An 88,533-nucleotide genomic window follows, 5' to 3' on the forward strand; every position below is an offset into this window, starting at 1 on the left:
CCTGTCCCGCCCCGAGATCGACGCCCTGGTGGCCGACCGCGCCGCCTTCGTAGGCGCCACCCCCACCCAGATCCAGGCGGTCACCGCACGAATCACCAAGATCGTCCAATCCCACCCCCACGCCGCCACCTACTCCCCACCCCCCATCCTCTGACCCCCGCCCCAGCGCCGCTGACGGCGTCGATCAAGAAGTTCTGGTCAGGATCCGGTCGACTCTCGACCAGAACTTCTTGATCGACGGGCACGGTGCGGGGTGGGTGGGGTGGGGGGTGGGGTGGGGTTAGTCGCGGGTGGGGGTTTCGGGGGCGGTGCCGAGGGTGGGGGCGCTGGGGGGCTCGGCGATCTTGCCGGGTTCCTCGGCGAAGGCTGGTTCCTGGGCCGTCTCGGCAGCCACCAGGGGCTGGTCGGGGGGCATCACGTCGGGGACCTTGGGCACCACGATGACGGCGGTGCCGTAGGCGCAGATCTCCATCCACATCTCGCCGCAGTCGCGACTGTCGAACCGCATCCCCACCACCGCGTTCGCGCCGAGCCGCCGGGCCTCCTCGCCGAGGCGGGCCACCGAGTCGGTACGCCAGCGGGTGAGGTTGTCCGGCGCCATCGGGTCGTACGCGCCACCGCGCAGGTTCTTCACCCCTTCGCGGTACGGGTTACGGGTCCTGGCCATGGAGGAGACCACCTCGCCGAGGATCTGGCGGATCTCGTAGCCGGGAAGTTGATCCGTCGTCACGACCAGCACGATTCCGATGCTGGCAGGCCCGGGTGCGGCACATCGTGAGCCTTGTTCACCTGCTCGGATGCTGAAAAACCGCGCGGCGCGGACGGCGGGCGCAGGGCCCACCATCCGCGCCGCCACGGGCGCTAACGCGTCAGACGCCGGAAACGGACCGGATCCAGGCACGGTTGTACGCGACGCTGCCGTAGTTCTGGATGCTCTGGCCGTCGGCGGTGGAGGCCACGCCGACCTGCTGGCCGTTGTAGAACTGCGGTCCGCCCGAGTCGCCACGCCAGGCGTTGCCGTTGATCCGGGTGCTCCGGATCGCCTGCCCGCCGTACGCGTCACTCACGTTCGTGCTGGTGACCCGGACGCTCGCGGTCTTGAGCTGGCTCGACGCCGAGCAGCCGCTGTAGCAGGTCATGCCCCAGCCGTAGATCGAGTTGGTCGAGTTGACCGGCGGGTTGCTGGAGGCCAGCGTGACGTAGCTGGTGCTCACCGAGCTGGACAGGCGCATCAGGGCCAGGTCGTACCGGCCGTAGGTGGCGCTGACCGTGCGGGTGACACCACCGGAGGAGCGGTAGACGCTGCCCACCCGGACCGACATCGAGCCGCCGAGGCAGTGCCGTGCGGTGAGGACCCACTGCGGGGCGATGATCGTGCCGGAGCAGGTGAACGAGCCGTTGCTGAAGACCGCGGCGGCCCACGGCGCCGAGGAGACGGTGCCGCCACCGATGATGAGGGGAGCGACGGGTGAGGCGACGGCGCCTGAACTGGCGCCCATCACCGCGGCCATGGCGGTGGCGAGGACCGCGAGCAGGGATCGGATGCGCATGGGACTCCTTCGGGGTTCCCAGGACCCGGGTTCACCGGGCCGGCCTGCGGTGACGGACGGGGGTGAGCCGCCACCGCGACGTCTTTACATCGACGTCTGACGATGTACCGTAGGGCCCGGTGAGGTGTTTCACAAGAGGTTCATTGAAACAAGGTGATGTAACAGCTCGATTTCCCGGCGCCAGGCCACCCGCGACCGGCCGAGGGCTGGCAACGAAGCCGTATCGGGATCGCAACGAACCCGTATCGGTCCCGATCGGTCCGTGCGGGTGGGGTCGAGCGGCGCTCCAGCGGCGTCCGGCCGGTGCGTCCGGCGCGGTATCTGCCAGGTAGGCTGGCTGCGCTCGCCCGTTGTGGGTCGGCACCCAACTGCGTACACAGTCAGGAGTGCCCAGTGCCTCGCGTCGTCGTCGACGTCATGCTCAAGCCCGAGATCCTCGATCCTCAGGGCCAGGCCGTCGCAAACGCGCTGCCCCGGCTCGGCGTCAACGACGTCGCCTCGGTACGGATCGGCAGGCGGATCGAGATCGACTTTACCGGTGAACCGGACCTGGACCGGGCCCGGGAGATCGCCGACAAGCTGCTCGCCAACCCGGTCATCGAGGACTTCACGGTCCGCCTGGTCGAGACCGACGAGCCTGCGGAAGCCCGGCCGTGACCGCCCGGGTCGGTGTGGTGACGTTCCCCGGCTCGCTCGACGACGGGGACGCCGCCCGGGCGGTACGGATCGCCGGCGCCGAACCGGTCCGTCTCTGGCACGGCGAGGCGGAGCTGCACGGGGTGGACGCGGTCGTCCTGCCGGGCGGCTTCTCCTACGGTGACTACCTGCGCTGCGGCGCCATCGCCCGGTTCGCGCCGGTGATGGAGAAGATCATCGACGCCGCCGGCGGTGGCCTGCCCGTGCTGGGCATCTGCAACGGCTTCCAGATCCTCTGCGAGGCGCACCTGCTGCCCGGGGCGCTCACCCGCAACCAGCACCTGCACTTCCGCAACCGCGACCAGATCCTGCGCATCGAGGCGACCGCCACCGCCTGGACGAACACGTTCCAGCCGGGCCAGGAGGTGTTGATCCCGGTCAAGAACGGCGAGGGTTGCTACGTCGCCGATCCGGCGACGTTGGACCAGCTGGAGGCCGAGGGCCGGGTCGTCGCCCGTTACGTCGCAGGCAACCCCAACGGATCGCAGCGCGACATCGCCGCGATCACCAACCAGGCCGGCAACGTGGTCGGCATCATGCCGCATCCCGAGCACGCGGTGGAGGCGCTCACCGGCCCCTCCCTCGACGGTCTCGGCTTCTTCACCTCGGTGCTCAAGCACCTGGTGGGGGCGCCGGCGTGACCGTGCGCGGCGGGATCATCGGTCGGCTCACCCGCCCGTCGGGCGGCGAGCGCAACAAGGAGACGTCATGACCACGCACCCGGACCCGGTGCGGGAGAACCCGGAGGCGGTGCCGGCACAGCCGGCCGCTCCGGCCCGGCACGCCGCCGTCCCGGCGGCCACCGACTGGGCCGACGGAGTGGACACCGTGCCGCGCGCCGCGGGCACCCCGGAGGAGCTTCAGCCGTACGCCGAGCTGGGGCTCGCCGACGACGAGTACGACCGCATCCGGCACATCCTGGGTCGCCGGCCGACCCAGTCCGAGCTGGCGATGTACTCGATCATGTGGAGCGAGCACTGCTCCTACAAGTCCAGCAAGGTGCATCTGCGGCAGTTCGGCGAGAAGGCCCCGCCGAGCGACCGGATGCTCGCCGGCATCGGGGAGAACGCCGGGGTCGTGCGGATCTCCGACGAACTCGCGGTGACCTTCAAGGTCGAGTCGCACAACCACCCGAGCTTCGTCGAGCCGTACCAGGGCGCGGCGACCGGTGTCGGCGGCATCGTCCGCGACATCCTGGCGATGGGTGCCCGTCCGGTGGCGGTGATGGACCCGCTGCGCTTCGGCGCCGCGGACCACCCGGACACCGCCCGGGTGCTCCCCGGCGTGGTCGCCGGTGTCGGCGGCTACGGCAACTGCCTCGGTCTGCCCAACATCGGTGGCGAGGTGGTCTTCGACCCCTGCTACCAGGGCAACCCCCTGGTCAACGCGCTCTGCCTGGGTGTGCTGCCGGTCGACCGGCTGCAGAAGAAGGAAGCCACCGGCCCCGGCAACGTGGTGGTGCTGATGGGCGCCAAGACCGGCCGGGACGGCATCGGCGGCGTCTCGGTGCTGGCCAGCGCCACCTTCACCGAAGGCAGCGAGCAGCGTCGCCCGTCCGTGCAGGTGGGCGACCCGTTCATGGAGAAGCTGCTGATCGAGGCGTGCCTGGAGCTGTACGACGCCGAACTGGTCGTCGGCATCCAGGACCTCGGCGGTGCCGGTCTGACCTGCGCCCTGACCGAGACGGCCGCCTCCGCCGGCACCGGCATGCGGGTGTGGCTGGAGCGGGTGCCGCTGCGTGAGCCCTCGATGGAGCCGCACGAGATCCTGGCCAGCGAGTCCCAGGAGCGGATGCTGCTGGTCGTCGCGCCGGAGAAGCTGGAGGCGGTGCTCAAGACCGCCGAGAAGTGGGGTGTCTGGGCCACCGCGATCGGCGAGGTCACCGCCCCCGAGCCGGACGGTTCGCCGGGCCGGCTGCACATCACCTGGCGGGACCACCTGGTGGTGGACGTGCCGCCGGGCTCGCTCGTGGACGACGGGCCGGTCTACGCCCGGCCGATGCGCGAGCCGGCGGACCTGATCCTGCTCCAGGCCGACCGGGCCGAGACGCTGCCCCGGCCGGGCGACCCGGACACGCTGCGCGAGACCGTGCTGCGGATGATCGCCTCGCCCAACCTCTGCGACAAGACCTGGGTCACCGAGCAGTACGACCGCTACGTGCTGGGCAACACCGTGCTCGCCCAGCCGGAGGACTCGGGTGTGATCCGCATCGACGAGCGCACCGGGCTGGGCGTGGCGCTGTCCGTGGACGGCAACGGCCGGTACGCCCGGCTCGACCCGTACCAGGGTGCCAAGTTGGCGTTGGCCGAGGCGTACCGGAACGTGGCGGTGACCGGCGCGACGCCGATCGCGGTCACCGACTGCCTGAACTTCGGCTCGCCCGAGGACCCGGGCGTGATGTGGCAGTTCGCCGAGGCCGTCCGCGGCCTTGCCGACGGCTGCGCCGAGCTGGGCATCCCGGTGACCGGCGGCAACGTCAGCTTCTACAACCAGACCGGGGCGGCGGCCATCCACCCGACGCCGGTCGTCGGCGTGCTCGGGGTGCTGGAGAACGTGGCCGACCGGGTGGCGTCGGGCTTCGTCCCGCGCGCCGGTGCCGACCACGACCAGCTCTTCCTGCTCGGCGAGACGCACGTGGAACTCTCCGGCTCGGAGTGGGCCTGGGTCGCCCACCAGCACCTCGGCGGCGTACCCCCGCACGTCGACCTGGCCCGCGAGAAGCAGCTCGCCGGCCTGCTGGCCGACGCGGCCCGGGTCGGGCACCTCAGCTCCGCGCACGACCTCTCCGACGGTGGTCTCGCGCAGAGCCTGACCGAGTCCTGCCTGCGCCACGGCGTCGGGGCCCGGATCGCGGTGCCGGAGCGTTTCGAGGGCGCCTCGATGCCGTTCGTCTTCCTGTTCAGCGAGTCGGCCGGCCGGGTGCTCGTCTCGGTGCCGCGCGGTCACGAGAAGGCGTTCACCGCGCTCTGCGGTGAGCACGGCGTGCCGTGGGAGCTGATCGGTGTCACCGACCCGACGGCCAACGCGCTGGAGGTGCACGGCCAGTTCCGGATCAGCCTGGACGAGCTGCGCGAGGCGTACACCGGCACCCTGCCGGCGCTGTTCGGCGGCGTGCAGCCGTTCGAGGTGACCGCACCGGCAGTCGCCGAGGTCGTCATCGACGCGCCGGCCGACGGGGTCGACCAGGACGCGGCGGCGCAGGCCGAAGCACCCGGTGCGACGACCGCTGTCGAGCCGGCCTCGGGGCAGGCCACCAGCCGGCAGCAGGCCGAGCAGATCGACGGCGAGGTTCAGTCCGCACCGCCGTCGGCCGAGGTCGCGCCGTCGGTGGACCAGACCGAGGAGGCGGCCGACCGGCCGGCGGAGCGGGCCACCCCGCCGGTGCGTACCGGTCGCGTCGCGGCAACCCCGCCGTCGGCCGAGGCCACCGGTCCGGCTGACTCGGCGGGCAGCCACGAGGCATCCGGGGCGGACGCTCCGCAGCACGGTGACACCGAGCAGCCCCCCGCGCCCGACGAGCGCTGAGGCGCTGGCCGCGGCCGTGTCCGCCCAACCCGGATCGGGGGTCCGGTTCGACTGGGGCCTGGCGGGTGCGGCCGAACTCGGCCGGGTCTGCGCCGCACTGGTGGTGGTGGACGTGTTGTCGTTCACCACCACCGTCGAGGTGGCGGTGGGTCGGGGGATGCGCGTGCACCCGTTCCCCTGGGGCGAGCAGGCCGCCGCTTACGCGCGCCGGGTCGGTGCGGTCGCCGCGACCGGCCGTCGGCAGGTCACCCGTGACCATCCGTGGTCGCTGTCCCCGGCCGCGCTGAGTCGGGCCCCGGTGGTGACCGACCTGGTGCTGCCGTCGCCGAACGGATCGGCGATCAGCGCTGCCGCCAGCGCCACCGGACTACCGGTGGTCGCGGCCAACCTGCGCAACGCCCGCGCCGTCGGGCGGTGGCTGACCAGCCGGGGGTACGGCTCGACTGCCGCCCCGGTCGGCGTGGTGGCCGCCGGTGAACGGTGGCCGGACGGATCGTTGCGCCCGTCGGTGGAGGATCAGCTGGGCGCGGCCAGCGTGCTGGACGCCCTTTCCGGGGCGCCCGGTGGGCTCTCGGTGGAGGCGGCCACGGCACTGGCCGCGTTGGCCAGCATCCCCGACATACCGGCGGCGGTCCGCGGCTGTGTCTCCGGCCGGGAGCTGATCGAGGGCGGCTTCGCCGAGGATGTCGAGATCGCGGTGCGCCTCGGCGCCTCCGACGTCATCCCACTGCTGCGTCAGGGCGTCTTCTCCGCTGCCTGACCGCCCGCGGTGCCTGGCGTCGGCCGGACCGTGAGTCCGCACCCGCCGCGCGTGGGCGACGATGAGTAGCGCGGACCTCATGTCACTCAGACATGAAGCTTTCTGAGTGACATGAGGTCGTTCGGTCCAGTGTGGTCCGGCGGGCCGGCACGTCAGCTAGTCGTCGAGCCAGTCCAGGCGGCGGCCACCACGGTCCTGGGGTGCGCCGTCCGGTCGGCTGCGGCCGGCCTGTGCCGGGTCACCGTAGCCGCCCTGGCCGTAGCCACCCTGGTCATAGCCTTCGTCGTAGCCACCGCGTTGGCGTGGGGGCTCCTGGCCGTACCCGCCGCTGCCCTGGCCGCCGCCGTAACCACCCTGGTCGTACCCACCACGTGACGGCGCGTCCTGGCCGTATGCGCCGCCGTAGCCACCCTGGTCGTAGGCGTTGTCGTAGCTGGTGTTGTCATAGCCACCGCGTTGGTGCCCGGCGTCCTGGCCGTAGCCTCCGGCCGGCTGGTCGTATCCACCATTCGGCGACGCGCCGTAGCCGCCACCCGACTGACCCGGAGCGTAGCCCCGGTTCGGGTCGGCCTGGCCGTAGCCGCCACCCGGCTCACCCTCGCCGTAGCCGCGAGTCGCGTCGCTCTGGCCGTATCCGCCCGGCTCGCCGTGACGGTAACCCCGCGTCGGGTCGCTCTGACCGTACCCGCCGGTGGGCTCGTTGCGGCCGTAGTCGCCGCCGGCCTCGCTCCGCCCGTAACCGCCCGGCTCGGACTGGCCGTAACCCGGGCCGCCGGCGTCCGGCTGGTACATCCCGGTGGCGTACGGGTCGGCGGGGGCCGGGTAGGCCGTCTCCTCGCCCTGGTAGCGGCCGGTCGGCTCGTCGTACCGCTCGCCGTAGCCGCCGCCCGCCGGGGGATAGTCCGGGCCGGAGTTGCCGGCATCGTAGTCGCGGCTGCCGTAGCCACCGCCCGACGCCGGCCCGTTGCCGTAGCCGCTGCCGGAGGACGGGGCGTTGCCGTAGCCGCCGCCGGAGGACGGGGCGTTGCCGTAGCCGCTGCCGGACGAGGGGGCGTTGCCGTAGCCCGCAGCGCCGTAACCGCCCGGCTCGTCGCCGTAGCCGCCGCCACCACCGGACCAGCCACCCGGTCCGCTCGCGGCGCCGTAGGGCTGCGGCGGTGCGCCGTAGGGGTCCGGCGGAACGTCGTCGACCACCGGCTGGTGCATCATCGTCGGCGCGTTGGCCAACCCGGGACCGCCGACCATCGTCGGGTCCGGTGCGGCACCCACCCGGTTCACCACCCGGGTCTGGTCGTCCGCGCCGGCGAACGAGCCACGGGCGGCCGGCACCGCGCCGGCCGGAGCACCGGCGGGCACGTCACCGTCCGGCTCGCCGTCCTCGTTCTCCTTGCGCTTCATCCACAGCAGCACGATCGTGCCGACACCGACGGCCACGAAGAGACCACCCAGCAGGATGAGCAGCCAGTTGCCGAAACCACCGGAGTCCTCGTTGGAGGCCGGGGCCTGGGCGGCGGCGCTCTCGGCGGCCGTCTCCTCGTCCGCGCCGAGTTCGTCCTCGAACGGGTCCTCGGTCGGCACCGCCGACTCACTGGCCGACGGGCTGGCGCTCGGGCTCTCCGAGGCCGCCGCGATCGGGAGGGTGATGCGCCGACCGGTGATGCTCTGCCCGGCGTTGGCGGTGAAGCTCACCACGGCGTTCTTGTTGTCGGCGCTCGCGCCGATGTCGATCCGTCCGGGCGCGATCGGGTTGTCGCTGCTGCCGGTGAACCGGAAGTTGCCGTCGCCGTTGGTGGTGGTGTCCCGCTGCTTCCCGGCGCTGTCCTTGAGCAGGACGTACGCGTTCGGCACCGCCTCGCCGCCCTGGTTGACGACCTTGCCGGAGATCGACCGCACCGTCTGCGGCGCCTGCGTCGTCGGCGGCGGCGGTGGCGCCTGCTCACCACGAACTGTCAGCTGCAGGTTGGCGGTGGCGGGTTCGGATTCGTCAGGCTGTACCTGGACGGTGACGCCGCTGGAACCGTTCCGGGCGTTGTCGTTGGCCCGCAGTGTCAGTAGTTGGGTCCTGGGCGCTGGCCCGTTGAACTGGATGCTTCCGCAGCCCCTGGCGCAGCTCACTCCGGATGGGAGACCGGTCAGACTGATCTCGGCGCTGGTGTCGTCATCGCCTGGGGTGACCTGCACGGTCACCGTGGCGTCGCTCCCCGCATTGACGGTCACCGAGCCGGGCACGACGTTGACGGAGGCGGCGAAGGCGGGTGTGGCTGGGACGGCGAGCAGGGCACCGATCATCAGCGCCACGACCACACCGGCCCGCTTGTGCCAGGCTCGTCGGTGTGTTGACACGTCCACCGCCTTCCGGACTGACCTCCCCTGTCCGGCGGGTGCCGGGCGGGGGAACATCACGGTACGAATACGCCGTCGGCAACTATGCCTTGTCCGGCCGGATCGGCGCGACCCAGGGCCAGCGTGACGGCCGGCGCGGTCACGCCGTATCGTCCCGTCGTGTCCTCTCCGTACAATAAGTCCGCCTCGGTCGCGGCGGCACTGTCGGCGCTCGATGAGGGGCGTGCACCCGAACGGTCGGTGCTCCGTGAGGCGGTCAGGGCCCTGTTGACCCTCCTCGCGGACCGCGCCCCCGGCCGATCGGTGGAGGTGCGAGTCCCACCTTACGGTGCAGTTCAGTGCGTTCCGGGGCCGCGACACACCCGCGGTACTCCCCCGAACACGGTGGAGATGGATCCGGAAACCTGGCTCGGTCTGGCCGCGGGACGACTCGACTGGGCGCGGGCGGTCACGGAGGGTCGCGTAAAGGCGAGTGGCGCTCGCGCGGACCTGTCCGCCTATCTCCCCCTCGAACTGCGGTGACGGCCGAGACCGGATGACACAGAGCGCCGATAATGTGACTGTATGTGGCGACATGGATTCGCGTACACTGTCAGGCGACGACAGTGTGGTCCCCGGCCGAGAGGTGCGGAGCAACCCCCGTGGTTCCGCCAGGCCAGTCCAGACCAGCAAGAGGGAGCGGCAGGTGCCCCGAGGCGACGGCCGGCTGAGCCACGACCTTGATCCCCAGCGACCCGGCCCCCAGGACGCGTGCGGTGTCTTCGGCGTCTGGGCCCCGGGAGAAGAGGTCGCCAACCTGACCTACTTCGGGCTGTACGCGTTGCAGCACCGGGGGCAGGAGGCGGCCGGCATAGCGGTCAGCGACGGCTCCGGCGTGGTGGTCTACAAGGATCTCGGCCTGGTGGCCCAGGTCTTCGACGAGCCCACGCTGGCCAGCCTGCGCGGGCACGTCGCGATCGGGCACGCCCGTTACTCCACCACCGGCGCGTCGACCTGGGAGAACGCCCAACCGACCATCCGGGCGACCAGTTCGGGCACCACCATTGCGCTGGCGCACAACGGAAACCTGGTCAACACGGCCGAGCTGCAGCGTGAGGTGGCCGAGCGCGGCCTGGGCACCGACGGTTCGACGAACGACACCTCGTTGGTCACCATGCTGCTGGCCAGCCGGCCGGATCTCTCCGTCGAGGCGGCCGCGCTGGAGGTGTTGCCGCGACTGCGCGGCGCGTTCAGCTTCGTCTTCATGGACGAGTCGACCCTCTACGCCGCGCGCGACCCGCACGGCGTGCGTCCGCTGGTGCTGGGCCGACTCGAGCGCGGCTGGGTGGTGGCCAGCGAGACCGCCGCGCTGGACATCGTCGGTGCCAGCGTGGTCCGCGAGGTCGAGCCGGGCGAGCTGATCGCGATCGACGCGGAGGGGCTGCGGTCCACCAGGTTCGCCGCCCCCGAGCCCAAGGGCTGCCTCTTCGAGTACGTCTACATCGCCCGCCCGGACGCCACCATCGCCGGCCGCAACGTGCACGCCGCCCGGGTGCAGATCGGGCGGCAACTGGCCAAGGAACACCCGGTCGACGCCGACCTGGTGATCCCGGTGCCCGAGTCGGGCACGCCGGCGGCGATCGGTTACGCCGAGGGATCCGGCATCACCTACGGCGCCGGTCTGGTGAAGAACCCCTACGTCGGCCGTACCTTCATCCAGCCGTCGCAGACGCTGCGCCAGCTCGGCATCCGGCTCAAGCTCAACCCCCTGCGCGAGAACGTACGGGGCAAGCGTCTGGTCGTGGTCGACGACTCCATCGTCCGCGGCAACACCCAGCGCGCGATCGTGCGGATGCTGCGCGAGGCCGGCGCGGTGGAGGTGCACGTACGCATCTCCTCGCCGCCGGTCTCCTGGCCGTGCTTCTACGGCATCGACTTCGCCACCCGCGCCGAACTGCTCGCCAACGGCCTCGACAACGACGGCATCCGGCGCTCGATCGGCGCGGACACGCTGGGGTACGTCTCGTTGTCCGGCCTGATCGCCGCGACCGAGCAGCCGAAGACCCGACTCTGCCGCGCCTGCTTCGACGGGGAGTACCCGATCGAGCTGCCGGTCGGCAACCTGATCGGCAAGCACGTGCTCGAAGGGATCGGCCGCCGGGTCGCCAACCACTCGGCCGACGAGATCGGATCCGCCGAGCAACTCGTCCCGCAACTCGACAGCTTCGGCGACCTCAAACCGTCGGCGACCACAAACCGCCCGTAGCACCACCCGGCTGCGGCGCCGGTCACCGTCGACGCGACAGCCGAGAACCACTAAGGGGAGAACCGTGACGCACGTGTCCGAGCGCAGCGGCGCAGGAAGCAGCCCGAGCGGCGCTGGCGGGGACCGTCAGCCCTGGACGGCCGGCTCCGGCCGGCCGGCGCGCAAACGCGCGGTCTCGTACGCGGACGCCGGCGTGTCCATCGAGGCGGGTGACCGTGCTGTGGAGCTGCTCAAGTCGAAGGTGAAGCAGACCCGCCGGCCGGAGGTGATGGGTGACCTCGGCGGTTTCGCCGGCCTGTTCCGGCTGGACACCACGAAGTACAAGCACCCGATCCTGGCCTCCTCCACCGACGGCGTCGGCACCAAACTGGTGATCGCCCAGCAGATGGACATCCACGACACGGTCGGCATCGACCTCGTCGCGATGGTCGTCGACGACCTGGTCGCCTGCGGTGCGGAGCCGCTGTTCCTGCTCGACTACATCGCCACCGGCGAGGTCGTGCCGGACAAGGTCGCCGAGATCGGCGCCGGCATCGCCGACGGCTGCCGGTACGCGGGCTGCGCGCTGCTGGGTGGCGAGACCGCTGAGCACCCGGGTGTGCTGCGCCCCGACGAGTACGACATCTCCGCCACCGGTGTCGGTGTGGTGGAGGAGAGCGAGATCCTCAGCTCCGAGCGGGTCGAGGTGGGCGACGTGGTGATCGCCATGCGATCGTCGGGCCTGCACTCGAACGGTTACTCCCTGGTCCGGCACGTGCTGCTCGGCGCCGGCCGGATGCGACTGGACGTGGTGATCGACGACTTCGGTCGCCAGCGCACCCTCGGCGAGGAGCTGCTCACCCCGACCAAGATCTACGCGCAGGACTGCCTCAAGCTGATCGCCGAGGCCGAGGTGCGGGCGCTGGCCCACGTCACCGGCGGTGGCATCCCCGGCAACCTGGTGCGGATCCTGCCGGAACACGTGGACGCCGTGGTCAACCGGGCGACGTGGAAGCCGCAGCCGGTCTTCGACCTGGTCCAGTCCAAGGGCCGGATCGAGGACCCGGAGATGGAGGCGACCTTCAACATGGGCGTCGGCATGTTCGCCATCGTGTCGGCGGAGGACGCCGACCGGGCGCTGGCCACGCTCACCGGGCGCGGCGTCGACGCCTGGCAGGCCGGCGAGATCATCGAGGGCACCGGTGAGGTGCGGATGGTCGGGCAGCACACCCGAGGATGATGACTTTGCGCTGATCGTCCGACCACCTGATCAGGGCTTCACCCGAGTGGCCGTCGCCGCCTAGCCTGAAGGGCACCCTCGAGAGCTGCGGGGCGCGCCCAGGCCGGGTCGCGCCCGGCAGCCCAAGACCGCTACGGAGGAGGGCGATGGCTGCGCGGGGACGGTCATTGGGCGGGATGCGGGGCCTGGCCACCGTCCCGTCGTACGTCGTGATGCAGCCCACCACCCTCTGCAATCTCGACTGCGCGTACTGCTACCTGCCGTTCCGGGCGGCGGACCGGCAGATGCCGGTGGCGGTGGCCGAGGCGGTGGCCGCCTCGGTGAACCGCTGGGCGGCCACCGACCGGTTCTCGGTGGTGTGGCACGGCGGGGAGCCACTGGCCGCCGGCCGGGAGCGACTGGCGGCGCTGATGGCGCCCTTCGGGCCCGAGGTGGAGCACCACGTCCAGACCAACGCCACCCTGATCGACGACGCCTGGTGCGAGTTCTTCACCCGGCACCGGATGCGGGTGAGCGTGAGCGTGGACGGGCCACGGGAACGCAACGGTGAACGGGTCAGCCGGGCGGGCCGGCCGGCGTACGACCGGATCGTTCGCGGGGTGGCCGCGTTGCGTCGGCACGGGCTGCCGTTCTCGGCTCTCGCGGTGGTCAACGACCCGTCCCCCGGCCGGGCCACCGAGCTGTACGACTACTTCCTCGACCTCGGTTGTGAGGTGCTCGGTGTCAACATCGAGGAGACCGAGGGCGTCAACACCCGGGACAACGCCCACGCCGCCCCGGTCGTGACCGGGTTCTGGGCCGAGCTGGTCTCGGCCTGGCGGCGGGATCCCCGGATCCACCTGCGGGAGGTGGAGTGGTCGTTGCGGTACGCCGCGGCGGTGCTGGACGGTGCGACGGACGACCTGCTGCCCGACCGGCTCGACCCGATACCGACGGTGGCGTACGACGGCTCGGTCGTGGTGCTCTCGCCCGAACTGGCCGGCTTCACCGATCCGCGCTACGGCGACTTCTCCAGCGGAAGCGTGCTCACCACCCCGTTGCACACCATCCTGGCCGCCGCGGAGCGCACAGCCTGGGTCGGTGAGTTCATCGACGGCGTGGAGGCGTGCCGCTCCGCCTGCCCGTACTTCGGTTTCTGCGGCGGAGGCCACGCGGCCAACCGCTACTTCGAGCTGGGGCGTTTTGACGGTACGGAGACCGAGCACTGCCGCAACAGCAAGATCCGCCTACTGGAGGGAGTGTTGGAGCATGCCCGAGACCACCAGTCACCGGCAGCCTGAGACCGCGACGGGAGACGAACCCGACCGGGTCGCCGACCGGGTGCGGGCGGTCGCTGCCGGACTCAACACCCTGCTCCACGAGGCCGAGGTCGCGCGTCGACTACGGGCGGAGGTGGCAGGTGGCGACGGAGCCAGTGCGGTCTGCGCCTGGAACCACTTCGAGAACATCCCGACGTTCTACAACTGGAACAACCGTCCCCGCTGACCCGTCGGTGCCGAGGGCCCGTCACGCGCCGGAGCATGGTCCGGCCGTGGTGGGCCCTCGGCTCGTCAGGTGCTGCACGCCGCCGCGTAGCGGGCACATGCGTGAGCACGCGGGGAGTCACCGCGTGCTCAGATGTGACCGGGGGTCAGCGGGTCGGACGGACCCAGTTGTCCGGGTCGTCGTCGGAGTGGTCCTCGTCATCGTCGACGTACTCTTTGTAGTCGTCGTCGAAGTTGCGGTCCGACTTGCCGCTGCCGCCGAGTTCTCGCTGCAAGGCGGCGAGGTCGGTGTTCGGGGAGTGGTACTTCAGCTCCCGGGCCACCTTTGTCTGCTTGGCCTTAGCACGGCCGCGCCCCATGGCTCGACCCCCTCGCACAGAATGCGGGGCAGCCCGAAGGCGGGCCCCGATGACGTCAGGCATCTCTCGTGGCTCTTACGGTACATGGGGATGCCACCGTTCGGCACCTCGGGTTACCTACGACCGCGACCGCGCGTTGCGGTCATCAGGACGTCACCCAGTGTACCCGGTAAGGAGCGATGCCGGGAACGGTCGTGACATGAGGCAAATCTCCACGAACACGTCGTATGTTCAGATTAGCCCGACCCGGGTGTCGGGGGCGGGACCACCGTGCCCCGCCCCGACGGCGTGTCGTCAGCGCAGGTGAATCGCGCGCAGCCGGCCGATCTCGGCCATCCGCCGCTCGGCCAGCCGGTCCGCCGCCACGGCCGGCGGCACACCGTCGGTGTCGGCCAGGCGGAGGATCTCCCGCGTGGTGTCGTAGATCCGGGTGGCGCGCAACTTGGCCCGCTCGAAGTCGAAGCCCTCGATCTCGTCCGCGACCTGGATCACACCGCCGGCGTTCACCACGTAGTCGGGCGCGTAGAGGATGCCCCGGTCGGCGAGCAGCTTCTCCACGCCGGAGTGGGCGAGCTGGTTGTTGGCCGCCCCGGCGACCACCTTGGCCCGCAGCGCCACCACCGTGTCGTCGTCCAGCGCGCCGCCGAGGGCACACGGGGCGTACACGTCGATGTCGGCGGCGACCAGGGCGGAAGCGTCGTCGACGAGGTGGACCTCGGGGTGGGTGGTACGCGCCCACTCCAGGGCTCGCGGGTTCACGTCGGTGGCGACCACCTCGGCCCCGTCCTCCGACAGGTGACCGACGAGATACTTGCCGACCTTGCCCAGCCCGGCGACGCCGACCCGCCGACCGCGCAGCGTCGGCACGCCCCAGACGTGCTCGGCCGCCGCCCGCATGCCCTGGAAGACACCCCAGGCGGTGAGGATCGAGGAGTCGCCCGCCCCGCCGTGCTCGACGCTGCGGCCGGTCACGTACCGGGTCTCCCGGGCGATCACGTCCATGTCCGGCACGTAGGTGCCGACGTCGCAGGCGGTGTAGTAACGACCACCGAGGGACTCCACGAAGCGGCCGTAGGCGCGCAGCAGCGCCTCGCTCTTGATCTGCTCGGGGTCGCCCCAGATGACCGCCTTGCCGCCGCCCAGGTCCAGGCCGGCGAGGGCGTTCTTGTACGCCATGCCGCGCGAGAGGTCGAGCACGTCGGCGAGCGCGGCCTCTTCGCTGTCGTACGGGTAGAACCGGGTGCCGCCGAGCGCGGGACCCAGCGCGGTGGAGTAGATGCCGATGATCGCCTTCAGGCCGGTCTGCTTGTCCTGGCAGAACACGACCTGTTCGTGACCCGTGGACTCCGGGTCGTCCGTGCTGGCGAATACGCCCATGACTGGCTCCTGTGTCGGCGGGCGCCCTTGTGAGGCGCGGACCTGGTCAGCCGGCGGGGATGCTGCCGGTGCTGCGAGCCTAGTCTCGGCGGGCGTCGCGCCGTACCCCAGTGCTCGCCGTCCCGCCCCTCGGGCGGTCCGTCCCGGCCCCGCCTCCGCCGCGGACGAGCGGCGCGCGAGCCTGGCCCGGGTTGCTCCTGCGCCGCGCCAGGTCGCCCGGTGACGCCGAGCAACGCTCGGCTTGCCGTTCGTGGGAGGATCGCGCCGTGCCGTCGCTCTTCGCTTCATACCTGCGCGTGTACGAGCCGCTGACCGCCTTCGACCGGGACCGCCAGTCCTACTGGCGGCGCTACGTCGAGCAGGGGCGGGCCGTGGCCCCGGTCGAGGGGCCCGGCCGGCAGCGGACCTCGGTCATCGAGGCGCTCGGTGCCGGGTGGACGCGGCTGCCGGACCTGCCGGACGAGGCGTACGTGCTGGAGACCGACGAGACGCTGCTGGTGTGCCCGTGGAATCTGCGGATCCGGGTGGCCGAGGCGGCGTTGAGCGCGCGGGACGGCGTGCCGCCGGTGCTGGCCGACGCCTTCGTGCCGCCGGTGCTGGCCGGGCAGGCCAAGGCGGTGGTGGAGGACTGGCGCAGCGGCGCCCGGGTGCTCGAGCACGGCGTTCCCCGGGTGCACGAACAGATCGCGACCTGGGGCGTACCGCTGCGCTGGTTCGTGCTCTTCGAGGCGCAGGAGCGCAACCACGTGACCGTCCCCGACCGGCGCTCGCTGCGCTTCCGGACGGAGATCTCCAAGGCCCGCCGTCGCTCGTCCCGGGCGCTCGCGGTGCTCCGCAAGTCGGTCGGCGACGCACCGATCACCGAGGCGGTCGAGGAGGCGGCCCGCTGGCTGGAGGAGTTCCATCCGCGCTCGGTGGTGGAACTCGACTACGGCGGGCTGGTCGAGCTGCTCTCGGACGAGACCCTGGCCGAGGACGACTCGCCGGAACTGGTCGCGGCCGGGTTGGCCGGGCTGTCCCGGGGCGAGGCGGAGGAGGCGTCGGCGGCGTACGACAAGCTGGTCGCGCGATGGCGCGCGGTGCAACTTCTGGAGCGCTGCAACTAGGGGCCTAATGTCCCAATTTCCCGGCGCAACGCGAGGCTGCTTCGTAGTTGACGCATCACGAACCGTGATCATGAGTCCGAATAAGTTACTTTGTGGCGTGTAAAAGTCGTATAAATCGGGCATGGTTCATCCGTCCGTCTAGGGACGTTCGGCCGTTCGGCCCATGTCGGACATCGGGGACTAGCCGGACCATGGGAGACGCGTCGGCCGGCGGGACCCCGGCCGATGTCTATACATGTGGAGGAGTGACCGATGGCATCGCGAACGCACGAACCAGAGCCGCTACTCACACCGGCCGAGGTGGCGTCGATGTTCCGTGTCGACCCGAAGACGGTGACCCGTTGGGCGAAGGCTGGCAAGCTGAGCGCCATCCGGACCCTCGGCGGTCACCGCCGATACCGCGAGTCTGAGGTCAGGGCACTGCTGCAGGGACAGATTCCGCAGCAGCGCCAGGGGGACTGACCACACGGTTGATAACAGAGCTTCACGAAGGGCGGCGGACCTTGGTCCGTCGCCCTTCGCCATGCCCGGGGCCGGCGTACCCGAGCACCGGGCCGCCGCGACGTCAATCGGTCAGCTCGACCCGGATGCCCACCGTGCCACCCTCGCCCCGGCGCAGCCGGCTGCCGAGCAGGGTCAGCCGGCCGATCACCCGGTACTTCTGCTTGATCAGGCCACGGATGCGGTTGGTCGCGCCCGGGTCGTACAGGCTCGCCCGGGCCGGCACCGCCTCGCCGTGCGGTCGGCCGCGCACGTCGCAGGGAGCCACGGTGACGTGCCCGCTGCGGCGGATCCGCTTCACCTTGCCGGCGTCGGCCGCCGACCACACCGCGAGGGCGTCGCCGTCGCGGACCGCCCAGACCGGGGTCGGCACCGCACGACCGTCCTTCCGGAACGTCGTCAGGAGGATGTACTTCTCGGCGGAGAGGCGGTCCAACGTGGTCACGCCGCCAGGATACGGGCGCTGCGGCCAACTGACCGGCCGGATAGCGTGAAGCGTGTGACGGGGGAACCACGAATCGGTGACGTCTTCGGGGAACTGCTGCGCGACGCGCTGGCGGTGGCGACCGGCATCGGTCCACGGCCGCTGGCCGGCGGACGCCTGCCCCGCCCGGTCATCGAGATCATCGAGCGGGACGACGGGCTGGTCAACGGCGCACCGGCCGCGCACTATCTCGACGGACCGGAGGACTGGCAGCCGCACGACCACCGCGCCGTCGACCGGGTGCGCGGCGCGACGCTGGACGTCGGTGTCGGCGCCGGCCGGATCGCCTTGCTGCTGCAGGAGCGGGGCGTACCGGTCACCGGGCTGGACACCTCGGCCGGCGCGTTGCGGGTGTGCCGCCGCCGGGGCGTACGCGATCTGGTGCACGCGAGCGTGGACGAGCACGCCGCGAACGGACGGCGGTACGACACCTTCCTGCTGCTCGGCAACAACCTGGGCCTGCTGGAGGGGCGGGAACGGGCTCCGGCGTTCCTCGCCGCGCTGGCGGCGGTGGCCCGACCCGGCGCGCAGGTGATCGCGCACGGCACCGACCCGTACGGCACCCGCGATCCGGTGCACACCACGTACCACGAGCACAACCGGCGGCGGGGCCGCCTCGGTGGGCAGTTGCGGCTGCGGCTGCGCTACCGCGAGCTGGGCACACCCTGGTTCGACTATCTGGTCTGTTCGCCGGAGGAACTCGCCGAGCTGGTGCACGGCTCGCCCTGGCAGCTGGTCGACGTGGACAACCAAGACGCGCCGTACTATCTCGCCACCCTGCGGCTGGCCCGCTGATCTCGGCGACGGCGCCGCACGAGAGCGTCAGGAAGGGCCCCTGCCGCACCGGAGGCGGTGTCAGGGGCCCTTCCTGACGTCTCAGACCGTGATGGTCGGCGGCAGCGGCTCCGGGGGGAGCCCGCCATCGCCGTCGACGATCTCGTCGGGCTGGCCGTCCTCGTCGATGTCGACCATCGTGACGTCCACCTTGCCGTCGCCGTCGGTGTCGAACTGGAACAGGTCGGCCTTCCCGTCACCGTCGGTGTCGACCACCCACACGTCGGTACGGCCGTCGTTGTTGGTGTCGGCACGCAGCAGCTCGACGCGCTCGTCGCCGCGCGTCTCGACGATTCCCTCGGCGCCCGTGCCGTCCACGGTCTCCGGTGCCTGGCTCATCTGCTCGTCCTTCCCTCGGTTGTCGGCGCTCTGTACCCGATCCCGTCCGCCCCCACGCATGGGACCGCAGCCGGCGCTGCATAGGGTCGCAGCATGACTGAGCGGAGCGTACGGCCTGATTCCCGGCGTGGCTGCGACCCCGCGCGCCACGGGCGTCGACCGGGGGCGGATTCTCACTGTGCGGTGGTGGCGCGATGACGGAACGGTTCGTGGTGGTGGGCGCCGGCACGATGGGACTCGGCATCGCGTACGTGGCGGCCGGCAGCGGTCATGCCGTGGAGCTGGTCGAGGTGGACCGGGAGCGGGGTGACGCCGCGGTGCGGCAGCTCGCCGAACTCTGGGCGCGGGCCGTGCGGCGCGGCAGGCTCGACGCCGAGCAGGCGGACGCCAACCAGGCGCGGATCACCCTGCGGGCCGGGCTCGCCGAGGTGGCACCGGCACCGGACGTGATCGTGGAGGCGGTGCCGGAACGGACCGACCTGAAGCGGGCCGTGCTCGCCGAGGCGGAGACGCTGCGGCCGGCGCTGCTGGGCAGCAACACCTCAAGCATCCCGATCGCCGATCTCGCGGCCGGGCTGACCCGGCCGGAGCGCTTCTGCGGGCTGCACTTCTTCAACCCGGTCTGGGCGATGGCGCTGCTGGAGGTCGTGGTCGGGCCGGCCACCGCGATGGAGACCACCGACGCGGCCGTCACGCTCGCCGGCCGGCTGGGCAAGGATCCCGTCGTGGTACGCGACATGCCGGGCTTCGCCACGTCACGGCTCGGCGTGACCCTCGGGCTGGAGGCGATCCGGATGGTCGCCGACGGGGTCGCCAGCCCCGCCGACATCGACAAGGCGATGGTGCTCGGCTACCGGCACCCGATCGGGCCGCTGGAACTGACCGACCTGGTCGGTCTGGACGTGCGCCTGGACATCGCGCGGACGTTGCAGGCGGCCTATGGCGACCGGTTCGCGCCGCCGCCGCTGCTTGTGGAACTGGTCGCCGCCGGTCGGCTGGGCAAGAAGTCCGGGCACGGCTTCTACCGGTGGACCGACGGGATGCGCTCGGACGGCAGCGAGCCGGTGGCGACCACCGGCGGTGTCCCGGGCGGTGCCGGAGCACCGGAGGCGGCACGATGAGCGGACTGCGGGTCGAGGAACAACCGGACCGGCTGGTGGTCACGCTGGACCGGCCGGAGAAGCGCAACGCCATCGACACCGACCTGATCGCGGCGCTGCACGAGGTCTGCGCCGAGTTGGAGGCACACCCCCGGATGCTGCTGCTGACCGGCGGCACCGACGGGATCTTCGCCGGCGGGGCGGACATCGCCCAGTTGCGGGAGCGCGGCCGGCTGGACGCACTGGCCGCGATCAACTCGGCGGCCTTCGCCCGGATCCGGGCGTTGCCGATGCCGACCGTGGCGGCGATCGACGGCCCGGCGCTGGGCGGCGGCGCCGAACTGGCGTACGCCTGTGATCTTCGGGTCTGCTCGGCGCGGGCGGTGTTCGGCCAGCCGGAGGTGCGGCTCGGCATCCTGGCCGGTGCCGGCGCCACGCACCGGCTGCCGGCGCTCGTGGGTGAGGCGCTGGCCAAGGAACTGCTGTTCACCGGCCGGCGGGTGGACGCGGCGGAGGCGCTGCGGATCGGCCTGGTGAACCGGGTGGTGGCCACGCCCGACGAGTTGCTGCCGACGGCCCACGGCCTGATCGACGAGATGGCCAAGGGCTCGGCGTTGGCGCTGCGCCTGACCAAGCTCGCCGTGGACGCCCCGACCGCCGCGCATCCGCAGCTGGATCTGGTCAGCCAGGCGGTGCTCTTCGCCGACGAGGAGAAGCACCGCCGGATGACGGAGTTCCTGGACCGGCGACGCGGGCGCTGAGCCGCCCGGAAACGGCGACGGCCGCACCGTGTCGCGGTGCGGCCGTCGATGCCGACCGGCTCAGGAGGAGGTGAGCGCCGCCAGCGGTACGTCGGCGTCGGCGAGTGCCCGGATCACCGCGGCGGACTCGCTGAAGCCGATGATGAGCACCGCGTCGGCCCCGAACTGCTTGATCTGCTTGGCGCCCTCACCGAAGTTGATCGGAGCGGCCTCGGCGTCCTCCCCGGGCTCGTACCCGAGCAGCTTCACCCTGTCGCCACCGAAGCCGGCCCGCTCCAGCTCGGCCCGGACGACCTCCTGGAGCCCCTTGCCGTACGAGTCCGCACGCGCCACGATGGCGATCTTCTGCGGGCCGTCCCGGAGAATCACGTCGGCCAGCGCCCGGCCCTGCAGACTGTCCGGCGGTGCGGTGCGGAAGTAGAGACCCTTGTCGTCGGCCTCGGTCAGATCCGCCGCCGTGTTCGACGGCGAGAACAGGATCAGGCCGGCGTCCACCACGTCGGGCAGCACGGCCGCGGAGATGCCCGAGCCACCGGCACCGATGATCACGTGTACGCCGGCGTCGATGTGGCTGGCCACGGTCGCCTTGGCCACGGTCGGGCTGGTGCCGTCGTCGCCGTCGATCCAGACCACGTCCTCGCCGAGCACCCCACCGGCCGCGTTGATCTCCTTGAGCGCCAGCGCCGCACCGGCCGCGATCGGCGGATTGGCGATAGCCAGGTCACCGGTCTTGGGGAGCAGGCCACCCAGGACCAGCGGGGCGCCGCTGTTCGGGTCGGGGAAGTTGCCGTTCTGCCGCTTCGCCTTCGGTGGCTTCTTCTTGCTCGCCGCCGCCTCGTCACCGGCGCCGACGAACTCCGTCTTGGCGTCGTTGAGCTGTTGACCGTCGAAGTGCAGGGTCGCGTAACTGGCGGTCGCCGGCTCGCCCGCTTCCGTGAAGCCGGCCCGGGTGATCGACACGCTGCGGTACTCGATGTCGGTGCCCTGGCGGGCCAGTCGCAGGCACTGGCTCGCGGTGGTGCAGCTGGTGCCGTTGTTCGTGACGCCCACGATCTGCTTGGCGATGTCCGCGGGGTCGGTCGACCCGGCGAGCTGTGCCGCCAGTGCGCTGATCAGCACCGCGTCGTACGCCTCGGCGGAGTAGAGGTAGTCGGTCAACTTCGGGTCCACGGACCGTAGCCGGTTCTTGAAGTTGTCCGGCAGCGGCGTGAGCGGAGTGGTGCCCTTCATCCCGTCGACCAGGCCGGCGCGATCCTGCAACGCCTCCGGGTAGGAGTTGAGCATGTTGCCGTCCGTGCCGTAGAGGCGCACCTGTTGGGTGGTCGCCTCCTCGGGCTGGTCTTCCCCGCAGGCGCTGGTGGCAAGCAGGACCGTGGCGCAGACAGCCAGGATGGCCGTCCGCGAGCCGCGCGACATGTACATGGTCGTCCTTCCTCGGGCGAAGGTCCGCTGCGCAGACTAGCGTGCCGTGACGGGCGGCGGGACCGTGGAGGCCGGTCTATCCGCAGGTCGCCTCCACCATGTGCGGAGAGTAACCGTGGTGGGTTCCTTGACCGGCACCCGTACTGTGCGGTCCGTGACCGACTCGCCACAGCAGATGTTCGAGGACGCCGCCGCCATTCTCAGCTCGGCCCTCGACGGGGACTCCGACGCGGTGGTGGGAACCTTCGACGCGGTGGTCGACCGGGCCGGTCTGGCCGGTGCGTACGACGTGGCGTGGTGCCTGGCCGCGACGATGGTGGGGGATCCGGTGCCGCCCGGAGCCTGCGCGCTCGATTTTCCCGGCATCGACCAGGCCGGGTACGACGCCCGGTGGGTGGCCCGCTTCGTCAGCGCGTACGCCAACGCCGACCTGGACACCGCCCGGGCGCTGTTCGGCGCGGCGGCCGCCGACGGGTTGCTGCCGGAGTGTCTGCTCACGCTTGCCGGCTCGACCGTGGCGACGCTGCGGCAGCGGGCCGCCTGACCGTCCGCGTCGGTGGTCGCGCCCGGCTCGGCGCTCATGCGGGCGAGTGGATCAGTGTCGCCGCGTACCGGGAGAGCAGTTCGTGCCAGCCGGCGGTCAGCGCCCGCCGGTAGCCCTCGGCGGCGCTGCCGTGCCGGTCGAAGTGCCGATGTGCCACCTCGATGAGGGTGCCGGCCTCGGCGGGGGTGAAGAGCACCTCGACCTCGCTGGCCCGCGCCGGGTCGGGCACCGGTGCGCGATCCGCGCTGATCTGCCAGGTGAACACCAGGCGGCGGGGCGGATCCCAGGTCAGCACGCGCCCCCAGTCGGTGCGGAACCCGTAGGGCCCGACCTCGTAGAGCATCCCGCCGGGACGGGGCTCCATGCCCAGCTCGGCCAGGAGGGTGGGGCCCGACCAGGTGTACTCCATCACCCACCAGTCGGCGAGCCGTCCGGTGAAGACCTCGTACGCCCGGTCGGCGGAGGCGGGGACGAACAGGGTGCTGCGGAGTGCGAACCGTTCAAGTTCCTGCTGGATGTCGGTAGGATCGGCCATCCCCTGTCCCATAGGCCCGGACCATACCGGCTCATGCCCCCGTGCGCAGCTTCCTCCGATGTCTGTCCCGCCTGATGATCGCCGTACTCGTCAACGTCGATTGACCAGGCGCTGTCGATCCGCCACCCCGCCGGGATGGCCGTCCGGAGAGCGGGTATGCGCGGCGGGACGTCGCCGGGCGGTCCGCGACGGTGAGGCGGAGCGGGAACATGACAGACAGCGAAGAGTTCTCGGTGCCCGGTGCGGGACGGCTGGCCGGTCCGGACGGCAGCGACGCGCCGGAGCCGGACGTGCTGCTCGACGTTCCGCAGGTGTCGGTCAACTCGATCAAGCTCTCCGTGGACCGGTTGGACGCCGACCTGTCCCTGCGTGCCCGGCTCGCCGGTCTGCTCCAGCTCGACGCCGGTGTACGCGTACACGTCGAGGGCGTCGAACTCGACATCGACGGCGTGGAGGCGCAGGCCCTGCTGAAGGTGCGCCTGGAGAAGCTGGTGACGATCCTCGACCGCGCGCTGACCACCATCGACCGGAACCCGCAGGTGATCGACGCGCTGGCCCACACCGCGAGCGCGGCCTTGGCGGACGTGACCCGGGTGGCGGACGATGCTGCCGGGGTGGTCGAGCAGGTGGCCTCCGCTGCTGCGCCCGCCGCCGGCCGGACCGTGGTCCGGGCCGAACCCGCTGTCCGGCGGCCTGGCCTGACGACGGACCGGGCCGCACCGGTCACCGCCCGGTCCACCGAGAGGGCGGACCGACCGTCTGGCCGGCTGATCGGCGAGCGGGAAGATCCCACCGGCCCTGCGAAGCCGGCGGCCGGCGGCCCGGGCCCGGCGGCGGAGCGGCCGGGCGGGTCGGGTCCGGCAGCCGGTGGGCCCGGTCCGGCGGCCGGTGGGCCCGGTCCGGCGGCCGGTGGGTCGGGTCCGGCGGCCGGTGGGTCGGGTCCGGCGGCCGGTGGGTCGGGTCCGGCGGCGGTGCGGCCGGGCGGGTCGGGTCCGGCGGCCGGCGGTTCGGGTCCGGGAGCTGGGCAACCAGGTGGTGCGACCGACGACCTGGGGCAGCAGGTGGGTGCCATCGGTGCGGTCGCCGACCGGGCACCCGGCCGCGAACGGGACAACCAGGCGCAGATCCAGAGTCAAGGCCGGGAGGACGATCAGGACCGGGACCGGGACCAGAGCCGAAGCCGGGAGGACGATCAGGCCCGAGACCGGGACCCGAGCCAGGGTCGCCAGACGGAGCAGCCCGAGGACCGGGATTCGAGTCGAGGCCGGGACGTGGGCCGGGGAACGGGACCGGAGGAAGCGGCCGACCGGCATGATGGCCGGGGCCGCGAAAGGGCTGCCTCGTCGGAGCACGGCCCGTCCGGCGACGACGAGACGTCCAGCACTCGGCAGTTGGCCGAGCAGGCGGGGGAGACGCTCCTACATGCCGCGCGCAGCGTGTGGGAAGCGATCCAGAGCGGCATGGCGCAGCGCCGACAGCAGGACCGGTGAGCCGGTCGGAGTCAGCTGGCCCGACCAACCGCCACCGCACGAGATCCCGCAACTCGCGCTCTCCCCCCGCTCCGGAGGCCGCGACTTGCCGCAATCCGTTGCGCCTGACCGGCAGGAGGTCGACCGTCAGCCGGCGAGCCGTCCCAGCCCGGGCAGGAAGCGGCCGACGCGTCCCGCGTAGCGGCGGTAGGCGTCACCGTGGGTGGCCATCAGGTACGGCTCCTCCACCGCACGGACCTGTACCTGCAGCGCCACGATCAGGACGCCCAGGGCGGCGAGTGCCGCGGCGTTGGGCACCATGAGGGTGAGGCCGAGCATGGTCACGGCCATGGCGGTGAAGATCGGATTGCGGGCGTACGCGAACGCCCCTCCGGTCACCAGTTCGGTGCGTTCGTGCGGGTCGACTCCGATGCGCCACGAGGCACCCATGGCGAGTTGGGCGGCGAGTGTCGCGCCGATGCCGACGGCGGTGACGACGAAGCCGGCCACGTGCAACGGTCGGTGATCCAGACCGGGCAGCGGAGGCAGGCCGGCGAGGGCGGCGGCCGGGCCGGCGAGGCCGAGCACGAGGGCCGCGACGAACAGCAGCTTGGCCCACCACCGGAGCCGGCCGACCGGGCCGGCGTCGAGTCGCAGGCCGGTGTCTCCGGTGCGCCGCCACTGGGCGAACGTGCGCCAACCGAACGCGAGCAGCAGCCCGATCAGGTAGAGCAGAAGCGCGAGCCAGGCCATGGCGTCACACCTCCCGGTCGGTGCAGCAGTTGTCGGCACAGTCCGAGGTCCGCCCGTCGGTCTCGGCGATCCCAACCGGTCCGCAGTCGTCGCAGTGCTCGCCGCGCCACGCCTGCACGCCTTCCCTGACCGCGACCCCGGCGATGACGAACGCCGCGAGCGGGTCCGCCCAGGACCAGCCCCACAGGGCGTTGAGGAGCAGGCCGACGAGCAGCACCGCGGACAGGTACGTGCACAGCAACGTCTGGGTGGAGTCGGCGATGACCGTGGCGGAGCCGAGTTCGCGTCCGGTGCGTCGCTTGGCGGCGACGAGCAGCGGCATCACGATCAGCGACGCCACGGCCAGGCCGATCCCGACCGGGCTGGCCTCGGCGTCGGCACCGCCCACCAGCGACCGGAGAGCGTCGACGCTCACCCAGGCGGCCAGAGCGAAGAAGGAGAGGCCGATCAGCCGCAGCGCCAACCGTTCCCGGTCCTCGGGGACCCGGGAGCGGAACTGCCAGATCAGCACCGCCGCGCTGGACACCTCGACGAACGAGTCCAGACCGAAGCCGACAAGCGCGGCGGAGGAGGCCGCCGCTCCGGCGGCGATGGCGACCAGGCCCTCCAGGAGGTTGTAGCCGGCGGTGGCGTAGGCGAGCCACAGACTGCGCCGGGACAGCACCGCCCGCCGTCGCGGCGTGACGGCCGACGTGCTCACGCCCGCGCCTCTGCCGGGTCGCCGTACACGGGGCAGAGGGCGACCGCCGCGCCGGTGGCCGCCAGTAGCAGCTCGGCCGAGCGCAGCAGATCCAGCAGCTCGGGTCGGGTCAACCCGTAGAACGACTGGCGGCCCTCGACCCGGTAGTCGACCAGGCCGCAGTCGCGCAGGCAGGCCAGGTGCTTGGAGACCGTCGACTGGGCCATGCCCAACTCGCTGGTCAGGTCCACCACCCGCGCCTCGCCGGCCGTGAGACGGCGCACGATGGCCAGCCGGGTCGGATCACCGAGGGAACGGAACAGCGCCACGGCCGGGGTCGGTGCGGACGTGCAATCAATCGCCACAGGGCGATGATACCCGGACATGGCGATGTATTCTGCCGGCGGGCGCTATCGCGGGCTTCTTTCCGCGATTTCGGCGAAGGGCAGCGGACAGCAGGGACTGTCGGCGCAGGCGACCAGGTCGTCACAGCCGGCGGAGATGGCGGCGCGCAGGGTGTCGCGGACGACGGTCAGGTCCGCCAACTTCCGCTCGACCTCGGCGAGCTTGCTCCTGGCCCGGGCCCGCAGGCCGCCGTCCGGTCGACGACCGTGCCGGTGGCGGCCGGCGTCCAGCAGATCGGCGACCTCGTCGAGCGTGAAGCCGAGACGCTGCGCCGTCTTGATGACCCGCAGGAGATCGACCGTCTCGGCCGGATAGATCCGGTGCCCACCCGGTGACCGCTGGGGGGCGGCGAGCAGGCCGCGCCGTTCGTAGTAGCGCAGGGTCTGTCGGTTGACGCCGGCCGCGTCGGCCAACTCCCCACTGCGCAGCCCGTACGACGTCATGTCCGCCGCCGTACGGCCGCGACCCGGTCGGCGAGGGCGTCGAGCACGTCGACGTGCCCGGCCGGCACGCGAACGTCCAGGATCAGCGAATCCGGATCGGGCCGGAGCAGATCGAAGAGGAAGAACGAGCAGCACGACGACTCGCGGGCCGCCAGGTCGTGGGCCGTCTGCTCCACCTGTGCCGCGCTGTCCAGCCACAACCGCAGGTGCTGCGCCGACACCCGCTCGGCCGCGCGTACGGCCGCGCCGAAGAACCTGTCGAACTCGGCGAGCCGCAGCGGTCGGTCCGCTGTCGGCAGGGTGCACGCAGCCGGCACCCACGCCGCTCCGATGATGCCCTGGGAACTCATACCTCGACGGTAAGCCGGTACCCAGGTACCGGATGCAAGCTCCGAGGTCGGGCGTTGACACCCAAATGCATGATCGTTCCCGTGACGATGGATGACTCGGACCCGGTACTGACCGCCCTGCGTCTCGTCGGTGCGGTCCTCAGCATTGCCGTGGTCCTGCTCGGCCTGCGGGTCGCGGTGACGCGGCGGTTTCCCGTGGTCTGGACGCGGGCCGCGCGACTGACGGAGCGGCAGCGGTCCCAACCCCTCCGTCGCGGTGGCTGCCTCGCCCTGTGCGGTGCGGGCCTGCTCGTGCAGCAGGTGCCGTTTCTCGCCCCCGTGCCCATCGCGGTCGGACGGATCCTGTTCGCCCTGGCACTGCTGCTGGTCGTGAGTGCGGTGGGCTGGTTCGCCCTGCTCCGGCGCTGAGATCAACCAGCCGAGTGCGCAAAGCAGAACGCCGACCGGCGTTTCCGCTGGTCGGCGTCGCAATAGCCCGGCGAAAGGCTATGTGGCCAGGGGCGGGGTCGAACCGCCGACCTTCCGATTCCAGGCACGAGCGGCACTCGGCTCTGCCACCGACCGCTGACGTAGGGTAGCGGCGGGCCGGGACGGTGCAGCTAAGAGACGTCGAACAGGCGCAGGCCGTCGTACTCCGCGAAGTCGGCGTAGTCCTTGCCGTTGAAGGTCGCCAGCGGAAGCCGGTCGACCAGGCAGCAGGCCGCGATCCAAGAGTCGTTCGTCGGCCGAGGACGCCCCCGATGCTGCGCCCTCGCCTGGAGCTGGCCCCAGGTGGTCGCCACCGCCTCGTCAAAGGGCAGCACCACCACGCCGGATCGCCACTGCGCGAGATCAGCGAGCTTGCGCGGCCCCCAGCTCCGCAGCACGGTCCACTTGGTCAACTCTCCGAGCGTGACGAACGTGATACACGGGGTCTTACCGGCCAGCCGGGCACGAAGCCGGTCATGCAGTCGGCCTCGCAGGATCGCCGACGCGACGTCGGTGTCCAGGACGACCAGGCTCACGCGGCATTGGCCCGCCGAGAGGCGTACAGATCGGCGAGGAAGTCATCCAACTCTTCGTCGGACTCGAACAGATCCGGGCGGGCCAGATCGTCAACGGAGGCGACCGGCCGCACGCCCTGACGGCGGGCCAACTCCTCCGCCGGCACATGCTCCGCGGTCGGCCACTCGGACATCCGCTCGGCGTTGCTCGACATCACGACCCACCTCCTCCAACACACACCGTTGCCCATTGTCTCACGGTCAGCACCGGCACCACCGTCACTCGGCCGCGCGGAGAGCCGGAGACACGGCCGAGCCGTCCTGGCCCGGCAGCCCGGGGGTAAGCCACGTCCGCCGGACAACCACGCGGCCGTGCCGGCCACGTGGGCCGGTAACGTGTCCCAGCCGGTCAACAGCGGTCATGATCCGGCACACCCCCGCTGACCACGCGATCCGGGCAGATGGTCGACCTTGTGGCTGTCGACCGGAGTCAGACGGGGTAGTCGGTCCGATGGACGTAGGTGAGCTGGCCCGGCTCGACGCCCCAACTGATGAGCAGCTCTTTCAGGTCGTTCTCGTCCTGAGCCTGCGCGGTCCGCAGGTCGGTCATGCCGTCACCTGGCCCGATGCACCAGTCGTTGTCAATGTGGCTGGCGTCGAACTCGCGGTGAAACAGGTTGAAGGCCTGCTTGTCACCGGCGGGGGCGGAGGGCCGGATCGGGTGGATGGCGACCCAGGCCCGTCGTCCAGGCGCGGAGGCGGGGACCTCAGCGACGAGTTGCTGCCCGCGCCGGAGCGCGGTGCGGAGCGGGATCGGCCATCCTTCGGTCACGCGACGATTGAACCATCGGTTGATTCCTGGAAGGCAGCCTGATCTCGCAGCACCGGCCGCGCGATCCACGTGCGATAGGAGGCCGCAACTGGGGGATTCCGGTGGCAACGAGAGCCAGACCGGGCCGCCGGCCTTCTGGGGCGCAAAGCAGAACGCCGACCGGCGTTTCCGCTGGTCGGCGTCGCAATAGCCCGGCGAAAGGCTATGTGGCCAGGGGCGGGGTCGAACCGCCGACCTTCCGATTTTCAGTCGGACGCTCGTACCAACTGAGCTACCTGGCCGTGGTGCTCGGGTCATGCTACCCAACCTGCGGGATCGCCGCTGGGGCGGGTCACATGCCCCGATACGCAGAACGCCGCGCTAGCTGCGCGGCGTCAGCGCTTGCGGTCCTGACGGGACTTGAACCCGCGACCTCCGCCTTGACAGGGCGGCGAGCACTCCAACTGCTCCACAGGACCTTGCTGGTGTTGCCTCCGGCCTGAGCCGAACCGTGCCCCCAACGGGATTCGAACCCGTGCTACCGCCTTGAAAGGGCGGCGTCCTGGGCCGCTAGACGATGAGGGCGGCCCCGCCATCATTGCACACTCGCAACGTTGAACGGACTTGCTCCCATCCGGCCCCGCCGGAGGCTTCGAAAGCATACGTGATGGCGTACCGGTCGACCAAACCGGTATGGCGGCAGCCACAACGGCACCGAAAACACCAGCTCAGAGTCGGTCTAGGTGAGCCTGGCGACGCCGTGCTCACGCTTCAGACCGGCGATCACCCTGGCGCAGGCCGCGAGGGTGGCCGCCCGGTTGCCGCCCCCGTCGTGCAGCAGGACCACGGCTCCCGGGCGGGCCGAGCGCTTCACCCGCTTCTCGATGGTGGCCGCCGTCGGCTTGGCCCAGTCCTGCGGGTCGACGGTCCAGTGCAGCGAGCGCATGTCGAGCTGCTTGGCGACCTTCACCACCTCGGCGGTCCACCGGCCACCGGGCTGACGGTAGAACGGCACCTTCGCCTTCGGCGCCGCCCGCCTGATCTCCCGGTTGGTGCGCACCAGGTCGGCGCGGATCTCGGCGACCGGCCGCCGGGCCAGGTCGAGATCGTGGTTCCAGCTGTGGTTGCAGAGCTGATGCCCCTCCCGGACGATCCGCCGCAGCAGGCCCGGATGCTTGCGGACCTGGGTACCCACCACGCAGAAGGTGGCGGTCACCTTGGCTGCCTTGAGGCGGTCGAGCACCTTCGGAGTCCAGGCCGGATCCGGGCCGTCGTCGAAGGTGAGGGCCACCTTGGCGGTGCCGGTGGTGCGGACCAGGCCGGCCGGCAGTTTCGCCGGCAGCGGCCGTAGCCGCGGCTTGGGCGGCACGGCGCGGGTCGGTGACGGAGCAGGCTCCGGCGGCAGGGCGGCCGAGGGTGGCGGGCTGGACGGGGCGGTGGCCGCCGGCGTGCCGCCACCGTCGCCGCAACCGGCGACGAGCAGGACGACCAGGCCGGTGAGGCAGGCCAGCAGGGCACGGTGACGCATCGTTCGCTCCCGAGAGGGGTTCGGGGTACGCGGACGCCCCGACGCTAGTTCACCCGATTCGAGTGGGCCGACGCCGGGTCAGGACGCGTGCGCCCTGGGTTGCGGGCCGAGCCGCCAAAGGCCGAGCGGTCAGGAGGCGGCCGGGCGGTCGAGCGAGTCGTGCACGGCGACGGTGAGGGCGACCGCCTCGGTCAGGTCGCTCGGGCGTACCACGCCGACCGGCAGGCTCCGGGCCGGCCAGCCCGGGCCGGCCGCGAGCACCAGCAGCGGCCGGCCCGGCGCGGTCAGCAGGGCGGTGAGTTGCGCCGGGTCGGCGGTGGCCCGAGTCTGTGACCAGAGCACCACGGCGGCCGGACCGGTCCGGCCGACGGCGGCGAGCAGCGCGGTCACCGGTACCCGGGAACCGAGCATCCGGTAGCCGACGCCGGCCTCGGCCAACGCTGCGGCGAGCGCCTCCAGTGGCAGGCTGTGCTGTTCCTCGTCGGCGCAGGCGAGCAGGACGCGCGGTGGCCCGGACGCGGGGCTGGCGGACGCCACCGCACCCAACGCCGCCGAGACACAGCGGGACACCAGGTGCTCGACGTCGATCACGTCGCCGGTGGCGGCGTGCCGCTCGCCGAGACCGACGAGCAGGGGGCGCAGCAGCCGGTCCCAGGTCGTGACCACGCCGTCGGCGGCGATCGCGCGGGAGATCGTTTCACCGATGGCCGCGGCGTCCAGCCGCATCGCGGCGCGGGCCAACCCCCGAACCGCTGGCCCGGCCCGGCCGACCGGAATGGTCGAACCGCCGCCGTCGCGTCGTCTGAGCACGGCACGGGAGGCACCGACAGCCGCGAGGGTGTCCGGCGCCTGACGGGCCCACCGGGCCGCCTCGGCGGGGCTGACTCCTTCGGCGGTGAGTCGCCGCATCACCTCGAGGCGGGCCAGGTCGGCCGGGGTGTAACGCCGGTGGTGGCCGGGGATGTGCTGGCTGGGTCCGAGGCCGTACCGCTGGTGCCAGGTACGCAGTGTGGTCACCGCGACCCCCAAACGTTGGGCGACCACGCCCGCGCTCAGCGCCTCATCGGCCACCTGACCGCTCCGGCGCGTCGTCGGCCGGCTGCCCGGGCGGTTGTGCGGGCTGCCGCAGCCGATCCAGCACGCCTCCCAGCCACGGCGCGTAGGCGTCGGGGTCACGGTGCAGCGCGGCGGCGAGCTCGGTCGGCTCCACCCAGCGCAGCTCCGAAACCTCGGCCGGCTCCGTGCGTAACGGCCCGTCGGGGTGGAACTCGCCGCGCAGCACGTGGTCGTACTCGACCTCGACCCGCCCGGTGGCCGGATCCTCCGCCCGGTAGACGTAGACGCCGATCTCGCGCAGCGGCACCGGCCCGGCGCCCAGTTCCTCCAACAGTCTGCGGTTGGCGGCCTCGGCCAGCGCCTCCCCCGGCTGCGGATGACCGCAGCAGGAGTTCGCCCAGCGCAACGGGAAGCGGGTCTTCGTCGCGGCGCGCCGCTGGAGCAGCAGCCGGCCGTCCGGTGCCACGAGCATCACGGAGAACGCCCGGTGCAGCTGACCGGGCGGCTGGTGGGCGACGGCCACCGTGGTCTCCCCGACGGGCTGACCGGTGTGGTCGACCAGTTCGACGAGGTGGCTTTCCCGGGACTGCGGCATCAGCGCCACCCTCCGTCGGTCAACTCGGAGTCCGACACCGCCTCGCTCCGCGTGCTCACCGGGGCTCTCCGGTGATCCGGGCGGCGGCGAGCTTGCCGGAGATCAGCACCATGGGTACGCCGACACCGGGCTGGGTACCCGAGCCGACGAACACCACGTTGGACAGCGAGCGGTGCAGGTTCGACGGTCGGAACGGGCCGGTCTGGAACAGGGTGTGCGCGGAGGCGAACGGCGTACCGGCGGCCATGCCCTGCTCGGCCCACTCCGCCGGGGTGATCGCCCGCAACACCTCGACACCCGCCCCGAAGTCGACGTATCCGCGCTCCTCCAGGGTGGCGATGAGCTGATCGGTGTAGCGGGCGGTGAGGTCGCCGCGCCAATCGAAGGGCGCCCGGTCGAGGTTCGGCACCGGAGCCAGCACGTAGTAGGTGTGCCGGCCGGCGGGTGCCACCGCCGGGTCCGTCCGGCTCGGGTTGGTGACCAGCAGGGACGGGTCGGACATCAGGTGGCCGCGTCGGATGACCTCGTCGAAGGTGCCCTGCCAGGCCCGCCCGAAGTGGATGTTGTGGTGGGCGATCCGTCGGTAGCCCTGGGTCGAACCCACGTGCAGCACGACGCACGAGGGCGAGTAGGTGAGCCGGCGCTGCCGGGCCGGCGGCAGCAGGTCGCGGTAGGCCACCGGTAGGTCGGGGTTGAGCACCACGGCGTCGGCGGGGACGAACTCCCCGTCGGCGGTCACCACCCCGGTGGCCCGGCCGTTCGCGGTCTCCACCCGGGTCACCGTGGTGCCGTACCGGATGCGCACGCCGTGCTTCTCGGCGGCGCCGGCCAGGCCCCGGGAGACCGCGTGGATGCCGCCGCGCGGGAAGAAGACCCCGGCCACCGAGTCGAGGTACGCGATGACCGCGTAGATGGCGAGTGCGTCGTGCGGAGCGAGACCGGCGTACATCGCCTGGAAGGAGAAGATCCGTCGGGTACGCGGATCCCGGAAGAACTGGTTGATCTTCGTTTGCAGCCGCCGGAAGGCGCCGGTGGCGACGAGCTTGAGCAGGTTGCCGGTGAGCAGGTCGGTCGGCGCGTCGAGATTGCGTTCGATGAAGTCGGCCCGTTCCAGTCGCCACAGGTTCCGGGCGAAGTCGACGAACCGCAGGTAGCCGTCGGCTTCCCGGGGTCCACAGACCCGGGAGATCTCCGCCGCCATCGCGGTGGTGTCGGTGAGCACGTCGAGCGTGGAACCGTCCGGATAGTAGGCACGGTAGGCCGGGTCCAGCGGCACCAGGTCGAGCCAGTCGGTCAGCTCCTCACCGACCGCGGCCAGCGCCTCGGCGATGAGGTCGGGCATGGTGAGCACCGTGGGGCCGGTGTCGAACTCGTAGCCGTCGACGCTGAGCCGACCGGCCCGTCCCCCCGGCACCGGCTCGCGTTCGAGCACTGTCACCTGGCGTCCGCTGCCCGCCAGATGCAGCGCGCAGGCCAACCCGCCGAGCCCGGCCCCGACAACCACCACCCGATCAGTACGCCCGTCAACGGTCCGCACCGGCGACCACCTCTCTGTGCACGGAGCCCATCATGCCCGCCGATGGGTGGCGGCGGTCGCGAGGCCGACAAGTGCGGTACGGGCGGTCTCGTCGACGGGGACCGCGTCGAGCGCGGCCAGGGCGTCCTCGACCCGCTCGTCGATCATCCGCTCGATCCGTCGCACGGCGCCGGTGTCGACCACCACCTCGGCGAGCCGGGCGATCTCGGGCCCGTCGGCGCGTCGGCCGGCGCCGTCCAGTGCCCGTAGCTGTGTCGGCGTGGCCAGTTCCCGGGCCAGGACCAACAGCGCCGTCGGTTTGCCGGTACGCAGGTCGTCGCCGGCCGGCTTGCCGGTGGTGGTCGGGTCACCAAAGACGCCGAGGAGGTCGTCGCAGAGCTGAAAGGCCTCGCCCACGGCGAGGCCGTAGCGGGTGTACGCCGCGGCCAGCTCGCTGTTCCCGTCGACGCCGGCCAGGCTGGCGCCGAAGAGCAGCGGCCGCTGCACGGTGTAGCTGGCGGTCTTGTACCGGGCCACCCGGAGCGCCCGGTCCACCGACCAGCTCTGCGGGTCGGTCTCGCCGAGGACGTCGAGGTACTGCCCGGCGACCGTCTCCACCCGCATCCGGTCGTAGCCGCGTCGTAGCTGGAGCAGCCGGTCCGCCGGCAGCTCGGCCAGGGCGAGCAACTGGTCGGCCCAGACCATGCAGAGGTCACCGATGAGTACGGCGACCGCCTCGCCGAAGCGCCCGGAGTCACCGTTGCGGCCCGCCGCGGCGTGCTGGGTGGCGACCGCCACGTGCGCGGTGGGTCGACCGCGTCGGGTGGCGGAGGCGTCCATCACGTCGTCGTGCACCAGCGCGAAGGTGTGCAGCAACTCCAAGGTGGCCAGTGCGGGCAGCACCGGGGTCACCGGCACGTCGCCGCCGACCGCGCCACGCCACCCCCAGTAGGCGAACGTGGGCCGGACCCGTTTTCCGCCGGAGAGGACGCAGTCGCGGGCGGTGGCGGCGAAGCCGCCCATCGCCGGGTCGATCGCGGTGAGCGCGTCCACCTCGGCGGTCAGGAACTCGGCGAGCGTGTTGTCGACGGCGATGACGATGTCGCGCGTGTAGGCGGCCAACACCGCAGCGATCGGGTCGTCTCCACCGACCGGCTGCTCAGGGGCCACGCGAAGGAGGTTACCGGTTGGTCCGTCGCTGGCCATGCCGCTGAGCGTACCCTAGGGTCTCAAGTTGCGTCGATTGGTGCGTCGAATCAGAGGAGGGCCCGGTGGACCTGGATCTCGCCGCTGCCTACGACAGATGCCGTGAGCTGCACAGACGGCACGGCCGCACCTACTATCTCGCCACCCGGCTGCTGCCCGCATGGAAACGGCGGCATGTGCACGCTTTATATGGGTTCACTCGCTACGCCGACGAGATCGTCGACCAGACCGACGCCCTGCCACCGGCCGAGCGTGCGGCCCGGCTGGACGACTGGGGTGGACGGTTCGTCGCCGGGCTGCACGGCGCGCCGGTGAGCGACCCGCTGCTCCCGGCGGTGCTGCACACCATCGCCGTGTTCGACCTCGATCGGGAGGACTTCGCCGCGTTCCTCAAGAGCATGGCGATGGACCTGACCGTCACCTCGTACCGCACCTACGAGCACCTGCTGGACTACATGGAGGGTTCGGCCGCGGTCATCGGCACGATGATGCTGCCCATCCTGGGCAGCTCCGATCCGGTGGCGGCCCGCGAGCCCGCCCGCCAGCTCGGCTTCGCCTTCCAGCTGACCAACTTCATCCGGGACGTCGGCGAGGACCTGGCCCGGGGGCGGACCTACCTGCCCGACGAGGACCTGGCCGCCTTCGGCGTGACGCGGGACGACCTGGCCGCCTGCGCCGCCGCCGGGCGGGCCAGCGAGCCGGTCCGCGAACTCATCCGGTACGAGGTGACCCGCGCCCAGGCGCACTACCTCGCCGCCGCGCCGGGCGTGGTCCTGCTCGACGGCGCCTCGCAGGCCTGCATCCGTACCGCCTACCTGCTCTACGGCGGCATCCTCGACGAGGTGGCCGCCCAGGACTACGACGTGTTCGCCCGCCGCGCCACGGTCCCGCAGCGGCGTCGGCTGGGCGTGGCCACCCGCGCCCTGCTCTCACCGGCCGGCAGCCCGGTCGCCGTGCCCGGTCCGCCGCCGCGGTGAGCGACCGTACCGCCGTCGTGCTGTTCACCCGCGACCTGCGGGTGCACGACCACCCGGCCCTGGCGACCAGCTGCGCCGCCTTCGACCGCGTGGTCCCGCTGTACGTGCTGGACCCCGCGCTCGCCGAACTGTCGCCGAACCGCACCCGCTTCCTGCACCAGAGCCTCGCCGCGCTCCGCGAGGCGCTGCGCGGGCTCGGCGGTGACCTGGTGCTGCGCCACGGTGATCCGGTGGCCGAGACGATCCGGCTGGCCGGCGAGGTGGGTGCCGAGGGCGTCGCGCTCTCCGCGGACGTCTCCCGGTACGCGGCCCGCCGGGCGCGACGCCTGGGCGTCGAGTGCGACCGGCACCGGCTGCGTCTGAGGTTCTTTCCCGGCCTGACGGTGGTCGAGCCGGGAGAGCTGACCCCGGCCAGCGGTGACCACTACCGGGTGTTCAGTCCGTACCACCGGGCGTGGAGCGCTCGGCGGTGGCGGGCGGAACTGTCGGCGCCGACCACCGTGACGTTGCCGGCCGGCGTGCCGGTCGGGCGCCTCCCGGCGCTGCCGCCGGGAGAGTCGCCGGACGCGGTCGCCGGCGGGGAGGACGAGGCGCGACGTCGGTTGGCGCGGTGGCGGCCCGACGTCGCGCGCTACGGCGACCGCCACGACGACATGGCCGGCGACGCCACCTCCCGGCTCAGTCCGTACCTGCGCTTCGGCTGCCTGTCACCGTTGACCGTGGCCAACGCGATCGACGACCGGGAGTCACCGTTCGTCCGGCAACTCTGCTGGCGGGACTTCTACCACCAGGTGACCGCGGCCTTCCCCGACCTGCCCCGCAAGGCGTACCGGCGGCGGGCGACCGAGCACTGGCGCTACGACGAGCAGGCCCTCACCGCCTGGGCCGAGGGACGCACCGGGCTGCCGGTCGTGGACGCCGGCATGCGTCAGCTACGGGCGCAGGGGTGGCTGCACAACCGCGCCCGCCTCATCACCGCCGGCTACCTGACCAAGACGCTCGGGTTGGACTGGCGGGACGGGCTGGCGGTCTACTTCCGGTGGCTGCTCGACGGTGACATCGCCGACAACTCGGGCAACTGGCAGTGGGTCGCCGGCACCGGCAACGACACCCGGCCGTACCGGGGATTCAACCCGGTCCGGCAGGCCGAGCGGTACGACCCCGACGGGGCGTACGTGCGGCGGTGGGTGCCCGAACTGGCGTCGGTGGCCGGTGGGGCGGTGCACCAGCCGTGGCGACTGCCCGAAGCGTTGCGCCGCACCCTCGACTACCCGCCGCCGCTGGAGCCGCCCGGCGACACCCCGGTCTGGCTGCGTTAGCCGAGCACCTGCTGCCACAGGTAGTACAGCGCGAAACCGGCGAAGAACACGATCGCGATCACCACGAGGCCGGTGGCCACCCGACCGGCGCGCAGCGCGGCCGGCAGCGTGCGCCGGTTGAGCCAGAGCACGAGCGCCGCGACGAGCGGAATGTGCAGGGCCTCGATCGACCCCGCCACGGTGAGCAGCGCCACCGGATCGCCGAAGATCACGAACACCGTGAACGGCAGCACCGCGAGCCAGCCGACGACGGCGACCCGGCCGATGACCAGCGGTCGGGCCCACGGCCGCTGCGTGAGGTGGTCCGGCAGGGCCTTGCGGATGCCGTCGGTGTACAGCCGCTTCCAGCCGTCGATGTTGGTCAGCGTGGCGGTCCAGAAGGCCGAGATGAGGCCCACCACCATCAACCAGAACCCGACACTTCCGAAAACCTCACTGAACAGCGTGGTCAGGTCGCGGGCGACGTCGGACTCCGCGGGCACGATGCCCTCCGGACGCAGCAGTTCCGCACCGAGCACCAGGAAGGCCACCGTGATGATCCCGACGCCCACGACGGCGAACGTCGAGTCGAGCGTCATGGTCCGCAGCCACTGACGTACCCGGGCCACCTGACCGTCGTCCAGGCCGCGCGGGTCGAGCCGGGTCGGCTCCTCCAGCGCGCCGACACCCACACCCTTCGCCGCGACCCAGTACGAGTACCACATCAGCCCGGCGGCACCGTTCGACAGAAATCCCAGCCAGGGCAGGATGTCGGCGACCACGAGATCCTCGGGCACGCTGGGCACCACACCCGATGCGGCCTCGCCGAGGTCGGGGCCGACGAGGACGGCGGCCAGGACCACCCCGACCGCCAGCAGCAGCCCGATGACCCGGGACACCCACTCCACCCCGGTGTAGTGACCGAACAGCACCAGACCAGCCGCCGCCGCGATGACCACCGCCGTCCAGAGTTGGATCGGACCGGGTACGGCCAGGGTGAAGGCGCTGCCAGCGGCGCTCGCGATGCCGGCGATGGCGGCGACACCCACCACCAGCTGCGGTACCAGGATGACCCACAGCGCCCAGCCACGGGGACCGGGCAGCTCCGCCATCCCGCTGAGCAGCCGTCGGCCGGTCACGACGCTGTAGCGCCCGATCTCCCGGGTCACGAAGAGCTTGAGCAGCAGGGCCGCGACCAGCGCCCACAGCAGGGCGTACCCGTACTGGGCGCCGACCCGGGGCGTGAACAGCAGTTCTCCGGTGGCCAGGGCGGCCAGCGCCCAGAGCACGCCGGGGCCGATGTAGCCGAGTTTGGCGCGGCCGGTCGGCGGCTCCGGCACCGTCACCCGTCGTTCGCGGCTGCTGACCAGCGCCTCTTCCATCACCCGTACCCTTCGTCGTCGGTTTCTGCTGTCCTTGGCCCTACCCATGTGGCCCGGCGTCGTACCGGTGGGGCGCGGATCGAGTCGGTCCCGCTCCCGGTCCGCCGACGTTGGCGTGGCCGGGTGGCCGAGGGCTGCCCGGTGCGCGATGCTGGCGGCATGGCGGAGTCGGAACTGGTCGACGTGGTGGTGCTCGGACTCGGAGTCGGCGGGGAGGAGGTGGCCGGTCGGCTGGCGGAGGCCGGGCTCACCGTGGTCGGCGTGGAACGCGACCTGGTCGGCGGGGAGTGTCCCTACTGGGGGTGCGTGCCGAGCAAGATGATGATCCGGGCAGCGAACGCGATCGCCGAGGCCCGCCGGGTCGACGGCCTCGGCGGCACCGCACAGGTCACCCCGGACTGGGCGCCGGTGGCGAAACGGATCCGGACGGAGGCCACCGACAACTGGGACGACCGGGTGGCGGTGCAGCGCTTCACCGACAAGGGCGGGCGCTTCGTACGCGGCAGCGGCCGACTCGACGGGCCGGGTCGGGTGCGGGTCGGTGACCAGGTCTTCCAGGCTCGCCACGGCATCGTGCTGGGTACCGGCACCCGCCCGTCGGTGCCGCCGGTGGACGGGCTGGCGGACACCCCGTACTGGACCAACCGCGAGGCCGTCGAGGTCGAGGAACTGCCCGGCTCGCTGCTGGTGCTGGGCGGCGGCGCGATCGGCCTCGAACTGGCGCAGGTCTTCGCCCGCTTCGGCGTACGGGTCACGGTGGTCGAGGCGCTCGACCGGGTACTGGCCGTCGAGGAGCCGGAGTCGTCCGAGGCGGCGGCCGCCGCGTTGCGGGCCGACGGGGTGGAGATCCACACCGGGGTCAAGGCCGCCCGGGTCGAGCACGGCCTCGGCGGGTTCACCCTGCGCGGCACCGGGGGCGAGGAGTTCACCGCCGAGCGGCTGCTGGTGGTGACCGGCCGCCGCGCCCACCTCGACGAGTTGGGGCTGGACTCGGTCGGCGTCGACCCGGGCGGGCGGTACCTGCCGGTGGACGACCGGCTGCACGTCACCGAGGGAGTCTGGGCGGTCGGCGACGTCACCGGCGAGGGTGCCTTCACCCACGTCGCCATGTACCAGGCGTCCATCGTGGTCGCCGACGTGCTCGACCACGCGCGACGGTCGCGGGGTGGCGCGGACCCGAGCGGTACGGCCAGCGTGGTCGGCGGCGCGGTCGGCGTGGCCAGTTCGCTGGCCGCCACCGGATCGAGCGGTTCGGCGGGTTCGGTGCCCCGCGCCGACTACCGGGCGTTGCCCCGGGTCACCTTCACCGATCCGGAGATCGGCGCGGTCGGTCTCACCGAGCAGCAGGCCCGCGACCGCGGCATCAACGTGCAGGTCGGCTTCACCCGGCTGGCGTCGTCGGCCCGGGGCTGGATCCACGAGACCGACCAGGACGGCTTCATCAAGCTCGTCGCGGACGCCGACCAGGGGGTGTTGATCGGGGCGACCTCGGCCGGCCCCGCGGGTGGCGAGGTGCTCTCCGGTCTGGTGGTGGCGGTGCACGCGGCAGTCCCGCTGAGCCAGCTCCGGCACATGATCTACGCGTACCCGACCTTCCACCGGGCGATCTCCGACGCGTTGCGCAATCTCGGACAGTGACCGGATAGCATCCGTCATCCTGCGACAGGTGACTGTTCTTTTCTTGCAGTTAGCCGGCGTACTATTGCGGCCGTGACGAAACGACTGACCGAGGTCGCCCGCAAGGCAGGCGTCAGCGAAGCCACCGTGAGCCGGGTGCTCAACGGCCGCGATGGCGTGGCCGAAGCGACCCGGACGGCGGTGCTGACCGCCCTGGACGTGCTCGGTTACGAGCGACCGAGCAAGCTGCGCGGTGAACGTGCCCGACTGGTCGGGCTGGTGTTGCCCGAGTTGCAGAATCCGATCTTCCCGGCGCTGGCCGAGGTGGTCACCGGCTCGTTGGCGCAGCGCGGTTTCACCCCGGCCCTGTGCGCCCGCACCATCGGCGGCGTTTCCGAGGCGGCGTACGTCGAGATGCTGCTGGACCACCAGGTTTCCGGCGTGATCTTCGCTGGCGGGTCGTACGCGCTGGCCGACGCGTCGCACGAGCACTACCGACGGCTGACCGACCGAGGGCTGCCGGTGGTGCTGGTCAACGCGGGTGTGGACGAACTCGGCTTCCCCCGGGTGTCCACCGATGACGCGGTGGCGGTCGAGCAGGCGTACGGCCACCTGCGCTCGCTGGGGCACGAACGGATCGGCCTGGTGCTGGGGCCCGAGGACCACGTGCCGTCGCGGCGGAAACTGACGGCGATGGGCCGGGTCGCCGGCTGGGACGCGGGGACCGAGTGGGTCGAGCGTTCCAGCTTTTCGATGGAAGGGGCCCGGGTCGCGGCGACCAAACTGGTCGATCGGGGAGTCAGCGGGATCATCTGTGCCAGTGACGTGTTGGCCTTGGGCGCCATCCGCGCGGTGCGCCGGCTCGGCCGTTCGGTGCCCGACGACGTCTCGGTGGTCGGCTACGACGACTCGGCGTTCATGACCTGCACCGATCCGCCGCTGACCACCGTCCGGCAGCCGATCGAGACGATGGGGCAGGCGGCCGTGGACCTGCTGGTCACTCAGATCGAGGGCGGCGGTGTGCTCACCGACGAGTTGCTCTTCGAGCCCGAACTTGTGGTGCGCGGCTCGACGGCGCCCACGCCACGCCGCTGACTCCACCGGCACCGATCCGGCACCGCCCCGCCGTTGTGGAGCCGCGGGCCGCTCCGCTCCGCCCCCGCTGAACCCGACGCTCTCGGCCGCCGACCGCTATCCGCGGTCGGCGGCCTTTTCCGTCGTTGCCGCGCCCTGCGTGACGTCGTCTCGGTCCCACGACATCTGCCATCGCGGTCGCCCTCTGGCAGAAGACAGTCACTTAATTTCAAGAGTTAATTCAAACCTTGCTGCATCGAGTCGCCGACGCTACAGTGACTCCACTCACACCTGGCCGCCGGTAGGTAACGGAGGGTCAGAGGCGCAGCGCGGACACCGATCACCAGCAGGTCTCGCGGCGTGGGACACCAACCGCCGATCACCGACTTCACCTAGACACCCGTTCCCGAAGGGATGGACAGATGTCCGTACCGCAGTACCGGAAGGCAGCTGCGTTGACGCTCGTGGCCGGTCTGGGGCTCGGCCTCGCGGCCTGCTCCACCAAGAGCGGCGACACCAGCGGCGACGCGAGCGGCAAGGTCACCATCACCGTCGACTGCCAGCCGGTCGGCGCCCAGAAAGAACTGCTGCAGAACTGGAACGCCGACGTCGCCGAGTTCCAGCGGCAGAACCCCGACATCGTGGTCAAGAGCGTGAGCGTCGGCGAGCAGTGCAACAACCCGCCGGACTTCACCGCCCGGCTGGCCGGCGGCACCGTGACCGACGTGTTCTACGGGTACATGACCGACCTGCAGCAGGTGCTCGACTCCGGCCAGGCGATGGACATCACCGAGTACGCCACCACGGACACCATCCCCACCTGGGACAGCGTCGACCCGGCGCTGAAGGAGGTCTTCACCGACGACGGGAAGCTCTACGCCGTACCGGTGAAGAACTACTCCATGGGCCTGGTCTACAACAAGGTGCTGTTCCAACGGGCCGGTCTCGACGTGAACAACCCGCCGAAGACCTGGGCCGAGGTCCGAGACGCCGCCAAGAAGATCTCCGCGCTCGGCGACGGCATCGCCGGCTACGCCGAATACAGCGCCGGCAACACCGGCGGCTGGCACTTCACCGCCCTGCTCTACTCGCAGGGCGGCCAGGTGCTGACCGCCGACGGCAGCAGGGCCGACTTCAACAACGCCCTGGGCCGGCAGGTTCTCCAGAACCTCAAGGACATGCGCTACGGCGATGACAGCATGGGCGACCGTCAGCTGCTCCAGTGGGGCGACCTGCTGACCAACGCGGGCGCCGGCAAGGTCGGCATGTTCATCGGCGCGCCGGACGCCACCCAGGCGATCGTCAGCCAGTTCCAGGGCAGGTTCGAGGACTGGGCGATGGGGCCGCTGCCCGGCCAGGACGGCCCGGCCAAGAGCACGCTCGGTGGCGGCGAGGGCTACTTCTTCAAGAAGGACCTCACCCCGGAGCAAGTCCGCGCCGGTCTCAAGTGGATCGCGTACCAGAAGCTCACGCCCGGCAAGGGTCAACTCGACTACGTCCGGGCCAAGCCACAGAACTACCCGGTCGGTCTGCCGCAGCCGCTGCTGTTCACCAACGGCAGCCAGGCGCAGCAGCAGGAGCTGGAGCTGCGCAAGGCCAACGCGAACGTGGACACCGCGAACTTCGCGAACTTCGAGGCCAACCCGGTCCCGATCAAGGGTGAACCGCGCAACGCGCAGGCGATCTACGCGGTGCTGGACGCGGTGATGTCCGGCGTGCTGACCAACCCGAACGCCAACATCGACACGTTGCTCAGGACCGCCGAGGAGAAGGTCAACAAGCTCCTCGCCGCCGAGAGCTGAGTACCGGGGCGGGGGCCTCCGGCCCCCGCCCCGGATCGCACCCGTCGTCCGGTCATCCACCCACGGGAGTCGTCTTGACGATCACCACCGCCCCCGGGGCGGTCAGAGCAGCGGATCGCCCCGGAACACCGCCTCCGGCCCGGGCAAGGCGGACCAGCCTCGGCCGCACGGTACGCGACCAGCTCACCGGGCACGCGTTCCTGATCGGTGCGGTGCTCTGCTTCGCGGTCTTCTCCTGGTACCCGATGGTGCGCGGCGTCGTGATGAGCTTCCAGCGCACCCGGCGCGGCGAAACCACCTGGGTCGGCTGGGACAACTACCTCCGGATCCTCGACGACCCCAGCTTCTGGACCGCCTGGCAGAACACCTTCTACTTCACCGGCCTCGCGCTCGTCCTCGGGTACGCGGTGCCGTTCTTCGTGGCGATCCTGCTCAACGAGTTCCGCCATGCCCGTGGGTACCTCCGGATCCTGGTCTACCTGCCGGTGATGCTGCCGCCCGCCTCGGCGCTGTTCCTGTTCAAGTTCTACGCGTACGACCCCAGCGACGCGGGGCTGTTCAACGCGATCCTCAAGGGTTTCGGCCTGCCCACGTCGCAGTGGATGCAGTCGCCGGAGATGACGATGCCGGCGATGGTGATCGCGTCGACCTGGATGAACATGGGCAGCGCTGTGCTGATCTACCTGGCCGCGTTGCAGAACATCCCGGGCGAGCTGTACGAGGCGGCCGAGCTGGACGGGGCCGGGATCTGGCGGCGGATCATGCACGTCACCATTCCGCAGACCCGGCTGATTCTCGCGCTGCTGGCGATGCTCCAGATCGTCGCCACCATGCAGCTCTTCATCGAGCCGCTGATCCTCGCCAACGGCGCGGGCGCGGAGGACTCAGCGACCTCGGTCGCATACCTCATCTACCAACACGGGTTCTTCCAGAACGATCTCAACGGCGCGGCGGCACTCGGAGTGATCATGCTGGTGGTGCTGGCCGGGTTCTCCGCCGTCTACCTGCGGCTCACCGCGAGACAGGACTAGGAGGAGACCACCCATGGCATCGGACACCGGGACCCGGACCCTCATCTCACGGGCCCAGCTTCGGCGCGGTCGCGGACGGGCCGCCTACTGGATGCTGCTCGCCGTCGTGGTCGTCGGGTTCACGCTCGTCTTCCTCGGGCCGCTCTACTGGATGGTCACCGGAGCCCTCAAGTCCGGCCAGGAGATCGCCCAGACCCCACCGTCGCTGTTCCCGCAGGATCCACAGTGGCAGAACTACGCCGACGCCTGGCACAACCTGGCGCTGGCCAAGCTGCTGTTCAACACCTTCTACTACGCGACCGGTGCGGTGCTGTTCCAACTGGTCTTCGACACCGCCGCGGCGTACGCCCTGTCGAAGCTGCGCCCGGTCCTCGGCAACGTGATCCTCGGCATGATGCTGGCCACGCTGATGATCCCGGCGATGGTCCTCATCGTCCCGCAGTACGTGACCGTGATCGACCTGCCGATCCTGCACATCAACCTGCTCGACTCGCCGTTCGCGATCTGGCTTCCCCTGGTCGCCAACGCGTTCAACATCTTCCTGCTGAAGCGGTTCTTCGACTCGATTCCGGAGGATCTGATGGCGGCCGCCCTGATGGACGGGGCGACCCCACTGCGCACGCTCTGGTCGATCGTGCTGCCGATGTCTCGGCCCATCCTCGGCGTTGTCTCGATCTTCGCGGTGACCGCGGTCTGGAAGGACTTCCTCTGGCCGAAGCTGGTCATGCCGTCTCCCGAGACCCGCACGGTAAGCGTGGGGATCTACGCCTTTGCCGGCGGTACGCCGATGAACGTGGTGATCGCCGCGTCGGTGATCGCCGCGATACCGACCGTCGTCATCTTCCTGGTGTTTCAGCGAAACATCATGTCCGGCCTCACCACGGGCGGTCTCAAGGGATGACCGCCGAGCTCAGAAAGCAGGTGCGCGTGTCCGCAGCAGCCAGTGGTCCGTGGTGGCGGGGAGCGGTGATCTACCAGGTGTACCCGCGCAGCTTCGCCGACGGAAACGGCGACGGCGTCGGCGACATCGCCGGCATCCGATCACGGCTGAACCACCTGTCGGCGCTCGGCGTCGACGCCATCTGGTTCAGCCCCTGGTACCCCTCCCCGATGGCCGACGCCGGCTACGACGTCGCCGACCATCGCGACATCGACCCCGTCTTCGGCAGCCTGGCCGAGGCGGAGGCGCTGATCGCGGAGGCGCACGCGCTCGGCATCCGGACCATCGTCGACGTGGTGCCGAACCACTGCTCCGCCGCACACCCCTGGTTCCAGGCGGCGTTGGCCGGCGGCCCGGGAGCACCGGAGCGGGAGTTGTTCTGGTTCCGGCCGGGGCGCGGCCCGAACGGCGACCAGCGACCGACCGACTGGGTGGGCGAGTTCGGCGGGCCGACCTGGACCCGGACCACCGACCCGGACGGCACGCCCGGTGACTGGTACCTGCACCTCTTCGCCCCCGAACAGCCGGACCTCAACTGGGACCATCCGCGGGTGCGCGCCGAGTTCGAGGACATCCTGCGGTTCTGGTTCGACCGGGGCGTGGACGGCATCCGGATCGACTCGGCCGGGCTGCTGGTCAAGGACTCGACGCTGCCCGAGATCGTGGCAGATCGGCCGCACCCCTTCCACGACGTCGACGGGGTGCACGAGATATACCGGGACTGGCGGCGGATCGCCGACGCGTATCCGGGGGACCGGGCCCTGATCGGTGAGGTGTGGCTGCCGGACCGCCAGCGGTTCGCCCGCTACCTGCGCCCGGACGAGCTGCATGCCGCGTTCAACTTCGACTTCCTCGGCTGCGCCTGGGACGCCACCGCACTACGCGAGAGCATCGACGGCACGCTGAACGCACACGCGCCGGTCGGTGCCCCCGCCACCTGGGTGCTTGCCAACCACGACGTCACCCGGCAGGTGACCCGCTACGGACGGGCGGACACCAGGTTCAGCTTCGCGGCCAAGCGCGAGGGAATCCCCACCGACCTGGAACTGGGTACCCGTCGTGCCCGCGCCGCAGCGCTGCTGTCGCTCTCGCTGCCCGGCGCCGCCTACGTCTACCAGGGTGAGGAACTGGGGCTGTGGGAGGTCGAGGACATCCCACCCGCACTCCGGCAGGACCCGATGTTCGTCCGCTCCGGTGGCACCGACCCGGGCCGCGACGGGTGCCGGGTGCCGCTGCCGTGGTCGGGGGACGCTTCGCCCTTCGGCTTCAGCCCCGACGACGCGAGCCGCGTGCCGTGGCTGCCCCAACCCGCCGAGTGGAAGGACCGCACGGCCCGGACGCAGACCGGTGACCCGCATTCGATGCTGGAGCTGTACCGGAGGGCGATCGCGTTGCGGCGTACCGAGGCGGCGCTCGGTGACGGGACGCACACCTGGTTGCCGGCACCCGACGGGGTGCTGGCCTTCCGCCGGGAGCCCGGCTTCACCTGCCTGGTCAACCTGTCCGGCGGTGCCGTGCCACTGCCACCGCACACCCACAAGCTGCTGGCCAGCGGCCCGCTCGACGACGACCGGCTACCCCCGGACACCGCCATCTGGCTGCGTACCCCGGGCCGGTCCGGGTGACTCCCGCCGCGCCAGCGCACCACCGACCGAACCACCAGCCCGCGCCGACGAGGAGGTACCCGCACCGCCGTTCCGCCACCACCACGGGGGACCTGGCCACCTGAGAAAGGGAGCGCTGCTCATGGCCGACCACACCGTCCCGCACCAGCCCAGAAACCGGATCAGTGCGACGCTTGCCCTGCTCACCGGCACCACACTGGCCGCCGCCTCGATCTCGGTGATCACACTCACCACCACCGCGACCCCGGCCCGCGCCGCCGGGCTCTCCCCGTTCGACATCGCCGGCCGGGGTGCGACGGTACCGTTCATCGAGCACGAGGCGGAGAACGCGGCGCACAGCGGCACCAGAATCGGTCCGGACCGGCGCTACGGCACGCTGCCATCAGAGGCGAGCGGCCGTGAGGCGGTCACCCTCGACGCGGTCGGGGAGTACGTCGAATTCACCCTCACCGCCCCGGCGAACGCGGTCACGTTCCGCTACAGCATCCCGGACAACGCCGCCGGCACCGGCCGCGACGCCACCATCGACCTGCGGGCGAACGGCACGTTGGTCAAAGCGGTACCGGTCACCTCGAAGTACGGCTGGTACTACGGCGGCTATCCGTTCAACAACAACCCGGGCGACATCAACCCGCACCACTTCTACGACGAAGCCCGGGCCCTGTTCGGCAGCACCTACCCGACGGGCACGAAGATCCGGCTCCAGGTGGCGTCGACCGCCCAGTCGCCGACCTTCACCATCGACCTGGCCGACTTCGAGCTGGTCGCCGCACCGATCACCAAGCCAGGCAACGTCCTCGACGTGGTCACCGACTTCGGTGCCGACCCGACCGGTGCCACCGACTCCACCGCCCGCTTCCAGGCCGCCGTGGACGCCGGCCGGGCGCAAGGCCGTACGGTGTGGATCCCGCCGGGCAGCTTCACCCTCTGGGACCACGTGGTGGTCGACGGGGTGACCCTGCGCGGGGCCGGCCCCTGGTACTCGGTGCTCGGCGGCCGGCACCCCACCGACCGCAAGCGGGCCGCCGGCATCTACGGCAGGTACGTCACCGGTGGCGGCTACCGGGGCGAAATCCGCCCGCACGAGGCCGGCGGCCCCAGCCGCAACGTGCTGCTGCGGGATTTCGCGATCATCGGCGACATCCGGGAACGGGTCGACTCCGACCAGGTCAACGCCATCGGCGGAGCGATGTCCGACTCCGTGGTGGACAACGTCTGGATGCAGCACACCAAGGTCGGTGCCTGGATGGACGGCCCGATGGACAACTTCACCATCCGCAACAGCCGGATCCTCGACCAGACCGCCGACGGGGTGAACCTCCACTGGGGAGTCACCAGCTCCACGGTGACGAACACCTTCGTCCGCAACACCGGCGACGACGCCCTCGCCATGTGGGCGGACACCGTGCCCAACGTCGGCAACTCGTTCACCCGGAACACCATCGGCGTGACCATCCTCGCCAATCACCTGGTCACCTACGGCGGGCGGGACATCCGGATCACCGACAACGTGACCGCCGACTCGGTCACCAACGGCGGTGGCATCCACGTGGCCAACCGCTACACCGGCGTGCACGGCCCGACCGCGGTCGCCGGCACCATCACCGTCGCCCGCAACACGCTGATCCGTAACGGCAACTCCGACTACAACTGGCGCTTCGGTGTCGGCGCGATCTGGTTCTCCGCGTTGAACGAACCGATCCGCGACGCGTCGATCGTGATCAGCGACACCGACATCCTGGACAGCTCCTACGCGGCCCTGCACTGGATCGAGGGCGCGACCAGCGGGATCAGCTTCACCAACGTACGCATCGACGGCGCCGGCACCTACGCCCTCCAGGTGCAGGCGCCGAGTCAGGTTTCCTTCACCGATGTCCGGGCCACCGGCATCGCACAGGCCAATCCGGTGCACAACTGCGTGGGCAGCGGCTTCCAGATCACCCAGGGCGCCGGCAACTCCGGCTGGTACACCTCGACGCCGTACTGCGGTCCGTGGCCGGAGCCGCAGTGGGGCAGCGGCCCGACCAGCCCACCGCCCACCTCGCCGCCGCCCAGCACCCCGCCACCGACCACGCCCCCACCGGCCGACGGGAACCTGGCCCGGGGCCGGCCGGTCGTCGCCTCCAGCCACACGCAGAACTACCTGGCCGGCAACGCGGTGGACGGTGAGTCCGGCAGCTACTGGGAAAGCGCCAACCACGCGTTCCCGCAGACCCTCACCGTGGACCTGGGTAGCGTCCGGCAGGTGGGTCGGGTGGTGCTGAAGCTACCGCCAGCGCCGGCCTGGCAGACCCGTACCCAGACGCTGTCGGTGCTCGGCTCCACCGACGGCAACTCCTGGACCACCCTCGCCGGCACGGCGGGCCGCACCTTCGACCCGACCACCGGCAACACCGTGTCGATCAACCTGCCCGTCGGGGAACGTCGGTTCCTTCGACTGCACGTCACCGCCAACACCGGCTGGCCGGCGGCCCAGGTCGCCGAGTTCGAGGTCCACTCCACCTGACCCGTGGCCGGGCTCCGCGTCGGCGGGGCCCGGCGACGCCGCACCAGAAGCACCACCCCGCAACGCCTCTCCACGTCCCGGAAGAAGGTGTCGATTCCCCATGTCCAGATTCCGCACCCGGTTGACCGCCGTGCTCGTTGCGGTCGGCCTCGCCCTCACCGCCGCCCCCGCACCGCCCGCCGCCGCAGCCAGCGGCCCCAACCTGGCCGCCGGCCGGAGCATGTCCGCCAGCGGTCACAACGACGTCTACGTGGTCACCAACGCCAATGACGGTAACCAGAGCAGCTACTGGGAGAGCCCGAACAACGCCTTCCCACAGTGGATCCAGGTCGACCTCGGCGCCACGATCACCGTCGACCGGCTGGTGCTCAAGCTGCCCGCCGGTTGGGGTACGCGCACCCAGACGCTGACCGTGCAGGGCAGCACCAACGGATCGACGTTCAACACCCTGGTCGGCTCCGCCGGGTACACCTTCAGCCCGGCGGGCAACAACACGGTGACCGTAACCGTCGCCCCGGCCGCCACCCGCCACGTCCGGCTGCTGATCACCGCGAACACCGGCTGGCCCGCCGGACAGCTTGCCGAGTTGGAGGTGTACGGTCCGGCCACCGGCGACACCCAGGCACCGACCGCGCCGACGAACCTGGCGTTCACCGAGCCGGGCAACGGACAGATCCGGTTGACCTGGTCGGCGTCGACCGACAACGTCGGCGTGACCCGGTACGACGTGTACGCCAACGGGTCGCTGCGGGCCAGCGTGTCGGGTACGACCCTGACGTACACGGACACGCAGCCGGCGAGCGCGACGGTGTCGTACCTCGTACGGGCCCGTGACGCCGCCGACAACGTCTCGGCCAGCAGCAACACGGTCACCCGTACCGGCAGCACTCCCGGCGGCACCAACCTCGCCGTCGGCAAGCCGGTCACGGCCTCCTCGATGGTGCACGTCTTCGCCGCCGCCAACGCGGTCGACGACGACGTCACCACCTACTAGGAGGGTGCGCCAGGGGCGTACCCGAGCACCCTGACCGTGGCGCTCGGCGCCAACGCGAGCATCAGCGCGGTGGTGGTGAAGCTCAACCCCGACCCGGCCTGGGGCCCCCGCGCCCAGACCTTCTCGATCCTGGGGCGGGCGCAGTCCGCCTCCGGGTTCAGCACGCTGGCCGGCTCGGCGAGCCACTCGTTCAGCCCGTCGAGCAGCAACACGGTGACCATCCCGGTCTCGGCGACCGCCGCCGACGTCCGGCTCCAGTTCACCGCCAACTCCGGCGCGCCCAACGGACAGGTCGCCGAATTGCAGGTGATCGGCACGCCGGCCCCGAACCCGGACCTCACCGTCACCAGTCTGACCTTCGTCCCGGCCGCACCCGTGGAGACGGACCAGCTGACCCTCACCGCCGCCGTCCGCAACGTTGGCACGGCGGGTTCCGGCGCGAGCACCGTCGACTTCGCGTTGGACGGTACGAAGGTGGGCCAGGCGAACGTCGGCGCCCTGGCGGCGGGTGCCGCGACCAGCGTGTCCACCACCGTGGCGGCCCGCACCGCTGGCAGCTACCAGCTCAGTGCCACTGTCGACCCGGCGAACAGCGTGATCGAGCAGGACGAGTCGAACAACGTCCGGACCGCGGCGGGTCCGCTGGTGGTCAGCCCGGTGGCCAGCGCCGACCTGGTCGCCTCGGCGGTCACCTGGTCACCTGGCACACCGAGCGCGGGTGCCAACGTCAGCTTCGCGGTTACCCTGCGCAACCAGGGCACCATCGCGTCGGCGGGCGGTGCGCACGGCCTCACGCTCACCGTGCTCAACGACGCCGGCACGGTTGTGCGTACCCTCACCGGCTCGTACACCGGCACCATCGGGGCCGGCGCCACGGCCGGTCCGGTGAACCTGGGCAACTGGACGGCCGCCAACGGGCGGCACACCGTCCGGGTGGTGATCGCCGCCGACGCCAACGAGTTGCCGGTGAAGCGGGCCAACAACACAAGCGAGCGACCGCTGTTCGTGGGTCGCGGCGCCAACCTGCCGTACGACATGTACGAGGCCGAGGAGGGCTCGGTCGGCGGCGGGGCGCAGATCGTCGGGCCGAACCGGACCATCGGCGACCTGGCCGGCGAGGCGTCCGGACGCCGGGCGGTCACCCTGAACACCACCGGCGCGTACGTCGAGTGGACCACCAAGGCGTCGGCCAACGCCCTGGTCACCCGCTTCTCCATGCCCGACGCGCCGAACGGCGGCGGGATCAACTCGACATTGAACATCTACGTCAACGGCGTACTGCACAAGCCGATCAGCCTCACCTCGAAGCACATCTGGCTGTACGGCGCGGAGGCCAGCCCGAGCGACTCGCCGAGCGCCGGTCCGCCCCGGCACATCTACGACGAGGCGAACGTGCTGCTGAACTCGACAATCCCGGCGGGCAGCCGGATCCGCTTGCAGAAGGATCCGGCGAACTCCACCACGTACGCCATCGACTTCATCAACCTGGAGCAGGTGACGCCCCGGGCGAACCCGGACCCGGCGCGATACCGGGTGCCGAACGGGTTCAGTCACGCCGACGTGCAGAGTGCGCTCGACGCGGTCCGGATGGACACCACCGGCAACCTGATCGGCGTCTACCTGCCCGCCGGTAGCTACGAGACGGCCCAGAAGTTCCAGGTGTACGGCAAAGCGGTGAAGGTGGTCGGCGCGGGCATGTGGTTCACCCGGTTCCAGACGCCCCCGTCGCAGCAGAACACCGACGCGGGGTTCCGGGTGGAGCCCAGCGCCAGCGGGTCGTCCTTCGAACACCTCGCCTTCTTCGGCAACTACACGGTGCGACAGGACGGGCCGGGCAAGGTCTGGGGTGAGCTGAAGGATGTCGACAACCTCACCCTGGACAACGTCTGGGTCGAGCACACCGTCTGCGCGTACTGGGGGGTGAGCGTCAGCGGGTTGAAGATCACCAACAGCCGGTTCCGCAACACCTTCGCCGACGCGGTGAACCTGACCAACGGCAGCACCAATAACCTGGTCAGCAACTCGGAGGGCCGGTCCAACGGCGACGACGCCTTCGCGCTCTTCTCCGCCACCGACCAGGGTGCCTCCACCGGCAACCACGGCAATGTGTTCGAGAACCTGACCGCGACACTGACCTGGCGGGCTGCCGGGATCGCGGTGTACGGCGGTTACGACAACGTCTTCCGCAACCTCTACATCGCCGATCAACTGACGTACTCGGGCATCACGATCAGCTCGCTGGACTTCGGCTACCCGTTCATCGGGTTCGGGGCCAGCCCACCCACCCGCTTCGAGAACATCTCGTTGATCCGGTCGGGTGGCCACTTCTGGGGCGCGCAGACCTTCCCGGCCATCTGGGTGTTCTCCGCGTCGAAGGAGTTCCGCGGCATCCGCGTCAGTGACGTGGACATCGTGGATCCCACCTACTCGGGCATCATGTTCCAGACCAAGTACACCGGCGGCCAGCCGGAGAATCCGATCACCGACACGGTCTTCAGCAACGTGTCGATCAGCGGCGCACAACGCAGCGGTGACGCCTTCGACGCCAAGTCCGGCTTCGCCATCTGGGCCAACGAGATGCCCGAGCCGGGCCAAGGCCCCGCCGTCGGCTCCGTCACCTTCACCAACCTCCGCCTGAACAACAACCATCAGGACATCCGCAACACCACCTCCACCTTCACCATCACCCGCAACTAACTCGATCCGTGGCGGCCGGCGCCGGCGGTGAAGCGGGCGGCGCCGGCCGCCGCGTCGGTGGCCAGGGAGTGCAGGCCGTAGGCCAGCTCGGTGGCCAGGGCGTCCGGCTCCGGCTGGGCGGCGGTGGCCAGCACCGAGGCGCGGTCGTTGCGCAGGCAGGTCTGTGGATGGCGGGCGATCTCGGCGGCCAGTTGTTCGGCCGCCGCCCGGGACTCGCCCGGGTCGACCAGGCGGTTGACCAACCCCATGGCGTACGCCTCCGCGGCCGGCACCGCACGCCCGGTGAGGATCAAATCCATCGCTCGGCTCTCGCCGATCAGCCGGGGCAGCCGGACCGTTCCGCCGTCGATCAGCGGCACTCCCCACCGGCGACAGAAGACCCCGAGCACGGCGTCCGACTCGGCGATCCGCAGATCGCACCAGAGCGCCAGTTCCAGGCCACCGGCCACCGCGTACCCCGAGATCGCGGCGATCACCGGCTTGCCGAGGACCATCCGGGTCGGACCCATCGGGCCGTCGCCGTCCGGCTCGACCCGGTTGCCGCTCGGCGTACCGATCGCCTTCAGGTCGGCGCCCGCACAGAACGTGCCCCCGGCTCCCCAGAGCACCGCCACCGCCGCCGTCGGATCCGCGTCGAAGGCCCGGAACGCGTCGGCGAGCGCCCGGGCGGTCGGCCCGTCCACCGCGTTGCGGGCCGCCGGCCGGTCCAGGATCACCGTGGTCACCGGCCCGTCCCGTTCCACCCGTACCGTCATCCCGTCAGCATGCCCCGACGTCGCCCGGCTGGCTATTCGTCCCCGACGACCGGTTTGCGGCGGCGTCCGGCGGGAAGTCGTTACCCGTGCGAGCGTTGTTGACGAAAATCGAGCAAGCTTCCGGCCTGGACCGGTTCGGTGATCGGTTGCAGCAGACGGTGCAGGGTGTGCTGCGCCCACAGCGGGTCCGTGACCTGTTGCACGGCGTCTGGCTGGGGCACCCGCTGCACCCGGCGCTGGTGCAGCTGCCGGTTGGCGCGTGGATCAGCGCGGCGGTGCTGGACCTGATGCCCGGCCAGCGCAGGGCGGCGACCACCATGACCGCGGTCGGCACGATCGGCGCCCTGCCGGCGGCGGTGGCCGGGCTCAACGACTGGGCGGGGCTCTCCCGTGACCAGCGTCGGGTCGGCCTGGTGCACGCCGCGTCGAACTCCGTCGGGCTGGCGCTGTACGGTGCCTCGCTGGCCGCGCGCATGTCCGGTCGGCACGGCCTTGGGCGCACTCTCGGCTGGCTCGGGCTCAGCGCCGCCGGTGCCGGGGCGTACCTCGGCGGGCATCTGGCGTACAAGCAGGGTGCCCAGGTGAACGTGAGCGTCTCCGACCTGCACCTGATCAGCGAGGGCTGGCACCCGGTGGCGGAGATGACCAGCCTGCCGCAGCGGGAACTCGTCACCCGCAAGGTCGACGACGTGTCGGTGATTCTGTACCGCCACGGCGACGACGTGACCGTCATGCTGGAGCGTTGCCCCCACCAGAGCGGGCCGCTCGGCGAGGGCGAGGTACGCGAGGTCGACGGGCACGCCTGCGTGGTGTGCCCCTGGCACGGCAGCACCTTCCGACTCAACGGCGGCGAGGTGGTGCACGGCCCCTCCGCGAACGACCAGCAGGTGCTGCCGACCCGGATCGTCGACGGCCGCCTGGAGGCCCGGCTGCCCTGACCCGACATCCGGCTGAACCTTCCGGACACCGTGTCCTGGCTGCGCGCGCCGTGCAGGTTCCGGCAGGTCCGTAGGGGGCGGTGACGCGCTCGTCCGGGTCGACGGTGGCCTGGGCATGATGGGTTCGCGTCGCCTGTCGAGCTGAGTCGTTTGTGCTCTCACCCGGCATGATCCGTTCGTGCTGTCAGCTCGACAGCGCCAGCAACGTCGGTTGCCGGGCGAACGCCGCTGCCCGTCCAGGGCAACGGCCGGAGCCGGGCTGTCCGGCGAGTTCGCGGTCCCCGGCCGGGTGTCGTGGCGGGCGGCGGTGACAGCTTCGCTCAGTCCTTGCGGTGTCGGCCGACGGGCAACTCGCGAGGAGGACTGACCGGCGGCTGGTGGCGGGTGCCGGCACGGGAGACGGCCGGTCGGCGGCGCAGGCCGAGCACCGCACCGATCTGCGCGCCGACGATGCTGGCCACGGCCAGCACGGCGGACACGGCGAGTGGACGGTTCACCCGGTCGGGCTCACCGGCCCGGGACGCGCCCACCGTCACCACCGGCGAGTGACCCTCCGGCGTCTCGCTCCGCGGCGGCTCCGGCTGCCGTTCCTCCGGACTGGCCGGTGCGGTCGTGGCCGACCCGGGTCGCTCGGTCGGGTCGCCGGGCGACTCCACCGCCTCGCCGGGCCGCTCCACCGCGTCGCCCGGCGTCGGGCGGGTCTGCTCGGTCCGTTCCGGCCCGGGACCGGGCCGGGGTTTCGGAGCGACGAGGCGGCCGGTGGCATGTTGCCGGGAACCCTGGTCGTGTGCCTCCTCGGGCAGCTTAATGAGCTGACCAGGTCGGATGCGGTCCGGGTCACGCAGCTCGTTGAGCGCGGCCAGCCGGTGGTAGTCGTCGAAGTCGTCGAGGTACCGCTCGGCGACTCCACCCAGGTAGTCACCCTTGGCGACCCGGTACACGGAGGCCGGGGCCGAGGTGCCAGTTGCCGAGGTCGTGGCCGTCGCCGGTCCGGTCGCCGCCAGCGCGGGAGCCGGCGTGAGCGCGACGGCGCTCGTTGCACCGCCGTACGCCGTCGTGCCGTAGACCGTGGTGGCGGCCGTGGCGGCGGGACTGGCGGCGAGGATCAGCGCGACCGATCCGACGAGCGCGGCGGCCGCCCGCTGCTGCCGGCCCATGCCGGGCAGCCGGGGCGCGGGCCGGTCCAGCGCCTGCGCGCCCAACTCCACGAGCACCGACAGGGCGAAGGTGGCCCAGCCGAACCAGCCGGCGATGGCCAGCGCCCGCAGGAAGAGCTGGCCGTCGTCGCGGCTGGTCAGCGTGGTGCCGATCTCCGCGAGCGTGGGTACGTGGTCGGGGAGCGGGTTGCCGGCGAAGGCCAGCAGCGCGATCGGCCCGCCGACCAGCAGACCGATCAGCACGACAAGCGCACCGAAGCCGGTGAGCACCCGACCGGCCCGCCGTACGGCGGTGCCACCTGATGCGGCCATGGCTACCTTCCTTCCCTAGGAGGCTCCGGTCAGCGCCCGTGCGGTCGCCTCACCGGAAACGGTGACGGTGTTGGAGAAGCCGAACAGGCCGAGCGCCGCCCGGTCGTAGGTGACCTCGACGCGTACCCGGATCTGGGTTTCGCCGTCGACCACCGGGAAGGTCACCGTGTGATCGGTGGCCCCGGCGGTGGTGAGGTAGTCCCGGACGGCGCGGCGGGCGTCGCGTCGGTTGATCCGCTTTGGCCCGCCCTGGATGGCGGTGGCCCGGTCGATGGCCTGGCCGCCCGTGCGGGCCGCCTCGGCGGCCAGGTTCTCGGCACGTTGCAGCGTCCGGAGCTGCCCCGCACCGTCGAACGCCATCCCGATGATGGCGAGCACCCCGATCAGGGCCACGGCGAGGAAGATGCTCACCCGACCGGCGTCGCCCCGCCCGGCCGTCATCCTCGGCTCCGGTAGCGGTCCAACGGTGAGGTGAACGAGACGGTGATCCGTTGGCCGTCCGGCATCGTCAGCTCCGGCAGCTTGATGTCGGCGTAGGAGACGGTGCAGGCGATCTCGACGGTGACCGCGGCGTTCTGCCCGACGCTGCTGGTGAAGGCGCGGTTGAAGGAGGTCGAACGTCCGTCGACCGAGCCGCGGAAGGTCACCTGTGGGGCTCCCGAGCAGGACACCCCCCGCCAGTCGAGTTGGCGCCGGGCAGCCTCCCGGGCCTCCCGCCGGGCGGTGGGGGCGTCCCGGGAGATCGATGCCGCCCGGGCCGCGTCGTGTGCGGCGGCCTCCAGCGCCGCGCTGGCCACCGCGGTACGCCCGGCGACCCCACCGAGCACCATCATCGCCACGAACGCCGGCGCCAGCACCGCCACCTCGATCGAGACGGAACCCCGGCTCACGGCTCGGTCCATCGTTCCACCGTCCCGTGCGCCGTCTGCTCGACGGCGAAGCTGACACCCGGCACCACCGACAGGGCCCTGCCGCTCACCGTGCAGGTCACGTCCGTGTCGGTGGCGGTGCAGTTCGGCCCCGGCTCGTCCCAGTCGACCAGCCAGTCCCCGGCCGCCTCGAGAAACTCGACCGCGCGGTCCTCGCCGGTCCCCGCTGGGGCGTCGTAGAGCCGTTGGGCGTTGACTGCGCTCTGTGCGGCGTTGAGCGCGGTCGACCGGGCGACGAACACGACGGCGACCTGGATCGAGGCGAACAGCATCACCAGGATCGCCGGCAAGGCCACCGCCAGCTCGACCGGATTGCCGCCCCGCTCACCCCCGCCGGGCAGCAGTCGGTGCCGGGTGGCGGCGACCACCCGGCACCAGCCGGCGGTGAGGCGACGGACCATCGATCAGGTGTCCGACGGGGCCTGGTGGGTCGGGATGTTGTCCATCCAGTCGTTTGCCGCGCCGAGAGCGGCGGCGGTCACCGCCATCGCCACGGCCACCAGGCCGAAGATGATGACGGCGGTCGGCACCGGGCTGTCGCCACGGTCGCCGCGCAGTTCGGCCAGCCGCGCCCGTAGCGCGACGTGCAGGTAGGTGATTACGGACATCGGGGCTCCTTCTACTGGGGGTCGGACCTAGAGACGGGCCAGGAACGGGTAGATGGCGAAGCCGAGCAGGACGAAGACCAGCAGCGCGCCGGGAATGTCGAGCCGGCTGGTCACGCCCTCGGCCCGGGCCAGGTTGTCGGTACGGATCTGGTCGCGCAGCGAGTCGGCCCGGCTGCGCAGCGTCTCGTGCACCTGCGCGCCCTCACTGCCGGAGGACCGCATGATGGCGCCGACGTCGCCCAACTCCGGGATGCCGATCCGGTCGGCGAGATCGCGTAGCTCGTCCCAGGGCGAGTGCATCTGCATCTGGGCCATCCGCAGCGCCTCGGAGATCCGGTCGAAGACCCAGCCCTCGCAGATCGCGGCGGCCCGCTCCAACGACTGCACCGGACCATGCGCCGCGGACAACTGCAGTGCGACCAGGTCCAGGTAGGTGCAGACCGCCTGGCGGAACTCGTCCCGCGCCGCGTCCGCCTTGGTCAGCACCGCCCGGTGCGCCACCAGTGCGCAGAGCAGTGCCAGGCCGAGGCTGCCCAGGACCGGTACGGTCAGCGGTAGCGACACGCCGACGGCGAAGAGGGTGACGCTGAGCAGCGCCGGAGCGGAGAGTCCGATCAGGGCGGACAACAGCAGGGAGAGGGCGTACTGCTCGGGAGTGCGGTCGAGCAGGGCCAGTTGCCGGTGCGGGGGGCGCAGCCAGCGGGCCAACCCGGTGAGCCAGTCCAGCCGCCGGTTGACGGGGCCGGTGCGGGCGCTTCCCGGCGGCTGATGCAGCCGACGCAGCGCCGGGCCGAGCGCGGGGGTCGCCGGCACCAGCTCGCGGACCACCAGGAACACGCCCAACCCGATCGTGGCACCGGCCACCACCGCGAGGGTGAGATGCAGGTTCACGCCACCACCTCGCCCGGGTCGGGAGCCGGCAGGAAACGGGCCGGTCGGGGTGGTTGGCTCATCGAGCGCACCCAGGCCAGCAGCGCCACGAAGGCGGCACCGAGCACCGCCATCACCACCTGCCCGAACGGGGTGTCGTACGGCTGGACGTACTCGCGGTTGAGCAGCCCGTACGCGATGGTGGCCAGGGTCATGCCGGTGAGGAACCGGACCGCGAACCGGGGCTGGGTCCGCTTGGCCTCGATCTCCCGGCGGGTCGCCACCTCGGCGGCGGCGGCCGAGGCGATCGAGCCGAGCACGTCGCCGAGGCGCTCACCCCGGTCGGTGAGGTGCAGGATCAGCGCGGCGACCACCTGGTCGCAGACCGGGTCGCCGATCTCGTCGGCGAAGGCCAGCAGGGCGGAGCGGGCCAGCCAACCGGCCTGGAGCCGGGCGGCGAGCAGGCGTACCTCCTCCTGGATCTCCTCCGGCGCGGTGCCGACCGTGCCGATGATCGCCTGCTGGAGCCCCTGCCCGGTGGCGGAGACGTCCTTGAGTCGGCGGGTCCACTCGCCGACCGCCTCGATCCGGGCAATGGCCCGCTGCTCGGCCCGGCCGACCGAGAACAGCCACGGGGCGCCCGGCACCGCCACCGCGACCAGCAGGCCCACCACGGGCAGACCGGTCACCAGGAAGGCCAGCGCACCGGCGACCACCGCGCCCACCAGCAGCGCCTGGTGCGCCCGCTGTTCGCGGGCCGTGGTGCCGGAGCCGCGCCAGAGCCGGCCGGGCCCCGGGCCCGCTCCGGGTGCCCGGCCCGGCGGCCGGCGGGTGCCGACGAGCGCGACGACCGCCAGCACCAGGCCGGCCACGCAGGCCGCGCCGGAGACCAGAGCGATCAGCTCGATGTTGGTACCCACCGGTCACCGCCGCCCGAGTCGGGTCTGCCGGGGCCGGCGCCAGGCACCCTGACCGGCCTCGATCCAGCGGCTCAGCAACCGGGCGTCGTAACCCACCCGTAGCAGCTGGTCGCGGACCCGCTCCGGCAGGTGCCGGGGAACCGCCCGGCCGTCCGGGCCGGGCCCGAAGACCTGCGTGGTGGTGATCCGGCCGCTCTCGCCGACGCCGAGCACCTCCTCGACGTGCGAGACGAAGCGGTGCTTGCGCCCACCGATGCCGGTCTCGTCGTCGACGGTGACGTAGACGATCAGGTCGAGGGCGTTGCCGGCCATCCGACGGGCCTGGTCGACGGTCATCTCGCGGCCGTGGGCCAGCGCCAACTCGATGATCCGTTCGCTGACACCGGCCGGGGTACGCGCATGGATCGTGCACATCGATCCCCGGCTGGTGGTCATCGCCTGGAGCATCGGCACGATCTCCCGGGACCGCACCTCACCGACGATGATCCGCAGTACGCCCATCCGCAGCGAGACCGGGATCAGGTCGGCGATGCTCACCTCGCCCGCCGGTCGACCGTCCGGCCCGCGTTCGCCGTGTCCCTCCCGGGCCTCGAAGCTCATCACCGCCCGGTGTCGATCGCCGCGGCGGGCCGGGAGCAGTTCCCGGCTCTCCTCCAGCAGCACGTACGGCTCGTCGGGTGGGATCTCGCTCATCATCGCCCGGATCACCGTGGTCTTACCGGCACCCGCCAGGCCGGCGACCATGATGTTCAGCCCGGCCCGCATCGACGCGCGGAGGAAGTCGCGCAGCAGCGGATCGATCATCTCGTCCAGGTCGCCCCGGCCACCGGCCAGGTCGTCCAGGGTCACGTCGAGGGTGTTGTGCTTGCGGATCACCGCGTACGGGCGGTGGCTGACCAGGAACACCGCGGCCAGTCGGCTGCCGTCGGGCAGTTGCAGGTCCAGGGTGGGTTTCGAGGTGGACAGGGACCGCTCCGTCGCGCCGGCCCGGCGGGCCGCCGCCTGGAGGATCTCCACCAGCTCGTCGTCGCTGTCGGCGATCGGGTCGGCCCAGTCGACCCCACCGCCGTGCCGGGTGATGCGCACCTGGTCGCAGCCGAGGATGTGCACCTCCTCGATCGTGTCGTCGACCAGCAGGGTCTGGAGTCGACCGAGGCCGGCCAGTTCGGCGGTCACCTGGTCGAGCAGCAGCCGTTCCTCGCCGGCGGCCATCGGTGTGCCGGCGCGGCGCACCGCGTCTGCGTACTCGGCGACCAGCTCGACGGCGAGCCGGGCGCGTTCGGTGTCCTCCTCGGCGACGCTGAACTCCCGGCCACGCTGCCACTGGGTGAGCCGCTCACTGAGCTGCCGGCGCAGCTCACGCACCACCTGGAAATCAATCCGTGGCCGGGGTGGTGGTGCCGCTGGCGGTGCCGTGACGGGCACCGAACCGTTCGGTGGTTGGTGCCAACCGTTGACCGGGGCCAGCGGCGGTGCGGTGGAGGTGGCGCCCGGTGGTTGGCGGCGCGGGTCGGACGAGACCGGCTCAAATCGCATCCGGCACCCCCTGGGACACGGGCCACGCCAGCCGGGCCCGCCGCCGCTCCAGCAGCGCGCCGATCGGCACCTCCAGCTCGCGGGCCGCCCGCAGCAGCGGCCGGTTGGCCCGCACGGTCCCGCCGAGGCTCAACACCTCGGCGGTACGCGGGTCGTGTGGCAGCCGGGCGATCACCGGCAGCTGAAGGGCCTTGCTCACCTCGCTCCGACCGTGGCCGCCGCCGACCAGCAGCAGGCGCAGGGTGCCCGACGGCACCCGGTGCTCGGTGAAGTCCCGCTCGATGGCCTGGAGCATGGCCCGGGTACCGGACAGGTCGGGCAGCTGCGCCCGGGACACCACGAGCACCACCGAGGCGGCGCGCAGCAGCGGCCAGGGCGGGCCGAGCACGTGCAGCCGTCCACAGTCGACGATCACGTCGTACGGTGGGTCGCCGCGCTCCAGCCCGGTGAAGAAGTCGGCGAACCGCTGCCAGAGCGGGGTGACGCTGCCGGCCTGGGCGGGGTCGACCACTCCCGGCAGCAGGAGCCGTTCCCGGCGCGGTGCGTCGAGGTCGACCAACTGCGACCAGAACGCTGCCTCCAGGCTGCCGTCGCGCAACTCGCCGACGGCCAGCTCGCCGATGCCGCGCGGGCCGTCGAGCGCACCACCGAGATAGCCGGCGAGGACCGAGCCGCCGGCCGGGTCACACTCGGCGAGAACCAGCCGCCGATGCCAGCTCAGCGCGCACGCCAGTGCGGTGGTGGTCACCCCCGGCGAACCCTTGGCCGAGACCAGCGCGATGATCGCCATGCTCAGGCCGCCTTGGTCAGGACAACCGCGATCCGATCCTGGGCGGCCAGCGCCACCACGGCCGGTACGTCCCGGACCGCGAGCGCCAGGTAGACGACGACCTCGTCCCGTCCGTCGGTGGAGACGGCGTCGGTGACGGTCGCGGTGAACCGGGTGCCACCGGACGGCGAACCGCCGCCGCTGTCGCTGCTCGGCGTGCTGACCAGCAGCACCTGGTCACCGGGGCGGAGCTTCGGCGCCGGCACCTGGGCCGCGCGCAACCCGAGGGCGAGTTGCTGCTGCCCGGGACCGAGCAGCGGATCGTCGGTGAGCTGGGCCATCGTCAGCAGGGATCCCGGGGCCAGCGAGACGGCGGCGCGCATCCCGATCACGTCGGCGATCCGGGAGGCGGGCACCGGTTCGAGTCCCTGGCCACCGGCGACCTGCACCGAGATCAGGTCGTCCGCGCGCACCACGCCGCCCACCTCGACCGGCCGGGCGACCGCCAGGTAGCTGCCGGTCGCCCGGACCGACGTCACCGCGAACGCCGAACCGAGCCCGCCGAGAGCGATCAGCAGGACGGCGAGACCCAGCAGGCCGGGTCGGACTCGGCGTTGGCGGACCACCCGCGGCGGAGCGACCGGCGCATCCACCGGAGAGGTTCCGTTCCGGGTCGCCACGCTCATCGGACCACACCTTTCGTTCGCGACTGCGGGGCTCGCAGGACCGGCTCACTCCTCGCGCTCACCGGGTCACCACCTGAAGCTCGTTGATCTGGATGACGACCGGGCCGGTGGTGCGGGTGACACCGTCGATGCTCCCGCTGTCGTCGCCGGTGCTGGTCGTCCAGGTCACCGACCAGTGCGTGGTGGCCCGGATCGTGTACGTGCCGGCCGCGGGGTAGCCGTCGTGGTAACCACAGTCGGGAGAGCGCTGCCCGCCGTGCGGACCCCGGGGGCGGTACGCGGTGCCGGGGCCGAGACAGGTGACCTCGTCGCCGTTGCCCATGTTCCAGACCACCCGGTCGACCTCGGCCTGGATCGTCACGGTCAGCCCGCGGTCCGTGGCTTCGGCGCTCAGCGGGCCGAACTGGTTGGCGCCCCGCTCGGCCCACATCCAGACCGGCAGACCGACCAGCCCGGGGCCGACGTCCTTGCGCGGCGCGACCGACGCGCGGGGTGCGAGCAGGGTGATCGAGGCGAACGCCCGACGGGCCAGCTCCTCCGGGTCCGGCGGAGCGCCGAAGCCCGGCGGTGGCGCGTCCAGCAGCACGAGTACTCCCTGGCCGAAGGCACCGGCGTTGCAGCTCTGCAGGTAGTACTGCTGGCCGGCGGGCGGTTCGGTGGGCGGCGACTCGGCGAGCTTGTAGTAGCAGCCGTCGCCGCTGTTGAACCAGCCGAGCAGGTCGTCGTAGCAGGCAACGGTGCGGCCCTGCCACTGGCAGACGCCGCCGCCCCCGCCGCCGTTGTCGCCGCCGCTGCCGTTGTCCCCGCCGTTACCGCCGCCGCCGGGGGTACCCGGGTCGTCGTCCCAGACGTTGCAGTTCGGTTGGGCGGGCGGGCACTCGGCGCCGGGGTCGGCGGCGGTCGCCGGAACCGCACCGACGCTCGCCAGCAGCACCGCCAGCGCGCCGCCGAGCAGTGCCCGCCGGAAGGCGGCCCTACCGGCGGCGGCCGGTCGACGGTGGCCGGCCTGCCCGGTCAGCACGGCTGGTCCTGGTGTGCCGCGCCCGTGCTGATCCGCCATCGACCGTCCGGATAGCGCATCGCTGTGGCGGTGACGAGGTGGCGGGAGCCACGGGTGCCCGGCACGACCTTGTCGTCGGCGAGGTAGATCAGCCGGTAGCCGCTGGCGTCGACGCAGTCCTGAATCTCCACCGTGGGCGGTGTCGAGTCCAGGTCCATCGAGATGACGGTGGGGCCTTCGGAGCGCAACGTGCCGGCGCTGACCGCACCGTTCTGTCGGGCCTGACGCAGGCTGAACCGGACCTTGGTCAGCAGCGGATCGGCGAGGAACCGGCTCAGCGCCGGATCCTGTGGGTCGCTGCGCCGGCTCGCGGTGCGGGAGGCCGCGAGGTAGCCGGAGTAGGCCGCCAACGCCGCCTTCTCCGCAGCCGCCTCCTCGGCGGCGCGCTCGGCTGCGGCCGTTCTGTTCCGTTCGGGCGTCGTCGTGGTGGACGCCTCCTGGGTGCTGCCGCAGGCGGTGCTCGTGCCGACCGTGGCCACCGCGACCAGGCCGGCCGTCCAGCGGCTCAGCTGCCGTGCTCGCACCTCGTGCCCTCCTCGGTGCCGACCGGCGTACGCCGTCACCAGCGTCTCCGGGCGGGCGGCGGCGCGACCGGACGAATCTCTCCGTCCGGTTCCGCGCGCAGCCACATTTACTGTTTTGGATCTCGTGAGAAATGCACTCGCCAGGCTGCTCGTCGGTGATGGACGTGGGTTGCGTCACATCCAAGGGGCGAGCATAGGCTGACGCTGGCCGATGCAACAGAGGCAATTCATTCGAACACGCTGAGTGAGGGCGGGTGGTGGCGGCGCATGGTTACCGACAGGTTGCCGATGTTGATCGGCCCGGTATTCCAGGCGGGCGGCTGCGGGCCGTGGAGCGGGCGATCCCACCCATCGGCGGGTGCCCAGCCGGCTGGGCACAATGCGGTGGGAAATGGCAATCGGTCCGATCCGTCCCGGGCAAAAATGGTGCCAATGGGCGGTGAATTGTCACCGGCGGGATTTGCATCTGTCCGTTCCGGGCATTCGGTCCGACGAACGGACGACGCCACGGCAGGCGCTGCCCGACGATCGGGCCGCCACCGGAACCGACCGGACACACTACCCTCCGTGAGGGGGTGGTTGGGGTGACCCGGCCACCCGCTCCACCGGCGGCCGCGCATCGGGCGGCCACGCCGACCGACCCGCCGTCCGGGCACACCGCCCGGTCATGGCGGTCCGCCGCAGCGGTCCTGGCGATCACCCCACTGCTTCGATACGCCGTCGCCCGGCACGCCGTACCCTCGGGCACCGGCCGCCGGACCGGCTGCGACGCCTGCGGCGCGCCGATCAGCCCGCACCGTCCCTGGCCGGCGCTCGGTCCTTCCGCCCGCTGCGGCGGCTGCGGCGCCCGGGTCGGTGCCCCGACGGCCACCGTCGAACTGGCCGCCCTGGCAGCCGTGGCGGCGCTGCTGCTGACCCGCCCACCCGCCGCCGAGATGGTCGCCGCCGGGTGGTGGCTGGCCTGCGCGGTGCCGTTGCTCTTCATCGACGTCGCGGTGCACCGGCTGCCGGACCGGCTGACCTGGCCGGCCGCCGCCGGCACCTGGCTGTGGCTCGGGCTGGCCGCGCTGACCGGGGCCGGTGCGACGCCGTGGCTGCGCGCCGTCGCCGCCGGGCTCGGGCTTGCGCTCTTCTTCGCCACCACCACCCTGTTGCTCGGTACGCGGGGCTTCGGCATCGGCGACGCCAAGCTCGCGCTGAGCGCGGGCGCCCTGCTGGGCTGGTACGGCTGGAGTGTGCCGGTGCTCGGCCTGCTGCTCGCGCTGACCCTGTCCGGGCTGGTCGCCCTGGGCCTGCTGGTCAGTCGTCGGGCCCGCCTGTCGAGTCACCTGCCGTTCGGGCCGTACCTGGTGATCGGCACGGTCGGCGCCCTGCTGCTGGTGTGGTGAACCGGCCGGCGGGGAACTGTCAGCCCGCAGGGACCGTCGGAGAGTCCTGGAGGCACCGTGCATCCCACCCCTGACCAGCAGCCGGACGAGCCGCAGCCCGAGGAGCGGTGGCGGATCCGACGGACCCGGGACGACCTGGACCGGCTCGGCGAGACCGAGTCGGTCTTCGCGTTGGGCAACGGGTGGCTGGGCTGGCGCGGCACCCTCGACGAGGGCGCACCGGTCGACATGCCGGGCAGCTACCTCAACGGGTTGCACGAACGCCGGGAACTGACCTACCCCGAGGGCGGCTACGCCTTCCCGCAGCTCAGTGACACCGTGATCAGCCCACCGAACGCCACCCTGGTACGCCTCTGGGTCGGTGACGAGCCGTTGGACCTGCGCACCGGCACGGTGCTCGCCCACGAGCAGGTGCTGGACCTGCGGGCCGGGGTGATCGAACGGTTCACCGAGTGGGTCTCGCCGGCCGGCGACGGGGTGCGGGTACGCAGCACCCGGCTGGTGTCGCTGGCCCGCCGCCGGGTCGCCGCCGTCGACTGGACGGTGGAACCCCTGGACGGGCCGGTCGACGTGCGGATCTGCGCGGACCTGCTGGCCAACGAGCATGTCCCCGAGCGGGCCGACGACCCCCGGGCCGCCTCGCTGATCCAGGATCCGCTGACCGCCGAGCTGCACCGGGTCGACGGTGCCGACGCGCTGCTGGTGCACCGGACCGAGCGCAGCGGGCAGCGGGTCGCCGTCGCGGTCGCCCACCGGGCGGCGGCGCCGGAACAGCTCACCACCGACGCCGACGCCACCCCGGACCGGATCCGGCTGACCCTCACCGGTCCGCTGCGTCCCGGGGAGCGGGTGCGGCTGACCAAGTTCGCGGCCTTCGAGTGGGCACCGGTGGACGACTCCACCGTCGAGGAGCTGGCCGCCCAGGTCACGGCCGAGGCGGACGTCGCGCGTGCGGACGGCATCGGCGAGCTGCGTACCGAGCAGCGGGCCGCCCTCGACCGCGCCTGGCGCACCGCGGACGTGCTGCTCGACGGCGACGAGGAACTGCAACTGGCGATCCGGTTCGCCATGTTCCACCTGATCCAGGCCGGGCGCTCGGACGGCGACCGGACCATTCCCGCCAAGGGGCTGACCGGCAACGGCTACGACGGTCACGTGCTCTGGGACACCGAGGGCTACGTGCTGCCGGTGCTGACCTACATCGCGCCCGACGTGGCCCGGTCGGCACTGCGCTGGCGGCACGCCCACCTGCCCCAGGCGTACGACCGCGCGGCGGAGTTGCGGCTCACCGGCGCCACCTTCCCCTGGCGGACCATCAGCGGCCAGGAGTGCTCCGGCTACTGGCCGGCCGGTACCGCCGCGCTGCACGTCAACGCCGACATCGCCGACGCGGTCCTGCGTTACGTCGGTGCCACCGACGACGAGGACTTCCGCACCGGCCCCGGGCTGGACCTGCTGGTGGCCACCGCCCGGCTGTGGCACGGCTTCGGGCACTTCACCGACGACGGCAGCTTCCACATCGCCGGTGTCACCGGACCGGACGAGTACGCCGCGCTCGTCGACGACAACCTGTTCACCAACCTGATGGCGCGGCGGAACCTGCGCGGTGCGGCCGACGCCGTCGAACGGCACCCGGAGGCGGCCGGCCGGCTGGGCGTGGACCCGGCCGAGGTGGCCGGCTGGCGGGCCGCCGCCGAGGCGATGACCATGCCGTACGACCCGAAGCGGGGGGTGCACCAGCAGTCCGGCGGGTTCACCGACCGGCCGGAGTGGAACTTCGCCGACACCGGCGACGACGACTATCCGCTGCTGCTGCACTTTCCCTACCTGGAGCTGTACCGGCACCAGGTGGTCAAGCAGGCCGACCTGGTGTTGGCGATGCTGCGCTGCCCGGGCGAGTTCACCGCCGAGGAGAAGGCCGCCAACTTCGCCTACTACGAGGCGCGCACGGTCCGGGACTCGTCGCTGTCCGCCGCACCGCAGGGCGTGCTCGCCGCCGAGCTGGGCCACCTCGACCTGGCGTACGACCTGTTCGCCGAGTCGGTGCTCCAGGACCTGGAGGACCTCGGCGACAAGACGGGCGACGGGCTGCACCTGGCCTCGCTGGGCGGGGCCTGGCTGGCACTGGTGCAGGGCTTCGGCGGCCTGCGCGACGACCGGGAGCTGTTGTCGTTCGACCCACGGCTGCCCGACCGGATCGACCGCCTCGCGTTCAGCCTGCTCTGGCGCGGTCACCGGCTACACGTGACGCTGACCGCCGACGACGCCCGGTACGAACTGCCGGACGCCGACGCCGACGTCGCGATCGAGCTGTGGCACCACGGTGAACGCCTGCGGGTGACCGCCGGCGAGGCGACCATCCGCCCGATGCCCCCGCTACCCGACTCCGGCCCCGAGCCGGCCTCGCCACCCGGCCGCCGCCCCGCCCGCCGCTGATCAGGTGGTGTCAGTGGACCGGCTCACCCTGCGCACCGTGGACCGGGCCGCCGGACATCCGCTGTCGCACGGCCGCCAGGTCCTCGAAGGCGTACGCCCAGTTGTGGCACTTGAAGCTGCGCAGCCCCTCGATGGGTGACCGGCAGTCGGCACAGCGTACGCCGGGGATGGCGGCGGGCAGACCGGTGTTCACGTAACGGCGGTCGCCGAGGATCACCGTGGCGATCATCATCGGGTCGTGCACGCCCTTCAGCGCCGAGGCGACGATGTCGTACCAGGTGATCCGGCGACCGCACTTCGGGCAGTCCGGGTGGTCACCGCTCACCCACAGCGGCGCGCCGATGGTCCGGGGCGGCATGTTGAGCAGCTTCTCGATCCGCCGTACGTCGGACTCCGGGGTGGTCCAGCGGTGCCGGCCGGGCAGTGCGGCGGGCGAGTCGTAGACGGCTTGGAACAGGGCGGGGTCGACCTCGACGGTCTCGCGTTCGCTGGTCATCGGCGTCCCTCCCGGACTTCTCGGCGCCCCCACGGTGGTCACCGGCGGGTGGCAGGCACAACCGGATCAACGACACGGCGCGACGACCGGCCCCGGTTCGGGCGTACCCGGATGCGGGCACGACCCGAACCCGGGCCGACCGGGACAATCAGGCGGTCGACGCGGCGGTGAGCGGCGCGGTCGGCGTCGTTCGCGGTGCCTCGGTGAGCGCCCGCTTCCGGACGCCGAAGATGACCAGGTAGCCGAGAGTCCACAGCTCGCCCACGGTGGCGGGGACCACCAGCAGGTCACGGGCGACCCCGGCGCCGGGGGCCAGGTACCCGACGAACGTCATCAGCACGTACCCCACACCACCGACCACGAGGATCCAACCGAGCGCCCGGGGCAGCCAACCCGAACGCAGCACGCACCAGCCCATCGGCATCAGCCAGAGGCCGAAGAAGAGCCCGCCCACGGCCCACAGGTTCTCGCTGATGAGGTACAGCAACTGGACGGTGTCGGCGGCTCCGCCGGCCTCGCCGGTGGCCACCCCGAGCGCGGTTCCGAGCATCGCGGCGCTGCCGAGGATGGCGACGGCGTTGACGATGCCGAAGGCGGCGATGCTGCCGGCGGCGGTGCTGTCGACGGCACGGAACAGCCGGTAGAACCAGACGGCGGCGAGCGTCTGGGTGAGCACGACGAGCAGCTCGAACGTCACTCCGAGGCGCGCCAACGACTCGTTGGCGACCAGGTTGGCAAGGGTCGCGTCGGGGTCGCCGACCTCGAAGATCATGGGTCGGATGGTGAGGAAGCCCAGCGCGCCCGCGATGCCGAGCCCGAGGTAGAAAAGCCCGGTCGCCCGGGCGGTGCGGATGAGTGGATGCATTGTCGCTCCTTCGGTCGCGGCGGTGGTGGCGAGACCAGCCTTACGTCGTAAGGCAACCATACGTTGTAAGGTCAAGGGAAGATGGGAGCCGCATGGGAGCGAGGAAACGCCGCGAGCCGCTGAGCCGTGACCGGGCGCTTGCCGCCGCCATCGCCTTGGTGGACGCGGAAGGGATGGCGGCCCTGACGATGCGCCGGCTCGCCGCCGCCCTCGGCGTCGAGGCGATGTCGCTCTACCACCACCTGCCCGGCAAGGAAGGGCTGCTCGACGGCCTCGTCGACGCCGTCGTCGCCGAGATCACCACGGCCGCCACGCAGGCCGAGACGGCGGCGGCCGGCGGAGACTGGCGTACCCGGCTACGACTGCGTTTCCTCGCCGCCCGCACGGTCATGCTGCGGCACCCGTGGGCGCCGGCCCTGCTCACTGCCCGTTCGACGATTCCCGCCGGGGTGTACGGCTACTACGAGGGCATCCTCGCCACCCTGATCGACGGCGGCTTCTCGTACCGGATCGCCCACCGGGCGTTGCACGCGTTCGGCAGCCTGGCCCTCGGCTTCGCCCAGGAGGTCTTCCAGCCCGGCGCGGGCGAGGAGGTCGACGCCGAAGCGGCGGAGGCGGAACTGGCCGAGTTGTCCGCGCGGCTTCCCCACCTGGCGGCGATGGTCGCCGCCGAGCTGCACGACGCCACCGACCCCACGCTCGGCTGGTGTGACAGCCAGACCGAGTTCGAGTTCACCCTCGACCTGCTCTTCGACGGTCTGGAACAGGCCCGCGACGCGGCCGGCCCGGCGCACCGGAAGACACCCGCGGCGCCACTGTGACCGCTGACATCGCCGCGCCGCGCCCGGACGAGGACCGGCGCGGCCAGCTTGTCCAGAATCGGCTGATGCCTCACGCCGAGCGAGTCTGACAGACCCGCGCACCGTCGCCGGTGCGCCGACGGATGGGCCGCTCAAAACCCCGCCAGTTGGGTACGGGGGGAACATGCGCGCTACTTCCCGGCCCTCGGGCGGCCTCTCGTGATCACCGGTACCTGGCCGCTCCTGCCCAGCGTGGTCGCGCTGGCCGCCGCGCTCGCCGCGATCCTGTCCGCCGGCCGGGCGTTGGTCCGCACGGCCGACGAACTGGCGGACCGGACCGGGATGGGCGAGGCGGTGGCCGGCGCCCTGCTGCTCGGCGCGGTGACCTCGCTGCCCGGCATCGCCACCACCGTCATCGGATCGGTTCGGCAGGACGCCGAGTTCGCCCTCGCCAACCCGATCGGTGGCATCGCGGTGCAGACGGTGTGGCTGGCCATCGCCGACCTGCTCTACCGCCGCTCGAACATCGAGCACGCGGCGGCCTCCCTGGAGAACGTCCTGCAGGCGGTCGTGCTGGTGGCGCTGCTCTGCCTGCCCGTGGTGGCGTACGCCACGCCTGAACTCACCCTGCTCTGGGTGCACCCGGCGAGCCTGCTGATCCCCGTCATCTACCTGTACGGTCTGGTGCTGCTGCGCCGGCTCCGCCGGGAACCGATGTGGTTCGCCCGGCGTACCACCGAGACCCGTCAGGACGAGCCGGCGGCCGAGACCTCCGGGCTGAGCCTGCGTCGGCTGTGGTTCCGGCTGGCCGCCCTGGCGGCTGTGGTGGCCGCCACCGGCTACCTGATCGGACAGGGCGGGCTCGGCGTGGTCGCCGCGTCCGGTCTGCCCAGCGGCTTCGTCGGTTTCACCATCACGACGGCGATCACCTCGCTGCCGGAGCTGATCACCCTCATCGCGGCGGTCCGCATCGGCGCGCTGACCCTCGGCATCGGCAACATCCTCGGTGGCAACGCCTTCGACTCTCTGATGATCTTCCTCGCCGACGCCGCCTACCGACCCGGGTCGATCTACTCCGAGGCGAACCTGTCGGGGCTGCTGTTCACCGGCATGACCACGCTGATGACGGCCACGCTGACCGCCGGCCTGCTGATCAGGGAACGCCGGGGCATCGGCTTCGAGGGCGCCGCCATCCCGATCATCTACCTGGCCACCGTGGCCCTGCTGCTGATCCGCCCCGGCTGACGGCCGGGATCCCACCTGAGTAGGTGACTTCTCCCAGGGCGCGGACTCGGACGGCGTCCGGCGACCCGGGGCCCGAGCAGCCGAGGCCACTGACGCACGCGGCCAAGCAGGATGCTCCCATCGCGGGCACAGTAGCCGCCGCCGGCTACCCGCACTGCCCCCCGTTGTCCACCTAGCCACCGAAGCCCCCGAGCGCCCCGCCGGAGGCGATGCCGGACTCGACCGGGACCGCCGACGCTCCCGCTTCCGGCCGGTCCGCTACCAGTCGCCGTAGTGGTAACGGCAGGCGATGATCTCGACGTCGTCCTTGGTGATCCGGTACACCAGCCGGTGTTCGCGATCGATCCGGCGGGACCAGAAGCCGGACAGCTCTCCCCGCAGGGGTTCCGGCTTGCCGATGCCCTCGTATCCGTTGCGCATCACGTCCGCGATCAGGTCGTTGATGCGCTTGACCAGCTTTCGGCCGGTGTGGCTGAGATACTGATTCCAGGCCGTCGCGGTGAAGACCAGCCTCACGCGACGTCCCGCACGGTGGCCGGGTCGACCAGGTCCCGCTCGGCCGTGTCGCCCTCATCGAGCTCCGCGATCGAGCGGCGCAGGGCTGCGGCGTTGGCCGGGTTGCGGAGGAGGTACTCCGTTTCCTTCATGGACTCGTACTCCGCAAGCGGCACGATGACCACCGGTTCGTGGCCCGACCGGGTCACCACCACTTCCTCCGCGTCGTTGATGACGCTGTCGAGTTCGGCGGCCAGGTTCTGCCGTAGTTGGGTGAAGTTCACAGTCCGCATGACCACCTCCGGCTAGGTACAGAAAATTGTACCTCGGGCGGCGCGGGTCTCGCTCCTGGTTCAGCTAGCGATGGATCCACGGGTGTCGCTACGAGCCAAGATCGCGGCCAGAACGGCCCGGCCAAGGGCAGCTGAGCTGCGGGAGAGTGGGCCGGAGGTACCACCATGCGAACCAGTCGGTGATCATCGCCGGTGGCCCACTACCGCTGCGAACGGGCAGGCCAGCCCAATGAAGCGCGATTCCAGACCTGGCCCTAGAAGCGGTAGGCGTCGCGTCGGTGGCGGATCGAGTGGATCTCCACGACACGCTTGGCCTCGTTGATCCGGTAGATGACCCGGTACGTGCCGCGACGGGCGGAGTGGAAGCCGTCGAAGGGCTCGTCGAGTGGTTTGCCCGCCCGATAGGGGTTGACCGCGATCGCATGCTGGATGGTCTCCGTCGCCGCGACCGCGACCTCCAGCGGCAGGTCCTCGTGCAGGTTGCGGCGGGCCTGCCGCGAGAACATCACCGTGTACGGGCTGGCCTCACCCGTGTCGTCCCGCCGTCCGCCTTGCGACGGCATCAGGCCGCCCTACCGCGACGCCGTTCCAGCTCGGCGCGAACCTCGTCCATCGAGAACGTGTCGCCGGCCGCGAAATCCTCCCGCGACTGGCGCAGATCCGCGAGGGCCTCGTCGTCGGAGAGCAGGTCGAGCGTCTCCCGCATCGACTCGTACTCGGCGACCGAGATCAGCATCACGTCGGCGCGGCCGTTCCTGGTGATCGTGAAGTGGTCGTGTTCCCGAGCGACCCGGTCGGCAAGCTCGGCGATCCGGGCCTTGGCTTCCGTGATCGGAATGGTCTCCATAGCAACCATTCTAGCGACTGGTCAGAATTCTGGCCACGTTCCTCGCTCGGCGCCGGAGGCGGCGAGCTGTCCGGGGTGCGTAGTCGATCCGTGATGAACGAGCACCCGACATATCGAGGTGGCCTGCGGCTTCGCCGCCCTGGCCCCTCCGTTGGGTATCCGTCTGAGGTGGGCCGCCAGGGACTCGAACCCTGAACCCCTCTCGGTGGCCCTGGATCATCTCAGATCGGGCGGATCGGCGTCCTGACCTGGGCCGGGTCTCTCGTTACCTTATAGCGGTTGACAGCCCTTGTCGGCGTCAGTTGTGCCCGGCTTGTGCCCGATGATCTCGCCAGTCCATCGCTCGCCGTCCAATTTCCGGCCTTAGCGGCAGATCCCCGGCCAGGGGGATGCGGTCTTAGGCGGAAGGGATTGACCCGCCGCCTCGGGCCGTCCCCCGGTCCAGGACGGTTACTGTCATCGTTGCTGTCGACAGCGACGCCGTCAGCGTCTCAAAGCGCGACGTTGACGGAATAGTCGTTCAGCCTTGACTGCTGCGGCTCGTCGGCGCTCGATCGCAGCTCGGAGCGCCGGCTCATCTGCCTCAGCCAGTTCCCAAGCCTTCGTCAGGTGCTCACGTATCTCGGGTACATACTGGTCGACCCCTGCGAGCGCCCTCTTCGCCTGGGCTGTGCAGTCGACAAAGAACTCAAGGCCCTTCTCGCTCATCCGCAGATTCAGCTCACGGTGCTCATCAGGCGTCCAGCCAGACGGCTGCTTGGCCATCCCTGTAGGCGTGTGGCGGGCTGCCTGCGCCAGTAACAGGGCTGCGAGCGCTGCGTCGAACTTGTCATGGATCGCCTGACGGCGAGCCCGGAGAGATGTCACCGTCGGCGTGAGAAACGCGACCACTAGCGCGACCGACGCGGAGATGATGGCTGTGCTGATCTGAACCACCGAGACATTCTCGCGCTCACGTCCGCAGCAACACCGACCTCCGGACGACGGATCGCGGGAGATCCCTCGCTTGTAAGTTCTGGGCGCTCCGTCCGGCAGGGTCTGTCCATGTCTGTCACCTCGGAGGTCTGTCCGCGCTTGGCTGCCCGAGGCCGCCCCCGTCTCGGCCGGTTGCTGTCAGCGCTGCTGTCGACAGTATCGACGCCGGAGGGCACCATCAGCAGTTCCCGGCTACAAGTAGGCGACGCTCCAGCCGCACCCTGGAAGAACTCTCCCTCGAAGAGGGAAGGAAGGTCTGCGCCGCCTTGGCAAAGACGCAGGGCGGCGCATACCCTCACTACTACCCTTACCTGGTCAGCAGGTGAAAGCAGGTCCAGCAAGCGGCTGCAACCGCAAGCAGGACACTCAGTCGAGCGATCCGGGCCCAGTCACCCGAGGCTTCCCGGATCGTCTCGCCGAGCTGCCGGAACAGTTCGTCCACCAGTCACCCCCTCTCCGCATCCGGCTATCCGGATGGGGGGTTGGCTGTGCGGCAAGATCGCGAAAGCTGGCCCACCATCTCGGAGCCACTCGACGAGCGGCGGGACCAGCGTAGGAAAGAGTCTACTCCTCGCGATCGCGTGCACGCACGCGCGTAGTCAACCATACACAGCCTTCCTGATCATGCGTAGACCAGCCCGAACGATGAGATTTCATCGTCGCAAGTCAATCTGTTCCGTATCACTGAGGTGTGATGATTTGCTACCCTGCCGAGGTGCCTCAGCGTCCTGATCAACTTTGCGCAAACGGCTTCTGCTACAAGCTGATACCGAGCGACGCGCGCCCGAATGCTCAGTACTGTTCCCCTAAGTGCCGGGTTGCGTCGTGGCGACGGTCACAGCATCGCCTGCGGATCTCCGATCGCAACCGCGAGCGATGCGACTACTGCGGCGGTTGGATGCGCCCAGTGTCGCCGAAGCTTCGGTTGCGCCGACGGGATGCGCTCTACTGCTCGGATGGATGCCGTCAAGCACATCATCGTCGCTGGAAAGCTGGCGAGGCGCTCCGGAAGCACCATGGGTTGTAGCGCGTTGGCGGCTCGACGAGCCAGCACCCACAGTTGCAATCATGACGCACTAGGTGACATCGCCTAGCATCGTTGTATGACCCACCCCAACGGATACGTGATCGCCGAACGACTGGCAGTCGCGTCCTACGCTGAGGCTCCAACGATTGCCGGGCATGGTTCCCGAGAGAACTTGCTCCTTCGCATGTACCACGCGCTGGAGGCGTCCGGGTTGGTCGACGATGGCGTCACAAGTGACCGTGACGAGCACGGTCGATGCCGCTACTGCTCTCACGGACGCGGGGAGCCACACGGTGAGCGGTGCGCGATCCCGCGTTGCGTCGTCACCGGCCATCAGCGGCTCGTGTGCGACCAGAGGCACAAAGAGGACCACGACTGTGGCGTCTCGCTCTGGGCTGGCGGAGACGACTGATGACACCAGGGACGCGGCATGATGTTGCTCCTGTTCAGGAAGTTCCTCCGGACCGAACTGAGACCGTCCGTGACATATGGATTAACGGCTGTCGCTGCACCCTGCAAGTCACCGCAGCAGGTGAGACGGTGCACGTGCGCTTTGATGCCATTGACGACCAGGGGCAGACCGTCGGCCTGATGACTGGCACTCTGCGGCGAGCCGATCTCCTCACGGTTACGAAGGCGATCACGACCACGGTCGGCGGTGTTGCGGTGACGCTCGGACTGGCTACACCGCACGCCAGCCTTGACCTCGACGAGATCCGGAAGGACTACCCCAACGCCTTTGAGCCGTGGACTGCCGACGACGACCGTCGCCTGATCCGCCGTTTCCATGAGGGTGCCTCTATGGCTGAACTCTGTTCCGAGTTCGGCAGGAACGTTGGCGGGATCTCGTCCCGACTGAAGCTGCACAAGCTCACCGCGCCAAAACCGCCTCAGCCGGCGTCCCGCAATGAGGATTACGCCGAGCCACCGAACGAGCCGAACGGTGAGGAGTGGGCGTAGCCGGCCCTGCTTCCGCAGTCTGACCCGGTGACTGTCGGTGGCGTCAAGGCCACCTTGACGGATGCTTTGGGGCGCGCACCGGACAAAGGCGGTGCCGCGACGAGGCCGTGGTGGGGATGCGGCGCGAGCATCACGGGCAGGCCCCCGCCTGCCGGCAACGCCGGCCCGAGGGGTCGCAGAGGCTCCGGGGTCAAGGGCGGCCCGCAGGGCCGTCGCGCAGCGATGCGAAGCACCCTTGAGGCTGGAGGGGCGGCCCCGCATCCTCCGCGCCGCATCCCCACCACGGCCGGCGGTGACTCGACCTACGGCGCGGCGGTGCGACGGCCGCCGCGTCCCGGCCGGCTGCCGGCCCACGAACCTCGACCACCCTTGCCGCTACCGTCTGCGGCGGTCCGGGGTTCCCGCTCTCCGCGCCAGCCGATGGGCACTGGGCGTGCTGCGCAGCTTTGGGCTTGCCCGCTGCGCAGCGCGGCGCCCAATCGGCGGCGCGTGCGGCCCGTTTAGGGCCGCCTTGAAGACGTACAGAAACTTTGAACCACTTCGCCGGCAGCCGGCCGGCCTCGTGTCGTCGGCCAGCGGACACGGGATGGTGCGGACCGAGTGCGCTCCGTACCCTGGGCGGCATGGCCGCCCTCGTCGATGCCGCTCGGGAAGTCGCGCGACAGCTGTTGGAGACGCCGTTGCCCCGCCGTTGGAGTCACGTCCAGGCCGTCGCTGCCAAAGCGGACCGGATCAGCGCGGCGGTACCGGTCGAGGATCGTGATGTGCTGGTGGCGTCGGCGTGGTTACACGACGTGGGTTACAGCCCGGACCTGGTCGACACCGGCTTCCACTCCCTCGACGGTGGCCGTTGGCTACGGCGTGAGAGGTACGACGAGCGAATCGCCGCTTTGGTGGCTCACCACTCCTGTGCCTGGCTGGAAGCAGAGGAACGAGGGCTCGCCGAGGTCCTGGCCGCCGAGTTCCCTCGGGAGGAAACCGCGGTGACCGATGCTCTCTGCTTCTCGGACATGACGACCGGCCCGGACGGGCAGGACTTCGAGGTTCTGGAACGGCTGGCGGAGATCCGGTCGCGGTACGGGCCGGAGCACCTGGTGACCCGGTTCATCCGTCGGGCAGAGCCGGAGATGGTCGCCGCTGTGCAGCGGACTCAGCGCCGGTTCGCTGGCAACGCTCAGCGTCAGCCGATATAGGGCTGCGCCTCGTTCTCGTAGCCGTGGGTGATGCGGAGCAGGGTTGACGGGTGGATGTCGTACGCGGGCAGCTCGTCGCGGGCAACCCACCGGACTTCGCGTGACTCGTCGCTCGGGCTCGGGGTGCCGCTGACGGGTACGGCGCGAAAGCAGAGCGAGAACTGCTGCCGTACCTCGCCATCGGAGTACGCGACAACATGCCCGGGGTCGGAGTAGACGCCGACGATGCCAGTCACTTCCACCCTGATGCCAGTCTCCTCGTGGGTCTCTCGGACCGCTGTCTCTGCGACCGACTCGCCAATCTCCTGGCCACCGCCGGGCAGGGACCACAGGCCGTTGTCGGTGCGCTGGATGAGCAGCACCCGTCCTTGCTCGTCTCGGACGAAGACGGAGACGGCCACCACGATGCTGTTGGCCTTCGGCGCGTTCGGGTCGTGGTAGTGCTCGGTCCTCGCCATGGATCTAGGTTGCCACCTTGTCGCCCGGTTGCGACTTCGAGGCGGCCAGAACCCTGTCGAAGCTGTCGGAGTAGGTGCGGAACAGATCGCCGCCGTTGAGCTTGCGCAGGTGCATCACGGGGGCGTGTGGCGCCGGGAACCCGAGTACATGCATGTTCACCAGCATTTCGTCATCGAACCGATAGATCGAGTTGTACAGCGTCGTGTCGTGATAGCGCACCTTGACTCCCGGAATGCCATCGAGCCGGCCGTAGTACTGCTGGACCTGGCGGATCTTCGCCGACATGACACCGGGCGCACCCTCCTCGACGCTCTTCCGCTCGATGGCAGCGCTGGTGGGGTCACCGAGCAGAACCGTAACGGCGACTCCGTCAATTGCCTTCTGGTGCAATGTGTCGATGAGTCGTGGATCCTGCTCGACGAGGAATAGGCCGGCGTAGGCCAGGACGTCGATCCGCTGCTCGGCCCGTTCGATCAGTTGATGCCACAGGTCGTACGGCACCGATGAACGCCGGGAGTAGAGCTGAATCATCTCGCTCTGGCCGATTCTCGACGCCTTCTCCGGGGTCACTGCCTTCGGCCACAGGTAGGGCACGTCTTGTCGCACTATCGCCGCGATGGCGTGCTGGTGGCGAGGGTACGGCGTGCGGTCCTGCGTGATCCACCGCTCCACCGTCTTTGGGTCGACGCCGATCCGCTCGGCCACCGCGACCGGGGTGAGCCCGTTTCGCAGGATGGCATCGCGCAGCCGTTCGTTCGCCATCGGACCCTCCTCAAGGGACAACTAGGGACGCATTCATGCTATCCAAGACGTCCTTTAGTCGTCCAGTCCATCGGATGGGTCGTCTCCCGGAATAGAGGACTCTCTTTCCCAGAGAGGCCACGAGCAAGAGTCCACCGGGGACAAGCTCAACAATTGGCCCGAGACACAGGAGGTATGTAAGTGAAGCTGTACGTGGACACCAAGGCGAAGCAGGTGACGGTGTCGAGGGACCCGGAGCCGAAGAACGACCAGAACGGCAATCAGCGGTCGGAGAAGGGAACGGGCCGGCTCATGTGGTCGACCCAGGTCTTCGTTCTCGACGAGAACGGCGGTGAGGTCATCACCATCACCACGGCGGGTGAGAAGCCGGGTGTGATGGTGGGGCAGCTCATCGAGGTCGAGCAGTTGGAGGCCATCCCGTGGGCGACCAACGGGCGTAACGGCGTCGCGTTCCGTGCGATCTCGCTGAAGCCGAAGGCTGGTTCGGCGGCCAAGTAAGTCCTTCGCACAGCGTGCTGTGTGACGTCTCGCGGTGTCTGACCTTCAAGCGGCCTGAGGTCCGCTGATCCACAACAGGTGAAATACAGTCCGAGAGCGGCTCTGGCGTCCAACGTTCTCGGCCTGGTGACTACGACCGGTGGTCACACCCCCGCAAGAGCTGGCGCGGGGTCGGTACTGGCGTCCAAACCTGCCGACCCCGTGCCCTCCAACTCATCCGTCCCTCGTGCAAGGGAGGACTCGTCGTGTCCAAGTCTAGCGCCCGCCGTCCGTTCGGCGGAAAGTCATCCGGAACGGTGACGGTCATTGAGGCCCGTGTTCACCGGTCCTGGGCTCGGAACGCCCGGATGGCGTTCGTGTTGACGGCGGTCATCGCCGGCATCTTGGCGGCCGTGGTCGCCGCCTCCTACATGCACCCGATCCTGGCCCTGTTCGTCGGCGTGTTCGTCGGTGTTCCCCTGGGTGGGATCGTGTGGGTGCTGGTCCGTATCTGGCCGGTGATCCGGCTGCTGTGGTGGTGGACCCCGGAAATCATCCTCGCCGGCCTGCTCCTGACCGGCTGGGTCCAACTCGCCGCGAACACTCCGACCCTGGTGACCCTGCTCGTCGTCGCCCTGGTCGTCGGTGTCCCGGCTGGCGTGACTCCGGTCCGCCGCCGGCTGGTGGCGTGGGGATGGTGCCTGATCGTTCGGCATCGACTGCGGGTGTGCTTCGCGCAGTTCATCATCGCCAACCAGTCCGGTTCGCTGCCGCTGATCCTGTGGGCCGTCCCGACCCCGGTCGGTGAACGAGTCTGGGTCTACCTGCGACCTGGGCTGTCGGTCAAGGATCTGGAAGGCCGGTTGGACAAGATCGCCGTGACCTGCCACGCCTCCACCGTGCTCATCGAACGGGCCTCGGACGGCAACTCCGCCTACGTGCGGTTCGACATCAAACGCCGCGAAGTCCTCACGGCGAACGTCGGTTCGCCGCTGGTCGACGTGATCGACCCGGACACCCCCACCCTCGTGGAGCAGGCACCCCCGGTGGTGCCGACCGCTCTGGACCTGCCCGACGTGCAGGCACCCACCATCACCCTCCCCAAACAGGGCACGGGTGATCGGAAGCCGGCCAAGCCGGCCGCCACGACGGCCAACGGCACCAAGCCTGCGGCCACGTCGGCGGATGCCGACGACGACGTCTCCGACTGGATCTAACCCCTACCCACACCGGGACGCGAGGAGCCCTGCGGGCTCGCTCGTGTGGCTTCTCGCGCCCACCAACGCCCGAAGGAGGGCACCCATGGCTACCGCTACCGCCTCCCCGTCTGCTGCGGGGGTTCCGGTGGGGCCCGGCCTGTCGATGTTCGACCCGATCTTCATCGGCATCGACGAGTTCGGCCAGCCCGTCTACATCACCCTCGCCTACCGCAACCTCCTCGCCGGTGGTGAACCCGGCGGAGGTAAGTCCGGCCTGCTCAACGCCATCGCCGCGCACGCCGCCCTGTCCGTCGACTCCCGCCTCGTGCTGCTGGACGGCAAGCTCGTCGAGCTGGGGCAGTGGGAAGACTCCGCCGACGCGTTCATCGGCCCCGACATGCCCGCAGCCCTCGACGTCCTGCGACGCCTCCAGCTGGTGATGAACAACCGCTACGCCTGGCTGCGCGCCCACAACCGGCGCAAGCTCACCGCCGCCGACCGCCTGTCCGTGATTACGGTCCTGGTCGACGAAATCGCCTTCTACTCCGCCACCGTCGGCAGCAAGCAGGAACAGGAAGAGTTCGTCGCTCTCCTGCGTGACCTGGTCGCCCGGGGCCGTGCCGCCGGTATTCCGGTGGTGGCCGCGACGCAGCGGCCGTCGTTCGACATCATCCCCACCTCGCTGCGGGACCTGTTCGGCTACCGGGCCGCGTTCCGCTGCACCACCCCCAACTCCTCCAACATCGTCCTCGGCCACGGGTGGGCCGAGCAGGGCTACTCCGCCACCGACATCGCCCCCACCAACCAGGGAGCGGCCTACCTCATCGCCGAAGGCGGTGTTCCGCGTCGGATCAAGGTCGCCTACCTCACCGACGCGCAGATCGCCGGCATCGCCGACTACGCCGCCTGGATCCGCCGACCCGCCACCATCAGCGCCCCTGCCGGCTCTCCCGCTGATTGGGGGATGGCGGCATGACCACCCGCGAACGCGCCTACACGAAGGCCAGCAACCAGCGCGCGAACCAGTACACGGAGATCTGGGTCGTCGGCAATCCGGAAGACCTGGCCGTGATGATCCAGGCCGCCAGTGCCACGGGCCGGCTCGTCTACGTCTCCGCCCCACACCTGATGGGCGGCGACGACACCCGACACCGCCGCTACCTGCGGCTCCGCAACCGATAGCAGTCGACAGGACCGGAATCGGCCTCGCAAGCACACCGGTCCTGCCGACCTCCACCAACAGCCCCGAAAGGACGTGGCTGCCATGAAGGCTACCCAAAACCCACCCACCGCAGTCCAGGTCACACCCGCTGACCTGCTGCGGATGGCCGCCCTCTACCTACGCCGGCACGGCTGGCACCAGGGCACCTACTACCACCCCACCACCGACACCCCCACCCCGCCGGCCTGCGCCGCCGGGGCCATCGGCATCGCCACCACCGGCCACACCGTGGAGCACTTCTCCCAGCTCGCCCCGGACGCCCTGGGCGACTACCTCGCCACGCTCGCCGCGTTCGTCGACTACCTCGACACCACCTACCCGCTGTTCCTCGTCGACGACGACGGCTTCGTCATCGACGAACACACCTCCCCCTACTCGTGGAACGACGACCCGACCCGGACCGCCGAGCAGGTCATCACCGCCCTAGAAACCGCCGCCGACGAGTGGGACCGCCTCCACACCACCGGAGGTGAGAACCGATGAACACCGTCAAGAAGCCCTTGACACCCCGCCTGCCGGTGCAGAAGCGGCGGGATGTCGTCGAGAACGACGAGTTCGCCGCGTTCGCTCGGCGCATCATCCGCGCCCACGGTCGCCGCGTCGCCACCGGAGACGTCGAAGCCCTCCGCGACCTGACCGCTCTGTCGGCGGTCATCGACCAGGCCATCACCGACGCCGTGATCGGCCTTCGGGCCTTCGGCTACTCGTGGGCCGAGATCGGCTCCCGACTCGGCATCTCCCGACAGGCCGCCCAACAGCGCTGGGGCGGTGACCAGTCGTGACCGACTTCGCTGACCACATCGGGCTACGGGTCCGCTTCTACGACCCGCTCGGCACCCGCCACGGGTTCCCCACCTTCCCCTACCGCATGGCCCCGGCTGGCCTAGCCACCCTGCGGCAACTGCGCGCCGCAGGACTACGCCCCGGCGGCAACGACCCGGTCGCGCAGATCCTCTGGCGACGCGGCAAGCGGGTCGCCTACCTGTACCGCCTCGATTGGGCCAAGCCCAAACGCACCGCCACCCCCGCACAGCGGGAGGCCATCGCCAAGGCCCTACGCGCCCGGCGCACCTGCCGCTACTGCGCCCAGGTCAAGCCCTACTACATCCCCCGCCGATACGGCTGCTGCCTCGACTGCCACGAAGGGAGCACCCCATGATCTTTTTCGACGACTTCTGCCCGCTGTGCATCGAGCAGAACACCCCCGCCGGTGTTCACGACATCCTCGGCCCCGTCTTCGTGCCCTGCCCGGCCTGCTTCGGCCGCTGCCTGCTCTGCGAAGGCGAAGGACTGTTCCCGGCCGACTTCACCTGCCTGCCCTGCTTCCGCCAGCAACTCGCCGCGCTCGGCCTGGTGCCGATCATGTGCGCCCGCTGCTCCGGCGTGGTCGACCTCATCCCCACCGACCGTCTCCCGGAGGTGATCCCTCATGGCGACCACTAACCCGCCCGCCTCGTGGCCGGCACGTCTGGAGGGCGTCGTCCTGGTCCTCATCGTCATCTTCGTCGGCCTCGCCGCCGGAGCCGCCTCCTTCACCCACGTCCACGACTGGACCATGGCCAACAGCCCCGACAACACCCCCGGCTGGTTCGGCTGGGCCAACGCCGTCATCTCCGAACTCGTCCCCGTCGCCTGCCTACTCATCATCCGCCGCCGCAAGCGCCACGGCGGCCCCATCGGCTACCCCCTCGTCCTCCTGGTGGCCTTCGCCGGCTTCTCCCTCGCCGCACAACTCGGCGTCGCCGTCGGCAAAGTCGGCCCCACCGGCTGGTTCCTCTCCGCCGTACCCGCCCTCGCCTTCATGGCCCTGGTCAAACTCGTCCTCACCCCCGTCAACAACGACAACCCACCACCGACACCCACACCCGAACCGATCCGGGTCCCCGCCGCCGAGCAGGCCGTGACTGAACCGGTACCACCGGCCGCAATCACCGCACCCGACCACACCTCGACCGTCGAGCCGACACCTGCACCGGCTATCGAGCCGGAGCCTGTCACCGTGCCGGCCGCCACGCCGGTCGACGTCCCCACCCACCTGGTACCTATGGCCCGGTTCTCGGCCGTGCAGCACGAACAGGCCACCGGACGACCCATCACCGCCGACGAGCTGGCCGACCGACTCGACATCACCCCCACCAGCGCCGGCCACCTGCTCGCCACTCTCAACGGCGGTGGGCGATGACCATCGTTCTCGTCGACGTCGAGCACATCACCCACACCTGCCCCGCCGACCCGGAACCGCACCCGTTCGACACCCGGCGCACCGTCATCGACGTCATCCCCGGCGGTCCCTGCCGCACTCCGGTCACCATCCGCTGCGGCAACGTGACCACCCAGATTCCCTGTCACCGGCATGAGCCGGCCAAGCGCCAGTGCGGCGCCTGCCGGACCATCGTGCGCGAACGCACCATCACCACCCGCCCCCACACCCTCGGGGTTGCGGCTTGATGGCGTCGACGCTGGACCTCACACCCCGCGCTTCGGCCCGGGGTGTGGGCTCGAACGCCGACACCACCGCACCCGTGTACGACTACACCGCCACCGGCTCCGCCCTCCTGCGCGCCACCCGCCCGGACTACTTCGGCTGGCTGGACCACGTCCGCGCCGCCGCCGGCTGCACCCGCCCCATCCGCCTCGCCGGCCAACTCCTCACCGTCGAGCAATCCACCGGCCGGGTGCTGGAGCAGCGACACACCGACGCCATGCCCGACGCCGCCATCTACACCGCCTGCGGCAACCGACGCGCCACCGTCTGCCCGTCCTGCGCGCACACCTACCAACGCGACGCCTTCCAACTCCTGCGCGCCGGCCTGATCGGCGGCAAGGGCGTCCCGGAGACCGTCGCCGGGCATCCGGCGGTCTTCGCCACCTTCACCGCACCATCGTTCGGCAGCGTCCACACCCGCGTGACCCGCAAGCACACCTGCGGCAACCGGCGTCGCTGTGACTGCCGCGCCGAACCCTGCCACGCCCGTCGGGATGTCGGCCTGTGCGAGCACGGCCACCCCGCCGTCTGCTGGGCTCGACATGAACCCGGTGACGCGGTGCTTGGTCGGCCGCTGTGCCTGGACTGCTACGACCACGACCACCAGGTCGTGTGGAACCTGTTCTCCGGCGAGCTGTGGCACCGCACCAAACAAGCCGCGGAACGCTGGCTCGCCAAACTCGCCCGACGCCGCGGCGTCCCCCGCGTCGAGGTCGTCAACGCCTCCGGCAACATCCGCAAAGTCCCACCCGTCCGGCTCTCGCCGGGCAAGGTGGCGGAGTTGCAGGCACGGGGAGCGGTGCACTTCCACGCCATCGCTCGCCTCGACGGCGTCCACCCCGACAACCCCGACGCCGTCATCCCACCCCCGGCAGGCTTCGGTGTCGGCGACCTGGTCGACGCACTCCACCACGCCGCCGAGCAGATCGCCTTCCACACCCCTGCCCACCCAGACCGGCCCGACGGCTGGCCGATCGCATGGGGCGAGCAGGTCGACGTACGGCCAATCACCGCCGACGGCGCTGGTGAGGTCACCGACGGCATGGTCGCCGGTTACCTTGCCAAGTACGCCACCAAGAGCACCGAGGCCACCGGGCACACCTCCACCCGCCTGACCGCCGACAGCATCGGGGACTACGCCGACCCTGAGGGCGACCACACCGCCCGCCTCATCGACGCCTGCTGGCGCATCGGCCGACCCACCGGCACACCCGTGCCATTGTCCGAGCGGCCCCGGGAACCTCGACCCCGGCCCGGCTTCATCCAGCGCTGGGAGTGTCCCGACTGCGGCACCCACACCCGCTACGCCGCCTGCCCCACCTGCGTCGCCCACCGTCAAGCCGCCCTTGACACCGAACCGGCGAAACCCGCCACCGGCAACCCCTACGCCCGGCTGCGCCGCTGGGCGCACATGCTCGGCTTCGGCGGCCACTTCCTCACCAAGGGCCGCCGCTACTCGGTCACCTTCCAACTCCTACGCGACACCCGCGTCAGCTACCGGCGGCACGAACACCACGACCAGGCCGACGAGCACCCCGGCGCGCTCCGCGTCGTCGACCTCGACGACGACACGACCCTGATCGTCGGCACCCTCACCTTCGCCGGCGTCGGCTGGCACACCACCGGAGACGCCCTCCTCGCCGCCACCGCCGCCGCCATGGCCCGCGAACGACAAAGCGCCGGCCGCGAAGAACTCGCCCACGAACTCGGCACCCCTCAACCCGCCCTCACGCCCGCCGCATGACCTAGGAGGCCCCCAAGCCATGAGCTACACGCGAACCGGCGCTGGCCGACGAAATCCGCAATCACACCATCTGCAACAGAGGAGAGAATCCTTGGCTCCAGTCGTCCCGGCCTCTCCGCCGGAACTGTGGTCGATCAACGAGACGGCCGCGTTTCTCCGTGTTCCCGTCGGCACGCTCTACCAGTGGCGGCACCGTCGAACCGGGCCGCGCGCCTTCAAGGTCGGCCGGCACCTCCGCTACAACCCGGCTGAGGTCCGGGCGTGGCTGGAAGACCAGGCGGCCTGACATGCCGATCGATGACCTGTGGTTCCTCAAGAAGCGTGACCCCGCCACGAAGAAGCCGCTTCCCTCGAAGCGGCACGGCCGGGGGAAGCGCTGGCGGGTTCGCTACGTTGACGCCGATAACGACGACCGCGAAAAGCTGTTCGATCTCAAGCGCGACGCGGAAGTCTTCGACTTGGCGTGCCGCTCGGGTGTGGCACCGCAGGTGCAGGTGAAACGGGAGGAAGCCCGGCTAACCTTCGCCGAGTACGCGCAGCGGTGGCGGGAATCGCGCGAATCGGGTTGGGCGACGGAGACGCGACGCCGCATCCCGCAGAACCTGCGAAAGCACCTGCTACCCGTCTTCGGTGAGAAGGCCATCCGTTCCATCAACCTCACCGATGTGCTGTCCTGGCTTGGCCGACTGCTCGACGAAGGCACCCAGAAATCGTCGGTCAGCCTGTACTTCGGGCTGTTCAAGACCATCATGAACGCCGCCGTCATCGACAAGGTGATTCCCGACAACCCCTGCAACAGTGTGAAGCTCGCGCAGATCCTGCGTGGACTCTCGCGTGCCCCGAAATGGGTTCCCACCAGCGACCAGGTGCTCAAGCTTGTCGATGTGGTGCCGCGTTGCTTCCGGGCCGCCATCTGGCTGGGAGCAGGCGAGGGACTTCGCCTCGGCGAGGTCTTGGGCCTGGAAGACGGTCCCCGCTGCGCGGACTACGACCGGGGCGAGCTGCACGTCGTCCAGCAGTTGCGGCACTCGCCAACGCACTACGGCGGCTTCTACCTCTCGACACCGAAGAGCGGTTCGGTCGGCACCGTGGACCTGGACGCGGTGGTCGCGGAGGAACTGACCGCGCACGTGGCCAACGTCGGTCCTGTCGAGTTCGAGCTACCCGACATCACTTCGGGGGAGCGGCTGACCCGTCGGGTGGCGGTCCTGTTCACCTCGTCGCGGGGAAAGCTGTTGACCGACACCTACTGGTCGGAGTTGTGGGCGGACTGGCGGGAGGCCGCTGGCTGGCCGAAGGAAGGCACCTTCCACTCCCTGCGCCACTTCTTCGCCACCACCCTCATGAGTAACGGCGTCGAGCCCCAGGAGGTGCAGAAGGCGCTGCGGCACGCGAACCTGCGGATCACGCTGGAAACCTATGTCCACTGGCTGCCGAAGAAGGATCGGCCGCGCGGCCTGGTCGGTGGGCTCCTGCGACAGGCAGGCAGCGAGCGACCGGAAGCTCCCACCGACCAAGATCGGAGCTGAGTTGTGCCCTCGTTGTGCCCGATGATCTTCTTTCGGCGTTACCGCAGCTCATCGGCGGTTGGTGGTGGGCCGCCAGGGACTCGAACCCTGAACCTATGGATTGCCGGCGAGTCGGCCGGATCAGGTCCGGTGCGAGGTCATCCGGCCTTCTGGCGCGCATCTCGGTCCGGTTCGGCTGGCACGGTTGCTGTACTTCGCTGCTGTACTGCTGGCTTCAGACGAGACGCTGGATACGCACCTTGGGCTGCTCGTTCCGGAGGTGGCCTAGCTTGTGCTGGCGGACCTGCTCGTCCCAGACTTCCTGGTCGTAGTCAGGGCCGGGCGGAACCCACCTGTGCGAGCCATCGCTGTAGTGGAACTTCTCGTCGCCGGGCCGAAGGATGCTCATCGGGTCCAGCCGAGGAATCGGTGGTGCAGGTGGCCGGCGGGGACGTGGGTTAGGTCCTGGGCGGCGTCGACGAGCTGGGCGGCCAGGTAGAGGGCTAGCGACACGGGCGCGCTGTCGTACTCCGCTCGCAGCTCCCGCCGCCGAGTCTGGCAGGGCCAGTCGGCACCGCAGCCGCCGCACGTCCAACCCGGCGTGATCGGGAGGTGAGTCGTCATCGCGGCGTCTCCCGCCCTGCCGGTTGCTCCGACGACTGTGCAGATCGCTGGCCGTCTGCTGACGGCCAGTGGCATCGGCTGATCGGAATCCGATGCCTGGCGCGGCAGGGCAACTCGCTGCCGCAGCGGCAGACCTTCCGCCATCGCCGCCATGACCAGACCGGCCGATGTCGCCTCGCCAGGGACAGAGTCTGTCAGGCTGTGCCAGCGAACTGCCCGGCAATGCTGATCGTCGTTGCCGCGATCGTCGAGAGTATGCCCACGATCGCGCCTAGGGTCGTCAGTCCCTCCCTGGGTGACGCCCAGAGCCCACGGTTCATTTGACGCCAGGCGTGCGGAACGATGGTCATCCTGAGCTTCTGCCACTTGTGCTGCCGCTTGCTGCACCCAAGCAGGAGGCCGGCTGAGTTGTTCCGGCATAGGGTTCCGTCCCGGTTGACGGCACAGCACCACACGGGAGCTTGGAACAGGAAGAAGCCAGTCACCAGTATCGACAGTACGAACAGCGCTACAGGCCCCACGGAGCGAGTCCACCAAGCCGTGACGAGGATGACGAACGCTAGATAGCCCCAATACTGCCCCAGACCTTTCATGGTGATCGAAGGTAGTTGATCGCATGCCCTCGGTAACTGTCATTTGTCCGGCACCCGACATGCAGACTGCCGGACGTTACTTGGCCTTGAACTGGAACCGGGTGCCAGGCGAACCGGACATCGGTCGCCCATCACTCGCCTGGGCTGCACAAACACTCGGCATCGAGTGTCATCGTTGGTCAACTACTGGTTGACGTTCTACGGCCTGGCGACGGCCTGAGGCCAGGGGCATTTTGGCCCCTCGCTTGGAATGATCTGGGCGCGTCGTCCGGCGGGGGCGTTCGCGTGCACGACCTCGGGTGACTATCCGCAGCCGACGACTGGCGACTCTCCTCACTGCTGCTGTCGAACTCAACTGCTCTGTACCAGACTGAGCGCTCGCCATACCATCACCGGATGGCCACAGAGGAGCCGCTCCCCCACAACGAGGTCAAGCGCTCAGGCGGCAAGGCGGC

At 70.8% G+C, this 88,533-nt stretch carries 97 protein-coding genes and 3 tRNA genes (1 of these 100 cut by a window edge); 49 read left to right on the top strand and 51 right to left on the bottom strand.

Translation table 11 applies throughout. From position 1 onward, the window contains the following. On the top strand, nucleotides 1-154 hold the 3' portion of the coding sequence (gene purB / locus V5O40_RS04350; protein WP_332904251.1) for an adenylosuccinate lyase. 1,271 nt of this gene lie to the left of the window's left edge; 154 of the gene's 1,425 nt are visible here — the last part of the coding sequence; the start codon falls outside the window, past its left edge; it ends in the stop codon at nucleotides 152-154. 126 nt (nucleotides 155-280) lie between these two features. Here purB and V5O40_RS04355 read toward each other — a convergent pair whose 3' ends face one another. Both V5O40_RS04355 and V5O40_RS04360 read right to left on the bottom strand, forming a co-directional pair. Further along, a complete protein-coding gene (locus V5O40_RS04355; protein ID WP_269740403.1) occupies nucleotides 281-844 on the bottom strand; it encodes a YbjQ family protein in 564 nt (187 codons plus the stop codon). Nucleotides 845-869: 25 nt separating this feature from the next. Continuing rightward, nucleotides 870-1,550: a S1 family peptidase gene (locus V5O40_RS04360; protein WP_269740402.1), complete on the bottom strand. Its 681-nt coding sequence runs from the start codon at nucleotides 1,548-1,550 to the stop codon at nucleotides 870-872. Between the two features lie 393 nt (nucleotides 1,551-1,943). Here V5O40_RS04360 and purS point away from each other — a divergent pair, with 393 nt between their 5' ends. The 4 genes from purS to V5O40_RS04380 all read left to right on the top strand — a co-directional run bounded on the left by purS (nucleotide 1,944) and on the right by V5O40_RS04380 (nucleotide 6,531). After that, complete coding sequence (gene purS, locus V5O40_RS04365; RefSeq protein ID WP_210830351.1) at nucleotides 1,944-2,207, top strand: phosphoribosylformylglycinamidine synthase subunit PurS; 264 nt, start codon at nucleotides 1,944-1,946, stop codon at nucleotides 2,205-2,207. Continuing rightward, nucleotides 2,204-2,887, top strand: coding sequence for a phosphoribosylformylglycinamidine synthase subunit PurQ (purQ, locus tag V5O40_RS04370; RefSeq protein ID WP_332904252.1), 684 nt, complete (start codon nucleotides 2,204-2,206; stop codon nucleotides 2,885-2,887). The genes purS and purQ overlap by 4 nt, the downstream gene beginning before the upstream one ends. A gap of 67 nt (nucleotides 2,888-2,954) precedes the next feature. Continuing rightward, nucleotides 2,955-5,771, top strand: coding sequence for a phosphoribosylformylglycinamidine synthase subunit PurL (gene purL / locus V5O40_RS04375; RefSeq protein ID WP_332904253.1), 2,817 nt, complete (start codon nucleotides 2,955-2,957; stop codon nucleotides 5,769-5,771). A gap of 4 nt (nucleotides 5,772-5,775) precedes the next feature. Beyond that, a complete protein-coding gene (locus tag V5O40_RS04380; RefSeq protein WP_332904331.1) occupies nucleotides 5,776-6,531 on the top strand; it encodes a 2-phosphosulfolactate phosphatase in 756 nt (251 codons plus the stop codon). A 156-nt stretch (nucleotides 6,532-6,687) separates the two neighbouring features. On the opposite strand, the gene V5O40_RS04385 is transcribed toward V5O40_RS04380, so the two are convergent. Then, nucleotides 6,688-8,934 carry a carboxypeptidase regulatory-like domain-containing protein gene (locus tag V5O40_RS04385; protein WP_408631825.1) on the bottom strand — a complete coding sequence of 749 codons (2,247 nt, stop codon included), beginning with the start codon at nucleotides 8,932-8,934 and terminating at the stop codon, nucleotides 6,688-6,690. 99 nt (nucleotides 8,935-9,033) lie between these two features. Here V5O40_RS04385 and V5O40_RS04390 point away from each other — a divergent pair, with 99 nt between their 5' ends. From V5O40_RS04390 to amcA, 5 genes are all read left to right on the top strand, one after another. Further along, complete coding sequence (locus tag V5O40_RS04390; protein WP_332904255.1) at nucleotides 9,034-9,396, top strand: sterol carrier family protein; 363 nt, start codon at nucleotides 9,034-9,036, stop codon at nucleotides 9,394-9,396. A 163-nt stretch (nucleotides 9,397-9,559) separates the two neighbouring features. Beyond that, the gene (purF, locus tag V5O40_RS04395) at nucleotides 9,560-11,119 is read left to right on the top strand and encodes an amidophosphoribosyltransferase (RefSeq protein ID WP_269740397.1); all 1,560 of its coding nucleotides are present in this window, start codon (nucleotides 9,560-9,562) and stop codon (nucleotides 11,117-11,119) included. A gap of 64 nt (nucleotides 11,120-11,183) precedes the next feature. Next, complete coding sequence (gene purM / locus V5O40_RS04400; protein WP_332904256.1) at nucleotides 11,184-12,338, top strand: phosphoribosylformylglycinamidine cyclo-ligase; 1,155 nt, start codon at nucleotides 11,184-11,186, stop codon at nucleotides 12,336-12,338. A 176-nt stretch (nucleotides 12,339-12,514) separates the two neighbouring features. Then, complete coding sequence (gene amcB, locus V5O40_RS04405; RefSeq protein ID WP_332904332.1) at nucleotides 12,515-13,618, top strand: cyclophane-forming radical SAM peptide maturase AmcB; 1,104 nt, start codon at nucleotides 12,515-12,517, stop codon at nucleotides 13,616-13,618. Continuing rightward, nucleotides 13,587-13,823: a multiple cyclophane-containing RiPP AmcA gene (amcA, locus tag V5O40_RS04410; protein WP_332904257.1), complete on the top strand. Its 237-nt coding sequence runs from the start codon at nucleotides 13,587-13,589 to the stop codon at nucleotides 13,821-13,823. The genes amcB and amcA overlap by 32 nt, the downstream gene beginning before the upstream one ends. Nucleotides 13,824-13,968: 145 nt before the next feature. Here amcA and V5O40_RS04415 read toward each other — a convergent pair whose 3' ends face one another. After that, complete coding sequence (locus V5O40_RS04415) at nucleotides 13,969-14,181, bottom strand: DUF3073 domain-containing protein (protein ID WP_093403828.1); 213 nt, start codon at nucleotides 14,179-14,181, stop codon at nucleotides 13,969-13,971. Between the two features lie 294 nt (nucleotides 14,182-14,475). Beyond that, nucleotides 14,476-15,558 (bottom strand): Glu/Leu/Phe/Val family dehydrogenase, encoded by a 1,083-nt coding sequence (locus V5O40_RS04420; protein ID WP_332904258.1) that lies wholly within the window; start codon nucleotides 15,556-15,558, stop codon nucleotides 14,476-14,478. A gap of 266 nt (nucleotides 15,559-15,824) precedes the next feature. Between V5O40_RS04420 and V5O40_RS04425 the strand changes: the two genes are divergently transcribed. Continuing rightward, nucleotides 15,825-16,664 carry a hypothetical protein gene (locus V5O40_RS04425; protein WP_269740393.1) on the top strand — a complete coding sequence of 280 codons (840 nt, stop codon included), beginning with the start codon at nucleotides 15,825-15,827 and terminating at the stop codon, nucleotides 16,662-16,664. Nucleotides 16,665-16,916: 252 nt separating this feature from the next. Further along, a complete protein-coding gene (locus tag V5O40_RS04430) occupies nucleotides 16,917-17,126 on the top strand; it encodes a BldC family transcriptional regulator (RefSeq protein WP_007073996.1) in 210 nt (69 codons plus the stop codon). A gap of 103 nt (nucleotides 17,127-17,229) precedes the next feature. Here the strand turns inward: V5O40_RS04430 and V5O40_RS04435 are convergent, their stop codons facing one another. Next, nucleotides 17,230-17,610 (bottom strand): PPOX class F420-dependent oxidoreductase, encoded by a 381-nt coding sequence (locus V5O40_RS04435; RefSeq protein WP_269740392.1) that lies wholly within the window; start codon nucleotides 17,608-17,610, stop codon nucleotides 17,230-17,232. A gap of 54 nt (nucleotides 17,611-17,664) precedes the next feature. On the opposite strand from V5O40_RS04435, the gene V5O40_RS04440 reads away from it, so the two are divergent. Continuing rightward, nucleotides 17,665-18,444, top strand: coding sequence for a class I SAM-dependent methyltransferase (locus V5O40_RS04440; RefSeq protein ID WP_332904259.1), 780 nt, complete (start codon nucleotides 17,665-17,667; stop codon nucleotides 18,442-18,444). An 81-nt stretch (nucleotides 18,445-18,525) separates the two neighbouring features. Here the strand turns inward: V5O40_RS04440 and V5O40_RS04445 are convergent, their stop codons facing one another. Next, nucleotides 18,526-18,822, bottom strand: a complete 297-nt coding sequence (locus V5O40_RS04445) for a hypothetical protein (protein ID WP_332904260.1) — start codon at nucleotides 18,820-18,822, stop codon at nucleotides 18,526-18,528. A 194-nt stretch (nucleotides 18,823-19,016) separates the two neighbouring features. On the opposite strand from V5O40_RS04445, the gene V5O40_RS04450 reads away from it, so the two are divergent. Together V5O40_RS04450 and V5O40_RS04455 are read left to right on the top strand one after the other, a co-directional pair. Next, nucleotides 19,017-19,943 carry a 3-hydroxyacyl-CoA dehydrogenase family protein gene (locus V5O40_RS04450; protein WP_332904261.1) on the top strand — a complete coding sequence of 309 codons (927 nt, stop codon included), beginning with the start codon at nucleotides 19,017-19,019 and terminating at the stop codon, nucleotides 19,941-19,943. Further along, nucleotides 19,940-20,683: an enoyl-CoA hydratase/isomerase family protein gene (locus tag V5O40_RS04455; protein ID WP_332904262.1), complete on the top strand. Its 744-nt coding sequence runs from the start codon at nucleotides 19,940-19,942 to the stop codon at nucleotides 20,681-20,683. Before V5O40_RS04450 ends, V5O40_RS04455 begins: the two co-directional genes overlap by 4 nt. Nucleotides 20,684-20,743: 60 nt before the next feature. Here V5O40_RS04455 and V5O40_RS04460 read toward each other — a convergent pair whose 3' ends face one another. Then, the gene (locus V5O40_RS04460) at nucleotides 20,744-22,105 is read right to left on the bottom strand and encodes an ABC transporter substrate-binding protein (RefSeq protein WP_332904263.1); all 1,362 of its coding nucleotides are present in this window, start codon (nucleotides 22,103-22,105) and stop codon (nucleotides 20,744-20,746) included. 154 nt (nucleotides 22,106-22,259) lie between these two features. Between V5O40_RS04460 and V5O40_RS04465 the strand changes: the two genes are divergently transcribed. Continuing rightward, on the top strand, nucleotides 22,260-22,649 hold the full coding sequence (locus tag V5O40_RS04465) for a hypothetical protein (protein WP_269740386.1): 390 nt from the start codon (nucleotides 22,260-22,262) through the stop codon (nucleotides 22,647-22,649). A 34-nt stretch (nucleotides 22,650-22,683) separates the two neighbouring features. On the opposite strand, the gene V5O40_RS04470 is transcribed toward V5O40_RS04465, so the two are convergent. Then, complete coding sequence (locus tag V5O40_RS04470) at nucleotides 22,684-23,196, bottom strand: SRPBCC family protein (protein WP_164446642.1); 513 nt, start codon at nucleotides 23,194-23,196, stop codon at nucleotides 22,684-22,686. A 197-nt stretch (nucleotides 23,197-23,393) separates the two neighbouring features. Between V5O40_RS04470 and V5O40_RS04475 the strand changes: the two genes are divergently transcribed. Continuing rightward, complete coding sequence (locus V5O40_RS04475) at nucleotides 23,394-24,674, top strand: hypothetical protein (protein ID WP_332904264.1); 1,281 nt, start codon at nucleotides 23,394-23,396, stop codon at nucleotides 24,672-24,674. 126 nt (nucleotides 24,675-24,800) lie between these two features. On the opposite strand, the gene V5O40_RS04480 is transcribed toward V5O40_RS04475, so the two are convergent. The 5 genes from V5O40_RS04480 to V5O40_RS04500 are packed head-to-tail and all read right to left on the bottom strand — an operon-like array spanning nucleotide 24,801 to nucleotide 27,283. Further along, a complete protein-coding gene (locus tag V5O40_RS04480) occupies nucleotides 24,801-25,406 on the bottom strand; it encodes a methyltransferase family protein (RefSeq protein WP_332904265.1) in 606 nt (201 codons plus the stop codon). A gap of 4 nt (nucleotides 25,407-25,410) precedes the next feature. Beyond that, the gene (locus V5O40_RS04485) at nucleotides 25,411-26,106 is read right to left on the bottom strand and encodes a cation transporter (RefSeq protein ID WP_332904266.1); all 696 of its coding nucleotides are present in this window, start codon (nucleotides 26,104-26,106) and stop codon (nucleotides 25,411-25,413) included. After that, the gene (locus tag V5O40_RS04490) at nucleotides 26,103-26,450 is read right to left on the bottom strand and encodes an ArsR/SmtB family transcription factor (RefSeq protein ID WP_332904267.1); all 348 of its coding nucleotides are present in this window, start codon (nucleotides 26,448-26,450) and stop codon (nucleotides 26,103-26,105) included. Before V5O40_RS04490 ends, V5O40_RS04485 begins: the two co-directional genes overlap by 4 nt. Before the next feature lie 45 nt (nucleotides 26,451-26,495). Then, entirely contained in the window at nucleotides 26,496-26,933 is a 438-nt protein-coding gene (locus V5O40_RS04495) for a MerR family transcriptional regulator (protein WP_332904268.1), read from the bottom strand. Continuing rightward, nucleotides 26,930-27,283 carry a hypothetical protein gene (locus V5O40_RS04500; RefSeq protein WP_332904269.1) on the bottom strand — a complete coding sequence of 118 codons (354 nt, stop codon included), beginning with the start codon at nucleotides 27,281-27,283 and terminating at the stop codon, nucleotides 26,930-26,932. The genes V5O40_RS04495 and V5O40_RS04500 overlap by 4 nt, the downstream gene beginning before the upstream one ends. 81 nt (nucleotides 27,284-27,364) lie before the next feature. On the opposite strand from V5O40_RS04500, the gene V5O40_RS04505 reads away from it, so the two are divergent. Continuing rightward, nucleotides 27,365-27,691: a hypothetical protein gene (locus tag V5O40_RS04505; RefSeq protein ID WP_332904270.1), complete on the top strand. Its 327-nt coding sequence runs from the start codon at nucleotides 27,365-27,367 to the stop codon at nucleotides 27,689-27,691. A 191-nt stretch (nucleotides 27,692-27,882) separates the two neighbouring features. Here the strand turns inward: V5O40_RS04505 and V5O40_RS04510 are convergent, their stop codons facing one another. From V5O40_RS04510 to V5O40_RS04560, 11 genes are all read right to left on the bottom strand, one after another. Then, entirely contained in the window at nucleotides 27,883-28,287 is a 405-nt protein-coding gene (locus V5O40_RS04510; RefSeq protein WP_332904271.1) for a type II toxin-antitoxin system VapC family toxin, read from the bottom strand. Beyond that, a complete protein-coding gene (locus V5O40_RS04515) occupies nucleotides 28,284-28,481 on the bottom strand; it encodes a hypothetical protein (protein ID WP_332904272.1) in 198 nt (65 codons plus the stop codon). The genes V5O40_RS04510 and V5O40_RS04515 overlap by 4 nt, the downstream gene beginning before the upstream one ends. A 275-nt stretch (nucleotides 28,482-28,756) precedes the next feature. After that, nucleotides 28,757-29,167 carry a hypothetical protein gene (locus V5O40_RS04520; protein WP_332904273.1) on the bottom strand — a complete coding sequence of 137 codons (411 nt, stop codon included), beginning with the start codon at nucleotides 29,165-29,167 and terminating at the stop codon, nucleotides 28,757-28,759. Nucleotides 29,168-29,305: 138 nt separating this feature from the next. Next, a tRNA-Phe gene (locus V5O40_RS04525) sits at nucleotides 29,306-29,379 on the bottom strand. Between the two features lie 103 nt (nucleotides 29,380-29,482). Then, nucleotides 29,483-29,556 (bottom strand) — tRNA-Asp (locus tag V5O40_RS04530). A gap of 33 nt (nucleotides 29,557-29,589) precedes the next feature. Next, nucleotides 29,590-29,662 (bottom strand) — tRNA-Glu (locus V5O40_RS04535). 154 nt (nucleotides 29,663-29,816) lie between these two features. Beyond that, entirely contained in the window at nucleotides 29,817-30,605 is a 789-nt protein-coding gene (locus tag V5O40_RS04540; RefSeq protein ID WP_332904274.1) for a polysaccharide deacetylase family protein, read from the bottom strand. Between the two features lie 129 nt (nucleotides 30,606-30,734). Then, nucleotides 30,735-31,676 carry a MerR family transcriptional regulator gene (locus V5O40_RS04545; RefSeq protein ID WP_332904275.1) on the bottom strand — a complete coding sequence of 314 codons (942 nt, stop codon included), beginning with the start codon at nucleotides 31,674-31,676 and terminating at the stop codon, nucleotides 30,735-30,737. Further along, nucleotides 31,666-32,256 (bottom strand): isopentenyl-diphosphate Delta-isomerase, encoded by a 591-nt coding sequence (gene idi / locus V5O40_RS04550; RefSeq protein ID WP_332904276.1) that lies wholly within the window; start codon nucleotides 32,254-32,256, stop codon nucleotides 31,666-31,668. The genes V5O40_RS04545 and idi overlap by 11 nt, the downstream gene beginning before the upstream one ends. 55 nt (nucleotides 32,257-32,311) lie before the next feature. Beyond that, a complete protein-coding gene (gene crtI / locus V5O40_RS04555; RefSeq protein WP_332904277.1) occupies nucleotides 32,312-33,793 on the bottom strand; it encodes a phytoene desaturase family protein in 1,482 nt (493 codons plus the stop codon). Between the two features lie 30 nt (nucleotides 33,794-33,823). Beyond that, nucleotides 33,824-34,978 (bottom strand): polyprenyl synthetase family protein, encoded by a 1,155-nt coding sequence (locus V5O40_RS04560; protein ID WP_332904278.1) that lies wholly within the window; start codon nucleotides 34,976-34,978, stop codon nucleotides 33,824-33,826. Nucleotides 34,979-35,043: 65 nt separating this feature from the next. Here V5O40_RS04560 and V5O40_RS04565 point away from each other — a divergent pair, with 65 nt between their 5' ends. Next, nucleotides 35,044-35,955, top strand: coding sequence for a phytoene/squalene synthase family protein (locus V5O40_RS04565; RefSeq protein WP_332904279.1), 912 nt, complete (start codon nucleotides 35,044-35,046; stop codon nucleotides 35,953-35,955). Next, entirely contained in the window at nucleotides 35,952-37,274 is a 1,323-nt protein-coding gene (locus V5O40_RS04570; protein ID WP_332904280.1) for a cryptochrome/photolyase family protein, read from the top strand. The genes V5O40_RS04565 and V5O40_RS04570 overlap by 4 nt, the downstream gene beginning before the upstream one ends. Here V5O40_RS04570 and V5O40_RS04575 read toward each other — a convergent pair. Then, the gene (locus V5O40_RS04575) at nucleotides 37,271-38,635 is read right to left on the bottom strand and encodes an Nramp family divalent metal transporter (RefSeq protein ID WP_332904281.1); all 1,365 of its coding nucleotides are present in this window, start codon (nucleotides 38,633-38,635) and stop codon (nucleotides 37,271-37,273) included. The two genes, V5O40_RS04570 and V5O40_RS04575, sit on opposite strands and share 4 nt — an antisense overlap. A 159-nt stretch (nucleotides 38,636-38,794) precedes the next feature. Between V5O40_RS04575 and V5O40_RS04580 the strand changes: the two genes are divergently transcribed. From V5O40_RS04580 to V5O40_RS27900, 9 genes are all read left to right on the top strand, one after another. Continuing rightward, on the top strand, nucleotides 38,795-40,273 hold the full coding sequence (locus V5O40_RS04580; RefSeq protein ID WP_332904282.1) for a dihydrolipoyl dehydrogenase family protein: 1,479 nt from the start codon (nucleotides 38,795-38,797) through the stop codon (nucleotides 40,271-40,273). 72 nt (nucleotides 40,274-40,345) lie between these two features. After that, on the top strand, nucleotides 40,346-41,347 hold the full coding sequence (locus V5O40_RS04585; protein ID WP_332904283.1) for a LacI family DNA-binding transcriptional regulator: 1,002 nt from the start codon (nucleotides 40,346-40,348) through the stop codon (nucleotides 41,345-41,347). Nucleotides 41,348-41,748: 401 nt separating this feature from the next. Then, nucleotides 41,749-43,128: an ABC transporter substrate-binding protein gene (locus V5O40_RS04590; RefSeq protein ID WP_332904284.1), complete on the top strand. Its 1,380-nt coding sequence runs from the start codon at nucleotides 41,749-41,751 to the stop codon at nucleotides 43,126-43,128. Between the two features lie 74 nt (nucleotides 43,129-43,202). Further along, nucleotides 43,203-44,159: a carbohydrate ABC transporter permease gene (locus V5O40_RS04595; protein WP_332904285.1), complete on the top strand. Its 957-nt coding sequence runs from the start codon at nucleotides 43,203-43,205 to the stop codon at nucleotides 44,157-44,159. Between the two features lie 13 nt (nucleotides 44,160-44,172). Beyond that, nucleotides 44,173-45,060, top strand: a complete 888-nt coding sequence (locus V5O40_RS04600) for a carbohydrate ABC transporter permease (protein WP_332904286.1) — start codon at nucleotides 44,173-44,175, stop codon at nucleotides 45,058-45,060. Beyond that, a complete protein-coding gene (locus V5O40_RS04605; RefSeq protein WP_408631826.1) occupies nucleotides 45,057-46,724 on the top strand; it encodes a glycoside hydrolase family 13 protein in 1,668 nt (555 codons plus the stop codon). The genes V5O40_RS04600 and V5O40_RS04605 overlap by 4 nt, the downstream gene beginning before the upstream one ends. Nucleotides 46,725-46,845: 121 nt before the next feature. Next, a complete protein-coding gene (locus V5O40_RS27895) occupies nucleotides 46,846-49,230 on the top strand; it encodes a discoidin domain-containing protein (RefSeq protein ID WP_408631827.1) in 2,385 nt (794 codons plus the stop codon). Nucleotides 49,231-49,330: 100 nt separating this feature from the next. Then, nucleotides 49,331-50,224 carry a discoidin domain-containing protein gene (locus tag V5O40_RS28010; RefSeq protein WP_456299386.1) on the top strand — a complete coding sequence of 298 codons (894 nt, stop codon included), beginning with the start codon at nucleotides 49,331-49,333 and terminating at the stop codon, nucleotides 50,222-50,224. Between the two features lie 36 nt (nucleotides 50,225-50,260). Continuing rightward, the gene (locus V5O40_RS27900) at nucleotides 50,261-52,921 is read left to right on the top strand and encodes a CARDB domain-containing protein (protein WP_456299387.1); all 2,661 of its coding nucleotides are present in this window, start codon (nucleotides 50,261-50,263) and stop codon (nucleotides 52,919-52,921) included. On the opposite strand, the gene V5O40_RS04615 is transcribed toward V5O40_RS27900, so the two are convergent. Then, entirely contained in the window at nucleotides 52,918-53,676 is a 759-nt protein-coding gene (locus tag V5O40_RS04615) for a crotonase/enoyl-CoA hydratase family protein (RefSeq protein ID WP_332904288.1), read from the bottom strand. The two genes, V5O40_RS27900 and V5O40_RS04615, sit on opposite strands and share 4 nt — an antisense overlap. Before the next feature lie 86 nt (nucleotides 53,677-53,762). Between V5O40_RS04615 and V5O40_RS04620 the strand changes: the two genes are divergently transcribed. Further along, nucleotides 53,763-54,614 (top strand): Rieske (2Fe-2S) protein, encoded by an 852-nt coding sequence (locus V5O40_RS04620; protein ID WP_332904289.1) that lies wholly within the window; start codon nucleotides 53,763-53,765, stop codon nucleotides 54,612-54,614. 320 nt (nucleotides 54,615-54,934) lie between these two features. Here V5O40_RS04620 and V5O40_RS04625 read toward each other — a convergent pair whose 3' ends face one another. From V5O40_RS04625 to V5O40_RS04680, 12 genes are read right to left on the bottom strand one after another with little or no spacing between them, the layout of a single operon-like run. Next, on the bottom strand, nucleotides 54,935-56,083 hold the full coding sequence (locus V5O40_RS04625; RefSeq protein WP_332904290.1) for a LysM peptidoglycan-binding domain-containing protein: 1,149 nt from the start codon (nucleotides 56,081-56,083) through the stop codon (nucleotides 54,935-54,937). 15 nt (nucleotides 56,084-56,098) lie between these two features. Next, complete coding sequence (locus V5O40_RS04630; protein WP_332904291.1) at nucleotides 56,099-56,524, bottom strand: pilus assembly protein TadG-related protein; 426 nt, start codon at nucleotides 56,522-56,524, stop codon at nucleotides 56,099-56,101. Further along, complete coding sequence (locus V5O40_RS04635) at nucleotides 56,521-56,985, bottom strand: TadE/TadG family type IV pilus assembly protein (protein ID WP_332904292.1); 465 nt, start codon at nucleotides 56,983-56,985, stop codon at nucleotides 56,521-56,523. The genes V5O40_RS04630 and V5O40_RS04635 overlap by 4 nt, the downstream gene beginning before the upstream one ends. Further along, nucleotides 56,970-57,413, bottom strand: coding sequence for a TadE/TadG family type IV pilus assembly protein (locus V5O40_RS04640; RefSeq protein WP_332904293.1), 444 nt, complete (start codon nucleotides 57,411-57,413; stop codon nucleotides 56,970-56,972). The genes V5O40_RS04635 and V5O40_RS04640 overlap by 16 nt, the downstream gene beginning before the upstream one ends. A gap of 3 nt (nucleotides 57,414-57,416) precedes the next feature. Then, nucleotides 57,417-57,620 (bottom strand): hypothetical protein, encoded by a 204-nt coding sequence (locus tag V5O40_RS04645; RefSeq protein ID WP_164446611.1) that lies wholly within the window; start codon nucleotides 57,618-57,620, stop codon nucleotides 57,417-57,419. 27 nt (nucleotides 57,621-57,647) lie between these two features. Continuing rightward, complete coding sequence (locus V5O40_RS04650) at nucleotides 57,648-58,511, bottom strand: type II secretion system F family protein (RefSeq protein WP_332904294.1); 864 nt, start codon at nucleotides 58,509-58,511, stop codon at nucleotides 57,648-57,650. Beyond that, on the bottom strand, nucleotides 58,508-59,410 hold the full coding sequence (locus V5O40_RS04655; protein ID WP_332904295.1) for a type II secretion system F family protein: 903 nt from the start codon (nucleotides 59,408-59,410) through the stop codon (nucleotides 58,508-58,510). The genes V5O40_RS04650 and V5O40_RS04655 overlap by 4 nt, the downstream gene beginning before the upstream one ends. Before the next feature lie 3 nt (nucleotides 59,411-59,413). Next, nucleotides 59,414-60,946 (bottom strand): CpaF family protein, encoded by a 1,533-nt coding sequence (locus tag V5O40_RS04660; RefSeq protein WP_332904296.1) that lies wholly within the window; start codon nucleotides 60,944-60,946, stop codon nucleotides 59,414-59,416. Next, nucleotides 60,936-61,736 (bottom strand): ParA family protein, encoded by an 801-nt coding sequence (locus V5O40_RS04665; protein ID WP_332904297.1) that lies wholly within the window; start codon nucleotides 61,734-61,736, stop codon nucleotides 60,936-60,938. The genes V5O40_RS04660 and V5O40_RS04665 overlap by 11 nt, the downstream gene beginning before the upstream one ends. 2 nt (nucleotides 61,737-61,738) lie before the next feature. After that, entirely contained in the window at nucleotides 61,739-62,401 is a 663-nt protein-coding gene (locus V5O40_RS04670; protein ID WP_332904298.1) for an SAF domain-containing protein, read from the bottom strand. A gap of 58 nt (nucleotides 62,402-62,459) precedes the next feature. After that, nucleotides 62,460-63,461, bottom strand: coding sequence for a hypothetical protein (locus V5O40_RS04675; RefSeq protein ID WP_408631828.1), 1,002 nt, complete (start codon nucleotides 63,459-63,461; stop codon nucleotides 62,460-62,462). After that, nucleotides 63,416-63,985: a hypothetical protein gene (locus V5O40_RS04680; protein ID WP_332904300.1), complete on the bottom strand. Its 570-nt coding sequence runs from the start codon at nucleotides 63,983-63,985 to the stop codon at nucleotides 63,416-63,418. Before V5O40_RS04680 ends, V5O40_RS04675 begins: the two co-directional genes overlap by 46 nt. A 689-nt stretch (nucleotides 63,986-64,674) precedes the next feature. On the opposite strand from V5O40_RS04680, the gene V5O40_RS04685 reads away from it, so the two are divergent. After that, complete coding sequence (locus tag V5O40_RS04685; RefSeq protein ID WP_332904333.1) at nucleotides 64,675-65,373, top strand: prepilin peptidase; 699 nt, start codon at nucleotides 64,675-64,677, stop codon at nucleotides 65,371-65,373. Nucleotides 65,374-65,430: 57 nt separating this feature from the next. Further along, nucleotides 65,431-67,809: a glycoside hydrolase family 65 protein gene (locus tag V5O40_RS04690; protein WP_332904301.1), complete on the top strand. Its 2,379-nt coding sequence runs from the start codon at nucleotides 65,431-65,433 to the stop codon at nucleotides 67,807-67,809. A gap of 10 nt (nucleotides 67,810-67,819) precedes the next feature. On the opposite strand, the gene V5O40_RS04695 is transcribed toward V5O40_RS04690, so the two are convergent. Together V5O40_RS04695 and V5O40_RS04700 are read right to left on the bottom strand one after the other, a co-directional pair. After that, nucleotides 67,820-68,305, bottom strand: a complete 486-nt coding sequence (locus V5O40_RS04695) for a hypothetical protein (protein WP_332904302.1) — start codon at nucleotides 68,303-68,305, stop codon at nucleotides 67,820-67,822. A gap of 148 nt (nucleotides 68,306-68,453) precedes the next feature. Then, on the bottom strand, nucleotides 68,454-69,170 hold the full coding sequence (locus V5O40_RS04700; RefSeq protein ID WP_332904303.1) for a DUF4386 domain-containing protein: 717 nt from the start codon (nucleotides 69,168-69,170) through the stop codon (nucleotides 68,454-68,456). A 92-nt stretch (nucleotides 69,171-69,262) separates the two neighbouring features. On the opposite strand from V5O40_RS04700, the gene V5O40_RS04705 reads away from it, so the two are divergent. Together V5O40_RS04705 and V5O40_RS04710 are read left to right on the top strand one after the other, a co-directional pair. Then, complete coding sequence (locus V5O40_RS04705; RefSeq protein ID WP_332904304.1) at nucleotides 69,263-69,991, top strand: TetR/AcrR family transcriptional regulator; 729 nt, start codon at nucleotides 69,263-69,265, stop codon at nucleotides 69,989-69,991. 198 nt (nucleotides 69,992-70,189) lie between these two features. Next, the gene (locus V5O40_RS04710; RefSeq protein ID WP_332904305.1) at nucleotides 70,190-71,215 is read left to right on the top strand and encodes a sodium:calcium antiporter; all 1,026 of its coding nucleotides are present in this window, start codon (nucleotides 70,190-70,192) and stop codon (nucleotides 71,213-71,215) included. Nucleotides 71,216-71,473: 258 nt separating this feature from the next. Here V5O40_RS04710 and V5O40_RS04715 read toward each other — a convergent pair whose 3' ends face one another. From V5O40_RS04715 to V5O40_RS04735, 5 genes are all read right to left on the bottom strand, one after another. Beyond that, nucleotides 71,474-71,731 (bottom strand): Txe/YoeB family addiction module toxin, encoded by a 258-nt coding sequence (locus V5O40_RS04715; RefSeq protein ID WP_332904306.1) that lies wholly within the window; start codon nucleotides 71,729-71,731, stop codon nucleotides 71,474-71,476. Then, complete coding sequence (locus tag V5O40_RS04720; RefSeq protein WP_210830292.1) at nucleotides 71,728-72,003, bottom strand: type II toxin-antitoxin system Phd/YefM family antitoxin; 276 nt, start codon at nucleotides 72,001-72,003, stop codon at nucleotides 71,728-71,730. The genes V5O40_RS04715 and V5O40_RS04720 overlap by 4 nt, the downstream gene beginning before the upstream one ends. A 254-nt stretch (nucleotides 72,004-72,257) precedes the next feature. Further along, nucleotides 72,258-72,566, bottom strand: a complete 309-nt coding sequence (locus V5O40_RS04725; RefSeq protein ID WP_332904307.1) for a type II toxin-antitoxin system RelE family toxin — start codon at nucleotides 72,564-72,566, stop codon at nucleotides 72,258-72,260. Next, the gene (locus tag V5O40_RS04730) at nucleotides 72,566-72,850 is read right to left on the bottom strand and encodes a type II toxin-antitoxin system Phd/YefM family antitoxin (RefSeq protein ID WP_332904308.1); all 285 of its coding nucleotides are present in this window, start codon (nucleotides 72,848-72,850) and stop codon (nucleotides 72,566-72,568) included. The genes V5O40_RS04725 and V5O40_RS04730 overlap by 1 nt, the downstream gene beginning before the upstream one ends. 483 nt (nucleotides 72,851-73,333) lie before the next feature. After that, nucleotides 73,334-73,786 (bottom strand): hypothetical protein, encoded by a 453-nt coding sequence (locus tag V5O40_RS04735; protein ID WP_332904309.1) that lies wholly within the window; start codon nucleotides 73,784-73,786, stop codon nucleotides 73,334-73,336. A 1,606-nt stretch (nucleotides 73,787-75,392) separates the two neighbouring features. On the opposite strand from V5O40_RS04735, the gene V5O40_RS04740 reads away from it, so the two are divergent. Both V5O40_RS04740 and V5O40_RS04745 read left to right on the top strand, forming a co-directional pair. Further along, complete coding sequence (locus tag V5O40_RS04740) at nucleotides 75,393-75,812, top strand: hypothetical protein (protein WP_281561754.1); 420 nt, start codon at nucleotides 75,393-75,395, stop codon at nucleotides 75,810-75,812. 623 nt (nucleotides 75,813-76,435) lie between these two features. Beyond that, a complete protein-coding gene (locus tag V5O40_RS04745; RefSeq protein ID WP_332904310.1) occupies nucleotides 76,436-77,005 on the top strand; it encodes an HD domain-containing protein in 570 nt (189 codons plus the stop codon). On the opposite strand, the gene V5O40_RS04750 is transcribed toward V5O40_RS04745, so the two are convergent. After that, a complete protein-coding gene (locus tag V5O40_RS04750) occupies nucleotides 76,993-77,463 on the bottom strand; it encodes an NUDIX domain-containing protein (RefSeq protein ID WP_332904311.1) in 471 nt (156 codons plus the stop codon). The two genes, V5O40_RS04745 and V5O40_RS04750, sit on opposite strands and share 13 nt — an antisense overlap. Nucleotides 77,464-77,467: 4 nt before the next feature. After that, complete coding sequence (locus tag V5O40_RS04755) at nucleotides 77,468-78,226, bottom strand: XRE family transcriptional regulator (RefSeq protein WP_332904312.1); 759 nt, start codon at nucleotides 78,224-78,226, stop codon at nucleotides 77,468-77,470. Between the two features lie 180 nt (nucleotides 78,227-78,406). Between V5O40_RS04755 and V5O40_RS04760 the strand changes: the two genes are divergently transcribed. The 13 genes from V5O40_RS04760 to V5O40_RS04820 all read left to right on the top strand — a co-directional run bounded on the left by V5O40_RS04760 (nucleotide 78,407) and on the right by V5O40_RS04820 (nucleotide 86,882). Next, nucleotides 78,407-78,724 carry a hypothetical protein gene (locus V5O40_RS04760; protein ID WP_332904313.1) on the top strand — a complete coding sequence of 106 codons (318 nt, stop codon included), beginning with the start codon at nucleotides 78,407-78,409 and terminating at the stop codon, nucleotides 78,722-78,724. A gap of 296 nt (nucleotides 78,725-79,020) precedes the next feature. Then, entirely contained in the window at nucleotides 79,021-79,920 is a 900-nt protein-coding gene (locus tag V5O40_RS04765; RefSeq protein ID WP_332904334.1) for a hypothetical protein, read from the top strand. Between the two features lie 85 nt (nucleotides 79,921-80,005). Further along, nucleotides 80,006-80,878 carry an FtsK/SpoIIIE domain-containing protein gene (locus tag V5O40_RS04770; protein WP_332904314.1) on the top strand — a complete coding sequence of 291 codons (873 nt, stop codon included), beginning with the start codon at nucleotides 80,006-80,008 and terminating at the stop codon, nucleotides 80,876-80,878. Further along, entirely contained in the window at nucleotides 80,875-81,084 is a 210-nt protein-coding gene (locus V5O40_RS04775; RefSeq protein WP_282237285.1) for a hypothetical protein, read from the top strand. Before V5O40_RS04770 ends, V5O40_RS04775 begins: the two co-directional genes overlap by 4 nt. A gap of 82 nt (nucleotides 81,085-81,166) precedes the next feature. Further along, nucleotides 81,167-81,607, top strand: a complete 441-nt coding sequence (locus V5O40_RS04780; RefSeq protein WP_332904315.1) for a DUF6197 family protein — start codon at nucleotides 81,167-81,169, stop codon at nucleotides 81,605-81,607. Beyond that, nucleotides 81,604-81,906, top strand: a complete 303-nt coding sequence (locus V5O40_RS04785) for a hypothetical protein (protein WP_332904316.1) — start codon at nucleotides 81,604-81,606, stop codon at nucleotides 81,904-81,906. Before V5O40_RS04780 ends, V5O40_RS04785 begins: the two co-directional genes overlap by 4 nt. After that, nucleotides 81,903-82,283: an RRQRL motif-containing zinc-binding protein gene (locus V5O40_RS04790; RefSeq protein ID WP_332904317.1), complete on the top strand. Its 381-nt coding sequence runs from the start codon at nucleotides 81,903-81,905 to the stop codon at nucleotides 82,281-82,283. Before V5O40_RS04785 ends, V5O40_RS04790 begins: the two co-directional genes overlap by 4 nt. After that, a complete protein-coding gene (locus tag V5O40_RS04795) occupies nucleotides 82,280-82,567 on the top strand; it encodes a hypothetical protein (RefSeq protein ID WP_332904318.1) in 288 nt (95 codons plus the stop codon). Before V5O40_RS04790 ends, V5O40_RS04795 begins: the two co-directional genes overlap by 4 nt. Next, complete coding sequence (locus V5O40_RS04800; protein ID WP_332904319.1) at nucleotides 82,554-83,306, top strand: hypothetical protein; 753 nt, start codon at nucleotides 82,554-82,556, stop codon at nucleotides 83,304-83,306. Before V5O40_RS04795 ends, V5O40_RS04800 begins: the two co-directional genes overlap by 14 nt. Further along, nucleotides 83,303-83,572, top strand: a complete 270-nt coding sequence (locus V5O40_RS04805) for a hypothetical protein (protein WP_332904320.1) — start codon at nucleotides 83,303-83,305, stop codon at nucleotides 83,570-83,572. Before V5O40_RS04800 ends, V5O40_RS04805 begins: the two co-directional genes overlap by 4 nt. Next, the gene (locus tag V5O40_RS04810; protein WP_332904321.1) at nucleotides 83,572-85,353 is read left to right on the top strand and encodes a replication initiator; all 1,782 of its coding nucleotides are present in this window, start codon (nucleotides 83,572-83,574) and stop codon (nucleotides 85,351-85,353) included. The genes V5O40_RS04805 and V5O40_RS04810 overlap by 1 nt, the downstream gene beginning before the upstream one ends. A gap of 91 nt (nucleotides 85,354-85,444) precedes the next feature. Further along, entirely contained in the window at nucleotides 85,445-85,639 is a 195-nt protein-coding gene (locus V5O40_RS04815; RefSeq protein ID WP_332904322.1) for a helix-turn-helix transcriptional regulator, read from the top strand. 1 nt (nucleotide 85,640) lies between these two features. Beyond that, nucleotides 85,641-86,882 carry a tyrosine-type recombinase/integrase gene (locus V5O40_RS04820; RefSeq protein WP_332904323.1) on the top strand — a complete coding sequence of 414 codons (1,242 nt, stop codon included), beginning with the start codon at nucleotides 85,641-85,643 and terminating at the stop codon, nucleotides 86,880-86,882. Nucleotides 86,883-87,096: 214 nt separating this feature from the next. Here the strand turns inward: V5O40_RS04820 and V5O40_RS04825 are convergent, their stop codons facing one another. The 3 genes from V5O40_RS04825 to V5O40_RS04835 all read right to left on the bottom strand — a co-directional run bounded on the left by V5O40_RS04825 (nucleotide 87,097) and on the right by V5O40_RS04835 (nucleotide 88,078). Beyond that, nucleotides 87,097-87,270, bottom strand: coding sequence for a hypothetical protein (locus V5O40_RS04825; protein ID WP_332904324.1), 174 nt, complete (start codon nucleotides 87,268-87,270; stop codon nucleotides 87,097-87,099). Further along, on the bottom strand, nucleotides 87,267-87,485 hold the full coding sequence (locus V5O40_RS04830; protein ID WP_332904325.1) for a flavin reductase: 219 nt from the start codon (nucleotides 87,483-87,485) through the stop codon (nucleotides 87,267-87,269). The genes V5O40_RS04825 and V5O40_RS04830 overlap by 4 nt, the downstream gene beginning before the upstream one ends. A gap of 194 nt (nucleotides 87,486-87,679) precedes the next feature. Further along, nucleotides 87,680-88,078, bottom strand: a complete 399-nt coding sequence (locus tag V5O40_RS04835; RefSeq protein WP_332904326.1) for a hypothetical protein — start codon at nucleotides 88,076-88,078, stop codon at nucleotides 87,680-87,682. Between the last annotated feature and the right edge of the window lie 455 nt (nucleotides 88,079-88,533).

The organism is Micromonospora palythoicola (assembly GCF_036689795.1).
GTDB lineage: Bacteria > Actinomycetota > Actinomycetes > Mycobacteriales > Micromonosporaceae > Micromonospora > Micromonospora palythoicola.

Coding starts and splice junctions, on each gene's coding strand:
- V5O40_RS04355 (WP_269740403.1), bottom strand. CDS start 844: ATGGTGGGCCCTGCGCCCGCCGTCCGCGCCGCGCGGTTTTTCAGCATC.
- V5O40_RS04360 (WP_269740402.1), bottom strand. CDS start 1,550: ATGCGCATCCGATCCCTGCTCGCGGTCCTCGCCACCGCCATGGCCGCG.
- purL (WP_332904253.1), top strand. CDS start 2,955: ATGACCACGCACCCGGACCCGGTGCGGGAGAACCCGGAGGCGGTGCCG.
- amcB (WP_332904332.1), top strand. CDS start 12,515: ATGCGGGGCCTGGCCACCGTCCCGTCGTACGTCGTGATGCAGCCCACC.
- amcA (WP_332904257.1), top strand. CDS start 13,587: ATGCCCGAGACCACCAGTCACCGGCAGCCTGAGACCGCGACGGGAGAC.
- V5O40_RS04415 (WP_093403828.1), bottom strand. CDS start 14,181: ATGGGGCGCGGCCGTGCTAAGGCCAAGCAGACAAAGGTGGCCCGGGAG.
- V5O40_RS04420 (WP_332904258.1), bottom strand. CDS start 15,558: ATGGGCGTATTCGCCAGCACGGACGACCCGGAGTCCACGGGTCACGAA.
- V5O40_RS04430 (WP_007073996.1), top strand. CDS start 16,917: ATGGCATCGCGAACGCACGAACCAGAGCCGCTACTCACACCGGCCGAG.
- V5O40_RS04445 (WP_332904260.1), bottom strand. CDS start 18,822: ATGAGCCAGGCACCGGAGACCGTGGACGGCACGGGCGCCGAGGGAATC.
- V5O40_RS04450 (WP_332904261.1), top strand. CDS start 19,017: ATGACGGAACGGTTCGTGGTGGTGGGCGCCGGCACGATGGGACTCGGC.
- V5O40_RS04455 (WP_332904262.1), top strand. CDS start 19,940: ATGAGCGGACTGCGGGTCGAGGAACAACCGGACCGGCTGGTGGTCACG.
- V5O40_RS04460 (WP_332904263.1), bottom strand. CDS start 22,105: ATGTACATGTCGCGCGGCTCGCGGACGGCCATCCTGGCTGTCTGCGCC.
- V5O40_RS04470 (WP_164446642.1), bottom strand. CDS start 23,196: ATGGGACAGGGGATGGCCGATCCTACCGACATCCAGCAGGAACTTGAA.
- V5O40_RS04475 (WP_332904264.1), top strand. CDS start 23,394: ATGACAGACAGCGAAGAGTTCTCGGTGCCCGGTGCGGGACGGCTGGCC.
- V5O40_RS04480 (WP_332904265.1), bottom strand. CDS start 25,406: ATGGCCTGGCTCGCGCTTCTGCTCTACCTGATCGGGCTGCTGCTCGCG.
- V5O40_RS04495 (WP_332904268.1), bottom strand. CDS start 26,933: ATGACGTCGTACGGGCTGCGCAGTGGGGAGTTGGCCGACGCGGCCGGC.
- V5O40_RS04500 (WP_332904269.1), bottom strand. CDS start 27,283: ATGAGTTCCCAGGGCATCATCGGAGCGGCGTGGGTGCCGGCTGCGTGC.
- V5O40_RS04515 (WP_332904272.1), bottom strand. CDS start 28,481: ATGTCGAGCAACGCCGAGCGGATGTCCGAGTGGCCGACCGCGGAGCAT.
- V5O40_RS04540 (WP_332904274.1), bottom strand. CDS start 30,605: ATGCGTCACCGTGCCCTGCTGGCCTGCCTCACCGGCCTGGTCGTCCTG.
- idi (WP_332904276.1), bottom strand. CDS start 32,256: ATGCCGCAGTCCCGGGAAAGCCACCTCGTCGAACTGGTCGACCACACC.
- V5O40_RS04560 (WP_332904278.1), bottom strand. CDS start 34,978: ATGGCCAGCGACGGACCAACCGGTAACCTCCTTCGCGTGGCCCCTGAG.
- V5O40_RS04575 (WP_332904281.1), bottom strand. CDS start 38,635: ATGGAAGAGGCGCTGGTCAGCAGCCGCGAACGACGGGTGACGGTGCCG.
- V5O40_RS04580 (WP_332904282.1), top strand. CDS start 38,795: ATGGCGGAGTCGGAACTGGTCGACGTGGTGGTGCTCGGACTCGGAGTC.
- V5O40_RS04590 (WP_332904284.1), top strand. CDS start 41,749: ATGTCCGTACCGCAGTACCGGAAGGCAGCTGCGTTGACGCTCGTGGCC.
- V5O40_RS04600 (WP_332904286.1), top strand. CDS start 44,173: ATGGCATCGGACACCGGGACCCGGACCCTCATCTCACGGGCCCAGCTT.
- V5O40_RS04605 (WP_408631826.1), top strand. CDS start 45,057: ATGACCGCCGAGCTCAGAAAGCAGGTGCGCGTGTCCGCAGCAGCCAGT.
- V5O40_RS27895 (WP_408631827.1), top strand. CDS start 46,846: ATGGCCGACCACACCGTCCCGCACCAGCCCAGAAACCGGATCAGTGCG.
- V5O40_RS28010 (WP_456299386.1), top strand. CDS start 49,331: ATGTCCAGATTCCGCACCCGGTTGACCGCCGTGCTCGTTGCGGTCGGC.
- V5O40_RS04615 (WP_332904288.1), bottom strand. CDS start 53,676: ATGACGGTACGGGTGGAACGGGACGGGCCGGTGACCACGGTGATCCTG.
- V5O40_RS04625 (WP_332904290.1), bottom strand. CDS start 56,083: ATGGCCGCATCAGGTGGCACCGCCGTACGGCGGGCCGGTCGGGTGCTC.
- V5O40_RS04630 (WP_332904291.1), bottom strand. CDS start 56,524: ATGACGGCCGGGCGGGGCGACGCCGGTCGGGTGAGCATCTTCCTCGCC.
- V5O40_RS04635 (WP_332904292.1), bottom strand. CDS start 56,985: ATGGACCGAGCCGTGAGCCGGGGTTCCGTCTCGATCGAGGTGGCGGTG.
- V5O40_RS04640 (WP_332904293.1), bottom strand. CDS start 57,413: ATGGTCCGTCGCCTCACCGCCGGCTGGTGCCGGGTGGTCGCCGCCACC.
- V5O40_RS04645 (WP_164446611.1), bottom strand. CDS start 57,620: ATGTCCGTAATCACCTACCTGCACGTCGCGCTACGGGCGCGGCTGGCC.
- V5O40_RS04660 (WP_332904296.1), bottom strand. CDS start 60,946: ATGCGATTTGAGCCGGTCTCGTCCGACCCGCGCCGCCAACCACCGGGC.
- V5O40_RS04665 (WP_332904297.1), bottom strand. CDS start 61,736: ATGGCGATCATCGCGCTGGTCTCGGCCAAGGGTTCGCCGGGGGTGACC.
- V5O40_RS04670 (WP_332904298.1), bottom strand. CDS start 62,401: ATGAGCGTGGCGACCCGGAACGGAACCTCTCCGGTGGATGCGCCGGTC.
- V5O40_RS04675 (WP_408631828.1), bottom strand. CDS start 63,461: ATGGCGGATCAGCACGGGCGCGGCACACCAGGACCAGCCGTGCTGACC.
- V5O40_RS04695 (WP_332904302.1), bottom strand. CDS start 68,305: ATGACCAGCGAACGCGAGACCGTCGAGGTCGACCCCGCCCTGTTCCAA.
- V5O40_RS04700 (WP_332904303.1), bottom strand. CDS start 69,170: ATGCATCCACTCATCCGCACCGCCCGGGCGACCGGGCTTTTCTACCTC.
- V5O40_RS04705 (WP_332904304.1), top strand. CDS start 69,263: ATGGGAGCGAGGAAACGCCGCGAGCCGCTGAGCCGTGACCGGGCGCTT.
- V5O40_RS04720 (WP_210830292.1), bottom strand. CDS start 72,003: ATGCGGACTGTGAACTTCACCCAACTACGGCAGAACCTGGCCGCCGAA.
- V5O40_RS04725 (WP_332904307.1), bottom strand. CDS start 72,566: ATGCCGTCGCAAGGCGGACGGCGGGACGACACGGGTGAGGCCAGCCCG.
- V5O40_RS04730 (WP_332904308.1), bottom strand. CDS start 72,850: ATGGAGACCATTCCGATCACGGAAGCCAAGGCCCGGATCGCCGAGCTT.
- V5O40_RS04745 (WP_332904310.1), top strand. CDS start 76,436: ATGGCCGCCCTCGTCGATGCCGCTCGGGAAGTCGCGCGACAGCTGTTG.
- V5O40_RS04750 (WP_332904311.1), bottom strand. CDS start 77,463: ATGGCGAGGACCGAGCACTACCACGACCCGAACGCGCCGAAGGCCAAC.
- V5O40_RS04755 (WP_332904312.1), bottom strand. CDS start 78,226: ATGGCGAACGAACGGCTGCGCGATGCCATCCTGCGAAACGGGCTCACC.
- V5O40_RS04770 (WP_332904314.1), top strand. CDS start 80,006: ATGGCTACCGCTACCGCCTCCCCGTCTGCTGCGGGGGTTCCGGTGGGG.
- V5O40_RS04775 (WP_282237285.1), top strand. CDS start 80,875: ATGACCACCCGCGAACGCGCCTACACGAAGGCCAGCAACCAGCGCGCG.
- V5O40_RS04780 (WP_332904315.1), top strand. CDS start 81,167: ATGAAGGCTACCCAAAACCCACCCACCGCAGTCCAGGTCACACCCGCT.
- V5O40_RS04785 (WP_332904316.1), top strand. CDS start 81,604: ATGAACACCGTCAAGAAGCCCTTGACACCCCGCCTGCCGGTGCAGAAG.
- V5O40_RS04795 (WP_332904318.1), top strand. CDS start 82,280: ATGATCTTTTTCGACGACTTCTGCCCGCTGTGCATCGAGCAGAACACC.
- V5O40_RS04800 (WP_332904319.1), top strand. CDS start 82,554: ATGGCGACCACTAACCCGCCCGCCTCGTGGCCGGCACGTCTGGAGGGC.
- V5O40_RS04805 (WP_332904320.1), top strand. CDS start 83,303: ATGACCATCGTTCTCGTCGACGTCGAGCACATCACCCACACCTGCCCC.
- V5O40_RS04810 (WP_332904321.1), top strand. CDS start 83,572: ATGGCGTCGACGCTGGACCTCACACCCCGCGCTTCGGCCCGGGGTGTG.
- V5O40_RS04820 (WP_332904323.1), top strand. CDS start 85,641: ATGCCGATCGATGACCTGTGGTTCCTCAAGAAGCGTGACCCCGCCACG.
- V5O40_RS04825 (WP_332904324.1), bottom strand. CDS start 87,270: ATGAGCATCCTTCGGCCCGGCGACGAGAAGTTCCACTACAGCGATGGC.
- V5O40_RS04830 (WP_332904325.1), bottom strand. CDS start 87,485: ATGACGACTCACCTCCCGATCACGCCGGGTTGGACGTGCGGCGGCTGC.
- V5O40_RS04835 (WP_332904326.1), bottom strand. CDS start 88,078: ATGAAAGGTCTGGGGCAGTATTGGGGCTATCTAGCGTTCGTCATCCTC.